Origin of the sequence: Embleya sp. NPDC008237, assembly GCF_042956465.1 — a bacterium.
Lineage (GTDB): Bacteria > Actinomycetota > Actinomycetes > Streptomycetales > Streptomycetaceae > Embleya.
Genome location: NZ_JBIBGL010000005.1, coordinates 265,389 through 380,731 on the forward strand (window position 1 = coordinate 265,389; position 115,343 = coordinate 380,731).

Annotated in this window: 85 protein-coding genes, 1 pseudogene and 1 riboswitch (2 of these 87 cut by a window edge); of the genes and pseudogenes, 40 read left to right on the forward strand and 46 right to left on the reverse strand. The window is 71.3% G+C overall.

Features of this window, described 5'->3' with window-relative positions; all coding sequences use genetic code 11:
- Together ACFZBU_RS14990 and ACFZBU_RS14995 are read right to left on the reverse strand one after the other, a co-directional pair.
- Window positions 1-827, reverse strand: partial view of a DUF979 domain-containing protein gene (locus tag ACFZBU_RS14990; protein WP_391583971.1) — the 5' portion only. The gene continues 142 nt to the left of window position 1, outside the view; the window shows 827 of its 969 coding nt (coding positions 1-827); it begins with the start codon at window positions 825-827; the stop codon falls past the left edge of the window.
- On the reverse strand, window positions 824-1,588 hold the full coding sequence (locus ACFZBU_RS14995; protein WP_391583972.1) for a DUF969 domain-containing protein: 765 nt from the start codon (window positions 1,586-1,588) through the stop codon (window positions 824-826). Before ACFZBU_RS14995 ends, ACFZBU_RS14990 begins: the two co-directional genes overlap by 4 nt.
- 155 nt (window positions 1,589-1,743) lie before the next feature.
- Here ACFZBU_RS14995 and ACFZBU_RS15000 point away from each other — a divergent pair, with 155 nt between their 5' ends.
- From ACFZBU_RS15000 to ACFZBU_RS15035, 8 genes are all read left to right on the forward strand, one after another.
- Window positions 1,744-2,466: a GntR family transcriptional regulator gene (locus tag ACFZBU_RS15000; protein ID WP_391583973.1), complete on the forward strand. Its 723-nt coding sequence runs from the start codon at window positions 1,744-1,746 to the stop codon at window positions 2,464-2,466.
- Window positions 2,463-3,227, forward strand: coding sequence for a LamB/YcsF family protein (locus tag ACFZBU_RS15005; RefSeq protein WP_391583974.1), 765 nt, complete (start codon window positions 2,463-2,465; stop codon window positions 3,225-3,227). Before ACFZBU_RS15000 ends, ACFZBU_RS15005 begins: the two co-directional genes overlap by 4 nt.
- The gene (locus ACFZBU_RS15010; RefSeq protein WP_391583975.1) at window positions 3,224-3,841 is read left to right on the forward strand and encodes an allophanate hydrolase subunit 1; all 618 of its coding nucleotides are present in this window, start codon (window positions 3,224-3,226) and stop codon (window positions 3,839-3,841) included. Before ACFZBU_RS15005 ends, ACFZBU_RS15010 begins: the two co-directional genes overlap by 4 nt.
- 73 nt (window positions 3,842-3,914) lie before the next feature.
- On the forward strand, window positions 3,915-4,784 hold the full coding sequence (locus tag ACFZBU_RS15015) for a biotin-dependent carboxyltransferase family protein (RefSeq protein ID WP_391583976.1): 870 nt from the start codon (window positions 3,915-3,917) through the stop codon (window positions 4,782-4,784).
- A 262-nt stretch (window positions 4,785-5,046) separates the two neighbouring features.
- Complete coding sequence (lanKC, locus tag ACFZBU_RS15020; protein WP_391583977.1) at window positions 5,047-7,644, forward strand: class III lanthionine synthetase LanKC; 2,598 nt, start codon at window positions 5,047-5,049, stop codon at window positions 7,642-7,644.
- A gap of 102 nt (window positions 7,645-7,746) precedes the next feature.
- A complete protein-coding gene (locus ACFZBU_RS15025; RefSeq protein ID WP_391583978.1) occupies window positions 7,747-7,878 on the forward strand; it encodes a SapB/AmfS family lanthipeptide in 132 nt (43 codons plus the stop codon).
- A 153-nt stretch (window positions 7,879-8,031) separates the two neighbouring features.
- Complete coding sequence (locus tag ACFZBU_RS15030; RefSeq protein WP_391583979.1) at window positions 8,032-9,831, forward strand: ABC transporter ATP-binding protein; 1,800 nt, start codon at window positions 8,032-8,034, stop codon at window positions 9,829-9,831.
- On the forward strand, window positions 9,828-11,552 hold the full coding sequence (locus ACFZBU_RS15035; RefSeq protein WP_391583980.1) for an ATP-binding cassette domain-containing protein: 1,725 nt from the start codon (window positions 9,828-9,830) through the stop codon (window positions 11,550-11,552). The genes ACFZBU_RS15030 and ACFZBU_RS15035 overlap by 4 nt, the downstream gene beginning before the upstream one ends.
- A 108-nt stretch (window positions 11,553-11,660) precedes the next feature.
- Here ACFZBU_RS15035 and ACFZBU_RS15040 read toward each other — a convergent pair whose 3' ends face one another.
- Window positions 11,661-12,248: a LuxR C-terminal-related transcriptional regulator gene (locus ACFZBU_RS15040; protein ID WP_391583981.1), complete on the reverse strand. Its 588-nt coding sequence runs from the start codon at window positions 12,246-12,248 to the stop codon at window positions 11,661-11,663.
- A gap of 245 nt (window positions 12,249-12,493) precedes the next feature.
- The gene (locus ACFZBU_RS15045) at window positions 12,494-13,474 is read right to left on the reverse strand and encodes a LysR family transcriptional regulator (RefSeq protein ID WP_391583982.1); all 981 of its coding nucleotides are present in this window, start codon (window positions 13,472-13,474) and stop codon (window positions 12,494-12,496) included.
- 148 nt (window positions 13,475-13,622) lie between these two features.
- On the opposite strand from ACFZBU_RS15045, the gene dnaE reads away from it, so the two are divergent.
- Window positions 13,623-17,237: a DNA polymerase III subunit alpha gene (gene dnaE / locus ACFZBU_RS15050; RefSeq protein WP_391583983.1), complete on the forward strand. Its 3,615-nt coding sequence runs from the start codon at window positions 13,623-13,625 to the stop codon at window positions 17,235-17,237.
- A gap of 75 nt (window positions 17,238-17,312) precedes the next feature.
- Here the strand turns inward: dnaE and ACFZBU_RS15055 are convergent, their stop codons facing one another.
- Window positions 17,313-18,467, reverse strand: a complete 1,155-nt coding sequence (locus tag ACFZBU_RS15055) for an ROK family protein (protein WP_391583984.1) — start codon at window positions 18,465-18,467, stop codon at window positions 17,313-17,315.
- 148 nt (window positions 18,468-18,615) lie between these two features.
- Between ACFZBU_RS15055 and ACFZBU_RS15060 the strand changes: the two genes are divergently transcribed.
- From ACFZBU_RS15060 to ACFZBU_RS15095, 8 genes are all read left to right on the forward strand, one after another.
- On the forward strand, window positions 18,616-19,383 hold the full coding sequence (locus ACFZBU_RS15060) for an amino acid ABC transporter ATP-binding protein (RefSeq protein ID WP_391583985.1): 768 nt from the start codon (window positions 18,616-18,618) through the stop codon (window positions 19,381-19,383).
- Window positions 19,384-19,560: 177 nt separating this feature from the next.
- Window positions 19,561-20,526, forward strand: coding sequence for a glutamate ABC transporter substrate-binding protein (locus ACFZBU_RS15065; RefSeq protein ID WP_391583986.1), 966 nt, complete (start codon window positions 19,561-19,563; stop codon window positions 20,524-20,526).
- Window positions 20,527-20,786: 260 nt separating this feature from the next.
- On the forward strand, window positions 20,787-21,431 hold the full coding sequence (locus tag ACFZBU_RS15070) for an amino acid ABC transporter permease (RefSeq protein ID WP_391583987.1): 645 nt from the start codon (window positions 20,787-20,789) through the stop codon (window positions 21,429-21,431).
- Window positions 21,428-22,291: an amino acid ABC transporter permease gene (locus ACFZBU_RS15075; protein ID WP_391583988.1), complete on the forward strand. Its 864-nt coding sequence runs from the start codon at window positions 21,428-21,430 to the stop codon at window positions 22,289-22,291. The genes ACFZBU_RS15070 and ACFZBU_RS15075 overlap by 4 nt, the downstream gene beginning before the upstream one ends.
- On the forward strand, window positions 22,288-23,391 hold the full coding sequence (locus tag ACFZBU_RS15080; RefSeq protein WP_391583989.1) for an asparaginase: 1,104 nt from the start codon (window positions 22,288-22,290) through the stop codon (window positions 23,389-23,391). Before ACFZBU_RS15075 ends, ACFZBU_RS15080 begins: the two co-directional genes overlap by 4 nt.
- A 134-nt stretch (window positions 23,392-23,525) precedes the next feature.
- A complete protein-coding gene (locus ACFZBU_RS15085) occupies window positions 23,526-24,299 on the forward strand; it encodes a copper homeostasis protein CutC (RefSeq protein ID WP_391583990.1) in 774 nt (257 codons plus the stop codon).
- 112 nt (window positions 24,300-24,411) lie between these two features.
- Window positions 24,412-24,891 (forward strand): VOC family protein, encoded by a 480-nt coding sequence (locus ACFZBU_RS15090; RefSeq protein WP_391583991.1) that lies wholly within the window; start codon window positions 24,412-24,414, stop codon window positions 24,889-24,891.
- A gap of 527 nt (window positions 24,892-25,418) precedes the next feature.
- The gene (locus tag ACFZBU_RS15095) at window positions 25,419-26,282 is read left to right on the forward strand and encodes a helix-turn-helix domain-containing protein (protein ID WP_391583992.1); all 864 of its coding nucleotides are present in this window, start codon (window positions 25,419-25,421) and stop codon (window positions 26,280-26,282) included.
- Between the two features lie 330 nt (window positions 26,283-26,612).
- Here ACFZBU_RS15095 and ACFZBU_RS15100 read toward each other — a convergent pair whose 3' ends face one another.
- From ACFZBU_RS15100 to ACFZBU_RS15110, 3 genes are all read right to left on the reverse strand, one after another.
- Window positions 26,613-29,165 (reverse strand): hypothetical protein, encoded by a 2,553-nt coding sequence (locus ACFZBU_RS15100; protein ID WP_391583993.1) that lies wholly within the window; start codon window positions 29,163-29,165, stop codon window positions 26,613-26,615.
- A 60-nt stretch (window positions 29,166-29,225) separates the two neighbouring features.
- Window positions 29,226-29,513: a hypothetical protein gene (locus ACFZBU_RS15105; RefSeq protein ID WP_391583994.1), complete on the reverse strand. Its 288-nt coding sequence runs from the start codon at window positions 29,511-29,513 to the stop codon at window positions 29,226-29,228.
- 83 nt (window positions 29,514-29,596) lie between these two features.
- A complete protein-coding gene (locus ACFZBU_RS15110; RefSeq protein ID WP_391583995.1) occupies window positions 29,597-36,157 on the reverse strand; it encodes an RHS repeat-associated core domain-containing protein in 6,561 nt (2,186 codons plus the stop codon).
- Window positions 36,158-36,830: 673 nt separating this feature from the next.
- Between ACFZBU_RS15110 and ACFZBU_RS15115 the strand changes: the two genes are divergently transcribed.
- Window positions 36,831-41,858, forward strand: a complete 5,028-nt coding sequence (locus tag ACFZBU_RS15115; protein ID WP_391583996.1) for an FG-GAP-like repeat-containing protein — start codon at window positions 36,831-36,833, stop codon at window positions 41,856-41,858.
- Between the two features lie 45 nt (window positions 41,859-41,903).
- On the opposite strand, the gene ACFZBU_RS15120 is transcribed toward ACFZBU_RS15115, so the two are convergent.
- The 3 genes from ACFZBU_RS15120 to ACFZBU_RS15130 all read right to left on the reverse strand — a co-directional run bounded on the left by ACFZBU_RS15120 (window position 41,904) and on the right by ACFZBU_RS15130 (window position 45,144).
- Complete coding sequence (locus ACFZBU_RS15120; RefSeq protein WP_391583997.1) at window positions 41,904-42,101, reverse strand: hypothetical protein; 198 nt, start codon at window positions 42,099-42,101, stop codon at window positions 41,904-41,906.
- Window positions 42,102-42,223: 122 nt separating this feature from the next.
- On the reverse strand, window positions 42,224-42,577 hold the full coding sequence (locus tag ACFZBU_RS15125; RefSeq protein ID WP_391583998.1) for a VOC family protein: 354 nt from the start codon (window positions 42,575-42,577) through the stop codon (window positions 42,224-42,226).
- 242 nt (window positions 42,578-42,819) lie between these two features.
- On the reverse strand, window positions 42,820-45,144 hold the full coding sequence (locus ACFZBU_RS15130; RefSeq protein ID WP_391583999.1) for a glycosyl hydrolase family 18 protein: 2,325 nt from the start codon (window positions 45,142-45,144) through the stop codon (window positions 42,820-42,822).
- An 821-nt stretch (window positions 45,145-45,965) separates the two neighbouring features.
- Between ACFZBU_RS15130 and ACFZBU_RS15135 the strand changes: the two genes are divergently transcribed.
- A complete protein-coding gene (locus tag ACFZBU_RS15135) occupies window positions 45,966-48,569 on the forward strand; it encodes a collagenase (RefSeq protein ID WP_391584000.1) in 2,604 nt (867 codons plus the stop codon).
- Window positions 48,570-48,879: 310 nt separating this feature from the next.
- Here ACFZBU_RS15135 and ACFZBU_RS15140 read toward each other — a convergent pair whose 3' ends face one another.
- The 5 genes from ACFZBU_RS15140 to ACFZBU_RS15160 form a co-directional block, all read right to left on the reverse strand.
- Window positions 48,880-50,367, reverse strand: coding sequence for a rhamnulokinase family protein (locus tag ACFZBU_RS15140; RefSeq protein WP_391584001.1), 1,488 nt, complete (start codon window positions 50,365-50,367; stop codon window positions 48,880-48,882).
- Between the two features lie 376 nt (window positions 50,368-50,743).
- The gene (locus ACFZBU_RS15145; RefSeq protein WP_391584002.1) at window positions 50,744-51,217 is read right to left on the reverse strand and encodes a S26 family signal peptidase; all 474 of its coding nucleotides are present in this window, start codon (window positions 51,215-51,217) and stop codon (window positions 50,744-50,746) included.
- The gene (locus tag ACFZBU_RS15150) at window positions 51,214-53,010 is read right to left on the reverse strand and encodes an ABC transporter ATP-binding protein (RefSeq protein WP_391584003.1); all 1,797 of its coding nucleotides are present in this window, start codon (window positions 53,008-53,010) and stop codon (window positions 51,214-51,216) included. The genes ACFZBU_RS15145 and ACFZBU_RS15150 overlap by 4 nt, the downstream gene beginning before the upstream one ends.
- Window positions 53,011-53,093: 83 nt before the next feature.
- Window positions 53,094-53,267, reverse strand: coding sequence for a hypothetical protein (locus ACFZBU_RS15155; protein ID WP_391584004.1), 174 nt, complete (start codon window positions 53,265-53,267; stop codon window positions 53,094-53,096).
- A gap of 38 nt (window positions 53,268-53,305) precedes the next feature.
- A complete protein-coding gene (locus ACFZBU_RS15160) occupies window positions 53,306-53,476 on the reverse strand; it encodes a hypothetical protein (RefSeq protein WP_391584005.1) in 171 nt (56 codons plus the stop codon).
- A gap of 257 nt (window positions 53,477-53,733) precedes the next feature.
- Between ACFZBU_RS15160 and ACFZBU_RS15165 the strand changes: the two genes are divergently transcribed.
- Window positions 53,734-54,282, forward strand: a complete 549-nt coding sequence (locus tag ACFZBU_RS15165; RefSeq protein ID WP_391584006.1) for a TlpA family protein disulfide reductase — start codon at window positions 53,734-53,736, stop codon at window positions 54,280-54,282.
- 431 nt (window positions 54,283-54,713) lie between these two features.
- Here the strand turns inward: ACFZBU_RS15165 and ACFZBU_RS15170 are convergent, their stop codons facing one another.
- Entirely contained in the window at window positions 54,714-55,988 is a 1,275-nt protein-coding gene (locus ACFZBU_RS15170) for an ATP-binding protein (protein WP_391584007.1), read from the reverse strand.
- A 275-nt stretch (window positions 55,989-56,263) separates the two neighbouring features.
- On the opposite strand from ACFZBU_RS15170, the gene ACFZBU_RS15175 reads away from it, so the two are divergent.
- Window positions 56,264-57,136: an aldo/keto reductase gene (locus ACFZBU_RS15175; RefSeq protein ID WP_391584008.1), complete on the forward strand. Its 873-nt coding sequence runs from the start codon at window positions 56,264-56,266 to the stop codon at window positions 57,134-57,136.
- 136 nt (window positions 57,137-57,272) lie between these two features.
- Here the strand turns inward: ACFZBU_RS15175 and ACFZBU_RS15180 are convergent, their stop codons facing one another.
- The 3 genes from ACFZBU_RS15180 to ACFZBU_RS15190 form a co-directional block, all read right to left on the reverse strand.
- The gene (locus ACFZBU_RS15180) at window positions 57,273-57,524 is read right to left on the reverse strand and encodes a hypothetical protein (RefSeq protein ID WP_391584009.1); all 252 of its coding nucleotides are present in this window, start codon (window positions 57,522-57,524) and stop codon (window positions 57,273-57,275) included.
- 126 nt (window positions 57,525-57,650) lie between these two features.
- Entirely contained in the window at window positions 57,651-58,781 is a 1,131-nt protein-coding gene (locus tag ACFZBU_RS15185; protein ID WP_391584010.1) for a fumarylacetoacetate hydrolase family protein, read from the reverse strand.
- A gap of 578 nt (window positions 58,782-59,359) precedes the next feature.
- Window positions 59,360-60,133: an IclR family transcriptional regulator gene (locus ACFZBU_RS15190; RefSeq protein ID WP_391584011.1), complete on the reverse strand. Its 774-nt coding sequence runs from the start codon at window positions 60,131-60,133 to the stop codon at window positions 59,360-59,362.
- A 156-nt stretch (window positions 60,134-60,289) separates the two neighbouring features.
- Here ACFZBU_RS15190 and ACFZBU_RS15195 point away from each other — a divergent pair, with 156 nt between their 5' ends.
- The 3 genes from ACFZBU_RS15195 (at window position 60,290) to ACFZBU_RS15205 (ending at window position 64,848) form a co-directional block, all read left to right on the forward strand.
- Window positions 60,290-61,675 carry an FAD-binding oxidoreductase gene (locus ACFZBU_RS15195; RefSeq protein WP_391584012.1) on the forward strand — a complete coding sequence of 462 codons (1,386 nt, stop codon included), beginning with the start codon at window positions 60,290-60,292 and terminating at the stop codon, window positions 61,673-61,675.
- A complete protein-coding gene (locus ACFZBU_RS15200) occupies window positions 61,672-62,859 on the forward strand; it encodes a (Fe-S)-binding protein (RefSeq protein WP_391584013.1) in 1,188 nt (395 codons plus the stop codon). The genes ACFZBU_RS15195 and ACFZBU_RS15200 overlap by 4 nt, the downstream gene beginning before the upstream one ends.
- Before the next feature lie 445 nt (window positions 62,860-63,304).
- Window positions 63,305-63,538, forward strand: a riboswitch (cyclic di-AMP (ydaO/yuaA leader).
- Window positions 63,539-63,570: 32 nt separating this feature from the next.
- Complete coding sequence (locus tag ACFZBU_RS15205; RefSeq protein WP_391584347.1) at window positions 63,571-64,848, forward strand: transglycosylase family protein; 1,278 nt, start codon at window positions 63,571-63,573, stop codon at window positions 64,846-64,848.
- A gap of 202 nt (window positions 64,849-65,050) precedes the next feature.
- Here ACFZBU_RS15205 and ACFZBU_RS15210 read toward each other — a convergent pair whose 3' ends face one another.
- Together ACFZBU_RS15210 and ACFZBU_RS15215 are read right to left on the reverse strand one after the other, a co-directional pair.
- The gene (locus tag ACFZBU_RS15210) at window positions 65,051-66,115 is read right to left on the reverse strand and encodes a glycerophosphodiester phosphodiesterase family protein (protein WP_391584014.1); all 1,065 of its coding nucleotides are present in this window, start codon (window positions 66,113-66,115) and stop codon (window positions 65,051-65,053) included.
- Between the two features lie 205 nt (window positions 66,116-66,320).
- Entirely contained in the window at window positions 66,321-66,803 is a 483-nt protein-coding gene (locus ACFZBU_RS15215) for a MarR family winged helix-turn-helix transcriptional regulator (RefSeq protein ID WP_391584015.1), read from the reverse strand.
- Between the two features lie 102 nt (window positions 66,804-66,905).
- Between ACFZBU_RS15215 and ACFZBU_RS15220 the strand changes: the two genes are divergently transcribed.
- A complete protein-coding gene (locus ACFZBU_RS15220; protein ID WP_391584016.1) occupies window positions 66,906-69,167 on the forward strand; it encodes an MMPL family transporter in 2,262 nt (753 codons plus the stop codon).
- Between the two features lie 119 nt (window positions 69,168-69,286).
- On the opposite strand, the gene ACFZBU_RS15225 is transcribed toward ACFZBU_RS15220, so the two are convergent.
- Window positions 69,287-70,753, reverse strand: a complete 1,467-nt coding sequence (locus ACFZBU_RS15225) for a hypothetical protein (protein ID WP_391584017.1) — start codon at window positions 70,751-70,753, stop codon at window positions 69,287-69,289.
- 210 nt (window positions 70,754-70,963) lie between these two features.
- Between ACFZBU_RS15225 and ACFZBU_RS15230 the strand changes: the two genes are divergently transcribed.
- The gene (locus ACFZBU_RS15230; protein ID WP_391584018.1) at window positions 70,964-71,920 is read left to right on the forward strand and encodes a hypothetical protein; all 957 of its coding nucleotides are present in this window, start codon (window positions 70,964-70,966) and stop codon (window positions 71,918-71,920) included.
- A 22-nt stretch (window positions 71,921-71,942) separates the two neighbouring features.
- On the opposite strand, the gene ACFZBU_RS15235 is transcribed toward ACFZBU_RS15230, so the two are convergent.
- Window positions 71,943-72,254, reverse strand: a complete 312-nt coding sequence (locus ACFZBU_RS15235; protein WP_391584019.1) for a hypothetical protein — start codon at window positions 72,252-72,254, stop codon at window positions 71,943-71,945.
- A 238-nt stretch (window positions 72,255-72,492) separates the two neighbouring features.
- Here ACFZBU_RS15235 and ACFZBU_RS15240 point away from each other — a divergent pair, with 238 nt between their 5' ends.
- Together ACFZBU_RS15240 and ACFZBU_RS15245 are read left to right on the forward strand one after the other, a co-directional pair.
- Window positions 72,493-73,323, forward strand: coding sequence for a polysaccharide deacetylase family protein (locus ACFZBU_RS15240; protein ID WP_391584020.1), 831 nt, complete (start codon window positions 72,493-72,495; stop codon window positions 73,321-73,323).
- Entirely contained in the window at window positions 73,323-74,549 is a 1,227-nt protein-coding gene (locus ACFZBU_RS15245) for a hypothetical protein (RefSeq protein WP_391584021.1), read from the forward strand. The genes ACFZBU_RS15240 and ACFZBU_RS15245 overlap by 1 nt, the downstream gene beginning before the upstream one ends.
- Before the next feature lie 67 nt (window positions 74,550-74,616).
- On the opposite strand, the gene ACFZBU_RS15250 is transcribed toward ACFZBU_RS15245, so the two are convergent.
- Window positions 74,617-75,999, reverse strand: a complete 1,383-nt coding sequence (locus ACFZBU_RS15250; RefSeq protein WP_391584348.1) for an MFS transporter — start codon at window positions 75,997-75,999, stop codon at window positions 74,617-74,619.
- A 361-nt stretch (window positions 76,000-76,360) separates the two neighbouring features.
- Between ACFZBU_RS15250 and ACFZBU_RS15255 the strand changes: the two genes are divergently transcribed.
- Window positions 76,361-76,951, forward strand: a complete 591-nt coding sequence (locus ACFZBU_RS15255) for a TetR/AcrR family transcriptional regulator (protein WP_391584022.1) — start codon at window positions 76,361-76,363, stop codon at window positions 76,949-76,951.
- 138 nt (window positions 76,952-77,089) lie between these two features.
- On the opposite strand, the gene ACFZBU_RS15260 is transcribed toward ACFZBU_RS15255, so the two are convergent.
- The 3 genes from ACFZBU_RS15260 to ACFZBU_RS15270 all read right to left on the reverse strand — a co-directional run bounded on the left by ACFZBU_RS15260 (window position 77,090) and on the right by ACFZBU_RS15270 (window position 80,392).
- Window positions 77,090-77,584 (reverse strand): DUF1203 domain-containing protein, encoded by a 495-nt coding sequence (locus tag ACFZBU_RS15260; RefSeq protein WP_391584023.1) that lies wholly within the window; start codon window positions 77,582-77,584, stop codon window positions 77,090-77,092.
- 86 nt (window positions 77,585-77,670) lie between these two features.
- Window positions 77,671-78,939, reverse strand: a complete 1,269-nt coding sequence (locus ACFZBU_RS15265) for a hypothetical protein (protein WP_391584024.1) — start codon at window positions 78,937-78,939, stop codon at window positions 77,671-77,673.
- Window positions 78,940-79,525: 586 nt separating this feature from the next.
- Complete coding sequence (locus tag ACFZBU_RS15270) at window positions 79,526-80,392, reverse strand: hypothetical protein (RefSeq protein WP_391584025.1); 867 nt, start codon at window positions 80,390-80,392, stop codon at window positions 79,526-79,528.
- A 119-nt stretch (window positions 80,393-80,511) separates the two neighbouring features.
- Here ACFZBU_RS15270 and ACFZBU_RS15275 point away from each other — a divergent pair, with 119 nt between their 5' ends.
- The 4 genes from ACFZBU_RS15275 (at window position 80,512) to ACFZBU_RS15290 (ending at window position 85,998) form a co-directional block, all read left to right on the forward strand.
- Window positions 80,512-81,957: a PLP-dependent aminotransferase family protein gene (locus tag ACFZBU_RS15275; RefSeq protein WP_391584026.1), complete on the forward strand. Its 1,446-nt coding sequence runs from the start codon at window positions 80,512-80,514 to the stop codon at window positions 81,955-81,957.
- 453 nt (window positions 81,958-82,410) lie between these two features.
- Window positions 82,411-83,400 carry an aldo/keto reductase gene (locus tag ACFZBU_RS15280; protein ID WP_391584349.1) on the forward strand — a complete coding sequence of 330 codons (990 nt, stop codon included), beginning with the start codon at window positions 82,411-82,413 and terminating at the stop codon, window positions 83,398-83,400.
- A gap of 198 nt (window positions 83,401-83,598) precedes the next feature.
- A complete protein-coding gene (locus ACFZBU_RS15285; protein ID WP_391584027.1) occupies window positions 83,599-84,291 on the forward strand; it encodes a TetR/AcrR family transcriptional regulator in 693 nt (230 codons plus the stop codon).
- Window positions 84,292-84,468: 177 nt separating this feature from the next.
- Entirely contained in the window at window positions 84,469-85,998 is a 1,530-nt protein-coding gene (locus tag ACFZBU_RS15290) for an MFS transporter (RefSeq protein WP_391584028.1), read from the forward strand.
- A gap of 143 nt (window positions 85,999-86,141) precedes the next feature.
- Here ACFZBU_RS15290 and ACFZBU_RS15295 read toward each other — a convergent pair whose 3' ends face one another.
- The gene (locus tag ACFZBU_RS15295) at window positions 86,142-86,936 is read right to left on the reverse strand and encodes an SDR family NAD(P)-dependent oxidoreductase (protein WP_391584029.1); all 795 of its coding nucleotides are present in this window, start codon (window positions 86,934-86,936) and stop codon (window positions 86,142-86,144) included.
- A 99-nt stretch (window positions 86,937-87,035) separates the two neighbouring features.
- Window positions 87,036-88,148 carry an LLM class flavin-dependent oxidoreductase gene (locus ACFZBU_RS15300; protein ID WP_391584030.1) on the reverse strand — a complete coding sequence of 371 codons (1,113 nt, stop codon included), beginning with the start codon at window positions 88,146-88,148 and terminating at the stop codon, window positions 87,036-87,038.
- A 315-nt stretch (window positions 88,149-88,463) separates the two neighbouring features.
- Between ACFZBU_RS15300 and ACFZBU_RS15305 the strand changes: the two genes are divergently transcribed.
- A complete protein-coding gene (locus ACFZBU_RS15305) occupies window positions 88,464-89,360 on the forward strand; it encodes a Gfo/Idh/MocA family protein (RefSeq protein ID WP_391584031.1) in 897 nt (298 codons plus the stop codon).
- Between the two features lie 31 nt (window positions 89,361-89,391).
- On the opposite strand, the gene ACFZBU_RS15310 is transcribed toward ACFZBU_RS15305, so the two are convergent.
- Together ACFZBU_RS15310 and ACFZBU_RS15315 are read right to left on the reverse strand one after the other, a co-directional pair.
- The gene (locus tag ACFZBU_RS15310; RefSeq protein ID WP_391584032.1) at window positions 89,392-90,237 is read right to left on the reverse strand and encodes an SAM-dependent methyltransferase; all 846 of its coding nucleotides are present in this window, start codon (window positions 90,235-90,237) and stop codon (window positions 89,392-89,394) included.
- 191 nt (window positions 90,238-90,428) lie between these two features.
- Window positions 90,429-90,701 (reverse strand): type B 50S ribosomal protein L31, encoded by a 273-nt coding sequence (locus tag ACFZBU_RS15315; RefSeq protein WP_391584033.1) that lies wholly within the window; start codon window positions 90,699-90,701, stop codon window positions 90,429-90,431.
- 256 nt (window positions 90,702-90,957) lie between these two features.
- On the opposite strand from ACFZBU_RS15315, the gene ACFZBU_RS15320 reads away from it, so the two are divergent.
- Complete coding sequence (locus tag ACFZBU_RS15320; protein ID WP_391584034.1) at window positions 90,958-91,755, forward strand: maleylpyruvate isomerase family mycothiol-dependent enzyme; 798 nt, start codon at window positions 90,958-90,960, stop codon at window positions 91,753-91,755.
- 228 nt (window positions 91,756-91,983) lie between these two features.
- On the opposite strand, the gene ACFZBU_RS15325 is transcribed toward ACFZBU_RS15320, so the two are convergent.
- The 3 genes from ACFZBU_RS15325 to ACFZBU_RS15335 all read right to left on the reverse strand — a co-directional run bounded on the left by ACFZBU_RS15325 (window position 91,984) and on the right by ACFZBU_RS15335 (window position 95,521).
- On the reverse strand, window positions 91,984-92,622 hold the full coding sequence (locus ACFZBU_RS15325) for an SGNH/GDSL hydrolase family protein (protein ID WP_391584035.1): 639 nt from the start codon (window positions 92,620-92,622) through the stop codon (window positions 91,984-91,986).
- 125 nt (window positions 92,623-92,747) lie between these two features.
- Window positions 92,748-94,823, reverse strand: coding sequence for a HelD family protein (locus ACFZBU_RS15330; RefSeq protein ID WP_391584036.1), 2,076 nt, complete (start codon window positions 94,821-94,823; stop codon window positions 92,748-92,750).
- Between the two features lie 32 nt (window positions 94,824-94,855).
- Window positions 94,856-95,521, reverse strand: coding sequence for a TetR family transcriptional regulator (locus tag ACFZBU_RS15335; RefSeq protein WP_391584037.1), 666 nt, complete (start codon window positions 95,519-95,521; stop codon window positions 94,856-94,858).
- A 256-nt stretch (window positions 95,522-95,777) separates the two neighbouring features.
- Here ACFZBU_RS15335 and ACFZBU_RS15340 point away from each other — a divergent pair, with 256 nt between their 5' ends.
- Window positions 95,778-96,521 (forward strand): carbon-nitrogen hydrolase family protein, encoded by a 744-nt coding sequence (locus tag ACFZBU_RS15340; protein ID WP_391584038.1) that lies wholly within the window; start codon window positions 95,778-95,780, stop codon window positions 96,519-96,521.
- Window positions 96,522-97,126: 605 nt separating this feature from the next.
- Here ACFZBU_RS15340 and ACFZBU_RS15345 read toward each other — a convergent pair.
- The 3 genes and pseudogenes from ACFZBU_RS15345 to ACFZBU_RS15355 all read right to left on the reverse strand — a co-directional run bounded on the left by ACFZBU_RS15345 (window position 97,127) and on the right by ACFZBU_RS15355 (window position 99,356).
- Window positions 97,127-97,561: a hypothetical protein gene (locus ACFZBU_RS15345; RefSeq protein WP_391584039.1), complete on the reverse strand. Its 435-nt coding sequence runs from the start codon at window positions 97,559-97,561 to the stop codon at window positions 97,127-97,129.
- 278 nt (window positions 97,562-97,839) lie between these two features.
- Window positions 97,840-98,640, reverse strand: a pseudogene (locus tag ACFZBU_RS15350) (leucine zipper domain-containing protein); the annotation flags it as partial.
- 104 nt (window positions 98,641-98,744) lie between these two features.
- A complete protein-coding gene (locus tag ACFZBU_RS15355) occupies window positions 98,745-99,356 on the reverse strand; it encodes a hypothetical protein (protein ID WP_391584040.1) in 612 nt (203 codons plus the stop codon).
- Window positions 99,357-99,703: 347 nt separating this feature from the next.
- Here ACFZBU_RS15355 and ACFZBU_RS15360 point away from each other — a divergent pair, with 347 nt between their 5' ends.
- From ACFZBU_RS15360 to ACFZBU_RS15370, 3 genes are all read left to right on the forward strand, one after another.
- Complete coding sequence (locus tag ACFZBU_RS15360) at window positions 99,704-100,306, forward strand: HDIG domain-containing metalloprotein (RefSeq protein ID WP_391584041.1); 603 nt, start codon at window positions 99,704-99,706, stop codon at window positions 100,304-100,306.
- A 108-nt stretch (window positions 100,307-100,414) separates the two neighbouring features.
- Window positions 100,415-102,562, forward strand: a complete 2,148-nt coding sequence (locus ACFZBU_RS15365) for an MMPL family transporter (protein WP_391584042.1) — start codon at window positions 100,415-100,417, stop codon at window positions 102,560-102,562.
- 65 nt (window positions 102,563-102,627) lie between these two features.
- Window positions 102,628-103,095 carry a pyridoxamine 5'-phosphate oxidase family protein gene (locus ACFZBU_RS15370; RefSeq protein ID WP_391584043.1) on the forward strand — a complete coding sequence of 156 codons (468 nt, stop codon included), beginning with the start codon at window positions 102,628-102,630 and terminating at the stop codon, window positions 103,093-103,095.
- A 209-nt stretch (window positions 103,096-103,304) separates the two neighbouring features.
- On the opposite strand, the gene ACFZBU_RS15375 is transcribed toward ACFZBU_RS15370, so the two are convergent.
- The 8 genes from ACFZBU_RS15375 to ACFZBU_RS15410 all read right to left on the reverse strand — a co-directional run bounded on the left by ACFZBU_RS15375 (window position 103,305) and on the right by ACFZBU_RS15410 (window position 114,467).
- The gene (locus tag ACFZBU_RS15375) at window positions 103,305-105,398 is read right to left on the reverse strand and encodes a fibronectin type III domain-containing protein (protein ID WP_391584044.1); all 2,094 of its coding nucleotides are present in this window, start codon (window positions 105,396-105,398) and stop codon (window positions 103,305-103,307) included.
- Between the two features lie 110 nt (window positions 105,399-105,508).
- The gene (locus tag ACFZBU_RS15380; protein ID WP_391584045.1) at window positions 105,509-107,467 is read right to left on the reverse strand and encodes a fibronectin type III domain-containing protein; all 1,959 of its coding nucleotides are present in this window, start codon (window positions 107,465-107,467) and stop codon (window positions 105,509-105,511) included.
- A gap of 264 nt (window positions 107,468-107,731) precedes the next feature.
- Entirely contained in the window at window positions 107,732-108,553 is an 822-nt protein-coding gene (locus ACFZBU_RS15385; RefSeq protein WP_391584046.1) for an ABC transporter ATP-binding protein, read from the reverse strand.
- Window positions 108,550-109,578: an ABC transporter ATP-binding protein gene (locus ACFZBU_RS15390; protein WP_391584047.1), complete on the reverse strand. Its 1,029-nt coding sequence runs from the start codon at window positions 109,576-109,578 to the stop codon at window positions 108,550-108,552. Before ACFZBU_RS15390 ends, ACFZBU_RS15385 begins: the two co-directional genes overlap by 4 nt.
- Complete coding sequence (locus ACFZBU_RS15395) at window positions 109,578-110,453, reverse strand: ABC transporter permease (protein WP_391584048.1); 876 nt, start codon at window positions 110,451-110,453, stop codon at window positions 109,578-109,580. Before ACFZBU_RS15395 ends, ACFZBU_RS15390 begins: the two co-directional genes overlap by 1 nt.
- Complete coding sequence (locus tag ACFZBU_RS15400) at window positions 110,450-111,400, reverse strand: ABC transporter permease (RefSeq protein ID WP_391584049.1); 951 nt, start codon at window positions 111,398-111,400, stop codon at window positions 110,450-110,452. The genes ACFZBU_RS15395 and ACFZBU_RS15400 overlap by 4 nt, the downstream gene beginning before the upstream one ends.
- A gap of 138 nt (window positions 111,401-111,538) precedes the next feature.
- Complete coding sequence (locus ACFZBU_RS15405; RefSeq protein ID WP_391584050.1) at window positions 111,539-113,185, reverse strand: ABC transporter substrate-binding protein; 1,647 nt, start codon at window positions 113,183-113,185, stop codon at window positions 111,539-111,541.
- 91 nt (window positions 113,186-113,276) lie between these two features.
- Entirely contained in the window at window positions 113,277-114,467 is a 1,191-nt protein-coding gene (locus ACFZBU_RS15410; RefSeq protein WP_391584350.1) for a C45 family autoproteolytic acyltransferase/hydolase, read from the reverse strand.
- Window positions 114,468-114,690: 223 nt separating this feature from the next.
- Here ACFZBU_RS15410 and ACFZBU_RS15415 point away from each other — a divergent pair, with 223 nt between their 5' ends.
- Window positions 114,691-115,343, forward strand: the 5' portion of a protein-coding gene (locus tag ACFZBU_RS15415; protein WP_391584051.1) for a MurR/RpiR family transcriptional regulator. It continues 247 nt past the right edge of the window; 653 of the gene's 900 nt are visible here — the first part of the coding sequence; it begins with the start codon at window positions 114,691-114,693; its stop codon lies off the right edge, out of view.

A 115,343-nucleotide genomic window follows, 5' to 3' on the forward strand; every position in this document is an offset into this window, starting at 1 on the left:
GTGCACAGCGTGCCGCAGAAGCCCGCCAGCATGCCCAGGGCGAGCACCACCGCCGGGTCGCCGCCGCCCTCGACCACCAGCACCGGCCAGCCGATCGCCGCGGTCATCACCGGGAACGCGGCGAAGGCGTTGCCCATGATCGTGGTGAACAGGAACATGCCCAGGCAGTACACGATCACCGCGACGTAGATCTTGCCGTCCGGCAGCACCTTCGAGGTGAGCACGCCGACCTGCTTGCCGACCCCCGAGACCTGGAAGATCGACCCGAGCGTGGCCAGCAGTTGCGGCAGCAGCAGTGCCCAGCCCATCGCCTCCAGCATCGAGCGACCCTCGTGGATCGGCACGCTGATGCGCTTCTCGCGGACCACGATCATGCCGACCACGAGTGCGACGATCGCGCCGATACCCAGGCCCAGGAGGGTTTCGCTGCCCTTTTGCAGGACCGGTTCGGAGCCGATGTGCCACTTCTTCACGATCACCGCGCACACCATCGCCACCACCGGGATGGTCAGTGCCGGAATGAACAGGCGGCTGCCGAGGCGGGCGGCGATGGCCACCCGCTGCTCGCTGTCGGTGCTGTGCACGGCGCCCTTGCCGGTGAAGCCGAAACCCGCCAGACACACCATCACCAGCACGGCCACACCCAGCGGTTCGGCCGGGGAGGTCTTCTCCACGACTCGGGTGCTGTAGATGAAGCCCGCACCGAGCAGGCCCCAGAACGCGGCGCTGCCGAAGCGCCTGGCATTGCTGCGGTCCACGAGCATCTGCCCGGCCATCACCAGGAAGATGGCGCCGACCAGCCAGAAGAACCACTCGACCTCGATCACTTGAGCTTCCTCTCGGCAACGGCACCATCGGCGGCGGGACGTGCGGCCGCGGATGCGGCGACGGTTTCGGCGACCGGCCCGGCGGCGGGGACGGCCGCGAACTCGCGGGCCAACGTGCGGTCCAGCCGCAGCAGTCGCCAGCCGTGGATGAGGAACGCGAAGACGGCGGTGGGAATCGCCCACAGCGCCACGTGCAACGGCTCGATGTGCTGGTGGTACGTGGTGTTCACGAAGCCGGTGATCAGCAGGATCGAGCCGACCGCCAGAAAGCAGTCCTCGCCGAAGAACAGGCCGACGTTGTCGGCGCCCGCGGCATGCGAACGAATCTTCTCCCGGACCTTGTCCGGGAGCGGCCCGTGGCTGCGCTCGGCGGCACCCTCGGCCATCGGAACCACCAACGGGCGTACCGTCTGGGCCGGTCCGCCCAGGGTGACCAGGCCGACGGCGGCGGTGAGCTGACGCAGACCCAGGTACAACACCAGGAAGCGCCCGGTGGTGAGCCTGCCGAACCGCGCGATCAGGGTACGGGCCTGCTCCCGGAGGCCGTTGCGTTCCAGGAGGCCGATCACCGGCAGGGTGATCGCGAAGATCGTCACGCCCCGGCTGGACGCGAAGCCGTTGCCGAACGCGGCGAGCACTTCGCGCGGTGACAGGTCTCCGAGCAGGCCGGTGGCCACGCCGGAAACGCCGACCACCAACAGGGGGTTGCGTCGAGTGGCGAACCCTACGATCACCAGTAGGACGCCGAGGAGCACAATCATTGCGCAGCCTTCCACGCTCGGGTCCTCGAACAGGGGGACGAGGAGGTGCCGAGGAGGCTAAGCTATTGTTGAACAATCCCACAAGACCTTGTGAATGGTGCGGGAACTTGATCTACTCCTCCCGCACTGCCCGTCGCACTCTGGGGGAACCCCACATGGGCCAAGACGTCGACCTCGCCCGGCCTTCCGCCGACGACACGCTCGGACGCCTTGCCGCCGATCGCGACCTGCTCGGACGCGCGGGCACCGCACAACGCGTCGCCGAGGTGTTGCGCGATCGCATCGCCGAGGGCGCGCTGCCACCGGGCACCCGACTGTCCGAACAGGCCCTGGGCGCCGCCCTCGGTGTCTCCCGCAACACGCTGCGTGAGGCGTTCCGCACGCTGGTCGACGGCCGCCTGGTCGTGCACGAGATGAATCGCGGCGTCTTCGTCCGCATGCTCGACCCCGACGACGTGTCCGACATCTACGCGGTCCGTCGGGCCCTGGAGGGCACCGGGCTGCGGGCCGCCGCCACGGCCGCCCCCGAGCGCGTCGCCGCACTGCACGCGGCGGTCGCCGGCGGCGAGGCGGCGGCCGACGCCGGCGACTGGCCCGAGGTCGGCACCGCCGACCTGCGCTTCCACCGGGCCCTGGTCGCCCTCGCGGGCAGCCCGCGTCTGGACGAGTACATGACCCGGCTGATCGCCGAGCTGCGGCTGGCCTTCCTGGCCATGCCATCGGCCCGGGCCCTGCACGAACCGTTCCTGCGCCGCAATCGCCGGATCGCCGACCTGCTCGCGGCCGGCGACACCGCCGGCGCCGCGGAAGTCCTGGAGCGGTACCTGGACGACGCGTGCGAGATGATCTGCACGGCGATGCGCATGGACGGCGCATGAGCGCCACCGTGATCGACCTCAACGCCGACCTGGGCGAGGGCTTCGGCCGCTGGACGCTGACCGACGACGAGGCACTGCTGTCCGTGGTGACCAGCGCCAACGTCGCGTGCGGATTCCACGCCGGGGATCCGATCACGATGCGTCGGGTCTGCGACCTGGCCGCCGAGCACGACGTGCGGATCGGCGCCCAGGTCTCCTATCGCGACCTGGCCGGCTTCGGCCGCCGCGCGATGGACGTGCCGGCCGCCGAGCTGGCCGCCGAAGTGGCCTATCAGATCGGCGCGTTGGAGGTCTTCGCACGCGCCGCCGGGGCCCGGGTGGCCTATCTCAAGCCGCACGGCGCGCTGTACAACCGCACGGTGTGGGACGAGGACCAGGCCGGCGCGGTGGTCGCCGGCGTGCTCCTGGCCGGCGCTGCGCTACCGGTCCTGGGGCTGCCCGGCTCACGCCTGCTCGAAGCCGCCGAGTCCGCCGGACTGCCTTGCGTACGCGAGGCGTTCGCGGACCGCGCATACACCGCGCAGGGCACCCTGGTGCCGCGCGGGGAACCCGGAGCCGTCGTCCACGACGGGGACCGGGTCGTGTCCCGCTCGCTGACGATGGCGCGTGAGGGCGCCGTCGTCGCCATCACGGGAGAGCGGGTCGCCGTCTCGGCCCGGTCGCTGTGCCTGCACGGCGACACCCCGGGTGCGGCCGAGCTGGCGCTGCGGGTCCGCCGCGCGCTGCTGGCCGCCGACGTGTCCCTGGAGCCGTTCGCGTGAGGGCCCTGCCGGTGGGCCGACACGCGCTGCTCCTGGAGGTGGACACGGCCGACCGGGCCGAGGCGCTGCACGCCGAACTGCTGCGCCGACGCGCCGCGGGAACCCTGCCGACGGTCCGCGAGATCGTCCCGGCCGCACGCACCGTGCTGCTGGACGGGCTCGCGGATCCGGCCGCCCTGGCCGCCGACGTCCCGGGGTGGCACATCCCGCCGCTGTCCGCCGAGGCGGGCGAGCTGATCGAGATCGCGGTCCGCTACGACGGGCCGGACCTGACCGAGGTGGCCGACCTGTGGCGGGTGCCCGTCGGGCGCGTGCCCGAGATCATCGGCGGGATCACCTTCCGGGTCGCCTTCTGTGGCTTCGCCCCCGGATTCGGCTACCTCACCGGCCTGCCCCGGCGCTACCACCTGGCCCGCCGGGCCACCCCGCGCACCGCCGTCCCGGTCGGCTCGCTGGGACTGGCCGGCGAGTACGCGGGCGTGTACCCGCGCTCCTCGCCCGGCGGTTGGCAACTGATCGGCAGCACCGACGCGGTGTTGTGGGACGCCACCCGCGAACCCGCCGCCCTGTTCGCACCCGGGGTGCGGGTGCACTTCGTGCCGGAGGACCGATGAAGGCGCGCGCCGTCGAGGTGGTCCGGGCCGGCGCCCCGACCACCGTGCGGACACACTCCGTACCGGAGGAGCAATGACCACGCGCGCCATCCAGGTGGTCCGGGCCGGCGCCCTGACCACCGTGCAGGACCTGGGCCGCGCCGGGTTCGCGCACCTGGGTGTGCCCCGCTCCGGCGCGCTGGACCAGCCCGCACACCGGCTCGCCAATCGCCTGGTGGGCAATCCGCCCGACGCGGCGACCCTGGAGACCACCTTGACCGGCACCGCCGTGCGGGTGTGCGCGACCACCGTGGCCGCGGTGGTCGGCGCGCCCTGCACGGTCCGGGTCCAGGGCCGCCCGGTGGCGTGGGGCGCGGCGATCCGGATCCCGGCCGGTGCCGTGCTCGACGTCGGCCCGGCCACCGCCGGTCTGCGTGGCTACCTGGCCTTCGCCGGCGGCGTGGCGGTCGAGCCGGTGCTGGGCAGCCGGTCCACCGACCTGCTCTCCGGACTGGGGCCCGCGCCGCTGGCCGACGGCGACGTGCTCGGGTTGGGCGAGCCGACCGGCCCCACGCCGCCGGATGCGGATGTCTCCCGTCGACCGGGGCCGCCCACCGAGCTCGTGCTGCCGCTGGTGCTCGGCCCGCGCCGGGACTGGTTCGCACCCGACGCCCCCGCCGCGCTCGGCGCCGCCCGCTACACGGTGGCCTCGGCAAGCAACCGGATCGGGCTGCGCACCGACGGACCCGCGCTGAGCTGGGCGCGCACGGACGAACTGCCGAGCGAGGGCATGGTGTTGGGCGCGGTACAGGTGCCCCCGGACGGCCGGCCCGTGCTCTTCCTGGCCGACCACCCGGTCACCGGCGGCTACCCGGTGATCGGCGTGGTCCCCGAGGAACACCTCGCCCTGGCCGCCCAGGCGGTCCCCGGCACGCCGGTCCGCTTCACCGTCACGGCGCACTGACCACCGGTCGACCCGCACCACGCCGCGTCCCATCCACCGGCAACTCGACTGCCCGACACAGGAGTTGCCGGGTGCGCCCGCGCGCTCGCCGGAGCGGGCCGCACCCCGGCGCCGACCTGCGACGGGACCGCCGCGCGCGTGAGTTCCTCACGGACGAATCCGTGCATTCCTCACGGCCGTTTCGTGATGAATACGACTGCCGCCCGCTCCGCTTCGCCGGCAGTGTTCCCAACGGCACCCGGCCAACGGGAATGGGAGTGCGATGAACAAGGGGTACGCGGTCTACTGCGACGCCGATCGAACCTTCTACGACGCGCCGCACCGACTCCGCACGGACGAGAGCGGTCCGGCGGCGTCCTACGAGACCACGCGCCGCGAACTCCCGGACGGCTGGCGGCGCCACAACTCCGGCGACTGGCTCGCGTTCCGACCGATCGAGTGCCCGCTGCCCGCCCAGGGCTGGAAGATCCACGTCTCCGCCTGTCTGGGCAACGCCGACAAGGTGCTCGCCGCGGTCTGGGACTACTGCGTCCCGCGCCGCATCGCGTTCAAGTGCGTGCCGAGCCCGTACCTGTTGCACACTCGCAACGCCAAGTACGCCGAGCGGGCCGGGAGCGGAAAGTTCGTCACCGTCTACCCCGCCGACGACGGGCAGTGTCAAAGCATCGCGACCGACCTGGCCGCGCTGTTGGCCGGCGAGCCCGGCCCGTACATCCTCAGCGACCTGCGCTGGGGCGAGGGACCGGTCTACCTGCGGTACGGCAGCTTCACCGAACGCAACTGCCACGACGAGCGCGGCGAACTGTGTCCCGCGATCGAGGACGACACCGGCACCCTGGTCCCCGACCGTCGCGAACCCACCTTCCGGCTGCCGCCGTGGCTCGAACTGCCCGCCTTCCTGGGCCCGCACCTGGCCGCGCGTTCCGCGACCACCGTCGGCGAACTCCCGTACAAGATCGAGCGTGCGCTGCACTTCTCCAACGGCGGTGGCGTGTACATCGGGCGGGACCTGCGCACCGACGAACAGGTCGTGCTCAAGGAGGCCCGCCCGCACGCCGGACTCGCCGCCGACGGCGCGGACGCGGTCACCCGGCTGGAGCGCGAGCGCGACGCGCTGCGCCGGCTGAGCGGACTCGCCTGTACACCCGAGGTGCACGACTGGTTCGAGCTGGGCGAACACCGTTTCCTGGTGCTGGAGTTCATCCAGGGCAGTCCGCTGAACACGTTCTTCGCGCACCGGCATCCGTTGATCGAGACGGACCCTTCGCCCGAGCGCCTGGCCGAGTACACCCAGTGGGCGATGCGCGTGTACACACTCGTGGAGAACGCGGTCGCGCAGATCCATGCCCGCGGCGTGGTGTTCAACGACCTGCACCTGTTCAACATCATGATGTCCGAGGACGAGAGCGCGGTGACGCTGCTCGACTTCGAGGCCGCCGCCGTCGACGACGAGAGCGGTCGGCAGGTGGTCGCCAATCCCGGCTTCGTCGCTCCGCGCGACCGGCGCGGCGCCGACGTGGACCGCTACGCCCTCGCCTGTCTGCGCATCGCCCTGTTCCTGCCACTGACCAGCCTGTTCACCGTTGACCGGGGCAAGGCCCGGCACCTGGCCGACATCGCCGCCGAGCAGTTCCCGATCCCGGCCGACTGGCTGGATGCGGCGGTCGAGGAGATCCTGCGCGGACACCACCCGGAGCAGACCCGGGACGCGGCGTCGCCGGCGGCGCACGGCCCACGGCCCACGGACGCATACCTGCCGGTCGCCCTCGACGACTGGCCGAACAGCCGCGACTCGATGGCCCGGGCGATCCACGCGTCGGCGACCCCGGACCGCGAGGATCGTTGTTTCCCGGGCGACATCACCCAGTTCGCCGTGCCCGGCGGCGGCGCCTGCTTCGGCTACGGTGCGGCCGGTGTGTTGTACGCCCTGGCCGAGACCGGTGCCGAGCCGCTGCCGGCGGCCGAGAAGTGGCTGCTGCGCAGCACCGAGAACCTGCCCTCCGGGAACCCGATCGGCTTCTACGACGGGCTGTCCGGCGTCGCCTGGACACTGGACCGACTCGGCCATCGGGAACGGGCCCTGGATCTGGTCGACACGATCCTGGCGCAGGACCGGCGCACCCTGGGATCCGATCTGCACAGCGGACTCGCCGGCCTCGGCCTGGCCCTGGAGGCACTGGCCTCCTCCACCGGCGAAACCGGCCTGCACACCCACGCGATCACGTGCGCCGAGCGACTCGCCGACCGTGCCCGCACCGGCCCCGCACCGGCCCGCGCCGGTCTCCTGCACGGCGCCACCGGCAGCGCGCTGTTGTACCTGCGGCTGTACGAACGGCTGCGCGACCCGGGCCTGTTGGACGCCGCCGCCGATGCGCTGCGCGCCGACCTGGCCCGCTGCGTGGTCGCGGTCGGCGGCACCCTCCAGGTCGACGAGGGCCGGCGCACGATGCCGTACCTGGGCGCGGGCAGCGTGGGCATCGGAATGGTCCTCGACGACTATCTCGCGCACCGCCCCGACGCCGACTTCGAGCAGGCCCGGATCGAGATCGTCCGTGCCGCGCAGGCCAGGTTCTACGCCCAGCCCGGCCTGTTCCGCGGCGCCGCGGGCATGGTGTTGCACCTGAGTCGCACCAGCACCGGAGGTCCCGGCACCGAACCCGACGACATCCGTCGGCAGATCGAGTCGCTGTCCTGGGGCGCCGTCCCCTACCGCGGGCATGTGGCGTTCGCCGGTGAGCAGATGATGCGCCTGTCGATGGACCTGAGCACCGGCACCGCCGGTTGCCTGCTCGCGTTGGGCAGCGCCCTGCACGACCGACCCGTGCAACTGCCCTTCCTCCCGCCGCCTTCGCGGCCCTAGAGCCGATTCCTTCACGGGGATCGAAGCAGGACCGGCCCGCCGTTCCGGGGGCCGGCGCACCATCCGAACGAACGAGCTCCACTACCGAGAGGAACGATCATCATGGCACTTCTCGACCTGCAGGCGCTGGAGACCGAAGAGGCCCCCGAGTTCGGCGGCGGCGGTGGCGGTGGCAGCCGCGCCAGCCTCCTCCTGTGCGGCAACAGCAGCCTGAGCCTGGTCACCTGCAACTGACCGACTCACTCCCGGGGTTGAACATCCCGAGATGACGAGCTGAACGCGGTCCCGGGCGGCGGCATTCCGCCCGGGACCGCTGCTCTCGAAAGTACGCCCCCCGCCAGGCTCCCAGGACCGCACCCCGCACCCGGAGGCGAGGAATCGCAGCGCATGGCCGCAACGCGCCGGACAGCCGAACGCGCCGAACCGGCGCCCACCGACGGCACCGGCCGACTCCTGGCCGGCGCCCTCCGGCACAGCGCGGGCCGCACCGCGGCCGTGTTCGGTTGCAGTCTCGGCGCCGCGGCCGTCGCGATCGCGCTGCCCGCCGTCCTCGGCCACGCGCTCGACCTGCTCCTCGACGACGCCGCCGGAGCACGCCGGGCGGTCGCCCTGTGCGCCGTCCTGATCCTGGCCGAGGTCGTCTTCGACGCCGCCGAGGCGCTCCTGGGCGGGATCACCACCGCTCGCACCGCCGCCTGGCTGCGCCGGCTGGGCGTCGACCACGTGTTGTCGCTCGCCCCGCACCGCGCCGCCGAACGCTGCACCCCCGGCGACCTGGTCACCCGGCTCACCGGCAACGTCGCCGAGGCGAGCACCGCCCCCACCACGGCCGCGAACGGCGTGGCCACGCTGTTCGTTCCGCTCGGCGGCCTGATCGCTCTCGCGATCATCGACATCCGGCTGTTCGCCGTCTTTCTGGCGGGCGTACCCCTGCTGGCCTGGTTGTTGCGCGCCTTCGTCCGCGACTCCTCCGACAGCGTGGCCCGTTACCAGCGCGTCCAGGCGGATATCGCCGGCCGGCTCGTCGAGGCGCTGGGCGGCGCGCGCACGATCGCCGCCGCCGGCAGCACGGCGCGCGAACTCGACCGAATCCTCGCGCCGTTGCCCGAGCTGGGCAACCAGGGCAGGCGGATGTGGCACGTCTACGGACGAGCCGTGGCCGGCGCCGGAATCCTGGTGCCGCTGCTGACCACCGCCGTACTGGCCGTCGGTGGGGTGCGACTGACCCACGGCGACCTGACCGTCGGCGAACTGCTCGCCGCCTCGCGCTACGCCGTACTGGCCGCCGGTCTGGGCGCCGCCGTCGGGCAACTCAACGGCCTCGTGCGCAGCCGCGCCGCGGCCCGCCGCACCGCCGAATTGCTGGCCGTGCCCCCGATGCGGTCGGGCGGCGACCCGCTTCCGGCGAACGGCCCGGGCCGGCTCGAACTGCGCGGGGTCACCGTCGTCCGCGACGGCACGCCGGTGCTGCGCGACGTGCACCTGATCGTGCCGGGCGGCACCACCGCGGCCGTGGTCGGGCACTCCGGCGCGGGCAAGTCCACGCTCGCCGCGGTCGCCGGGCGGCTGACCGACGTGGATGCGGGTGCGGTGTTGCTGGACGGCGTACCGCTGGCCGGGATCGACCCGGCGCAGCTGCGTCGGGAGGTCGGGTACGCCTTCGAGCGGCCGGCCCTGTTCGGCGACACGATCGCCGAGGCGATCGCCTTCGGGCCCTACACCTGCTCCCCCGGCCGGATCGAGGTCGCCGCCGAGGCGGCCGGCGCCGACAGTTTCATCCGGCTGCTGCCCAAGGGCTACGCGGCGCCGCTCGCTACCGCGCCGCTGTCCGGTGGCGAGCTGCAACGACTCGGTCTGGCACGGGCGTTCGCCCATGCCGGCCGGCTGCTCGTGCTGGACGACGCCACCTCGAGCCTGGACAGCGTCACCGAACTGCGGGTCGGGCGGGCGCTGGTCCGTGACGTCCGCGCGGGCACCCGGCTGCTGATCGCCCACCGGGCCTCCTCGGCGGCGCGGGCCGACCTGGTCGTGTGGCTGGAGGGCGGCCGGGTGCGCGCGCTCGGCCCGCACGAGACGCTGTGGGAGAACCCGGACTATCGGGCGGTGTTCGCGGATCCGGGCGATCTGTCGGGCCCTGGTGGATCGGCCGCCGCGGCGGCGTCCGACCCGGTCGGGGAGGACCGGTGAGCGACGGTCGATCCCGGGTGCCCGCGCTGGCCCGGCGTTTCCTGGCCCGGCGCCGGACGGCCCTGCTCCGGCTCGCGGGCTGGTCGCTGCTGGAGTCGGCGCAGACGTTCCTCGGCGGCTACGGCGTGGCGATGGCCCTCGATCACGGCTTCCTGGCCGGGCACGCCGGAATCGGTCTGGCCTGGCTGGCCGTTGCGGCGGTGGCGATCGTGCTCGGCGGGGCGGCCACGGGCGGGATCTTTCGCGGCCTGGCCGATCTGGTCGAACCGCTGCGCGACGGGCTGGTCCGGCGGGTGGCGACCGGCGCGTTGGTCGAGGCGATCGAGGCGCCGGCGCGCGCGGCGGACAGCGCGGTGGTCTCCCGACTGACCAACCAGTGCGAGATCGCCCGGGACAGCTTCGCCGGACTGGTCCTGGTGGCCCGCTCCTTCGTCTTCACCGCGCTCGGCGCCCTGTTCGGATTGGCCGCGCTGGCGCCGGAGTTGCTGGTCGTGGTGGTGCCGCCGCTGGTGCTGGGACTGGCGCTCTTCCTGGCCACGCTGGCACCGATGGCCGCCCGGCAGCGCGCCTTCCTGGACGCCGACGAGGCGCTGTCCACCCGACTCGGGACGGTGGCGACGGGGCTGCGCGACGTGCTCGCGGGCGGTGCGCGCGATTCGGTCGCGGCACACACGCACGCGCTGATCGACGCCGAGGCCCGCGCGGCGCGGTCGTTGGCCCGGTGGGCCGGCGCACGGGCGATCGCACTCGCGGTGGCCGGGCAGTTGCCGGTCCTGCTGCTGTTGCTGACCGCTCCCTGGCTGCTCGACCGGGGCCTGACCGCGGGTGCGCTGCTGGGTGCGCTGACGTACCTCACCCAGGCCCTGCTGCCGGCGCTGCACACGTTGATGCACGCGCTGGGCGCGGCCGGCACCCGACTGCTCGTGGTGCTGGATCGGCTCACCTCGGGACCGGCGGCCGGCCCGGCGGCGGCGCGGCACGTGGCGGGCACGACCGGCGGGCCGCCGCGGGTGCGGATGCACCGCGTGACGTTCGCGTACGGCCCGAACGCGGCGCCGGTCTTACGCGATCTGGACCTGATCGTCGAACCCGGTGAGCACCTCGTGGTGGTCGGCCCCAGTGGGATCGGCAAGTCCACACTGGCCGCCGTCGTCGCGGGTCTGCTCGCGCCGGACCGGGGCGAGGTGCACGTGGACGGACGGCCGGTCCGCCCGGTCGGCGGCGATCCGTCCCGACTGCGGGTGCTCATCCCGCAGCAGGCGTACGTGTTCACCGGCAGCGTGCGGGAGAACCTGCTCTACCTGTGCCCGGACGGCGCGACCACCCCGGCGCTGACCGCATCGGCGGACGCCGTCGGCCTGTTGCCGCTGATCGATCGACTCGGCGGACTCGATGCGCCGGTGGACCCGGCCTCGTTGTCCCAGGGCGAGCGCCAGTTGATCGCCTTGGCGCGGGCCCATCTGTCACCGGCGCCGCTGGTGTTGTTGGACGAGGCCACCTGTCACCTGGACCCGGTCGCCGAACGGCGGGCCGAACTGGCCTTCGCGGAGCGGCCCGGGACGCTGATCGTGGTCGCCCATCGGATCAGTTCGGCCCGACGGGCGGACCGGGTGCTCGTCCTGGACGGCGTGCACGCGATGTGCGGGACGCATCGGGAACTCCTGGATCGCTCGTCGCTGTACCGGGATCTGGTCGGGGACTGGCACGCCGAGCGGATCTGAGCCGGGCACCGATGCGATGGGAGCGGGCGTCGGCGGGGCGGTGCGGGTCGTGGGGGCGAATGGGGTCGGGATCCGGGCTGGGGTGCGCCCGGATCCGACCGGGCCGGTCTATACCCAGCCGGCGTCCTGCGAGATCCGGATCGCGTCGATCCGGTTGCGGGCACCCGTCTTGCGGGTGATCGCGGACATGTAGTTCCGGACGGTGCCGATGCTGAGCCGCAGGTTACGGGCTATCTCCGGAGCGGATGCCCCCTCGGCGGCCAGGGTCAGCACCCGCATCTCGCGGGGGGTCAGCGGGGCGCTCGCGGCGCGCAGCAGGTCCAGCGCGAGCGACCCGTCCACGTAGCGCCGACCCGCGGCCACCAGCCGGATCGCCCGCGGCAGTTGCGGAGGCTGGGCGTCCTTGTCCACGAAGCCCATGGCCTTGGCCTCGGCCGCCCGGCACAGGCTGCCCGGCCGGGAGATGGTGGCCAGGACGAGCAGGGCACAGTCCGGATCGACCGGCCGACGCGGCAACTGCACGGACCCGGGACAGTCCACGTCCACCACGCAGACGTGCGGACGCTGGCACCGGGCCCGATTCGGTGCGCCATCCCAACTGTCGGCCTCCACTTCGATGTCCTCCTCACGATCGAGCAGCGCGGTGAGCGCCGATCGCATCAATTCCGTGTCGTGCACCAAGAGAACGCGGATCATTGTTCGCTCCCAATCGACGCCGACGTCCCGAAGTTGCCCGTCGAGCACCTCGATAGCTACCCCGCCCCACGACTTACACCACAACCCGTAACCGAATGATGCGTTTGTGCGACGTTTGGATCCGTCGCTCACACTTCCTGTCGAACCACGACCGCTAGGGGCCGCTCTCGATCGCACCGGGCCGACGGCGCGACCGGCGCGGCCCCGGGCGGCACGGAAGGAAGGACGCGGAACGCGCTCGCCCGCTACCTGCGGCGCCCGTCACCGCCGGGCCGACGCGGGCGATCGGAGCGTCGGGTTCGGGCCCAGGACGGCGCCCAGGTCTCGCCCTCCCGGTCCTCGGGTGCCGACGCGGCGAGGTGGTCGCGGAGCGCGGTGAGGGCGGGGTGCGGATTGTCCGTGCGCCAGACCAGCGAGTGCGGGTAGATCGGGGTCGGATCGCACAGGGGGATGAGCCGCAGGTCGTGGCCGACCGGCCAGACGAGCGGCGTTCGGTCGGTGAGGAAGGTCGCCAGCGTCGACGAGTCGGCGATCGTGTCGAGGAGCGCCTCGATGCCGAAGTCGGGACCGATCGTGTCGATGGTGAGCCCGAACGCGGCGGCGAGTGCGTCGTAGTAGGCGGTCCACTCGGTGCCGCGGATGTTGCCCGGCATCCAGATCCGGTGTCCGACCAGTCGGTCGAGCGCGACCGCACGGGCGGTGGCGAATTCGTGGGCGGGGCCGACGAACAGCCGAAGCGGCTCGTCGAGGACCGGGGTCGCCTCGACGCCGTCCGGCAACTGCCGACCGGGCATCGTGACGGCACGCAGGGTCGCGTCGATGGCGCCGGACCGTACCGCGTCCACGGCGGCGTCCGCGCCGAAGAGGGTCACCACGTCGAGCCCGATCTCCGGGTGCGCGCGATGGAATTCGCGGACCATGCCGGCCGGGGCGAGCCGTCGACCCACGACGTCGACCCGCAGCGCGCGCCGCCCCGGACGCACGGACGCGGCGGCCTGCTCCTCGGCGTGCAGAAGAGCCCGGGCATGCGGCAGGAACACCTGCCCGTCGATGGTCAGCCGGGCCCCGCGCGCGGTTCGCACGAACAGTTGCACACCGAGGTCCTTCTCCAACGCGGCGATGCGCTTGGAGACCGCCTGCTGGGTGATCGACAGTTGCGCCGCGGCCGACTGGAACTGCCCCGCGTCCACGGCGGCGACGAAGGTGCGCACGGCGGCGATATCCACGCCGTCATCCTAGAAGCACAACCAGAGGTTGTGGACAGTGGGCGAGATAGTTGTTTGATCCCGTTACGGCATGCTCGATTTGATGTCTTCGGTCAACGCCCGGTTTCACCAATGGCGGTCTCCCGCCGGCCTCGGAGATGACTCACGCGTGCCGAATTCCTTCGTCCACCTGCACAACCACACCGAATACTCGATGCTCGACGGCGCCCAGAAGCTCGGGCCGATGTTCGGCGAGGTCGCCCGGCTGGGGATGCCCGCGATCGCCATGAGCGACCACGGCAACATGTTCGGCGCGCACGAGTTCGCCCGGGTCGCGAAGGGCTTCGACGGCGTCAAGCCGATCATCGGTATCGAGGCGTATGTGGCGCCGTCGTCCCGGTTCTCCCGGAAGCAGGAGTTCTGGGGACCCGGTGGCCGGCGCGCCGTCGGCAACGACGGCGAGGGCTCGAAGGACGTCTCCGGAGGCGGGCGCTTCACGCACATGACCATGTGGGCACGCGACGTCAGGGGTCTGCGAAACCTGTTCCGGCTGAGCACCCAGGCCGGGTACGAGGGCCAATTCCCGGCGGGCAAGCCGCGTATGGACCGCGAGTCGATCGCGCAGCGGCCGGACGGCATCATCGCCACGACCGGCTGCCCCTCCGGCGAGGTGCAGACCCGCCTGCGGCTGAACCAGTACGACGAGGCGAAGGCCGCCGCCGCGGCATACCGCGAGATCTTCGGCCCGGAGAACTACTTCCTGGAACTGATGGACCACGGTCTGGTCATCGAACGCGAAGTCCGCGACGGACTGCTGCGCCTGGCCCGGGAGTTGCGCCTGCCGCTCCTGGCCACCAACGACGCGCACTACGTCACCGAGGACCAGGCCGACGCACACGACAGCCTGCTGTGCATCGGCGTCGGCAAGGACAAGAACGACCCCAGGCGGTTCCGCTTCGACGGCTCCGGCTACTACCTCAAGTCGGCCGCCGAAATGCGCACCCTGTTCGTCGAGTTGCCCGAGGCCTGCGACAACACCCTGCTGATCGCCGAACGTGTCGAGTCCTACGACGACGTCTTCGACTACGTCGACGAGATGCCGCACTTCCCGGACGTACCCGCCGGCGAGAGCCAGGAGTCCTGGCTGCGCAGGGAGGTCCTCAGGGGGTTGGCGATGCGCTACGGAGATCCGATCCCCGCGCACGTCCTGGATCGCTTCGAGACCGAGATGGCGGTCATCGGCCCGATGGGCTTCAGCTCGTACTTCCTCGTCGTCGCCGACATCTGCCGGCACGCCCGGGACAACCGGATCCCGCTCGGTCCCGGCCGCGGCTCGGCCACCGGCTCCATCGTGGCCTACGCCACGCGCATCACCGAACTGTGCCCACTGGAACACGGCCTGCTGTTCGAGCGGTTCCTCAATCCCGAGCGGATCAACCCGCCGGACGTCGACCTCGACTTCGACGACCGCCAACGCGACCGCATGGTCCGCTACGTCACCGAGAAGTACGGCGACGAGTACACCGCCATGGTGAACACGTTCGGCCGGATCAAGGCGAAGAACGCGATCAAGGACTCCGCCCGCATCCTGGGCTATCCGTACTCCCACGGCGAGCGCATCACCAAGGCACTCCCGCCGGACCACAACGGCAGGCCCGCCCCGCTGGCCGCGGTCTTCGACGCCGCCCACGAGCGGTATGCCGAGGCCGGCGAACTGCGCCGCATGTACGACGAGGAGCCGGACGTCAGGCGGGTACTGGACACCGCGCGCGGAGTCGAGGGCCTGATCCGCGGCACCGGCGTGCACGCCGCGGCGGTGATCCTGTCCAAGACCAGACTCACCGACCGCATCCCGCTGCACATGCGCGCCTCGGACGGCGTGCGGATCACCGGGTTCGACTACCCCTCGTGCGAGGCGATGGGCCTGATCAAGATGGACTTCCTGGGCCTGCGGAACCTGGGCGTGATCGACCAGGCCATCGAGAACATCCGCGAGAACCGGGGCATCGAGCTGGCCACCGTCGATCCGCTGGACGCCGATTCCTCGGCCACGGTGATCCCCCTGGACGACGCCCGGACGTACCGACTGCTGGCCGAGGGCAACACGTTCGGTGTCTTCCAACTCGACGGCGGCGGCATGCGCGTATTGCTGCGGCAGATGGAACCCACCCGATTCGAGGACATCGCCGCGGTCAACGCCCTGTACCGGCCCGGCCCCATGGCGGCGAACGCACACACCAACTACGCGCACCGCAAGACCGGTCGCCAGGAGATCACCCCGATCCATCCCGAACTGCGCGACGCCCTGGAGCCGATCCTCGGGAACACCTTCCATCTGCTCGTCTACCAGGAGCAGATCATGGCCATCGCCCGGGAACTGGCCGGCTACACCCTGGGCGGCGCAGACCTGTTGCGCCGGGCGATGGGCAAGAAGAAGCCGGAGGTGCTCGCCGCGGAATGGGACCGGTTCCACGACGGCATGCGCGGCAACGGCTTCGGTGAGGAAGCGATCAAGGCGCTGTGGGACGTCATGCTCCCGTTCTCCGGCTACGCGTTCAACAAGTCCCATACCGCCGGTTACGGCCTCGTCTCGTACTGGACCGCCTACCTCAAGGCCAACCACCCGGCCGAGTACATGGCCGCACTGCTCACCTCCGTCGGCGACGACAAGGACAAGGCCGCGATCTACCTCGCCGACGCCCGCAAGAACGGGGTGCGCGTACTGCCCCCCGATGTCAACGAGTCCGTCGCGGAGTTCACCGCCGTCGGTGACGATGTGCGGTTCGGGCTGCGGTCCGTGCGCAACGTCGGCGACACCGTCATCGACGCCGTCGTCGAAGCCCGGCGCCGGAAGGGGAAGTTCACCTCCTTCGCCGACTTCCTGACCAAGGCGGACCTGCCCGCCTTGAACAAGCGGGCCGTGGACTCCCTGATCAAGGCCGGTACGTTCGACTCGCTGGGGCATTCGCGCAAGGGCCTGGCCGCCGCCCACGAGGACGCCATCGACGCGTTCATCCCGGTGAAGAAGGCGGCGAGCTTCGGCCAGGACGATCTCTTCGCCGACGCGGGCGCGGCGGACGGCGACGGGCCCGCCTTCGGGCTGGACTTCCCGATCGACGACGCCGAGTGGCCCCGACGGCAACTCCTGGCCACCGAACGCGAGATGCTCGGCCTGTACGTCTCCGCTCACCCGCTGGACGGGGCCGAGCACATCCTCGCCGCCGCGCGGGACTGCTCCCTCGCGGCGCTGCTCGGCTCGGGCTCCGGCCCCGAACGCGGCTCCGGCTCCGGCGACGTCCGGCTGGCGGGGTTGATCACCGGCGTGCAACTCAAGACGACCAAGCAGGGCAACGTATGGGCCATCGTCAACCTCGAAGACCGGGACGCCGGCATCGAGGTCCTGTTCTTCCCCGCCGTCTACGGCCTCGTCCGGCACGCACTGGTCGAGGACCACGTCGTCCGCGTCACCGGCCGGATCGAGGACCGGGACGGAACCCCGAACATCTTCGGCCGGGAAGCGGCCGTGCTGGACGTGTCCTCCGCGGAACACGGCGGAAGACCCCCCGTCCGCCTCGCCCTCCCCGCCCACCGCGTCACCGAACAGTCGGTGGCCGAACTCAAGCGCATCCTCACCGCCCACCCCGGCGACACCCCGGTCCACCTCACCGTCCGCGCCACCCACAAGACGACCGTCTACGCCCTGGCCGCCAAGGTGAACCCGACCACCCTGGCCTCCGACATCAAGGGCACCTTCGGCCCCGACACCTGGTCCGGCGGCAGCTGAACACGCCGCGGCCGCGTGGGACGGCCGGCGTCCCCGTCGGGTAACCGATCGGCCGTCCGGCGTGAGGTGGGTCCGTCAGCGGGCGGACAGGGTGTCGTCGACCCATTCGCTGGCCAGGACCTCGTCCAGGACCAGGGCGCCCGCGCCCAGCATGCATGCGTCGCGGCCGGTGACGGCGGTGGCGATCTCCAGGTCGCGGGTGGCCAGCGGCAGGCAGCGTTCGTAGATCGCGCCGCGTACGGCGGCGACGAAGGGTTCGGCCGCGGAGAGGCCGCCGCCGAGGACGAGCACGTCCGGGTTGAAGAAGTTCACCAGCGGGGTAAGCACCTGACCGGCCAGCCGGCCGGCGTTGCGGACCAGCGTGGTCACCTCGGGTACGCCGTCGTTGACCAGTTCGACCAGTTGGCGTGACGAGGAGACCTCGATGCCCTGCGCACGCAGCGTGCGGCGCAGGGCCGCGCCGCTCGCGTGCGCCTCCAGGCAGTCGGAGTGTCCGCACGAGCAGGTGACCGGTTCGGGGACGTGCACCGGGACGTGGCTGATGTCGCCGGCCGCGCCGCGCCCGCGATGCAGCTTCCCGGACGCGATGATGCCGCAGCCGATCCCGGTGCCGGCCTTGACCGCCATCAGGTTGTCCCGATCCGGCCAGCCGTAGCGGTGTTCGCCCACCGCCATCAGATTGGCGTCGTTCTCCACCACCACGCGTACGCCGAGGAGTTCGCTCATCCGGCGGCCGATCGGGTACTCGTTCCAGCCGGGCATCCGGGAGGGCGCGATCACCTTGGCGGCGGTCGGATCGACCGGGCCGGGCATGCCGATGCCGACGCCGAGCAACGGCAACTTTTCGACGGTTGCCTGACGGAGCGTCATCCGGATGTGTTCCAGCAGGCGTTCGCTCACCTGCTCGGGTCCTTCGGTGATGTCGCCGGGGAGTTCGTGCTCCAGGAGGACCCGGCCGGCCAGGTCCAGCACCGCCATCCGCAGGTGGTGGGTGCCCACGTCGACGGCCACCACCACACCCGCGTTCTCGTGCAGGCGCAACTGCCGGGGACGTCGGCCGCCTCGGGAGGCACCCTCGCCGTCCTCGCGCAGCAACCCGGCGTCGATGAGTTCCTCCACGCGCAGGGAGACGCTCGACGGGGCCATGCCGCTCAGTCGGGCGAGTTCCGCCCGGGATCGACCGTGCCCCTTGGCCACCAGTCGCACCAGGTCACCCGCGGTTCCAGCCAACGTCCCACTCCCGTTCGAGGCACACCTGCTGCGGTACGGCTGTGACAGGAATAGCACACCAGGTAATAACCAGCAAGGCATTGACTTCCTTCGAATTTCGCTTCTACTGTCACACGAAACTTCGATTCCGAACAAAGATGGAGCGTTGATGAAGTCCGCGTCGCCTTCTTCCGCCGTACTGACGCCCATGGTCGAGGCGCGCGCCATCAACAAGTCGTTCGGGGCGGTCCGCGTGCTGACCGACGTGGACCTGACCGTCGCCGCAGGCGAGGTGGTCGTGCTGATCGGCCCCTCCGGCGCGGGCAAATCGACGCTGTGCCGCTGTCTGAACCGGCTGGAGAACGTCGATTCCGGCGTGGTCCTGCTGGACGGGGAGGAACTGCCTGCCGAGGGTCGGGCGTTGGCCCGGCTGCGCACCGAAGTGGGCATGGTCTTCCAACAGTTCAACCTGTTCGCGCACAAGACCGTGTTGCAGAACGTCACGCTCGGACCGACCCGGGTCAAGGGTCTGTCCGCAAGCGAGGCGGACCGACAGGCCCGGGCGCTGCTGGACCGGGTGGGCATCGCCGACAAGGCGGACCACTACCCCGCGCAACTGTCCGGTGGCCAGCAGCAGCGGGCGGCCATCGCCCGGGCACTGGCCATGCAGCCCAAGGTGATGCTCTTCGACGAACCGACCAGCGCGCTGGACCCGGAGATGGTCAACGAGGTCCTGGACGTGATGGTCGACCTGGCCCGCGAGGGCATGACCATGGTCGTGGTCACGCACGAGATGGGCTTCGCCCGCCGCGCCGCGGACCGGGTGGTCTTCATGGCCGACGGACAGATCGTCGAAGTCGGCACACCCGACACCTTCTTCACGGCACCGACCACCGACCGCGCCCGGGACTTCCTGTCCAAGGTGCTCAGCCACTGACCCACCCGGGCCCACCGGGTCCCACCGGGCCCTTCGGCCCCGGGTCACCGGGTCTCACCGGACCGGCGAAGACCCGCGACCCACCGCAGCACCGAACCGCCGAGCGTCGGGGCCACCGCTCCGCTCCCGGCCCCGTACGCCCTCGTCCCCAACCCCCACCTGCGAAGGAAGGCCCCGATGTCCGGCTTCCCCCTGCGTCGCCCGCGCACCGCCGCACCCGCGCGTCGCCTGCGCTCCGCCGTTCCGGCGGTCCTCGCGGCGTTGTCCCTGACCGCGCTGGCCGCCTGCTCCGGCGGCTCGTCCTCGGACGTGCCCGGCGGCGCCAAGCCCGCCGGCGAGGACGTCGCCAAGAAGGCCGACGTCGCCCCGGACAGCGCGATCCTGCCCAACTCCACGATGGCCAAGATCAAGGCGCGCGGCTACCTCATCGTCGGCGGCTCCCAGGACGCCCCGCTGTGGTCGCAGCTCAACCCGATATCCGGCAAGGTCGACGGGTTCGACGCCGAGATGGGCCGGCTGCTCGCCAAGTACATCATCGGCAAGCCCGAGGTGAAGATCGTCAGCTCGGCCACCGAGACCCGCGAGGCGCTGCTCCAGAACGGCACCGTCGACGTGGTCTTCCAGACCTACACGATCACCCCCAAGCGGGCCGAACAGGTCGCGTTCGCGGGCCCGTACTACTCGTCGGGCCAGGCCATCCTGGTCAAGAAGGGCGCCGCAGGCATCAAGACGCCGGCCGACCTGAACGGCAAGACCGTGATCGCCGGCGCCAACACGCCCGCCATCGCCGCGATCAAGCAGGTCGCGCCGGACGCGAAGGTGGTCACCTTCGGCAGCGACCCGGAGTGTGTCACCGCACTGCGCCAGGGCCGCGGCGACGCGTACGTCCAGGACCAGGCGCTCCTGGTCGCGGACGTGAAGCAGAACCCCGACACCACCGTGGTCGGCGAGCCGTTCACGGCCGACCCGTACGGCATCGGGCTCGGGCACGACGACGCCGCGTTCAAGACGTTCGTCAACGACTGGCTGCGCAAGATCGGCCAGGACGGCTCGTGGCAGGCGATCTGGAAGCAGACCCTGGGCACGGTCGTCGAGGGCAACCCGCCGACGCCGCCCGCGATCGGCGGCGTGCCCGGCTCCTGATCCCCGGGTCGGGAGGGTGACACGCCGCGCCCTCCCGACCCGGCTTCCCGACGCCCGGCCCGAGCGGCCCGTTCGCAATCTTCCGCCGAGCACCGCGAAGCGGGATCGAGGACGGACCCGAGTCGACGCCCCTCCCGGCGCGGCCTCGGGCCGGGGGTCCGGCCCACCACGGCGCCCGGCCACGAGCACCTCCCCGGCCGCCTCTCCCCGAAGCGGCCCCCGCGCGCCCCTACCCGCCCTCTCCCGAAAGGCCATCGCCGATGGATGTCGTGCTGCGACATCTCTCCGCCTTCACCGACGGCATCACCACCACGCTCGAACTCACCGCGCTGTCCTTCGCCGGCGCGCTGCTGATCGGCGTCGTGGTGGCCGCCCTGCGGGTGTCCCCCGTCGCCGCCCTGCGCGGAATGGGCACCGTGTACGTGGAGACCTTCCAGAACACCCCGCTGCTGGTCCTGCTCGTACTGTTCGTCTTCGGCCTGCCCGAAGTCGGAGTGATCTTCCCGCTGTTCACCACCGCGGTGATCGTGATCGCACTGTACGAGGCGGCCTACATCGCCGAGGCGGTGCGTTCCGGGATCAACACGGTGTCCATCGGCCAGGCCGAGGCGGCCCGGGCACTGGGACTGACCTTCGGTCAGTCGCTGCGCCTGGTGATCCTGCCGCAGGCACTGCGCGGCGTGGTCCAGCCGATCGGCAACATCTTCATCGCGCTGACCATGAACACCTCGTTGGCCGCGGCCGTGGGCGTGGTCGAACTGACCTCCGCCGCGAACCGGGTCAACCTGCTGGAGGCCCAGCCCATCCCGGTGTTCGTCGGCGCGGGCCTGGGCTACATGGTCATCTGCGCCGCCGCGGGCCTGCTCACCGGCGTGATCGAGCGGAAGGTGGCGATCGTGCGATGAGCGCGTCCCGAGTGTTGTTCGACGAGCCCGGCCCGATCGCGCGCCGCCGGATGCGGATCGCCGGCATCGTGGCCACCGTCGCGGCGGCCGCGCTGTTGGCCCTGGCCGTACGGCGATTCGCCGACCACGGCCAGCTCGACGCGGACAAGTGGCGGCCCTACACCACGTGGCCGATGTGGCGATACCTGCTGGAGGGGCTCTGGGCCACGATTCGCGCCGCGGTCGTCGCCACCGTGCTGTCCATGGCCGGCGGCATCGTACTGGCGCTGGGCCGGCTGTCCCGGCGTCGTGTGCTGCGGTGGTCGGCCACCGGCTACATCGAGGTGATGCGCACGGTCCCGGTGCTGCTGCTCGTCTACCTGGTCCTGTTCGGACTGCCGCACTACGGCGTGGATCTGCCGCTGTTCTGGAAGCTGGTGCTGCCGCTCTCGGTGTCCGCCTCCGCCGTCTTCGCGGAGATCTTCCGGGCCGGCATCCTGTCCCTGGACCGCGGCCAGCGCGAAGCGGGCCTGGCCGTCGGCCTGACCGACACGCAGACCATGCGGCTGATCGTGCTGCCGCAGGCGGTACGCCGGCTGTTGCCGTCACTGGTCAGCCAATCGGTCGGCCTGCTCAAGGACACCTCGCTCGGCTTCATCGTCAGCTACTCCGAACTGCTGTACAGCGGACGGGTGTTGGCCAGCTACAACCGACTGCTGATCCAGACCTACATCATCATCGCGCTCGTCTACATCGTGCTCAACGCATCGCTGTCCAAGCTGGCCCGCACCCTGGAGGCCCGCCAGGGCTTCCAATCCGCAGGCCGGCGCAGCATGCGGACCCTGCTGCGGGCCCGCGCCGGCGCGGACGCCCGCCTGTGACCGCGCCCCGCCGAACGGCCGACACCGACGTGCAACCGCCGACGGCCGGAGCACCCCGCCCGGCCGCGCCGTCCGTGATCACCGACACCGGCGAACGCCCCGACCCGGAGGACCCCATGCGCCAGGAGGACATCGTGCGCCCCGAACCCAGCACCCGCTACGCCGAGTTGGCCGAGGTGGTGCGCTCCGGATTCGTGGAGAGCCGGCACTTCGGCAGTCTGGTCGCGCTGGCCCCGGACGGGCGGCCCGCGATCGAGCTCGGCGATCCGAACGAGCCGGTGATACCGCGCTCCTCGGCCAAGCCGTTCCAGGCGTTGGCCTGTCTGCGCGCCGGCGCGCCCCTGTCCGGGGCGCACGTGGCGATCGCGGCGGGCAGTCATACCGGGCAGGACTTCCACGTCCGGGCGGTGGGCGAGATCCTTGCCGCCGCCGGGCTGACCGCCGACGCGCTGCGGTGTCCGCCCAGCCGCCCGGAGGACGAGGCGGCCTACAAGGCGATGATCGCGCGCGGCGAGGCGGAATCGCGGGAGCGGATGAACTGTTCCGGCAAACACGCCGCGATGTTGGCCGCGTGCGTCGCCGCCGGGTGGCCGACCGACGGCTACCTCGATCCGGCACATCCGTTGCAGGTATCGGTCCGCGAGGGCATCGAGGAGTCGGCGGGCGAGTCGACGGCACACACCGCCGTGGACGGCTGCGGCGCGCCGGTGTTCGCGATGACCCTGATCGGACTGGCCCGCGGAGTGCGCGCGTTGGCCACCGCGACGAACGGTCCCGGGCGCACGGTGGCCGACGCGATGCGCGAGTACCCGCGGTACGTCGGCGGGGACGGGCAGGCCAACACCGAGGTGATGCGGCTGCTGCCCGGCGTCGTGGTCAAGGGCGGCGCCGAAGGCGTGTTCGTGGCTGCGACGACGGCCGGGCACGCGGTCGCGGTCAAGGTGATCGACGGCAGCCCGCGGGCGACCACCGCGCTCGCGCTGGCCGCGTTGCGCGTGCTCGGCGTGGACACGGCCGCGGCGCACGAGTGGGCGTCCGTACCGGTGCTGGGCGGCGGTCTGCCGGTCGGCGAGGTCCGAGTGAGCCCGAGCCTGACCTGAGTGCCCCCGGAGCCGGACCCACGTCCGGGCCCGCACGCTCCTGCGCAGCCGGATCCAGGTCCGGACTCCGCACCCCCGGCCGAGCCGAACGCTCGTCCCGGCCCACATCCTCGGTCCACCAGGAGAAACACGACATGATCGTCACCGCCGGCCCCACCCCCGCCCTGACCTACGAGATCTGCATCGACGACGTCCCCGGCGCACTCGCCGCCGAACGGGTGGGCGCGCACCGGGTCGAGTTGTGCGCGGACCTGTTCGAGGGGGGCATCACGCCCAGCCTCGGCCTGATCGAGACCACCCTGGCCGCCGTCGACACGATCCGGGTCCATGTCATCGTCCGCCCGCGCGGTGGCGACTTCGTCTACGACGAGTACGAGGTCGCCGCGATGCGCCGGGACGTCGAGGCGATCCGGGCGGCCGGCGCACACGGCGTGGTGATCGGAGCACTGACCGCGGACGGCGACCTGGACCGGCCGGTGATCGAGCAGCTGATGGCCGCGGCCGGCGACCGCTCGGTCACCTTCCACCGCGCCTTCGACATGACCCGCGACCCGCACGCCGCGCTGGAGGAGCTGATCGAACTCGGCGTCGACCGGGTGCTCACCTCCGGCCAGGACAGCAGCGTGCTGGAGGGCGCACCGCTGATCGCGCGCCTGGTCGAGCAGGCCGCGGGCCGGATCGTGATCATGCCGGGTGGCGGCATCACCGCCCGCAACATCGACCGGATCCTGGCCGCCACCGGCGTGCACGAGGTGCACTTCGCGGCGGGTGCGGTCCTGGAGAGCACCGCGACCCACCGCAACCCGCATCCCTTCATGGGCGGCGCGCTGCGCCAGCCGGAGTACGCCCGCAGGGTGACCTCGGCGGACGGCATCCGCGACGTGGTCGAGGCCGCTCGCAGGCGCTGACCGGCAGGCGCGCGCGCCTCGCGGGAACTCGTTCGCCGGCGGGCGATGAGTTTGCCGCGCCGAACAGGTCGGTACTCGTGTACACCACCCACACCGAGTACCGGAGGCAACGATGACGGGCAAGGCACTCACCACCTGTCTGTGGTTCGACGGCCGGGCCGAAGAGGCCGCGAACCACTACCTGTCCATCTTCGAGGACGCCCGGCTGGGCCGGGTCGACCGCTACACCGAGGCCGGGCCCGGTCCGGTGGGCTCCGTGGTCACCGTCGAATTCGAGATCAACGGGCAGAAGTTCGTCGGCCTCAACGGCGGCCCGGAGTTCACCTTCAACGAGGCGGTCTCGTTCCAGATCCCGTGCGCGGACCAGGACGAGGTGGACTACTACTGGGCCAAGCTGTCCGAGGGCGGGCAGGAGGGGCCCTGCGGGTGGCTCAAGGACAAGTACGGCGTGTCCTGGCAGGTCGTGCCGACCGAGCTGATCGACATGGTCGGCGACCCGGACCCGAAGAAGGCTGCCCGGGCGACCGCGGCGATGTTGAAGATGGGCAAGCTCGACATCGCGACGCTGCGCAAGGCGTACGCGGGGGAGTGACGTCGCCGCGGATGGGTGTCGCAGCGGATGCGTATCGCCGCGTATGCGCCGACCGGGTCGTGCCCCCGTCCCCGGGGCATGAACCGGTCGGCTGCGCGCGGGTGGAGAACGGCGCAGCGGAGGCAAGGGTTCCGGCAAGGTGCGGGAAAGTGCCTGCCGGGGGCTGTCGGGGACGGGGTGCGCATCGCTAGCATGCCGGCGTCCCGCTACTCCGTGACGTCGCCCGGCCACGAACGGTCGAACGCCGGTACCGCACCCGGTATCGGGAACGTCTCGGGCGGGGGCGACACGGTCCGATCGTCCCGGAGGCGTTGGTCATGCATCGCTCGCGCGTCCCCGTGCCCGTCCCCCCGCCCGTCCCGGACCTCCCCGTACCCGTCCCCGTACCGCCCGGCCCGGCGGGATCCGGGTCGGCGAGGCCCGTCGCCACGCGGCCCGGCCCCGCGGGGCGCATCGCCGGACGACCCGGCCCGGCTCGGCCGAGCGGCAGCGCGAGCGAACCGGTCCCGTCCGAGCCGGAGTTCGGCGTGGATCCCGCCGCGCCCCGGATCGTCCAGGTCCTACCGCATGCGTTGTTGCGCCCCGGTGTGCGCTTCTATCGCGGTTTGCGCGTCGCCTTCGACCGCCCGCGCAGGCGGCTCGAACTGCCGGTCGGCTTCGCCACCCTGGTACTCGGCTTCGACCAGCGGATCCGGGTCGGTCCGATGGCCGCGGACGGCACGGCGAGCCCGACCACGGCATTCACCTCGTTGTTCGCCGGCATGCGGACCCGGGCCGTGATCGGTGAGCATCGCGGGTTCGTGCACGGCATCGAGGTGGTGATGCACCCGTGGGCGGCCTACGCGATGTTCGGGGTGTCGATGCACGAATTGGCCGAACACCTGGTCGATCCGACCGAGTTCGCCGGCGCGCGCATCCGTCGACTGACCGAACGGCTGGTGGAACTCCCGGATTGGCCCACCCGGTTCGCGGTGCTGGACGCCACGTTGCTGCGTTGGCAGGCGGCCGGTCCGGGGCCGGCACCGCGGGTACTGCGCGCCTGGGATCTGCTCTCCGCCTCGGCGGGCCGGCTGCCGATCGGCGGCTTGGCGGCGGAACTGGGATGGAGCGAGCGTCAGTTGGAGCGCCGCTTCCGGGAACAACTGGGCCTGACGCCCAAGGCCGTCGCCCGGGTGTTGCGACTCCAGGACGCTCTGCGCCTGGTGGACGCGGGGCTGCCGTTGGCCGACGTCGCCACCCGAACCGGGTTCTACGATCAGTCGCATCTCAACCGCGAGGTCCGGGCCGCCACCGGGCTGACTCCCGGCGACTTCGTCGCGCACGCGCCGCACGCGTCGGCCCGACCCACCCGGCTCGAAGGCATGGTGACCACCGTGCTGTTGCCGCCGTAAGCATGCGTGGGGCCCGGCGCGAGTCGCCGCAAGCCTGGGCCGTGTCCGGTGGATCCTGGTGGATGAGGCGGATTTGCCGGACACGGCCTGGGTGCCGCCCGCCGAGGTCGAGACGCGGGCGTACGTCGGAACGCGGGACGGGCCTCCCCCATCGGGCCCGCCCCGCGTACGCCCGTTGCCCGACCGGGGCACCGGTCGGGCCGCCGACCTCGGGGGGGGGTGAGGCGCCGTGCGGGGCGAGAACCAGGCTGCCGCAGCGCGGGCGGGCGGGTATTGGAGAAAACCGACGCCTTCGTGCGGATAAACCGATGCGTTCGTTCGGCCCGGGCCTCAGACCCCCTTGCCGATGGCGGCATGCCACCGGCTCGCGGCGCACTCGACCGCGAGTCGGTCCGCCCAGACGTCGGCCGGGTCTTCCGGCATCAGCAGTTCGGCGATCGCCAGGCGTTGCTCGGGGCTGACCCGACGGGACAACTCGCGAGCGGCGTCGGCGATTTCCCGCGGATCAAGCCCGGACATCTCGGCGAGGCGCGAGTCGATACCTCGCCCCTGTCGGACCAGGTAGGCATCGCGCGGCTCGAAGCCCGCCGTCAGAACGGCCGCGTCCGCCTGCGACATCGCGCCGGCGTCGGCGAGCGCGGCGACCGACCGGCCGGGCCAGGGCGCCGCGCCCCGATCGTGATGCAGGCGCAGCAGCGCCGCGATCCGTTCCCTGCCGCCCCAGCCGGCGCAGACCCGATCGGCGACGGTCCGCCCGAACGGGGACGGATCGAACCGGCCGTCGTACGCGTACTCCAGCACCGGGGCGACCCGGCCTCGGGTCGACGGCGAGCGCTGGAGCGCGATCAGGCAACCGCGCGCGGTGCGGCACACGGTGCCCTGCTCGGGTGGGTGGCCCGTGTCGACCTCGACCTCCAGCACGCGCCAACGATCGCCGGGGTCGCCCAGTTCCGCGACGCCCCACATGCGCAGGTGGTCTCGGGCCAGTTCGTCCTGCTGCTCTCCGCCGCCCGACCTCGGGAACAGCGCGAGCCGCAACGCCTTGGCACCCAGCCGGCCGAGCCCCTGCTCCCAGCCCTGGGCATCGACCAGTTCGACCGTCTGCGGCGGTGACACGACGGTCGGGTCGACACAGGCGGCGGCAACCGCTGCGATGCGCTCGAACATGTCCTGCATCCCGGTGTAGTACCGGGCCCGCAGATCACCCGCGTCGGCGCGCGGGTGGGGGCGGGGGTCGGTCCGCAGCACCACGCCGACCTCGGCGTCGTCGGCGCCGGGAGAGTCGATACCGGCGCTGGGATCCGTGCCGCCGAGCGGATCGACGGCGGCCCGGGTGTCCTTGGTGTCCTTGGCGGCCTTGGCCCCCTTGGTGCCCTTGACGCCCTCGGCGGACGGCGGGTCCAGGTGGCGGGCCGTCAGTTCGGCGCATTCGACCGCGGTCCAGACCGTACCGGCGATGCCGTCGAGCAGCCGGTCGGCGCGAATCCTCGGGAGCAGCGGATCGATCACCTGCCGCAGCGCCCGAAAGGTCTCGTCCACCTCGCGCGACGGACTGCACACGCCGATCCGGCGGCCGATCTCGGTGATCCGGGCCCGCAGTTCGGCGTCGACCGCGCCGAGGACCCGGTCGGTCAGGGCCCGATCGGCGGCGCGCAGGACCCGCGAGCCGGACCTGTCACGCGGGGTCAGATGCGGCCACAGGTGTACCGGTACGACCAGTTCGCTGCCGGCGGCCCAGCGATGTCGGTATCGACCGACGCTGTGTGAGCCGGACGCGCGCCGGGGTCGAGCAGGCCCCTGGTACCACCGGGAGGTGCACACGCCGGCGGCGTTGGCCACCTCCCACCACCCGGTGCCGACGCGGCGCAGCTCGTGGGAGTGCTTTCCACCGACCGGAACGAGGGCCCTCCGGTCTTCGGGGCGGAGCGCCTCCGGGTCGATCCGGTCGGCGGCGAGTCGACCATCCGCGAAGCGCAGTCGATGCGTGGGCGGCAGCGCGGAGCCGGCCAACTCGGGCAGACGGGCGAACAGGGGGCCGGCGATCCGCCTACGGGCGTCGAAGACCGCCGATCGGGCGCCGGCGACCACGACGAAGCCCTCGTCCGTGCCGACCCCGTCCGACAGATCGACCGGGTACACGTCCTCGCTGTGGGCGAGCTCGTCGAAGCGTTCGAGCGCCCGGTGTCCCCGTTCGTCCACGAGTCCGGTCCGCCAGGTTTCCGCGAGCAGAGCCGGGAGGTCGGCGGTCAGCAGTTCGAGGACCCACGGGCGGGTCTGCGGTCGGCGCTCGACCAGGCGGGCGGGACCGACCAAATCCAGGTGATAGACGGCCTCGTGCAGAGCGGGCAGGCTGCCGGCCCGAACCGCCGTCACCCACTCGTGCAGGCTCTCCACCAGCAGGTCGAGCGGCCCGGCCGCGTCCAGGAGCGCGGCGTCGGCGCCCCCGTGGGTGCGCAACTCGACCGGGCGGCCCAGCGCGAGCAGGTCGGCCCGCCGATCCAGAAACGCGTCGCGCAGCAGCGGCCGAAATCCGGGGTGGGCGCACACGGCGGCGAGGTCGCCCCGACCCTTGCCGGATTCGAGCCATGCCGCCAGGCGCAACGCGACGCCGGTGGGCGGGTCGGCCACGGGTACACCGACGGCGATGGCGGCATCGAGCAGGTCCAGGTCCACGGTCCACATCGCGGCGTCCCGCCGATCGAGGGTGACCGCCTCGAACACGTCGACAACCCGCCCGGCCTCCCGCAACTCCACCCCCAACCCACGCAGCGCCCCCCGATCCCGCTCGGCAACCCCCCGCCCCACCAACTCCCCCAACAACGCCCCCAGTCGCCCGGCGACCGAAGGCCGACCCATCGCCTCGGCGTCGTCGCTCTCCCTCATGGCCATCCGATCGCTCGCGAGCATGATTCGCCGAGCCGATCATCCATCACCGTTCGGCGTCTACCCCGACGGGTGTTGGATCTTGGTCAGGATGAGCACGTTCGAGATTCCGATCAAGAGCAGGACCAGACCCGGATTCACCCAGCGACCATGAACGCGGTAGATGAGAAATGAGATGAAGGAGAAGAGCGTTCCTGCTCTCTGCAGCTCCAGCTGATCCGAAAGTCCACGCGGATCCACCGTATTCGGGTCGAACTTGTAAACCACGTCACACACGAAAAGCGCGCCGATGTATATCAGCAACGCGATCGCGAAGAAGGTCCGCGCCATGAATTTTCCTATACTCACGACTGCCGCCTCCTTCTCGATAAGATTTCATGCGCCAGGCCCGCACCCTCGGAAACCGAGAGCACGGGCCGACGAACACGAAACTATTGATCCATCGCGTTCTGGATCTTCGGCATGTTCTGCCAAATCGACTTTGCATACTGCTGCGCGCCAGGTGTCTTCCAGTACTTGGCGCCGCCATTGTACATGGAGATCAGATTCATCTTGTCCTGCGTGTTCATTTCGTCCGGTGACATACCAGTCGAATCATGATTGAGCTGCGCCAGATACATCCCCGCGATTCGAATGGCTCCGCGCGGATCCTGAAGGGTTCCCTTGAGCAAACGTATCTGATCACCATCGAGAGATCCGGTATAGCCGAGCACATCGGCAGCCACCACGAGCTGGGTCGACAGCGGACCGAATGACGTTTCCTGGGCCGGCTTGGTCAGCGGACCCGACCCGGGAAACGGATTTATGGACCTCTCTGCGTACGCAGCCGAATCGACCATATCCGACGGTCCGCCCACTTCCATGAAGGCAACCCCCGCCAGGACCTCCTCCGGAATTCCCAGGTCGTATGCCACGGTCGCTATTTCGTCATTGTAGTAGCGAATCCATTGCAGACGGAACCCTTCCAGCTTCTTTTTGCCCATCTCCGAAAGCCAATTCGTGGTCCATTCTCCGAACGAAGAGTCGCCGAAGAACCCCATGATGCGGCTGCGCGCCGCCGGCAGGAGGCCACCCTTCCAGCCGATGAAGTCCGCGAAATTCCAAGTGAGCAGCGGCTTGTCGATGAGCGAGGCGCGATAGAGCACCTCTTTGTGTTTCGGGCTGGTCCCCTCACCCGACCGGGTCTGGCCCGGCCACCTCTTGCCCACTCGGACACGGCACTCGTCGTAATCGCTGCACGTTCCCTTGCGCCACTCGCCGACGGCGTCGAAGTCCTGACCGTTCCGGTCGTCGTGACCGTCGTTGGTGCAGGGCTTGGTTACGTCGTTGTCCACCCATGCCACACAGATGAGACCCGTGGGGTCGCTGAAGGTGACGGGGTTGTTGTTCGCGTAGGAATAGCTCTGCATTTGTTGCGGATCGGACAGGTCCATGATCGGGTCGACGCTGATGAATCGACCGAGAGTCGGGTCGTACTCGCGCGCCCCGACGTGGGTCAGGCCCGTCGAGTCCATCGGCTTTCCGAGGAAGCCCTTGTCGTCCGGCCATTGACCGTTGGCCTGCGTCGGCTGGGGGCCGCGCCCGTCGCCGAAGGGCTTGCTCTGCCGACGGGTGACGGCGAGGGTCACCGAGTCGAGCGTGGTGGTGCCGGTGCCGTGGTGGTCGGCCGCCATATAGACGGGAGCACTCGTCCCGGTCCGCACCACGGTGGCCCCGCCCGCGGTCGGGTAACAGCGGATACCGATGACGGGGCCGCTGCCGTCGGTCTTCGTGGTGAGTTCGTCGGCGCCGAGGTAGAGCGTGGTCTTGCCCGCCTCTCGACGAATGATGCGGTTGCCGTCGGCATCGTTGACATAGTCGCTGTCGCCGGCCGCCGACGTCACCTTGGCGAGTTTGTTCTCCTCGTTCCACGTAAGCGTCTGGCTCTGGCCGGCGTTACCCGAACGCGTCACGGTGTTGCCCGACGCGTCGTACGTCAGGGTCGAGGTGGTCGGCTGACCGGCGCCGGTCCTGACCGTGACACTGTCGACGGTGTGCGTCCGGGTCACCCCCGCTCGCTCGCGGAAGCCGTACTGGGTGATCGTGTTCTTGGCAGGGTCGTCGGTGGGGTCGTGGTCGGTCAGCTTGATGCGATTGCCGACAACGTCGTACTCGAAGGACTGCCAGTAGGCGTCCGGTCCGCCGACGATGTCCTTGACCGGGGCCTGGCTCACGCATCCGCCGATCCCGGGAACGCTGGGGGCGCTTGCGGTTGTTGTGCCTGCGGTGTCGGTCCAGGCCTCCTTCAGTCGGCGTGCGCCGTCATAGGCGAAGCACTGGGTGTCGGTCGAAGCACCGTCCCGCACGGTCTTGATCGAGGTGATGTCACCGGAGGGCTTGTAGGTGTAGGACTTGGCGTCCACGCTCGCGGTGGTCGCCGTCTGCTTGTCCCAGTTGGTCGACAACAACCGGCCCGTGGCCTGATCGAAGGTGCTGGTGAACGCGGCTTGCCGGGGCTCGGCCCCCAGGACGGCACGCACGTTGCGGCCGAAGACGTCGTAGTTCGACCAGTTCAGATACGAGTCGCCCGTGGTACTGCCGACCGTGGCCAGTTGGCCCGTCGGCTTGTAGGCATAGGTCACCGCCTCGTCCGGCAACCCGCCGACGGCCGGCAGGTAGGTGTAGGTCGGCTTGCCGGTGACCGGCTCGTAGTCCGTCTGCGTCTCGTAGATACCGGCGAGCTTGCCCTCGACCGCGGGAATGGTTATCCGCGTACCGATGGGGCGATAGGAGTCCGTGGCGAATCCGGTGACCTCACTGACATACCGGGCACCGTTCTGCCCGCCGACGTAGCGAGTGGATCCGTCCGAACGCCCCTTGGCGAAGCGGTCGTACGACCAGGATGCGAGGAGATTCTCCGGAGATGCGTCGGCACCCTTGAAGAGGCCCGTCCTACGGCCCAGGTCGTCGTACGTGAAGGTGAGCCGCCTGCCCCGGGCGTCGGTGGTGCCGACGACTCGTCCGACCTTGTCGTAGCTGGAGGTGGCCTTGCCCTTGTCAGGGTCGTCCGTCTCGATCACCCGGCCGAGGAAGTCGTACGTGTACGTCCACGTGTTGCCACCCGCGTCGGTCACCTTGCGGAGTCGGTCGCGACCGTCGTACTGGTAGGCGATCGCGGAGAAATCGTCGCCCGACGGCGTCTCGCCACGATAGCGGCGCAGTTGCTCGACCTTGCCGCGAGCGTTCGTGAATGACCTCGTCGCGGTGCCCCCCGCACTGGGCGTCACCGCGATCTGGTCGGCACCCGGGTACTCGTTTCGCGATTCCCATTGTTTGACGCCCAGCGAGGTGAACGTCTCGGCGATCACGCGTCCCATGCCGTCGTAGACCACGGCGGCCTGTGCGGGGACCTCGTTGTCATTGGCGATGAACACCGAAGCGGAGGGAGCCGATGTGTTGTCGAAATATGCCTGATTGGTCTTCAGCGTGCGGCCGAGGCTGTCGTAGAACGTATCCGTGACCAGTCGACCGGTGGCGCCGTTGGACGTGTCGAGTTGGGTCTGGCGCTCCTGTAGGAAGGCGCCCCTGAGGGTCCGCGTCGTCGTGTACTGCCCATCGGTCCGCAGTGTCTTGGTGGTGACCACCGAAGGGGAGGTCTTGTTGACCTCGTAGGAGAACCGGGAGTTCGCGGTCTGACCACCCGCCTTCGACCTGCCGGGCTGCCACACCGCCAACACGCGCCCCAGGGCGTCGTATTCCTGCTCCGCGACCAGCCCGTTCACGTCCACGGACTTGACCGGGAGGTTACGCGAACCGGCGAACTCCTGCACGACCTGCCAACCCTTGGGATTGGTGACCGTCGTTCGCGTCGGGGGCGAACCGTCGGCCGGTTCGTAGGTCGTCGTGGTGACCTTGTCCTCCGCGTCGGTCTCCCTGGTCACCCGGCCGTACGCGTCGAGCTCGGTCTTGGCCATTCCGGTCCACTCGGGCGTGCCGTCGGCCCGGAAGGCAATCGCCGCCTCCGCGGACGTGGCATCACCCAGAGCGCCGATCTGACCCAACGGCAACTTGTCGTAGAACGTGCGTGTCAGGGCGTAGATCGTGTCCTTCGTCGGAGTCGCGGCGCATTCGCCGACGAAGGAGGTGACCTCGGTCGGCTTGCCGATGATCCAGGCCGTGGTGTTGTGCGCGTACACCGTCTGTCCGCAGTAGGTCGGCAGACCCTGTGCGAAGTTCGCAACGGCCGTCTCGAGGCCATAGGTCGTGTCGTACGTGGAAGACTTGCCGCTGCTTCGCCACGTGCCGTCCGCGAGCAGGGCGCGGGCGAGAGTCCGCTCCGTACGCGTCATCCGGGCGCTGAGATCCGGGAGATCCCGCGCCCGCTTGTGAGTCGCGACGATCGGCGAGAGCCACGGCTTGGTGGAATCGGTCGCCACGACCTTGTTGCCGACGCCCGCGCCATCGTAGGTGCGCGTCTCGTAGGTGAAGCCCTGAAGAGCGTTGTCGTCCGTGATGACCGCGCCGGCGGAGTCGGTCACGGTCACCGACCGCTTGGTGGCGTCCGCCTTGAAATCGCCGTCCATTCCTCGCAGATACAGCGCCGAGGATTGCGTGATCGTGTCCGGTGCGACCCCCGAACGAGTGACGACCTCGGCATATCCGCGGAAGTCGTTCCACGTCCGGCGGTTCTTGGACGTCGGCCTGGCGGCTTCCTTGTCCTCGGTCAGTTCGGCGTCGTCGCGATGCCACGCCGCGCCGCCCAGATACTCGTATCTGGTCGACTTGTCCGGCGCGCCGGTGGTCGGGTCCTGTTCGGTGACCTCAGCGACGGTGTACTTGTGGAACCAGTGCAGCACCGTTTCGGAGTCGCTGTAGCTCCACCAGACCGGGTAGCACGCCTTGCTGTTGGTATCCGGAGCGGGCAGGTTGGTCGGAGTGCATTCGGCCGGGTTGTAGCGGAACGTGGTCGGTCCGCCGGTCTCGTTGGTGACCGTGGTGATCCGGCGCCGATTCATCGGGGGCGCCATGTCACCCCCCGCGTCGACCCGGTTCGCCATGAACGTGCCGGTGAAGTCCTGCGACGGCAGGGTGATCTTCTTGGAACCGTCGAATCCGGTGCGCGTCACCGATTTCAGCCACAGGGTCGCGGTGGAGCCGTCCCCCGGGTCGGGGTAGTCCTGGTCGAGCGCGAACTCGTCCAGGGTTTCAAAGGCCCCCGCGCGCAGGATCTGCGTGGTGATCTTCGTCAGTCGACGAGTCGACCAGAACGTGGGAGCGAACTGCTGGCACGTATCGGTGCCTCCGCACACCTTGTCGACCGGGACATCGGGCCACTTGCTCGCGTTGTCCTTCGTCATCCTGCTCGGGTCGCAATCGAACCCGTCCTTCTTCAGGCAGCGTTCGGCGGTCTCGAAGAGTACCTGCGCGGTCGGCTGCGCGGTGCCGTTCCGCTTGGAGCCGTACGTGATCTTCGCAAGCACGCCACCGCGGGTGTAGGGGGTGAGCGTGCCGGACCCTACGGCGTAGGCTCCGCGCATGTAATTGTTGGTCTCCGCGTTGTAGACGTACGTCGTCAGCCCGCCGCGTGCGTCGATGACGTAGTCGAGGTTCCACCGCCAAGCCTGCTGACACCAGGAAGCGTCGAATCCGGCCGGCTTGTTGCAGGGTTCACCGGCGTTGTTCCCGTAAATGGGCAGCGTCCACGCGGAGTTGCTCGCCGCGTCGCTGTTGTCGCCGCCGGGCTTGTGCCCGATACCGAAGAAGTACTGGGCACCGTCGGGGCCGGTCAGCTTCCAGTGTTCGCCGTCGTTGTCACCGTTGCCCGCGCCGGTGAGCAGTTCGAGCCGGGAACCGTCGCCATCGGCGGAGCGCCAGATTCCGGTTGCGTCGTCGCGCACCAGAGCCGAGCTGCGGCCGTTCAAGGACATCGTCAAGGTGTTCTGACCGGACCAGCACTTCTCTCCGGTCTTGACCTGTCCGTCGCGCTCGCAGTCCTGGAAGGATCGCTCGACGAACCCCGGCGAATAGTCCCAGCCCTCACCGATCCACGACGCTTGGTTGTTGGTCGAGGTTCCCTTCCCGTCGATGGCCGCCGAACTGTAGGACAGGTTGATCTGCGGCGTGGAACTGCCGATGGCACCGGGCACGGTGATCGGATAACTCCAGCCCATCGAACCGGAGTTGCCACCCGCCGTCCACGTGCCGGTCAAGCTCAGCGAGGTGGCCTTGAAGTCGCCCGAAGGGCCGGCGTCGGCCGCTGCCGCGGCGAGGACCATCCGACCGGTACGCGCCTGTCCCGAAGCGGGCAACTCCACCGACGCGCTCACATTACGGTTCGTGGGGTTGTTGCGGGACGTGGTGATCGGGGTCTTGGTGCGGCAGGACGGTTGGTCCGGGGTGGTGAGGGCGCACTCGGGGAGGGCGAACAGGCGCAGCCGGGTGGACCAGTCGGCGCCGAAGGCGTCGCGGAAGCCGGCGTAGTCGACCGAGACGGTGACTCGACCGGCGTCGGTGCGGCCGTCCGTACGGGCGACGCTCAGGAGCACGCCGTCGACGCCCACCTTCTCCGCGGCGGCGCGGTCGGCGACGGTGACCCGTACCTTGCCGGGTGCGACAGCCGTCGCGTTCGGGGCCGCCGGGGCGGCGTGGTCGACGAACGGCGACGGTGCGGAAGACGGGGTGGTCACCCGGATCGGGCTGTCGGCCACCCTGCCGTCCGAGGGGGCCGCGTACAGGGCGGAGAATGCCGACGAGCGCGGCGCGGTGGACTCCGGGGCGGGCACGGCCTCGGCGTCGAGTGCCTTGGGCCACGTGACCTTCGCCGGCTTCCACGACCCGTGCCCGTCACCTGCCGGCGCCCGCACGTTCGGCTTCGGCGCCGTGACGCCCTTCACCGGTTTCGTTGTGGGCAGCGGTCCCGGCGACCACTTCGGTGCCCGGTCCTCCGACACGATCCACGACTGTGCCTGCGCCGGACCCGCCGCGGCGAGGAGGGCGAATACGGTTCCGGCCACCACGATTCCTCGGGCTCGCCGTCGTCCCGGTCCGCGCCTCGGTCGCGAGATACCGCCGGCCTCCCAGGGCCACATGCCTATGCCACGCACTCTGTCGACCGCCGTTCCCGCCCGCCACCGGCAGACGCAAGATCAGATGGGAAGCGCAACGTAGGGCCTGGAATCCCTTACGGACAACGGCAGTTCCCCGGGCTGCTGTGATACCTGTCACTACAACTTCGCAGGCTCTTCAGATGTCCTCGGTTGATCGAAAGGGTGCAGCTGCTATCAAAAGCGGATGGTTAGTTGGCTTGCTTTCAGCCAAAGACCATTAGTCGACTCGGCCATATACATACCGTGAAGTAGGTCACAGGAAAGTCATGTTGCCGCCCCTCGACACCGGCCCATAGGTTCCGCGCATCTGTATGCGGCTCACCCGCCCCATTCCCGCCAGGCTCAGGAGACTTGCCCATGGGGCAGGCGCGCCCGCACCCCCGAAACCGTCCTCGCCGGTCGCCGACGGTTCGCGGATTGTCTGTGCCGGCGCTCGTGCCCGCGCCCCCATCCGCACCCACATCCGGGCACGCGCACGCCAAATGCCCACCGCCATACCGGAGTCGGCCGAACCGAGAATCCCCCGGAACTCCGGCCCTTCACGCGCCGGTGTTGTCAACCCCGAGCAGGAGCAAGCCTTATGGGGCATCCACCCCCGCGTAGCCAACGAATACGTCCCAGCCTGTCGGCCGCCGTGTGCGGGCTGGTCGGGCTCACCCTCACCTGCGGTGTCCTGGCGCCCGTCGCCCAGGCCGCACCCGCCACGCCCGGCGCGGCCGCCGTCAAGCCCGTCGCCGCATCGGCAGACCCACAGGATCCGACCCCCGCCGCCAAGGCCGAGGCGGAGCAGAGCGCCTCCGCCAAGGCCCGGGCCACGAAGCAGCCGGTGCCGGTGCCGGCGCTGACCACCGAGACCGACACGGTCACCGCGTTGCCGGACGGCACGATGTCGCTCAAGCGGACCATCGTGCCCACCCGGACGAAGAAGACCGGCACGTGGGTCGACCTCGACGCGACCCTGCGGCCCTCCGCCGACGGCAGGGTCCGCCCGGTCAGCACCACCGACGACCTCGTCCTGGGCGGCGGCGGCAACGACGTCCTCGCCTCGATCACCAGCAACGGTCGTACCCTCGCGCTGACTTGGCCCGGAACCCTGCCCAAGCCGGTCCTCGAAGGCTCCTCCGCGCTGTACCCGAGCGTGCTCCCGGACGTCGACCTCAAGGTCACCGCCGCCAAGCAGGGCGGCTTCGCCCACACCCTGATCGTCAAGACCCCCCAGGCCGCGAAGAACCCCAAGCTGGCCACCCTCAGGCTCGGCACCAGCACCACCGGGGTCACACTCGCCGAGAACAGCGACGGCTCGCTGGTGGCCAAGACCGCCGACGGCGCACCGGTGTTCGTCGCACCCACTCCGCAGATGTGGGACTCGCGCACCACCCCCACCGACCCGGCCGCCGCGCGGTCGGCCATTGCGCAAAGTGCGTCGGCGGGCAACGTGCCCCAGGGCGAACCGACTTCGGACGCGCACCGCCCCGGCGCACACGCCCGCACCGCCGACCTCGACACCACGGTCGACGCCAAGTCCCTGACCCTCGCCGCCGATGCCTCGCTGCTCGCCGCGCCGGACACGGTCTTCCCCGTCTACATCGACCCCACCTGGGGCCGCTGGGCGGAGACCTGGGGCTGGGCCCAGTCGGCCTACCCCACCACGCCCGGTCGCGACAACACCAAATACCAGCCCGGCGTGGGCTACCAGCAGTGGCCGCCGGACAAGAAGGGCCTGGAACGCTCCTTCTTCCGCGTGCCCATCGGACTGGCCGGCACCGACATCATCGGCGCCACCTTCAGCGTCAAGCAGGTCGACTCGGCCATGCACTCGTGCACCGATTCCCCACAACCGGTCTACCTCAACCAGGTCACCGGCACCCTGGACAACTACACCAACTGGAACAACCAACCCGCCGGCAACCGCACCGCCTGGGCGAGCGGTTCCTTCCCCGGCTCCAGCGCCGACGACCACTGCGCCCCGCGCATGCTCGACTTCACCGTCACCGACCAGATCGCCGCACGTCTGGGCACCCCCTCGGTGATCCTGGCGGTGCAGGGCAACGAGAGCCAGGTCAGCGGCAACAACGGCTTCAAGCGGGTCTCCCGCGAGCCCGCCGACACCGTGCTCTCGGTCAACTACAACACTGCGCCGAACCCGCCGACCAACCTGCGTACCGACCCCGCGCCGATCAACGGTGCCGCGTCCGGGAATTGCGGCTACATCGGGCTGCTCAACCAGGATGTCGGGCGACTTCGCATGTTCGCCGACCGCAACGACCCCGACGGCGACGACGGCGACCTGTGGTTCGCACTCGACGAGATGACGGACACCGGCAAGACGGAGATCTGGAACAGCGGTTGGACCTCATGGGGGCCCAACGGCGCCACCGGATCGGCCGACGTGCCCGCCGCCCTGCTCAAGGCGGGCAAGCGGTACCAGACCAGCGTCAAGGGTGGCGACGGACGGCGTCCCTCCGGTTGGACCGACGGCTGCGTGTTCACCGTGGACGGCACCGTCCCGACGGTGGGCGAGGTGACCAGCATCGACTTCCCGAAAAACGGCGGCAACAAGACCACCGACAACACCGGCACGTTCTACGTCGATGCCGCCGACGTCGACTCCGGCGTCGGCCGCGTCGAGTTCGCCCTCAACTCGACCCTGCCGGTCGGCGAAGCCCCCACCGCGACCTGGGACGAGAAGGTCGGCAAGTGGCGGATCACGGACCTGTACGTGTCGCGGTGGGGCACCAACACTCTCACGGTGCGCGCGGTGGACCAGGCCGGCAACCGCTCCCAGTCCTTCGTCTACGAGTTCTACGCGCCCGGCAATCCGAACGCGCGGACCGAACTGGGCGACATCAACGGTGACACCCGGATCGACATGCTCGCCGTGAACGACGCAGGCGATCTGCGGATGTACGACGCCGCCACCGACCCGACCACCGGCGGGCGCACCACCTCCCTCGCCGCCCAGGGACCGAAGCGGACCGCCACCAACGCCCCCACCTGGACCGGGGCTTTGGTCGCCCACCGGGGCGGCGCGGGTGTCACCAAGGACGACCTGTTCGTCCACGACGGCAGCAGCCTGTACGTCTACCGCAACAGCGACGGCTACACCGCGCTGCCCAAGCCCGGATCGGCCAACAACGGCGGCCAGTTCTACGTCGCCGAAAACCGCGTGCTGGCCACCCGGCCGCCACGCTGCCTCATCGCCGCCACCAACCTCGCCTGCCCCGCCGGCACCCTCGCCGCCAACTGGACCAAGGTCAAGCAGATCGTCGCCCCCGGCGACGTCGACGGCGACGGCAGACTCGACCTGATCACCGTCGAAGGCGACACCAACCAACTCTTCCTCTTCACCGGCAACGGCACCCCCGGCCAGTTCAACCCCTACGCCAAACTCCTCAGCACCGCCAACTGGGCCGACCGCGACATCATCGCCCCCGGCGACGTCACCGCGGACGCCCGCCCGGACCTGTGGGTCCGCGACCGCACCACCGGCAAGCTGTACCAGTACCCCTCGCACAAGATCTCCCCCACGCTCACCGACGTCGCCGCACTGGGCGACGACAGTCGGCGGGTGCAACTCGCCGCCGACATGACCACCGCCGTCTATCCCGGCCTGCACGCGGACGGCGACCTGGACGGCGACAAGATCGCCGACCTGTGGGCCGAGGGCCCCGGTGGCAGCCTCTACCTCATCCGAGGCAACCCGGCAGGCAGCGCCACGGCCTTCGGTACGGCCCAGTTGCTGGCCAACAGCCAGACACCGTGGACGACCTGCAAGCCGTTCGCCACCGCGTTCGACGCGTCGAAGACCTTCGACATCTGCGGTCCGATCCTGGCCAAGTACGAGGCCCTGGGCGGGCCCGGCGGCCCGATGCGGCTGCCCACCACACCGGTGCGGGAGGACGGCCAGGGCGGCAGGTTCGTCGACTTCCAGGGGACTTCGAACGATGCGACCTTCGGCTGCATCAACTGGTCGCCCTACACCGGCGCCTGGTTCCAGCACGGCGGCACCCGGCAGAAGTGGCTCGACAGCGGCGGCCTCACCGGGCCGCTGGGCTACCCGGTCTCGGACGAGATCACCGTCCGCGACGGTGCGGACCAGGTCGTGGGCTGGATCAGTCGCTACGGCGGTACCCCCGCGGGCGGGGCAGGTGCTGTGACCTGGGACGGCCGTACCGGCGCGCACGTCATCACCGGTCCGATCTACGACCGTTGGCAGTCGATGGGCGGCCCGCTCAGCAGGCTCGGGTTCCCCGAGATGGACGTGAGCCCGACCACGCTCAAGCCCGGCAAGTACGTGAACTTCCGTATCCCCACGGCCACCGCGAGTACGGGCTCGATCTACTGGTCGGCCGCGACCGGCGCCTGGCCGGTCTACGGGGCCAACCTCACCGTGTGGGCCGCGCAGCGATGGGAGGGCGGCTGGCTCGGCTTCCCCACCAGTGACGAGTACCCCGTCACCGGCGGCGTCCGAGGTGACTACGAGGGCGGCTACATCCGCTGGAACGAGTTCGCCGGCGGTTCCGCGGCACACCTCGCCAACGACAAGACGGCCGCTCAACGCAGCGAATTCGCCGGGGACTTCGACGGCGACCACCGCGCCGATGTACTCACCGTCTACGACTTCGGCTCGGAGACCACGGGCTTCTACGTCGCATCGGGCAACGCCGACGGCACCGTGGGCGCCCCCAGGAGGGCATGGACCAGCCACTACGGCTGGTTCGACAGCACCCGGGCCAAGTTCGCGATCGGCGACTTCGACGGCAACGGACGCGCCGACATCGGCGCGCTGTACGGCTACCCGAACGGCAGCACCCGGCTGTTCACGTTCCTGTCCCGCGCCGACGGCACCTTCGAGGAAGGCGTCCCCAGCGCATACACGCCTCCCGGCAACTGGGAGTGGGCCAAGGCCCAGTTCCTGGCCGGCGACTTCAACGGCGACGGACGCGCCGACACGGCGATGATCTACGACCACGGGAACGAGGCGGCCGCCGCCTACACCTGGATCAGCAAGGTCGACGGCAGTGGCACCTTCACCGACGCGTTCGCGAGTTGGCAGAGCGGCCCCGGGAATTGGGTGCAGCCACGCGGGAAGTACGTGGCCGGTGACTTCGACGGCGACGGTCGCGCCGACATCGGCGCGATGTACGGCTACGGCGACCTCAATGGCGGAGCCGTCGCACTGTTCACCCTCAAGTCCCGCCCGGACGGCGGATTCGACGACCCGGTGAAGTCGTGGAACGTGCCCGTGGGGAACTGGGAGTGGAACCGGGTCATCCTCTCCGCCGGCGACTACAACGGCGATCACCGCGCCGACATCGCCGCGACCTACGATTATGGAGGCGACACGACCGGCATCTTCACCTTCGCGGGCAACACCGACGGTAGCTTCACCACCGACGTGCGTGCCTGGAAGTCCGCCACCGGCACCTGGGACAGCAAGTGGGCCATGCCCACCTCCGGTGACTTCAACGGCGACGGACACGCCGACATCGGCGCCATGTACGACTGGAGCGACGGCAGCAGCACCTTCAACACGTTCCTCGGCAAGGCCGACGGCACGTTGGAGAATCCCTTCCAGGCATGGCGGGCCGCACCCGGCACCTGGTAACCACAGGGCAACACCGGCACACCCATGAGCGGCGGGCCCGGCACATCACGTGCCGGGCCCGTTCGCGTGTCCGCGCAGTGCGACGCCCGGCGGCCGCCGCCGGTCACTCGAAGTCGGTCGCGTCCCGGGTGCCGCCGCGTACGAGGACGGGTCGGCGGCCAGGTCGCGGATCAGGGTGAGGGTGTAGGACTCGATCGCGGTGACCAGGAGGCGATACAGGCGGCGCCGCGGGCGCATCCCCACGCAAGGCGGAATGGGCGCGCCCCGCCAAGGTTCACACCTCGGCGGCCAGTCGCCAACCCGCAACCGGCAACCGGCAACCGGCAACCGGCAACCGGCACATCATCGACTGCCGGAGGACGTGGTCAGGCCGGCTGCCACAGCTCGATCCGGTTGCCCTCGGGATCGGTGACCCAGCCGAATCGACCGACTCCCGCCATGTCCTGCGTCGCCGTGGTCACGTCCGCTCCCTTGGCGCGCAGTTGGGCGAGCATCGCATCCAGGTCGCGGACCCGGAAGTTGATCATGGTTTGCTGGGTACGGGACCCGAAGTAGTCGGTCTCCGACTCGAACGTTGCCACCACCGTCGGCCCGGCTTCCTGATGCCACAGGCCGTTCTCGTCGGTGTCGAGACCCAGGCAATCGCGATACCACGCGCCCAGCGCCACCGGGTCGGCGGCGCGCACGAAGTAACCACCGATTCCAAGCACGTGTTCCATGTCGCCATCCTGCCAGGACGGCGACCGAGCAGGCCGGCACCACGCCATCGTCCATGCCGGACGGCGGGCTCCTCCTCCCGTCGGTCGCGCATCGTCCCTGCGACCCCGCGGCCACCGGCGTCGCGGTGATGGGTTCGGGTTCGGCGACCACCTCCGAGTGCCCGGCCGAGGCCGGACATCCGCGCATGAGGAAGGCCGGGAGGCGGCCACTCACCGCGCTCCCGGCCTTCCGATCAGGTGGGCTACTTGAGCCCGTTGTCGACCGCGGTCATCAGCACTCCGGTGTCTCCGCTCATCTCCCAGAGCATTGCGCCCAGGAGGTTCTTGGTGCGGAGCCAGGCCGTCTTCTTACCGATGGACCACGCGTCGTCGAAGGTCCACCATTGGCCGTTGTTGCCGGTGTAGCCGTAGGTCGACACCGACTGCTCGTCGTGGTAGACGGTCAGGTTCGGTACCGACGCGATCAGGTTGGCGTAGCCCCTGGTGCCGGACTCCTCCGGGAACTGCCCCGGCGCGGCACCGTTGGCGGCCTGCCATTCACCGTGCGCCCCACCGTCCGTGACCTGTTGCCAGCCACGGCCGTAGAAGGCGAGCCCGAGCACCAGCTTGCGCGGGTCGACGCCCTGGTCCAGGTAGTACTGGACGGTGGATTCCACGCTGAACTTGGTCGGGTACGGGTCCCCCGCGTCGACGTACAGGTTGCCCTGGTCGCCGGTGCGGTTGGGTTCCCAGCTGTTGTCGCTGCCGGAACCGTGGAAGTCGTAGCCCTGGACGTTGGCGAAGTCCATGTAGTCGAACACGCTGGGCGTGCCGTCCCGCGTGCTGATGTCCCAACCCGCGTCGATCTTGCCGGGGTCGGCCGGGGTGAACGCGGTGAGCAGGTAGTGCTTGCCCGTGGTCGTGGTCAGCGCTTCCATCTGCTTGCGGAACTCGGCCATCAGCAGGGTCAGGTTGTTCTTGTCGGCGGTCGAGATGTGGTTGCCGGCGTGACCCTCGGAGCCGGGCCACTCCCAGTCGATGTCGAACCCGTCGAAGACACCCGCCGCGACACCGGTTCCGCCGCGTCCGTTGGTCACCGGCAGGTTGCCCTTGATGTACATGTCCACGCAGGACTTCACGAACTTCTGCCGCGATGCTTCGGTCTTGGCGGCGTCCGAGAAGTACTTGCTGTACGTCCAGCCTCCGATCGAGATCAGCGTCTTCAACTTCGGGTACTTGGCCTTGAGTTGCAGCAGCTGGTTGTAGCTTCCGGCCAGCGGCTGGTTCCAGGTGTCGGCGGTCCCGTTCACGGACTCGCCCGCGCCGACCGAACGTTCGTAATCGGCCCACGAATCGCCCGCGCCGTCACCCTGGTTGGGATCCTGCGGTCCCGGGGTGGTGGCTCGGGTGACCCCGTTGAGACAGGTCAGGTTGGTGGGATCGATGTTGGAGAAGGCGTAGTTGAGGTGGGTAAGCTTGGCCGCTGCGCCGGAGGTGTCCAGCGACTTCATCGTGTAGGCGCGTCCGTAGATACCCCACTGTACGAAGTAGCCCACCCGCACGTAGTCGTTGCCGGGGGTTCCCCCACCGGTGGTCTTGACCGTGAGCGGCGCACTGGCCGGCCCGGTCTGGTCGAGGGTGTCCCGGGCGACCACCGTGTACGTGTACGTGGTGTTCGCGGTCAGGCCGGTGTCCCCGTAGCCGGTGGTGGTCACCGTCGCGAGCTTGGTCGCGCCTCGGTAGACGTCGTAGTTCTTGATGCCGTGATCGTCGGTCGCCGCCGCCCAGTTGAGCGTCAGCGAGGTGTCGGTGACCGCGCTCGCCTGGGGAGTGCCCGGCGCGGTCGGCGGGTTGTCGGTGCCGCCGCCCGTCGGCTTGGTGCGCAGCGTGGCGGAGGGGCTTGCCGGGCCGGTCTGGCCGATGGTGTCCCGCGCGACGATCTTGTACGCGTACGCGGTGTCGGCGCTCAGGCCGGTGTCGGTGTACGCGGTTCCGGTGGCCGTGCCGACCACCGTGGCGCCTCGGTAGACGTCGTAGTTCTGGACGCCCTTGTCGTCGGTGGCCGCCGTCCAACTCAGCGAGATCGAGTCGACGGTGGTCGCGGTGGCGGTGGGTTGCCCCGGCGCCGTCGGCGGGTTGTCCGTCGGCGGTGCGCCGTCGCAGGGGCCGCCATTGACCTTACAGTTGCCGGGACTTCCGGGCCCGGAGCCGACGAAGCCGAACTTGGCACTGGCTCCGGGCGCGAGCGAGCCGTTGTACTCACGGTTCTTCGCGGTGATGTGCGAACCGGACTTGGTGATCAGCGTGTCCCAGTACGCGCCCACGGAGGTGCCGGTGGGGAAGTCCCACTCGACTGTCCAGGCCGTGATGGCGGTGGTTCCGGTGTTCTTGATCGTCCACTCCGCCTGGAAGCCGCCACCCCAGTCGGAGGTCTTGGCGAACGTTGCGGTCGCGCCCGCGGCAGCCTGCGCGGGCGCGGCCGACAGGCCGACCATCGCAGCGAGCGGGAGAAGCAGGGAGGCACAGATCGCGATGAATCTCTTGCCTGGTTTGGTGCGTTTGGTGCGCCTCACGGTACCGATGGCCATGGGTGCTCCTGGACTTGGGATCCGATGGAGAACCTGCGCCCCACAATGAGCCGGGATGCCCGGCTCACACAGTAGAGCGAGCGTAATGAAGGTCTGGACCAATAATCAAGGTCTAGACCAGTAGGGATCATCGGAGACCGGGATCGATCGAAATCCGCTCGCCCGGGCGGCATCGTGACGAGCGCGCGGGGCGGCGGGAGCGGAGCGGCGGGAAGGCGAAATCGATCCGGTCCGATTCGATCGCGGGCAAGCGGGCAAGCGGGCGAGCCGGCGCGGGCACGCGGGCGGACGCGCGCAGGGCGGGCGCGAACGTACGCGAGCGGGCACGCAAGCGAGCGCGCGGACACGCGAGCACGCGAACACGCATGCGGGCGCCCGGGCGCGAGCACGCCGGCGGACACGCAGGCACGCGGGCAGGCGCGGACGCGAGCACGCACCCGGACGCGGACACGGACGCGCGCGCGGATGCGCGCGCGAACAGACGCGCAAGCGCAAGGCGAACAGCCCTACCCCCACCCCCGCTTCCCCACCGACGGCTGCCGTTTCGTTGGCCACACTCGATGTTCGACAGGCCTTCACGCAAAATGTGATTTGTGACATGGTACATGTCACGCGGTGGTCCGGACGCTCCCCTTCCGGTCCCCCGCCGCACCAACTGCCTTGCCACCGTTGCGTTTTCGGCGAGGCAGGGACCAGGACCACGCTCGCGCCGATCCCGAAGTCCCCGGAGCGGGACCGGCGACGAACCGCTCATGCCGTGGCACCACCCCTCATCCGGAGGCACGCATCGGCGTGACCTCTGTTCCGCAAGGAGACGGTCTTTGCGAACCAACCTGGCACGACAGGGACTTCGCCGCGTCGCGGTGGTCACCATCTCCCTCGCCATGGGCTTCGGATTGTTCACCCAGCCCGGATCGGCCGCCCCCTCCGATCCGATCGCGGCGACATCGACGGCCCCGGCAACCTCCACGTCGACCTCCACCCCCTCCTCCGTCCCCGGACCGTCGGCCGGCACCGCCCCCAGCGCCCCGGCCGACCAACTCCCGCACACCCAGGGCAAACCGCTACCGGTACCCGACCGACCCCCGCTGTCCGCGTCCGCGTCGGCCACCGCCCGGCGCGACTACGACGACCCATCGGCCGCGGTACTTCCGGCCCGCCCGTCCATGGCCGCCGAGCAACGCGTCGCCGCGGCGGCGACCTGCACAGTCGCCGACTTCGCAAGTCGCACCGGCGCTGCGCTCGTTCAGCAGATCAAGGCGTCGACCACGGACTGCGTCAACACGCTGTTCTCGGTCACCGGGCCCGACGCCTACTCGATCTTCCGTGAGGCGCAGATGACCACGGTCGCCTACGCCCTGCGCGACCTGGCCGGCACCTACCCGGGCAACGGCAGCACCGGCGCCCCGCAGGTCGTGCTCTTCCTGCGGGCCGGCTACTACGTGCACTGGTACAACCAGTCCACCGTGGGCACTTACGGCCCCACGCTGCAAACCGCCATCCGGTCGGGGCTGGACGCCTTCTACGCCAACCCGCACTCCTCCGACGTCACCGACGCCAACGGCGAGACGCTGGCCGAGGCGGTCACCCTGATCGACAGCGCCGAGCAGAACGCCCGCTACCTGTACGTGGTCAAGCGCCTGTTGGCCGGCTACAACAGCTCGTACGACGCGTCCTGGTGGATGAAGGCCGCGGTCAACAACAGCTTCACCGTGCTGTTCCGCGGCCACCAGGTCCCCGAGTTCGTCACCACCGTGCAGGCCGACCCGAGCATCGTCGACGCGGTCGACGCGTTCGCGACCGCGCACCGCGACCTGCTCGGCACCGACCGCGGGTACCTGACCACCAACGCGGGCCGCGAACTGGTCCGGTTCGTCCAGTACCCGACCCTCCAGGCCAAGGTGCGCCCGAAGGTGCGCACGCACCTGCAGGCCACCTCGATCACCGGACCGACCGCGTCGTTGTGGGTCGCACTGGCCGAGGGCACGGACTTCTACGACAAGGCACAGTGTGCCTATTACGACACCTGCAACCTGCAGGCTCGGCTGACCGCGGCCGTGCTGACCGTCGACTACACGTGCAGTGCCGGCATCCGGATCCGCGCTCAGGAGATGACTGCGGCCAACCTCACCGCCGCGTGCACCAGCCTGCGCAACCAGGACGCCTACTTCCACGGCGTGGTCGCGGACAACGGTCCCGTCGCCAACGACCGCAACTCCACCATCGAGGTCGTGGTCTTCGATTCCAGCGACGACTACCAGACCTACGCCGGCGCGATCTTCGGCATCGACACCAACAACGGCGGCATGTACCTGGAGGGCGACCCGAGTGCGGCCGGCAACCAGCCGCGCTTCATCGCCTACGAGGCCGAGTGGACGCGCCCCGCGTTCGAGATCTGGAACCTCAACCACGAGTACACGCACTACCTCGACGGCCGCTTCGACATGGCCGGCGACTTCGACGCCGGCGTCACCACCCCGACCATCTGGTGGATCGAGGGCTTCGCCGAGTACGTCTCCTACTCCTACCGCAATCTGCCCTACGACGCGGCGATCACCGAAGCGGGCAAGCACACCTACGCGTTGAGCACGGTCTTCGACACCACCTACTCCCACGACACGACCCGCATCTACCGCTGGGGCTACCTCGGGGTGCGCTACATGCTGCAAAAGCACCCCGCGGACATCACCCGGCTGCTGGGCTACTACCGGGCCGGCGACTGGACCGGCGCCCGCTCGTTCCTGACGAGCACCATCGGCACCCGCTACGACAGCGACTGGTACACGTGGCTGGCGGCCTGCGCGGCGGGCGACTGCGGCGGCGGTACTCCCGCCAACCGACCGCCGGTGGCCGAGTTCACCAGCGCCGTCAACGGCACCTCGGTCGCCTTCACCGACACCTCCACCGACCCCGACGGCACGATCGCCTCGCGGGCCTGGGACTTCGGCGACGGCACCACCTCGACCGCGGCCAACCCGACCAGGAACTATGCCGCCGGCACCTACACCGTGCGGCTGACCGTGACCGACAACCGGGGCGCCACCGCGAACGTCACGCACACCGTCACGGTCACCGGCGGCGGTGGCGGCCCCGAGTGCACCGACCCCGACACCCGCGTGCTGGGCAAGAACTGCCGGCGCAGCGGCCTGTCGGCGGCGGCCGGCGGGAACGACAAGCTGTACTTCTACATCTACATCCCGGCGGGTACCGCCCGTCTGAACATCACCACCGCCGGCGGTACCGGCAACGCCGACCTCTACTACAACAGTGACGTGTGGGCCACGAACACCGCCTACACCAGCAAGTCCACCGCGACCGGAAATGCCGAGACGTTGACCATCACGGCACCTCCCGAGGGCTACCACTACATCACCCTCCACGCGAAGCAGACCTTCGCCGGCACGTCGGTCACCACCGCCTACTGACCGAACGCGCACCACCCGGTCGACGACACGCACCACGAGTCGACAACGCGCACCACGAGTCGCGCGGCCCACTTCGGGCGGCGACGGGATCCCACCGGGTCTCGTCGCCGCCCGTCGTCGTCGACTCGCGTGGCCCGTCACCGACCCGCGTCGCCCGCCGTGGACCGCGCAGCCCGGCGCCGACTCGAGCACGACGGCTCGGGTCGGAACACCACCTGCCGATGGGTGTGCGACTGCGGCTCCCTCCCTCACGTGAGAGCAATTCGGCGACCGTGCCGTCGAGTTCGATACGTGCGCCGGCGCGCCGAGGTCAACCGACCGCCGCCGGGCGGGCCGGCAACCGATCCGCCGCCCGCGCCCAGACGCCCGGGTCGCCCCGCGGCTCGTACCGGCGCAGCGGCTGGGTCTCCCGCAACAACCGGCGCAGGTCGGCCAGTGAACCGGTCACGCTCCCCGCGGCCCGGGCCTGCACGAGCAGGTTGCCCAGCGCCGCCGCCTCGGTCGGCCCGGCCACCACCGGCAATCCGCACGCGTCGGCGGTGACCTGGCACAGCAGCGAGTTCAACGCCCCGCCGCCGACCACGTGCACGACGTCGACCGCGTGCCCCGCCAGGCGTTGCGCATCCAGCACCGCGCCCCGGTAGGCGAGCGCCAGGCTGTCCACGATGCAGCGCACCAGCTCGCCGGGCGTCCCGGGCACCGGCTCGCCCGCCTCCCGACAGGCCCCCGCGATCCGGTCCGGCATGTCGCCGGGCGCCAGGAAGGCCGGGTCGCCCGCGTCCACCAGCGAGCGCAGCGCCGGCACCCGCGCCGCGTCGTCGAGCAGCCGCTCCAGCGAGTGCGGCCTGCCCGTTCGGTCCCAGTGCCGCATGCACTCCTGAAGCAGCCACAACCCCATCACGTTGCGCAGATAGCGCACGGTGCCGTCGACACCCAACTCATTGGTGAAGTTGGCCCGTCGGCTCTCCTCGGTGAGCACCGGCGCGTCGAGTTCGACACCGACCAGCGACCATGTGCCGCTGGAGATGTACGCGAAACGACTGCCGTGTGCGGGCACCCCGACCACCGCCGACGCGGTGTCGTGCGACCCGACGGCGGTGACCCGTACGGGTCCGCGCAGCCCGGTCTCGGCGAGCACCTGCGCGGTGAGCGCGCCCGCCGCCTCGCCGGGCAGGCGAAGTGGCGCGAACAACTGCGGATCCAGGCCGAGCGCGGTCGTGATCCTGCTCGACCAGCACCCGGTGACAGGATCCAGAAGCTGGGTGGTGGAGGCGTTGGTCACCTCGGTGCCGGCAACTCCGGTCAACCAGTACGAGATCAGGTCCGGGATCAGCAACGCCTGCCGGGCGGCCGCGAATTGCGGGGTGTCGGATGCCGCGACGAGCTGATGGACCGTGTTGAAACTCGCGTGCTGGATGCCGGTGATCGTGTACAGCTCCGTCGCGGCCACGCGGGCGTACACCCGGTCGGGTACCGCTTCGGTGCGCGTATCGCGGTAGTGCACCGGATTGCCGAGCAGCGCACCGTCGGCGTCCAGCAGCCCGAAGTCGACCGCCCACGAGTCGATTCCCACGCTCACCGGCGGGCCGGCCGAGCGTCCGGCGGCCCGCAGCCCGTCGAGGACGCCCGCGTACAGGGCGAGCACGTCCCAGTGCAACGTCCCGCCGACTCGCACGGGCCGATTGACGAACCGATGGGCCTCACTCACGGTCAGCGAATCCGGTCCGACCCGCCCGGCCAGCACCCGGCCACTGGACGCCCCCAGATCGACAGCCACAAAACTCCGCGCCGTACGCATGCCCGACTCCCTCCCAAGCCACCCACCCCGCCCCACCGACTCCTCCGGCCCGGCATCCCCCAGGCAACCCGACCGAGATCCGGCGCACCTCGACCCGACCGGCGTTCACGGCCACCCACCGCCGGAGACCGAGCCATGCCGGCAGGCCCAGCCCAACCCAACCCGACCCAGCCCAGCCCGACCCGACCTGAACCGAACCGACCTGAACCGAAGCGAGCCGACCTGAACCGAACCGGAAATGAAACGTTTCAATTCACGTCGGCGAACGTACGTCCCCATGACGGAACACGTCAAGCGCCGGCCCCTCCCCCGCGACACCGCAGGCCCCGGCGCCCCCGCCGGAACACCTCACGAGCCGGCCCCCCACCCCGACCCGTCAGACGCCGGCCTCCCACACCGCGCGCCGACTCTGCTCCCCCCGCCCGCCGAGCACCACGCCGAGCACGGTCGAGGTCGGTACGTAGCCGAAGTGCCGCGAATCCTGGGTGTGCACCGCGTCCCCGCGCACCACCAGCGACCCGGGCGGCACCGCCGTTCCGTGCACCGCGTGCACCGCCGGGCGCACCTCGCTCGGCACCGGATCCCCGGACACCGCCGCGACCCGCTTGACCAGCCACCGCAGGTCGTCCTCCGCGCCGTACCGGACCGGATTGCGGAAGACGATCGCGTCGCCGCGCCGCACGGCGGTGGTCCGGCGCACGACCAGCCGCTCGCCGTCCACGAACGTCGGCGCCATGCTCATCCCGGTCACCCGCACCAGCGCCAGCCGCGAGCGCACCGCCCACCCGGCCAGCGCCGCACTCGTCGCGACCGTTCCGACGACCAGGGCCACGCGCCCGTACGCCCTCACTGTGCCTCCTCCACGATCCTGGTCGAGTCCTCGCACCGGTCCCGGTACCCGGCCGCCTGGAGCCCGAAGAGCCGGGCGTAGTGCCCGTCGGCCAAGGCCATCAGCTGGTCGTGGCGGCCAAGTTCGGTGATCCGGCCGTCGGCCAGCACGGCGATCGTGTCCGCGTCGCGCAGCGCGCCCAGCCGGTGCGACACGAGCAGGCCGGTCCGGCCCGCCCGGTGCCGGTGCAGCGCGCGGTGCACCTCGTGCTCGGCCTCCGGGTCCAGGCCCGAGCTGGGCTCGTCCAGGATCAGCAGATCCGCGTCGCCGCGCATCAACGACCGGGCCAGTGCCACCCGTTGCCACTGGCCGCCGGACAGCGTGACACCGGCCGAGTCGTCGTCCTCGTCCAGGTGCACCCGGCTCAACTGGGTCCGGTAGCCGTCCGGCAGCGCGGACAGGTCCGCGTCGATGCCCGCCAGCACCGCGCTCGACCGGATCCGGGCCGCATCCTCGCGGTGGGCCAGGTCGCCGATGCCGATGTTCTCCGCCGCGGAGAGGTCGTAGGTCATGTAGTCCTGGAAGGTCACCCCGATCCGGCGGCGCAGCGCGGCCACGTCCATCGTGCGGATGTCCACGCCGTCCCAGCGGATCGCACCCCGATCCGGGTCGTAGAACCGGCAGAGCAGCTTGATCAGCGTGCTCTTGCCGGTGCCGTTGCGTCCGACCAGGCCCACGGCGGCGCCGGCGGGCACCACCAGGCTCACCCCGCGCAGCACCCACGGGCCCTGTGCGTCGTAGCGGAACCACACGTCGTCGAATTCGAGTCGTCCGCGCAGCGCCGGCACCTGTCCGGTCCCGGTCTCCAGGTCGTCGGGCGTGTCCATCAGATCCAGGAAGTGACCGAACAGGCGGATCGCCTCGGCGGCCACGCCGGCCTGGGTGACCACGCCGGTGAAGGCCTGCTGGACGCCCGCCGCGGCGGCGGTGAACAACATCACGTCGCCGACGGTGAATCGGCCCTGCGCCGCGCCGGCCACCACCACGACCATGCCCAGCCCGGCCACCACCGCGTTCAGCGCGGCGAATCCGGCCTGGATCAGCATGCCCCTTCGGGCCACCGCGAGTTCGGCGTCGGTGGCCTCGCGCAGCGCCCGCACCAGGCGGCCGTGCAGGAAGTCGCCCAGCCCGAACAGCCGGATCTCCTTGGCCGCGCGCGGGTCGGTCAGCAACGACCGGTAGAACAGCCGACGGCGCTGCTTCCCGGAGGTCAGCTCCAGCACCGCCACCTGTCGACGGGCCATCGACAACCGGGCCGACAACGCGGCGACGCCGACCAGGAACAGCAGTCCCACCATCGGCGGCCACACGGCGAGCAGCACACCGGTGAACCCGCTCAGCGCGGCGCCGGAACGCACCACCTCCTGGCTGAACATGGTGATGTTGTGCGGCGCGTCCTCGGATGCCTGTTGGGCCAGCCGCAGCCGGTCGTGGAAGGCCGGGTCCTCGAAGCGGCGCAGTCCGCGGAACTCGTTGACCTTGGCGAACAGGTCCCGCTCGACGGTGACGACGAGCCGTCGACGCACCACCTCGTCCAGATAACTCGCCAGTTGCATCAGCACGGCGAGCACCGCACCGAGCGTCGCGAGCGCGAGGCCGAGGGCCACCGCCCGCCCCGAGTCGGCGTGTTCGCCGCGGCCCAGCTCGTCGAAGAGCAGTTTGGTCAGCCACGCGGCCAGAGCCGGGAGCACGCCGATCAGCACAGTGGCCACCAGCAACAGCACCGCGCCCACGGGCGCGGCCCTGAACTGCAACGCAAGGGCCACCTTGACCGCGCGCGGGCGCAACCGGGACCCCGGAGAGGTACCGCCCTCCGGGGTCCCGTCCGATTCCGGGATCAACAGGGGTTGCCCGGTCGGAGGGTGCAGACGCCGTTGCGGCTGTAGCGGTACTCGCGGCCGTCGCGGCAGTGGCACAGTCGGCCGACGTACTCGACGCACGCGCCGGCGCGCTTCTCCGTCAGGACCCGGCCGAGCAGCCGGTCGCCGATCGTGCCGATCGCTCGCTTCATCTCAGCCTCCGGAGTCGCGGTAGCGGCGAGGACGCCGGTCAACACCGGGTGGCGGTCTTCACGCACGGGCCGTTGCAGCTGTACACGTAGCGGTAGTGGTTGCGACACACGCAGAACTGGCCGTGTTCCGGGACGCACGCCCCGGCTCGCTTCTCGCGAAGGACGAGTCCCAACAGCTTGTCGCCCATGGTGCCGATCACACGGTTCATCGTGGACCTTCCATTGAAGGGTCGAATCGACGGAAGCGGGGTGTGCTTCTGCCGGAGGCGACGCTAAACCCTTCGTCAGCCGAGTCGCAAGAGATAGCGAGTACCTCGAATCAATGAATACCGTGTTTGTTTCGAGCCGTCGCCGAGTGAGCACTGTTGCCATTGGCGAGCGCGGGGATACATTTCGACGGCCGTGTTCGCCGGTCGCGCGCACATCGAGGTCGGCCGACATCCTTCGCCCTTTTGGGAGCATCCCCATGCCGTTCCTGATCGCCGCCGTCGTGCTGGTCACGGTGTTGTGCCTGTTGAATCTGCTGCTCACCTTCGGCGTCATTCGCAAACTTCGCGCCCAGGGTGAACAGGGCGAACACGGGCATGGCGCGCAGGGCGTGGACATCTCGGACCTGGTGCTGCCGGTGGGCTCGCCGGCGCCCGCCTTCACCGTGGTCACCACCACGGGCGAGACGGTGTCCCGGGACGATCTGGGGGCCGCGCTGTTCGGCTTCTTCTCGCCGGACTGTCGGGCCTGCAAGGAGCGACTGCCGGAGTTCGTGGCGGCGGCGCGCAAGGCGGACGGCCTGCGGGTGCTCGCGGTAGTGCACGGCGACGAGGCGGAGACCCGGGAGCAGGTCGCCGCGCTGGCCGCGGTCGCGCAGGTCGTGGTCGAACCGACCGACGGTCCACTCGGTCGCGGATTCGCGGTGACCGGATATCCGGTGTTCGGTCTGCTGGATGCGGACGGCACGATCACCGCGAGTGGTTTCGACCCGAAAGCCCTTTCCGCGCCGGTGCGCGCCGCCGCCTGACGCACCACCGCCGGATTCGACCGATTCGGCCGGGCGCGATCGGATTCCGACAAGATCCTTTTCCGGCCCGGCCCATTCCCGGCCGTGATCATTGTCGGCGGGTAATTCGATACCCCGATCGGGCGGATAGTCGAGGGCCGCGGATGCGTTGCCGCATGCAAATTCGCAAAGTATTACCGGAATCAAATATCCGCCGGCGTGAATCCTGTGCGGCGACCTTCGACAATCGGGTCCTCGTCGTCGAGTACACCAGGGCCGACTTCGACACCGCGTGTCGCGGCCGGGGCGTCAAGCTCTCCGTCGTGCTCCGCGACCGACAGGTCACCGCTCCGGGCAACGCGGAGCACGTGTACGCGAAGTGCCGACCGCACACGATGTCACCGCCCACCGCGCCGGCCGGATCCGACGGCCCCGGCCGGCACGGCGCCGGGTCACACCCGGGCGTGGGTGGTGATGTCCTGCTCGAACATCTCGACCATGCTCGCGGTCACCGTGGGTCGGGACTGGGCGAGGGCGTCCAGGTAGTCCTCGGTGTGTGCACCCGGCCCGTCGGCGGTCGCGGACTCGTCGAACAGGTCGCGCTCGAACGAGGCCTGGGCGGCGATCCGGGCGGCGTGGCCGATGTCGGCGGGCGTGAGCAACTCGCTGGCCGCCACCAGCGCGTCCAGGTCCACGTCCGGACGGGCCGATGCGTACCGGGTCCACATCGCCCGCCGCGCGTCCGCGTCCGGCGTGCCCACCGGGATGATGTAGTCGAACCGGCCCGGCCGCAGGAAGGCCGGGTCCAGCGAACGCACCGAGTTGGTCGCGCACACCAGCAGCCGATCGCCGTGTTCGCGGAACGCCGGGATCAGCTTGAGCAGTTCGTTGGTCACCGCGTGGCCGGCACTGGGCCGGGCGTGCCGGACCGGCGCGATCTCCTCGACCTCGTCGATGAACACCACGATCCGCTCCAGCCTGGCCAGCCGCCCGAACGCCTCGCGCAGCGCGGCGGCCAGGTTGCCGCCGTCGGCCAGCCGCGAGGGCAACAATTCCACGAACGGCCAGCCCAGGCGCGAGGCGATCGCCCGGGCGAAGGTGGTCTTGCCGGTGCCGGGCGGGCCGAACAGCGCGATTGCACTCGGCGGTTCCACGCCGTGCCGCAGCGCGCGCTCGGGATCCGCCAGCGGCAGCACCACACGCCGCTCGATCAGGTTCTTCTCCACCTCCATGCCGGCCACCTTCGACCACAGGTCACCCGGCAACATCCGCCCGCCGAGCCGGTCCAGGGTCTCCGCCGCGTGGTCGTCGACCGGCTCGACCTTCTCGAAGTAGGCCACCGCCGGCCGCCGCTCGTAGCCCGCGTTGCGCAGCCCCAGCTCGCGTGAGTCCTCCTCGGGCAGCACGTAGGCGATCCGGCGCACCCGATCCTCGACCAACCTGCGCTCCAGCGCCAGCAGCAGCGTGCTGGTCAGCCCCAGGCCGCGCGCGGCCGGCGAGATGGCGATCCGCATCACCCAGGCCCGCCCCTCGGACACCGTGGCCAGCGCCGCGCCGACCACCGCGCCGTCCCGTCGGGCGATCACCGCCGGCTGTCGCGAGGTCAGCGCGTTGATGCACTCGGACAGCGAGAAGACCGACTCCTGGCCGAGCTCGGTCGTGGTGTCGATCAGGTGCACCACCGCCGCGAGGTCCTCCTCGCGGTAGTCCTGTATGAGCCAGACCATGAACAGCTCCATCCGGGGATCGAGTGCCTCGACGAATGGCAAACACTAGGGAGCACCGCCGCGCCGCGAACGCGTCGTTGTGTACAAGTGCGGGCCCGAACTTGGTCACCCTGTGAATGGACACCTCGCCAAGTACCTGCGACACGCGCGCCGGACGAAAGCCCGGCGACCGCGTTCGGGGCCCGGGGCACAATGGGCTCGACCGCTCGACCGCTCGACCGACCTCGTCCGCGCCGTCCGGCCCGCTCGGGCCGCCCGACCCCCACGGAGAACAGATGACCGTCTCGTCCGCGTCCGGCCCCGCCCACGCGTCCGGTGTCTTCCCGATCGGCGGCGACCTGCCGGTGCGCCGGCTCGGGTTCGGCGCCATGCAGCTCACCGGGACCGGCGTCTGGGGCGAGCCCAAGGACCGCCGAGAGGCGATCCGGGTGCTGCGCCGCGCCGTCGAACTCGGGGTGAACCTGATCGACACGGCCGACTCGTACGGCCCCTTCGTCAGCGAACAGATCATCCGCGAGGCCCTGCACCCGTATGCCGAGGACGTGGTGATCGCCACCAAGGGCGGCTTCGCCCGCACCGGACCCGGCGAGTGGCGCGCCCTCGGCCGGCCCGAATACCTGCGCCAGCAGACCGAACTGAGCCTGCGCCACCTCGGGCTGGACCGGATCGACCTCTACCAGCTGCACCGGATCGACCCGCAGGTCCCGCTCGCGGACCAGCTCGGCGAACTCGGCGCGTTGCAGCGCGAGGGCAAGATCCGGCACATCGGCCTGTCCGAGGTCACCGTCGAGCAGCTGCGCCAGGCCCGCGAGATCGTCGAGATCGTCTCCGTGCAGAACCTGTACAACCTGGCCAACCGCAAGGCCGAGAGCGTGCTCGACTACGCGGCGGCCGAGAACATCGCGTTCATCCCGTGGTTCCCCATGGCCACCGGGGAACTCGCCCGGCCGGGCGGACCATTGGACCGGCTCGCCAAGGAACACGGCGCCGCGCCCTCGCAGTTGGCGCTGGCCTGGCTGCTGCACCGCTCCCCGGTGCTGCTGCCGATCCCGGGCACCTCCAGCGTCGCGCACCTGGAGGAGAACACCGAGGCGGCCCGAATCGAACTGTCCGACGAGCAGTTCGAGGCCCTGTCGGCCGCGGTCTGACCCGATCGCGGCCGGGCCGGACCGTCCCGTCCACCGGGACAGTCCGGCCCGGCCACACCTCCCGGCCCGGCCACGTCGCCCGACCCGCCGCCGCACGCCGGCCCGACCGCGTCACCTCGGCCCGGCCGAATCCGGGTCAGTCCTCCCTCGGCGTGATCCGCACACTCCACCCGTCCTCGATCTCCGCCCCGTCGATGGTGATCGCCTCGACCGTGCGCGACGTCGGGTCGATGTCGGCCACCACGCCCTCGCCCGCATAGCGCGGATGTCCGGAGGCGCCGATCTCGCCGGTGGCCTCGACCACGGCCGAGCGCACCGCCGGCCCTCGGGCCTCGGCGGCCATGTCCTGGGCGTTGTACGGGAGGATCTCGATCTCGAAGCGTTCCATCCCGAGCCCATGCCCGCGGTCGGGCCGGCGCAAGCCACCCGGTCGGCCGTACGGCATGCCGTCGATCCCCCGGGCACCACGACGCAGGACTGAAGTCGCTCCTCGCCGGGCCGCCTCGAAACACCCTCAATCCGCCATTGTTTCCCGAGACGGACTTCGGATCGGGCTGCTGGGCCGGAGGATTCGCGGACGGGTCGCCGAGGCGCGGCGTCGTCCCCGACGCCAGGGGCGCAGGATCGGCTTCACCGGATGGCTGCCGCCGCGCATCAGGCCGGTGAAGATCTCCGCGCCCGACTCCAGCGGGTAACTCGCGGTCCAGCCCGGTTCCCAGCCGCTGACGAGTTCGGCGGCCTCGGCGAACTCGTCGGCGGTGTAGGCGAACGAGCCGAGCATCCGCTTCTCGGTACGCACCAGCACGGTCGCGTCGAAGCCGGCGCTCGCGTCGGCGAGGCCGAGCCAGATCGCCACGCCGCCCGGACGCGGCAGCCGTACCGACTGCTCGTGGGTGTCGCCGGCGCCGACCGCGTCGAAGACCACGTCGAATTCGCCGGACAGTTCGGCGCCGACCGTGGTGGCGCCCAACGTGGCCGCCATCTGCCGTCGTTCGGACGAGCGGTCGGCGACCGCGATGCTCGCGGCGTGCTCGGGGCGCGCGGCCGGCAGGCAGACCAGGCCGATCGCGCCGGCGCCGATCACCCCGACCCGGGCGCCGGGTGCGACGTCGGCCGGCCGCCAGGCGTGCACCGCGTTGGCCGCCGGTTCCACCACCGCCGCGGCCTCCCACGACATGTCCGCGGGCAGCGGATGCAGGGCGGAGCGCGGGACCGCGACCCGCTCGGCGAACGCGCCGGGCAGGTGTACGCCGGTGATCCGCCGCTCGCGACAGACCTGGCGCAGGCCGCCCCGGCCCAGGTCGCACGTGCCGCAGGACAGGATCGGGTTGACCAGCACGCCGATGCCCTCGATCTCGGTTTCCAGCACGTCGCCCGGCACCAGCCGGCGCGGCGGGTCCATGAACGCGCCGCGGCCCCACGGGGTGCCGGTGAGCACCGGGTCGCCGGGTTCGAGGGTGAAGGCGCGCGAGCAGTGGGACAACAACTCGGCGATGCCGAAGACCATTTCGGCGGTGGAGGAGTTCTGCACAGTCTCCCCGTTGACCCGGGTGCGCAACACCAGCGCCTGCGGGTCGGCCAGTTCGTCGGGAGTGGCCAGGACCGGCCCGAGCGGGCAGAAGGTGCCCAGGCTCTTGCCGCGCACCCACTGGCCGTCGCCGAATTGCAGGTCGCGGGCCGATCGCGACGATCTTGCCGGGGCGCAGCGGCGCCAGGTAACGGGTGGCTTCGATCTCGCGGGTCGCGTCGAGCGCCGCCTCGCGCAGCGCCTCGGGACCGGCCGCGACCAGTGCGGCGAGCGTGCCCTCGCCGGGCCCGTCGAGCCGATACAGCCCGCCGTCGCGCTCGACCACGGCCACCGGCCGCCCGTCGTGCTCCACTGTCGCCGGCCTCATTCCACTTCCTCGTTAGTGTGATTCCGTCTGGCGGAACGCAATTCCATGTGGTGTCGTGAGTAAAACAACGGGCCGTTGAAGATGTCAAGAGACCCCCGAACCGGCGAGTTGCCGGTTCGGGGGTCTCGGGTAATTCACTTACCGTGCAGGGTGGTTGCCGCACGGTGGGTACGGTTTCGGGTGTGCTGCCGGTGCGCGGGCGGCAAACCCGAGGCGCGGCCGGGTGGGTCGTTTCGACCGATCCGGCACGTGAGACACCTCGGCCGCGGGACGGTCCGGATCCTGTCCGGTGGATCATGTGGGGCCGCCGAGATCCGCCGGACAGGGCCTAACCGACCGCGCCGGCCCATTCCGCAACGCGTGAGCGCAGTGCCTCGGCCAGCTCCGCCATCCGCGCCGAGGTCATCCGCGACTTCAGCCCGGTCACGCTGATCGCGGCCACCGGCGCCGACCGGCCCAGGAACAGCGGCACCGCCACACACCGCAGCCCCACCTCGTTCTCCTCCAGGTCGGTCGCGTACCCGCGGGCCCGCACCTCCTCCAGCTCGGCGGCCAGTTTCGGCACCGACGTGACCGTGTGCCGAGTCGCCGCGCGCAGCGGCAGCCGCGGCGCCGCCCAGGCCCGCAGCGCCTCGTCCGTCGGATACGTCCAGGCCAGCAGGGCCTTGCCCACTCCCGTGCTGTGCGCGGGATTTCGGCCGCCGATCACGGACGAGAGCTTGATCGCCCCGGAGGCCTCGACCTTGTCCAGATAGACCACCTCGCCGGCGTCCAGGGTCGCCACGTGCACGGTCTCGTCGGTCACCCGGCGCAGCTCCGCGAGCAGCGGATGCACCATCGAGCGCAGGTCGATGTCGTCGTGGAAGCGGAACGCGGTCGCCAGCAGCCGACTGCCGATGAAGTACGGGCCGTTGACCTCGGGTTGGGCGGCGAAACCCCGGTACTTGAGCGCGCCGAGCAGCCGGTGCAGCGTGCTCTTGGGCAGGTCCAGATCACCCGCGAGTTCCTCCAGGGTGATGCCTCGGGGCATTTCCCCCATACGCATCAGGATCCGCAGGGCCCGATCCACGCTGATCACGGGCGAATCGCTGTTGCCGGTCAAGGTACCCCCTGGGCACGAGGCGATAATGGGACGTCGTTCCGTACAGCGGAATGATAGACCGTTTTGCGCAACGCTGATACCGTCCCGGCTCATCGGAGCCCACGGAGGAGAAACGATGCGCGGACTTACCCGCCCACCCGAGAGAGAGCACGTCGCATGCCCCTGTCCACGGACCTGATCGACCGCCTGGCCGCGATCGTCGGCGCCGAACACGTCCGGCACGCCGCCGGTGATCTCGTGCCCTACGCGCGCGACGCCACGCCCCTGTTCGACCGGCTCCCGGACGCCGTGGTCTTTCCCGCCGACACCGCCGAGGTGGCCGCGGTACTGCGGCTGGCCACCGAGCACCGCATCCCGGTCGTCCCCCGCGGCGCCGGTTCCAACCTGTGCGCGGCCACCGTCGCCCTGGACGGCGGCATCGTGTTGGTCACCACCCGGATGAACACGATCCGCGAGGTCAGCCCCGCCGAGCTGCTCGCCGTGGTGCAACCCGGCGTGACCACCGCCGCACTCGCGAGCGCCGTCGCCGAACACGGCCTGCTGTTCCCGCCCGACCCGGGCAGCCGGACGGTATCCACCGTCGGCGGCAACGTGGCCACGTGCGCGGGCGGACTGCGCGGACTCAAGTACGGCGTCACCCGCAACTACGTGCTGGGCCTGGAGGCGGTGCTGCCCACCGGCGAGGTGATCCGCACCGGCGGCCGGCTGTGGAAGGACGTGGCCGGCTACGACCTGACCCGGCTGCTCACCGGGTCGGAGGGCACCCTCGCGGTGATCACCGAGATCACCATGGCCCTGCTGCCCGCGCCCGCCGACACGGGCACCGGCATCGCCTACTTCCCCGACCTGGCCCACGCCGGCCGTGCGGTCGCCGACATCCTCTCCGCCGGCATCGTTCCCGCGACCCTGGAGTTCCTGGACCGGCGCTGCATCGGCGCGGTCGAGGACTTCGCCCACCTGGGCCTGCGTACGGACGCGGGCGCACTGTTGTTGTTCGGCGACGACGGCGCTCCGGACGCGGTGCGCCGCGACCTGGCCCGGATGGCCGACCTGTGCGACCGGGCCGGCGCAAGCGAGTGGACCCTGGCCGAGGACGTCGCCGGCGCCGAGGCGCTGCTCACCGCGCGCCGCTGTTCGCTGCCCGCGCTGTCCCGACTCGGCTCGCTCACCATCCTGGAGGACGCCACCGTCCCGCGCCCGCGGATCGCCGAGATGGTCGACCGGATCGACGCCATCGCGGACCGGCACGCGGTCACCATCGCCACCTTCGGCCACGCCGGCGACGGCAATCTGCACCCGACCTGCGTGGTGGCCGACCCGCAGGACACCGAGTCGATCGAGCGTGCCCACGCCGCCTTCGACGACATCTTCCGCACCGCGATCGAACTGGGCGGCACGATCACCGGAGAACACGGCGTCGGCGCCGCCAAGCTGCCCCACCTGCGGGCCCAGCTCGGCGACGAGCAACTGGATCTGCTGCGCCGGATCAAGTCCGCCTTCGATCCCGCCCGCATCCTCAATCCCGGAAAGCTCGGCTCATGACCGGTGTGTTCGATCCCGAGGAACTCTCCCGCTGCATCTCCTGCGGCTTCTGTCTGCCCGCGTGCCCGACCTACGCCGAGACCGGGGACGAGGCGTCCTCGCCGCGCGGCCGGATCAACCTGATGCGCGCCCTGGAGACCGGCCGTCTGGACGCCGACGACCCGACCCTGCTCGAACAGTCCTCGGCCTGCCTGGGCTGCCGGGCCTGCGAACCGGTCTGTCCCGCCGGCGTCCCGTACGGCTCGCTGCTCGAACAATGGCGCGAGCACCAGTGGCGCGGCCGGCGCAGGCCGCCGCTCGCCCGGCTGCTGACCGTCGTGGTGAGCATGCCACCGGTGGTGCGAGTCATGGGATGGGGGCGCTTCGTGCTGCCGGCCGGGAGGGCGAAACACGATCCGGCGAGGTCCGGACGAAGGGCCGAGCGGGCCGCGGCGGCACCGCCGGCGTCCTCCGTGTCCGGCACCTCCGCACCCGCGCCCGCCCCCGACACGGGTGCGGGTGCCTCGCTCATGCTCGGTTGTTTCGAACGGGCCATGTTCCCCAAGGTCGCCCGCGCCGCACGCACCCTGCTGCCCGGCCTCGCGGTACCCGACGACCAGGGTTGCTGCGGCGCGCTGCACGCGCACAACGGCGAGCTGAAGAAGGGACGCGTGCTCGCCCGCCGGCTGGGCGAGCGGCTGCCCGGCCGGATCGTCACCACCTCCGGCGGCTGCGCCGCGCACCTGGCCGACGTCATCGGCCGTGATCGGGTCGCCGAACTCTCCGAGGCGATCGACCCGGCCACGCTCACCGCGCATGCGCCGGCCGGGCACCGGATCAAGGTCACCCTCCAGGACTCGTGCCACCTGCGCAACGGCCTGAGCGTCTGGCGCGAGCCGCGGGCGTTGCTCGCGCGGGTGGCCGACTTCGTGGAGACCCCGGGCGCCGCCGAATGTTGCGGTGCGGCCGGCACGTACGCCCTGCTGCGGCCGGCCGCGTCCCGACGCATCCTCGACCGCAAGCTCGACGCGATCGAGGCGACCGGCGCCGACGTCGTGATCGCGGTCAACCCCGGCTGTCTGCGCCAACTGCGCACCGGCCTGCGTCGGCGCGGGTCGCGGGTGCGCGCGATGCACCTCGCCGAGTTCCTCACCGCATTCCACGCGCCGCCGACCCCCGCGACCGGCGACCCGATGGCGGGCTGAGGCCAGGGGAGCCGGGGCCCGATGCGGCGCACGCAACTTCATAGGGGGAGCCGCGTGCGCCGTACCCGGTCCGGGCTCCCGCCGCCGGCCCGATGCGGCAGGCACGAGAGACACCAGGCTCGACCTGAAGAAGCACCGGACATACAGGGGTAATTCGGACAATACTTTGATGGCGCATGACGCACGTCACATCGCGCATACCGTTCGTCAGGAACTCGCACGCACCGTGAACCGAGTTTCCCGGATTCTCACCCGCCGTGATTCCCCGGACGACGGTGAGTGAGCTTTTTGGGCACAATGCGTACGGAGTTCGGGACTTTAAGTCCCGTTATTCCACCCTTAAGACCCGATTCTTCGGTTTCGGCGAATCGTGATGTTTGGTTCCGCGCCGGGGGTGTGCGTAGCTTGGTGCTTCGCCACACCGGTCCGGTGCTCGGCGAAATGGTCTCCCGGTTCGCCGAATCCTGCCGCCGGAGCGAGGCCACGGTACGAAACCCGAAAGGCAGGAGCGGGGGAACCAAGTGGAATGCCGTCCCGGGCGTCTGTGACACAGGCGCCCATGCGGACGGCTTGGGGTGAAGCCGTGCCCGTCCCTCTCATTCGAGGGTCGAACACGGCCGGGCGAGACTCTCCAGCCCGAATCCGACAGCTCACTTCGTAGGCGTGGGAGAAGGAAAAATCTTCGTGCAGTCGTTCATCACCCCTGCCCGCATGCCCAAGAAGACGCGCCTCGCGCTGACCCTCGGCATGGCCGGCGCCATCGTCGCCGCCCCGCTGATCACCGGTATCGCAACCGCCAACGCCGCCTCGGTCTCCACCTGGGACAAGGTCGCCATGGGCGAGAGCTCGGGCAACTGGCACATCAACACCGGCAACGGTTTCTACGGTGGCCTGCAGTTCACCCAGAGCACCTGGAACGAGTTCGGCGGTCAGCAGTACGCCCCGCGCGCCGACCTGGCCACCAAGGACCAGCAGATCGCCATCGCCGAGAAGGTCCTGGCCGTGCAGGGCCCCGGCGCCTGGCCGAACACCTCCGGCCCGGCGGGTCTGACCAAGGGCGGCGCCAAGCCCGCCGTCTCGCCGACCACCAAGTCCTCCGGCTCGGCCAAGACCTCGATCAAGGTCGCCCCCAAGGTCGCCGAGAAGCCGGTCGAGTCCAAGCCGGCGACCGCCGCCGCCCCGAAGATCGAGGTCGTCCCGGCCGCCGCGAAGCCCGCGTCGACCACCACCTCGTACTCCGTGGTCAAGGGTGACACCCTGTCCAAGATCGCCGCCGACAAGGACATCGCAGGTGGTTGGCACAAGCTGTACGCCGACAACCGCTCCGTGATCGGTGGCAACCCGAACCTCATCAAGGTCGGCCAGAAGCTCTCGCTGTCCGGCAAGGCCAAGGCGTCCGCCGCCACCGCCACCGCCGCCGCCAAGGTCGAGGTCGCGCCGAAGGCCGCGCCCAAGACCGAGACCGTCGCCGAGACCAAGCCCTCGGCGTCGGTGAAGGTCGCGCCGAAGACCACGGTCAAGGAGAAGGCCCCGGTCGCCGCCAAGGCGTCCTCCGCCAAGGCCGGCAGCACCGCGGTCAACGCGTCCGGCTACGTCGCTCCGGTGAGCGGCTCGCTGGGCACCGCGTTCGGCGTCGGCGGCAAGATGTGGTCCAGCGGCAGCCACACCGGCCAGGACTTCGTGGCCTCCACCGGCACCCCGGTGAAGGCGATCACCTCGGGCACCGTGGTCAAGGCCGGCAACGGCGGCGCCTACGGCAACGAGATCGTGATCAAGCACGCGGACGGCAAGTACTCGCAGTACGCGCACCTGTCCAGCATCGGCGTGCGCGCCGGTGCCACGGTGAGCACCGGTCAGCAGATCGGCCTCTCCGGTGCGACCGGCAACGTGACCGGCCCGCACCTGCACTTCGAGATCCGCACCACCCCGAACTACGGCAGCGGCATCAACCCCGTCAGCTACCTGCGCGCGCACGGCGTCAACCTCTGATCCGAGCGTCACTCAGGCAGTAACCGCACGGCGACAGCCACTCTGCGGTAGCCGTACAAGGGCCGGGCCCGTCGACCACGCGTCGACGGGCCCGGCCCACGTGCGCGTCCGCACCCCTGCGGACGCCGAGACCCCGGCGGACCGCCAAGCCCCGCGGACGCCGAGATCCCCGCGCACGCCGAAGCCCCGCGGGCCGGGTCGATCAGCCGCGTGCCGGGTACCGCTTGGGCAGCGGCAGTCCGCGTGCGGCCAGCAACTCCCGTGCCCGATCGGGGTAGTCGGTGATCAGACCGTCCACGCCGGCGTCCATCAGCTCGGCCATGGTCGCCGGGTCGTCGATGGTCCACGGCACGACCTTGATGCCCCTCGCATGCGCCTGGGCGACCATCTCCCGGGTCACGTAAGGGCGGTAGTCCGGGTCGGTGACCTTGCCGTTCTGCGGGAAGCCGTGCACGGGCGAGAACGTGGTGGCGCCGAACGAGGCGATCGCGCGCAGCGGATCGCCGCCGAAGTCGTCGATGTCCAGGCCGCCCAGCCAGGGCGAGGCGCCGGGCTTGCCGACCTGGAGGAAGTCGTAGTTGGTCAACGCGACCAGCGGCAGCCGCGGTTCGACCTCTCGCATGCGCTTGAGCGCGCCCCAGTCGAAGCTTTGGATGGTGACCTGGCGCAACAGCCCGGCCCGGCGCACCTCGCGCGCCACGGTCTGCACGAACTGCTCGCGCGGCGCGGTCTCCTGCGGCGCGCCCGCCTCGACCTTGGTCTCCACGTTGAGCTTCACGCCGCGCGCGTGCCGGCGCTCGACCAGGTCGAACACCTCGGTGAGCAGCGGCATTCGGGCGCCCGGCGAGGTGGTCTGCGCGGGGAAGCCGGGGAACTGCCGCGACCCGCAGTCCAGGGTGCGGATCTGGGCCAGGCTGAGCGTGTTGACGTACTTGCCGACGTAGGGGAACTCCGGGTCGCCGGCCCGCACCGGTTCGGTGTCGGCACACTTGCGCCCGTCGACCCTGCGGTCGTGGGTGACCACGGCGCGGCCGTCCTCGGTGATCTGCACGTCCAGTTCGAGGGTGGACACGCCCAGGTCCAAGCCTTTGGCGAAGGACGCGAGCGTGCTCTCCACGGTCAGCCCGAGTCCGCCTCGGTGCGCCTGGAGGTCGAAGGACTTGCGGTGGTGACCGCCGTGGCGGTCCGCCGCGGCGGCCGCTCCCGGGGCGGCGACGATGGCGGCCCCGGCCAGGACCGCGGCCGTGACGGTCTTCCATCCGGACATGGACGTCTCCTTCTCGCTCCGGTCGACGACGATCGACCGTCGACGCCCACACCCTGGCCCGCGCAACGTGATGCGCGGGGAGTCGGGCCGTGGCGTTCCGGCGAAGAAGAGACGAAGCGGAGGCGAAGTCGCCCACCGGGGCGGCGCCGACCAACCGCCGATGCGATCCGCCCGAGAACCGAAGTCGAGGCGCCCGCAGGGCCGTTCAGCAGCCCATCGAGGACCCGTTGTCGGTCCAGCCGGGCCGGTGCGCGGCCAGCAGCCGGCCCGACGCGTCGTGCACGACCTGCAGTTCCTGCTCCGAGACGACGGCGAAGAACGCGTCCTCGGCATCACCGAGCAGCCGGGTGCTCTCCGCGACCAACTCCCGCCCCGAGTCGGTGACCTGGACGACGTGCCGGCGCCGATCGTGCGGGTTGCGCCGACGCTCGGCGAAGCCGCGCGCCTCCAAATCGTCGAGCAGGCCGACCAGGACGTTCGGGTCGATCCCGAGCAGCCGACTGACGTCCTGCTGGGACAACGATTCGTAGGCCAGCAGGGTCTCCAGCACGTGTACGTGCTTGGCCTTGACCCCCAGCGTGGCCAGCGTCTGATCGGCGAGCGCCAACAGGAGATCGGCCAGCTTGACCAGCCGGTATCCGGTCCGAGCTCCCATCGGCGGCCGCCCCGTGCTCGGTCGGTCCGTCATGGCCACATATTAGCGGTCCTCGATCATATGTCTTCTAGACGAAAGGCGATGCATATCGTATGTTCCACATACGATCCATCGACTCTACGGAAGGGTTCGGCGATGTTCGCTGCCCTGGCCCGCCTGACCACGGCCCGACCCCGACTGCTGCTGCTCACGGCCCTGCTCCTGCTGATCGGCGCCGGCCTGCTCGGTCGAGGCGTCGGCGACCACCTCCTCGGCGGCGGCGCCGTCGACCCGAACTCGGCCTCAGCCCGCGCGGCGACCGCACTCGACCACGACTTCCCCGGCAGCCGACCCAACCTGGTCCTCCTGGTCGGCGCCGACCGCCCCCTGGACGCACCCGAAGTCACCACCCAGGCACGGGAGTTGGCCGCCCGCCTCGCCGCCGAACCGGACGTCGAGGGAGTGCTCTCCCACTGGACCGACGGTGCCCCCACCCTGCGCACCGCCGACGGCCGGCACGGCCTGGTCCTGGCCCACATCCGCGGCGAGGAGACCGCCGCCTCGGACACGTTCGAACGCCTGGCCGCGCACTACCGCGGCACCCGGGGAGCCCTGACCGTCGAACTCGGCGGCAGTGTCGCGGTGCGCCACGACATGCAGAAGACCATCTCCGAGGACCTGGTCCGGGCCGAACTGATCGCCCTGCCGATCACCTTGCTGATCCTGATCCTGGTCTTCGGCAGCCTGGTCGCCGCCCTGCTGCCGCTCGGCGTCGGCATCCTGGCCATGGTCGGCACCAACGCCGTGCTGCGGCTGGTCTCCACGACCACCGACGTATCGGTGTTCGCGCAGAACCTGACCACCGTCCTGGGCCTGGGCCTGGCCGTCGACTACGGCCTGTTCGTGGTCCGCCGCTATCGCGAGGAACTCGCCGCCGGCGCCCCGCCGGCGCGCGCGGTCGCGGTGATGCTCGACACCGCCGGACGCACCGTGGTCTTCTCCGCACTCACGCTCGCCGTCTCCCTCGCCGCGATGTTGGTCTTCCCGCAGTACTTCCTGCGGTCGTTCGCCTACGCCGGCATCCCGGTGGTGCTGCTCGCCGCCTTCGGCGCGCTGGTGATCCTGCCCGCGGCACTGGTCCTGCTCGGCACCCGGGTGGACCGGGGCGACCTGCGCGCACCGCTGCGCCGACTGGGCCGCCGACTGCGGCCCGGCGCCGGCGCCGGCGGCGCGCCGACCGCGGTGCGCGACAGCCGCTGGTATCGCCTCTCGCAGGCGATCATGCACCGGGCGCCGATCGTCGCCGTCCTCACCACCGGCCTCCTGGTCGCCCTCGGACTGCCCTTCCTGGGCGTGCAGTTCGGCACCGGCGACGACCGCCAACTGCCGAGGTCGGCCGAGTCCCGGCAGGTCCAGCAGGTGATCCGGGACCAGGTCGACGGCCGGCCCACCGGGTCGATCGAGATCGTGGTCGGCACGACGCAGCAGGCCGAGGGCACCGCCGACTACAGCGCGCGGCTCTCCGCCCTGGACGGCGTGGCCCGCGTGGTCGGCCCGGCCGGCACCTTCGAACACGGCGTCCGTAGCGCACCCGCGGGCCCGGCCGAGGCCGGCCGCCGTGCCGCCGGCAGCGCGTACATCTCGGTGGTGCCCGCGGTCGAGGACCTCTCCGCCGCCGGCGAGGACCTGGTGCGCGAGGTCCGCGGGGTCGCCGCTCCGGGACCGGCCCTGGTCGGCGGACAGTCCGCCGAGGTGGTCGACGCCAAGCACGCGATCGGCAGCCGGCTGTGGCTCGCCGGCGGCCTGATCCTGCTCACCACGTTCGTGCTGGTCTTCCTGCTCACCGGCAGCGTGGTGCTGCCGATCCTGGCGATCGTGTTCGCCGCGCTGAGTCTGACCGCGATGTTCGGCGCCGTGGTGTGGGTGATCCAGGACGGCCACCTGTCCGGACTGCTCGACTTCACCCCGACCGGGTCGATCGAGACCGCGCTGCCGGTACTGATGTTCTGCATCGCCTTCGGCCTGTCGATGGACTACGGCGTGTTCCTGATCTCCCGGATCAAGGAGGAGCACGACCGCACCGGCGACCACCGGGGCGCGGTCGCCACCGGCCTGGCCCGCACCGGCGGCATCATCACCGCGGCGGCATGCGTCCTGGCGGTGGTGATGTTCGCGATCGGCACCTCGCGGGTGACCAACACGCTGATGCTCGGCATGGGTCTCGCACTGGCCGTCCTGGTCGACGCGTTCGTGGTGCGCAGCCTGCTGGCGCCGGCGGTGCTGGCCCTGACCGGCAAGGCGACGTGGTGGGCGCCCGCCCCACTGCGCCGACTGCACGACCGGTTCGGCCTGTCCGAGGGCGGCCCGGCCCAGCCGCCGGTCACACCCGAGCCGCGTATCCCGGTCTCCGCGCCATAGAGCGGCACCGCAACCGATCGGGCGCCGGGCGGGCCGATTTCGGCCCGCCCGGCGCCCGATCCCCGACCGCGGCTTGGGAACACCTCACCAAGCCCGGCCGGTGTCCGAGGCCGACCGGCTCACCGGCGGTACAGCACCGCCTCCGGCGCCGCCGCGCTCAGCGTGACCGACTTCGGGCGGACCGGCACCGCCCGCCCCGGCCGGTCGTCCCGACCCAGCAGAAACGCCCGGTTGACCCCGTTCACCGTGATCGTGGAACCCGGGTCGACCCCGGCCACCGTACGAATCGCGACCACCTCCACGATGTCGGACGCCCGCGTGCCGTGCGGGAGCCGCACCGTGGTCGCCGCCGGGTCGTCGCGCTGCAACGACCAGTCCACCCGCCCGCGGTCCGAGCGGTACAGCGTCGGGTCGCCCTTGATCCGCACCCCGATCGCGACACCGTTCCAGCCGGCCGCACCCGGCGGCGGCGCCGAGGTGGTCTTGCGGAGCACCGCGTACAGGTAGTCCTGCGGGTCGGCGATCAGCGTGGTGGTGTCGGCCGGCGGATCGGCGACGACCCGGCCCTCGCGCCGTACCTCGGCCGTCATCACCGGGTACACCCACGGGTGGCGGTCCACCATCTCCTCACGCGCGGTCCGCTGCGGATCGACCAGCCGCTCGACCGCCGCCGGCGCGAAGCGCATCGGGTTGTCCACGACGTCGCACAGGTTGTTGTTCAGCGTGCAGGTCTGGAGCAACGGGTGGGCGTCCTCGTAGCGCCCGGCGAACAGCTTCGTGCCGTGGTCGGGCGACTGGAAGTAGGCGGTGCCCGGCACCGCCTTGCCGCGCCCGTCCACCTCGACACGGTAGGCCCACTCTATGTCGGTGGTCCGGCCCCAGCGGGCCATCAGCGCCGGCGTCGAGGTGCCGCCGTCCTCGTTGGTCCACACGATCGTGTAGGTGAGAACCCGGTGTCCGGCGGTCGCCGCCGGGGCCTCCTGGTACCAGGCCAGCACCGGGGTGTCGGAGATCGCGTTCTGGAACGGGCCGGTCGCTCCGCCGGGCACGCCCGGGATGCTCCGCCCGTACAGGACCGGCGCGTTCGCGGCCGCGGCGTACTCGCGGTCGCCGGTGTCCACGATCTCGGTGCGCAGCCGCGAGACCCGCACCACCGAGCCCGCCGGCGAGGACCGGTCGGCCGCGTAGCGCAGGGTCAGCTCGTGCCGGCCCCTGCGCAGCGCGCCGAGGGCGAAACTGCGCTCGGTGGGCGTGGCCCCGAAGACCACCACGTCGCCGACGGGCCGTCCGTCCACGAGCAGTTGCAGCACCGCCGACTCCCGGCCCGGGGTGCCCCAGTCGAGGCCCGGCGCGGCGGCCGTGAGCGTCACCAGGGCCTCGCCGTCGCGCGCGGCGCGGAACGGAACCACCACCGGGCGGCCGTCGCGGTGCACCCCGAACGTGCCGTGCGCGCCCGCCGATCGGTCCGCCGCGGCGGCGTGCGCGACCGGGACCGGGCCGGCCAGCGCGGCCGAGGCGGCGAGTACGGCGGCGGCGATCACGGATCGGCGCAGACCATGGGTACCGGAGCGAGCGAACACGAGCATCCCCCGAAGAGCATCGACGAGCCTGACCCGCCCACCGTGGCCGGCCGGCGGCGTGCAAGCCAACCCCTGCGCGGGCGAATTCCACCAACCGTCATCGCCGGGCCCATGTCCCGACACGCGCCGGCCACGAAATCGGCGCCGCGGACCCGGGGCGCGCCCGGTGTCCGAATCGTTCAAGACCGGACGTGGTCGGCCGGCTAGCGTCGAGGCATGACGTGGATCACGACGGACATGATCGAGCAAGCCGAGCGGTTCCTGTGGACGTCCGGCCGGGTGCTGGAACAGCGCCGTTTCGCATACCTGTTCGGCGCGCGGGGTGCGGGCGGGTCCGAGGCGACCGGCGACGAGCGGGCCGGTGTGCTCGATGCGCTGCACGCGTACCGCACCCCGGACGGGGGTTATGCCTACGGCCTGGAGCCGGACGTGCGGGGGCCGATCGCCCAACCGGCCACGCTGCGTACCGCGATGCCGATCCTGGTGGAGACCGACGCGCTGCACGGGGCCGAGGCGGCTCGGCTGTGCGACTGGCTGGCGGGCGCGGCGACCGAGGCGGGCGGCGTGCCGCCGGCGTTCACGAGCCTGCGCGAATACCCGCACCCGCCGTGGATGGTGGTCCCGGATGCGCCCGTCGCGGGCTTGATCCCGACCGGCTGGATCGTCGGACCGCTGCTGCGCGCCGGGGTCGAGCATCCATGGTTGCCGCGGGCGACGCAGTTCTGCCGGACCGCCGTCGAGACACTGGGCACCACCCACCCGTACGAGGTGGAGGCGGCGGTGACCTTCCTCGACGGTCTGCCGGATCGGGCCTGGGCCCGGCGTCAGGCCGAGCGGTTGGGCGAACTGGTCCGGGAACAGCGGATCGTGCTGCTCGACCCGGCGCATCCCGAACAGGCCCGGCTGGCGCCCGGCTACGCGGCCGGCGAGTACCACCTGCCGCACGATTTCGCGCCGCGCCCGGACAGCCTGGCCCGGGAGTGGTTCACCGACGCCGAGCTGCGGGTGGGCCTGCGCGCCCTGGCCGACGCCCGGCAGGAGGACGGCGGTTGGCCGCTGCGCTGGGCCGAGTGGTCGCCCTCCGTGCGGGCCGAGGCCCGTCCGGGCCTCACCGTCGAGGCGCTGGTCACCCTGCGGGCGTACGCGGACGCGGTGCCGCCGACCGCCGGGTGAGTGCCGTCGGCCGCGCCTGCGGTCAGCGGATCGAGATCCGCGCACCGTCGATCACGAGCACCTGTCCGTCGCGCAGCGTGCGGTGCGGCACGCCTCGGGCGCGGTAGTCGGCCGCGACGGCGGCGAGCAGTTCGGTCTCGGGGTGGCCGGGTGAGTCGATGTGCGGGACGACGGCGTGGTCGAGCACGGCGGCGACTTCGGCCGGCGGTCGGTCGAAGAACGTGCGCAGGTCGAGCTCGGTCGGCCGCATTCCCAACGCGGCCGGGGCGGCGAGTTCGAGGTCGAACCCGGCCGCGCGGTCACCGGGCGAGCGATCGTCCGTCGCGTTGGCCATCACCGCGATCGCAGCCCCGGCGGGGCGGTCGAGAGCGGAGCGGTCGACCGCGGAGCCACCGGCGGCGGTCCGGTCGAGGACGGGCCGGTCGAGCTACGCGAGGAGGTGTTCCGGGTGGTCCCCGATCCGGAACGAGGAGAGGTACGGACGCATCGCCGAACCGTGATGCCGCGACACGTACCCTCCTCCGACGTACACATTGCGCGCCCGGACGATCACACCCCGTAAGGTCGCCAGGGTGACGCCTCTGGATCGCCGTAGCGTGCTTCGGCAGCTCGCCCGGGCCGCCGCGCTGGGCGCGGCCGGTGCGGCCGCGAGTGCGTGCGGCGGGGATTCCCCGCCCGCGTCCATGCCCGCACCCACGGCCAAGCCGGTCGACACCGGTTCGGCGCCGACCTTTCCGTCCGGCGCCCATACCGCCTCGGGCGCCGTCGGCAACGGACCCGAGCCGCTGCCGTTGCCCGCCGATCTGCCGTTCCAGGTCACCTCCGGTCCACCCGATCGACCCCGGGTGGCGCTGACCTTCCACGGTCAGGGCGATCCGCGGATCGCCGACTCGCTCCTGGGCCTGCTGGAGGCGGCCGGGGCTCGCGGCACGGTCCTCGCGGTGGGGACCTGGCTCGACGAACAGCCGCGGATGGCGCGCCGGGTGCTGGCCGGCGGCCACGAACTGGGCAATCACACCATGCATCACGGCGACATCTCCGCGATGTCCGCCGATCGCACCTACGCCGAGATCACCGACTGCGCCGATCGGCTCCAACGCCTCACCGGCTCGATCGGACGCTGGTTTCGGCCCTCGCAAGCCAAGGACTGCACGCCCACCGTCGTCGCCCAGGCCCGCCGCGCCGGATACGCGCACTGCCTGGGTTACGACCTGGACTCCCTCGATTTCACCGATCCCGGCGCCGCCGCCGTCGGCCACACCGTGCTGAACGGGGTTCGGCCGGGCTCGGTGGTCAGCCTGCACTTCGGACACCCGGGCACCGTAGCCGCGATGCCCGCAATCCTCGACGGCCTACGGACCCGCGGACTGCGGGCGGTCACGATGTCGGAGCTCGTCACCTGATGACCACTCACCCCTCCCCCACCCGTCGCCGTCCCGGCCCGGTCGCGCTGTTCCTGGCGGGCTGCTGCCTGGTGGCGTCCGCCGCGTGCGCGTCCTCCACGGACGGCACGGCGAACCCTTCCCCGGTCAAGTCCTCGATCGCGCCCGTGGAAGCCGCGCCGGTCCCGCCCGCGGTGCCCGCCGCGGAGACCGCGAACCTCCTGCCCGGCATGCCGCCGCCGCTGGACCCGCAGGACCTGTACGCCGCGGACCGCCCCGGCATGCTCTCGGACGTGGTCAAGGACTTCCCGTCCCGGGTGTACGTACCCAACACCGATTCGAACACGGTCAGCGTGATCGACCCGACCACCTACAAGGTGATCGAGACGATCAAGGTCGGCCACCAGCCGCAGCACGTGGTGCCGTCCTGGGACCTGAAGACCCTGTGGGTGAACAACGACCTCGGCGACACGCTGACCCCGCTCGACCCGGCCACCGGCAAGGCCGGCACACCGGTCCCGGTGGACGACCCGTACAACCTCTACTTCACGCCGGACGGCAAGTACGCGGTCGTGATGGCCTCGATGGACCGCCAGTTGGTCTTCCGCGACGCCCACACGATGGACGTGGTCAAGTCCGTGCCCAGCGAGTGCGCGGGCGTCAACCACGCGGACTTCTCCCCCGACGGCAAGTACTTCATCGTCTCCTGCGAGTTCTCCGGTGAACTGCTCAAGGTGGACACCGCCGAGATGAAGGTGCTGGCCAAGCAGAAGATCCCGCAGTCCGGCTCGATGCCGCAGGACGTCAAGATCTCCCCGGACGGCCGTACCTGGTACATCGCCGACATGATGTCCGACGGCGTCTGGGTGCTCGACGGCGACACGTTCGGCAAGCCGACCAAGCTGCGCACCGGCAAGGGCGCGCACGGCCTGTACCCGAGCCGCGACTCCAAGAGCCTGTACATCTCCAACCGCGGCGAGGGCTCGATTTCCGTGCTCGACTTCGCCACCGGCGCGCTGACCGCCAAGTGGCACCTGCCCGGCGGCGGCAGCCCGGACATGGGCGGCGTCTCCGCCGACGGCAAGGTGTTGTGGCTCAGCGGTCGCTACAACGCCGAGGTGTACGCGATCGACACCACCGACGGACACCTGCTCGCCCGCATCCCGGTCGGCGTCGGGCCGCACGGGCTGTGCGTGTATCCGCAGCCGGGCCGCTACTCACTCGGCCACACCGGCGTCTTCCGCTGACCGCAGCCCCTCGGGTCGGGTGGCGGGGGCACGTGCCTCGTCGAGGCAGGGTGCCCCCGCCGCCCGCTCAGGACGACGGCTGCGCGTCGCGCGCGGGGCGCGGGGCGATCAGCACCGCCGCGACCACCGCGGCGCCGAGCATGATGCCGGTGGCCACCAGCAGGGCCGTACCGAACCCGTGCACGGTGCCCGCGGTGACCGCGTCCCGGCCACCCTCGTGGGTGCGAAGCCAGGTCGCGGTGACGCTGGTGGCGACGGTGTTGAACAGCGCGGTGCCGAGCGCGCCGCCCACCTGTTGTCCGGCGTTGAACGTCGCCGCGGCGGTCCCGGCGTCGGCCGCACCCACCCCCGCCGTGGCCAGGCCGGTCGCGATGGTGAGCACGACGCCCAGGCCCAGGCCGATCAGGATCTGTGCGGGCACCAGGTACAGCACCAGCACGTGCGTGCTGTCCGCCGTCAACCGGGACAGCAGCAGCAACCCGGCGGCCATGGCGAGCAGTCCGGGAACCATCAGCATCCTGGGCGACACCCGGGCCGGCAGTCTGCCCGCGATCGCGATCGAGCCCACCAACGAGCCCGCGACCAGCACCATGATGGTCAGCCCGGCCCGCACCGGCGAATAGCCCAGCACGGTCTGCGCGTAGTAGCTCAGGAACAGGAAGCAGCCGAACAGCGCCGCCAGCATCAACGCGCTGGTGAGGTAGGCACCGCCGCGGACCCGGTCCAGGACCACCCGCATCGGCAACAGCGGATGGCTCACCCTGGTCTCCACCAGTACGAACACGCCGAGCAACAGCACCCCGCCCGGCAGCAGGGCGAGCACCAACGGGTCGTCCCAGCCGTGCGGTTCGGTGCGATTGAAGCCGTAGACCAGAGCCACGAGGCCGGCCACGCTCAGCAGCGCACCCGGCAGGTCCAGCCGACCGGGACCGGTGACCGAGGGGCGGTCGCGGTAGACGAACGGCAGGCCCAGCAGGGCGAGTCCGGTGATGGGCACGTTGACCCACAGGCACCACCGCCAGTCCAGGTACTCGGTGAGCAGCCCGCCCGCGAGCAGCCCGACCCCCGAACCGGCGGCGCCCATCGCGCCGAACACCCCGAACGCCTTCCCGCGATCACGCGGGTCGGTGAAGGTCAGGGTCAGCAGCGACATGGCGGCCGGCGCCATCGCCGCCGCGAACACCCCTTGCAGCGCGCGGGCACCGAACAGGGTGCCCGCGCCGTCCGCCGCGCCGCCCAGCGCGGAGGCGGCGGCGAACCCGATCAGGCCGATCCGAAACGTCCGCCGGTGCCCGAGCAGCCCACTGATCCGGCCGCCGAGCAGCAGTAACCCGCCGAACGCCAGCACATAGGCAATGACCGCCCATTGCCGATCGGCGTCCGACAGGTGCAGATCCTGTTGCATCGAGGGCAGCGCGACATTCACGATCGTGCCGTCCAGAACGATCATCAACTGGGCGAGGGTGATCACCGCCAACGCCCACCACCGCTGCTCGTGCCGACGCTCGACCGCCTCTTCGGCGAGGTCCCGCTCGCCCCGGTGTTCCTGTTCGCGTTCCTGCTCGTACTCGCGCTGATGCACGGCTCACCCACATCCCTCTGGAACAACGTACCGGTACCGGTACAACGTTCGACAGGCCGGGATACTAGGCTCGCCGTCACGGAAAGAGCAAGGAGGTCGGGCCATCAAGGGCAAGCAGGGCAACGCCAAGGGCCAAGCCGCGGGGGGCGCGCAAAGCGTCTGGCTGCGCGAATCCCGGGCCGCGCGCGAGGAACCCCCACTGACACGCGCTCGCATCGTCGGCGAGGCGGTGGCCCTCCTGGATGCCGAGGGCATCGACGGGCTGACCATGCGGCGGCTGGCCGAACGGCTGGGTTCGGGCGTCACCACCCTCTACTGGCACGTCGACACCAAGATCGACGTGGTCGACCTCGCGCTCGACGCGATCTTCGCCGAGACACCGGTACCGGCCGCCTCCCCGGACCCCGACGCGTGGCGGGCCGACATCGTCACCCTGCTCCTGGACTGGCGGGCGATCATGCTGCGCCACCCGTGGTCCGCCGCGCTGCTCCAGCGACCGACCCTGGGCCCGAACCTGCTCGCCCGGATGGAGTTCCTCCAGGCCACCCTGGTCCGGGCGGGCTTCACCGGCCACCGCCTCAACTCCGCCACCTGGGCGCTCTACAACCACCTCATGGGCGCAACCGTGGCCCGAGCCGGCTTCACCCTCTCGGCCGCGGACCGCGAGGCCGCCCAGCTACGCCTGAACGACCTGAGCGACCGCTACCCCACCCTCAGCGCCAACGACTACATGCTCCAAAACGACTGGGACGCCACCTTCACCACGGGTCTGCGCTACGTCCTCGACGGCATCGGCGCATCCCCGACCGACGACCGATGATCCGCGGCGTGACCGGGCGGGCGAATGCCGAACGGCCGGGTCCTGGAGCGGACCCGGCCGTTTCCGGAGATTCGCCCGAACTCGTTTGCGCCTTCGGGCTGTTCGGGGAGATGGCGACTCGGTGGACGGGGCCGGGGATCAGGCGTTGTCGGGGGCGGGACGGGTGATGGTGAACATGTAGCAGCCGTAGGTGATATTGCGGCTGTGGACCCGGGTGACCTCCGGGTCGGCGAGGATTTCGGCCAGGGCGCCTTCGGGGTCGTCGGTGTCGTGGACGCGGGACGTGGGGTGGATCCGGCCCCGGGCGTCGTAGGCGCGGAAGACCTGGGGGCGGTCGCGCCAGTGCGGCGGGTAGGCGTCGGTGGTCGGGCCGGGGCAGGCTTCGGCGTGCGCGAAGACCGCGCCGATCTCGCGGTACGGACTTGCCGGGAGCGGGGGTTCGTAGCCGAAGAGGATCAGGACCTCGCCCGGTTCGGCGTCGCGCAGGCAGCAGCGCAGGGGTTCGCCGCCGCCGGCCGTGTGGAACTCGATCGGGTGACCCGAGACGTCCGTGCCGGCGGCGCGGACCGTGGCGAGGAACTCGGCGGGGATCGCTCGGACGACGAAGGTACGCACGTTGGTGGTGGTGGTCATGGCACCAGCCTGGGCGGCGCCGGGACGGGGTGCCGGCGGCATTCGGACGCCGCGTTCGGTGCCGGGAGCGGTGGGCCGGGTCCGGATCAGCGGTCCGGCCGGCACCAATCGCGGCGGTAGGACGCCCAGTCCGTGTCGGTCGCGGCGAAGTCGACGTACAGCGCGACGCCGAAACCCGGCCGGTGCAGGTCGGTTCGGGTCAGGCCGAGGCGCACGCCGCGCACCGCCGCCGCGACCGTCTCGGCCGAACCGTGGTGGCCCCACGAGTTCGCGTAGTAGGCGGGCAGGCCCATCAGCACGTCCACCCGGGCCGGTGTCGCCTCCAGGGCGAGTGCGGTCTGCTGCGCGACGTAGCCGCCGTACAGCGATTCCAGCGGCATCGCGGTGTCGTAGGACATCACCGCGATCTGCTCGACCCGTCGCGCGACCTGGCCGAAGTAGCGCTGCGACCACCACTTGGGGTGGTCGCGCACTGCCTTGGAGATGTTGTGCAGGGACGGCAGCGGGTCGATCTGGGCGGCGGCGACCGAGAGCGGGACGCCGCGCGCCCGGGTCAGTTCGTGGGTGGCGGTGAGCAGGGTCAGGAAGTCCTCGTCGCCGGACCACACCGGCTCCAGGTCGAAGTGCACGCCCTCGAAGCCGGCGTCCAGGACCTGCGCGGCCGACGCGGTGATCGCCTCGCGTACCCGGGGGCGGTCCAGGTTCAGCCCGGGGCCGCCGTGCGAGACGATGTCGCCGAGCCAGGCCTGCACCCGTACGCCGGGCAGTTCGCGGTGCACCGCCTCGACCAGTTGCCGCGCCCCGGGGTGGGCCGTGGCCGGCAGCGTGCCGTCGTGCTCCAGCGGACCCGCGTGCACGTACAGGTCGTGGATGCCGGTCCCGCGCAACCGCTGCGCCAGCACCGCCAGTTCGGCCTGGCCCTTGCGCCCGTCCACCCACGCGTGGCCCAGCCAGATCGCGTCCCGGCCGCGACTGCGGGCCTGATCCGAGGGATCGCCCGCGTACTCCAACCGCAGCGCGAGCGCAGCCGCACCGATCGGCACCAGCGGCAGGCTCACCAGGAGCAGCAGGATCACGGTGACCCGTTTCCACCGACTCCACGACCGCCACCGGCGCCGCAGCCGCCCCCGGCGCCGCGTCGAGGGCACCTCGGGCGGCCCGTCGGGAGCCGCAGGCTCGCCGACCCCGCCGTCGCCGTCCCCGGGCGCGTCGCCGCTGCCGCCGAAGGCCCCGGGGCCGCCGCTCCCCCCGTCGGAATCCACCACGTCACGGGCGCCCACCCGGCGAGTCCCGACCCGGCCGGCCGCCGGCCCGAGGACGCCCACCTCGCGGCCACCGGCCTCGCCCGCGTTCACCCCACCTGCGTCACCTGCATCGACCTTCGAAGCCCCGGTTCCGCCGGTCGCGTCCCCGGCCCCATCTCGCGCGGTGCTCTCCTGGGCAGTCCGCCCGGGCTCGGCGATGGCGATACGAATCGTCCCCCTGTGTCGTGGCCGGCCGCCCCCTGTCCCGGCAGACCCCCCGGGTCGCGGCCGGCACATGCTCTCTCGCGACCGATGGACCGCCGCGCCCGACCACGAACGAACTCGGGTCGGCGGGCCGGGCAGCGGTCGGGGGTCGAGACCGACTCCCGCCCACTACGGACGCGCCCGGCTCCGGAACCGTTCCAGTCCGGCCGCACCACCCTCGGTCGACAACACGGTGACCGCGAACCGGGACGCCTCCCCCGCCGGGCCGGCGTCGCTCGACGGGTCGCTCCCGCGCGCGGGCGCCGCCGGGCACGCGCGCCACCGCGCTCGCCGGATGCCGGGTCGAGCGCGTCGAGCGCGTCGAGCCGGCCCGGGCGGTGGTCGCCGGTCGATGTTCGACGTGGTGATCGCGCCGGCTCGCTCGACGCCCATGGTCGGCACGGCCCCCAGTGGGCGAACGAGGTCCACCGGGTCAGGGGCGGGGCGCTCCGATCGGGTTGGGTACCGGGATCAGGCCGCTGTCCACCAGGTGTCGGCTCAGCGGTGCGGCCAGCCGAATGGCCTCCTCGACGCCGTCCTCGCCGAGCCGGGTGACCGGGTCGGCGGCGAGTCGGTCGGTGGCGTGCTCGACCTCCCGGCGCAGCGCCCCGCCGCTCTTGGTGAGTCGGGAGTCGCGGTCCAGCAGGCCCTTGGCGACCAGTCGGCGGCGGGCCTGTTCCCATTGCGCGTCGGTCCAACCTCGGGTGCTTTGGAGCAGCTCGCGCGGCACGTTGCCGGTGGCGGCGTGGGTCAGGCCCGCCTCCAGCCCGGTCAGGCCGGCATGCGCGACCGCGATCACGTGGCCGTCGCCGCGATGCTCGCGCAGGACCGTACTCGCCAGCCACAGTCGCCCGACCACGCCGTCCGGACGCGGCACGCCGGCCCACCCGGCGGCCAGGGCGCGCCCCTCGTATCCGCAGCCCTCGACGGCGCGTTCCAGCAGGTCGGCCAGGCGGGTCAGCCGGCGTTCGCCGACGGCCGGCAGCGTGCGGGTGAGCGCCGCCTCGACCGCGCCGAGCCGGGTGTCCAGCACCTTTTCCGGCGTGCTGTACGCCCACGCGTCGGGCAGCGCGCGGGCCACCCGACTCGGCGCGAAGGCGAAGCACAGCGCGTTCGCCTCGGGTGCGCGCACCGCGCCGAGCGGGGCGAGGCGGCCGGCGAAGTAGCCCATCCACCAACCGATCAGCCCGAGTGCACGGGCCGCCTCGATCGGCTCGGGCGCGAAGTACGCGACGGCGTGGACGGGTTCGATCGTCTCCCAGAACCGTCTGGCCAGGGTGGGAGCGGGAGCGGATGACACGGCGGACACCTTTCGGCAGGGAACGGGTGCGCGGGCGGAACCGGCAACCGATCGTCCGGGCCCGCCCGCCGACCAGGTTGCCCGTTGTCCCACCGCCGAGACAGTGCCAATCTGTGCGAATGGACCAGGATCTGGGCTGGTGGGTACGGATCGCCCTGGACGATTGGCAGACGCGTCCCGGGCCACGGCACCGACGGATCACCGAGGCGCTGGCCGAGGCGATCGAGCGCGGACTGGCCGACCCGGGCGCCCGGTTGCCCGCCGAACGTCCGCTGGCCGACGCCTTGCGGGTCGGTCGCGGCACCGTGGTGCGCGGCTACGAGAGCCTCGCCGAGGCCGGCCTGGTGGAGCGGCGGCAGGGCGCGGGCACGTTCGTCCGCCCGCGACCGGGGTGGACGCACCCGCCCACACCGGTCGCGGCCCCGGTCCGGCGGCGCCTGGTCGCCGACGCCGACGTGCTCGACCTGTCCCTGTCGGTGCCCGCCGGAACGGGACATCTGCCGCCCGTGGACGGCTCGTTCGCACTGTCCGGCAGCGATGATCACGGCCTGCACCCGAACGGCCTGCCCGAACTGCGCACGGCACTGGCCGAGCATCTCACCGCGTACGTGGGGCTGCCGACCACGCCCGACCAGGTGATCGTCACCGCGGGCGGCCGGCACGCGCTGTCCCTGGTGTTCGCGGCGCTCGTGTCGCCGGGACGGGCGGTACTCACCGGCTGCCCGGGCCCACCGGGCCTGGCGGCCGCCGTGACGGCAGCCGGGGGCCGGCCGATCGGGGTCGGCGTGGACCCGCTCGGCCTGGACGTGGCCGCCGTCGACCGGGCCGCCGCCCGCCTGCACGCGCCGGTGATCCTGGCCGCCACGGCCGCCCACGATCCGACCGGTGCGCCGCTGGGCCGGCTCCGCCGGGACAACCTGCTCGCGGTGCGGCGCGCGCGGAACGCGGTGCTCGTCGAGGACCTCGCCCAGACCGGGCTGGGCCTGGGCCCCGGCCGGGAGCAGACCCGCGATGGCACCCGGCCCGTGCCGCCGGCCGCCGCCGACGACGACGCGGTGATCGCGATCGGGTCGTTGTCCAGGATGTTCTGGGCGGGCCTGCGGGTGGGGTGGCTGCGGGCGCCCGGTTCGCTGCGCGGATACCTGGCGCAGGCCTCCGCGGTCGGCGCGCCGGCGGCGAGCGTGCCCGCGCAGGTGCTCGCCACCCGGCTGTTGCGGGCCGCCGACACGCACTGGCAGGTCGGCCTGCGCCGGGCCCTGACCGAGCGGCGCGACCTGCTGTTGGAACTGCTGGCCCGGCAGTTGCCGGCTTGGCGGGTGGAGTCGCCGCAGGCGGGCCTGTCGGTGTGGGCCGACCTGCCGGTCGGGGACAGCACCACGTTCGTGCACCTGGCCGCGCGCTACGGCGTACTGGTCGTCCCGGGGGCCGCCGCGTGTGTGGACGGCCGGCATCGCCGCGGCGTACGCCTGTCCTTCGCCGAGTCGCCGGCCACGCTCGAAACCGCCGTCGACCGCCTGACCGCCGCCTGGGAGGAACACACCCGCCGCCTGGCAGCAAGCCGCTGACGCACCCACCGGACCCCGCCCGACACCCGCCGGACCCCGGACGCCACATCGGGCGGCCAACCCGGCCCCCACCCGCCGGACCCCACACCGCACCGCCGACCCGCCCGTTTCCCGCACCCGACCCCGGACCGAGCCGCGAACCCGACCCACCCGCCCCGGGCCCGGACACCACACCGCATCGCCAACCCCGCCGGTATCCTCGCACCCCGGTCCGGACCGAGCCGTCAAGCCGACCCACACGCGCCGGATCCCCGCCACACCGCACGGCGCCAAACCGCAAAACCGGCCCGCACCGGCCCACGCCGGCCCCGGAGACCGCGTCGAGCGGCGACCGCAGCCGCCCCGCCCGACTCCGAGCATCCGGCGAGCCCCTCCCCTCCCCTGGGTTCCCGGCGGGTCGGACCGGGCAGCGACAAGGACATGACCTCTTCCTCCTCCGCCACCGCTCCCGAGATGCCGTACACCCAGCTGGGCCGCACCGGCCTGACCGTCGCCCGCCTGGTGCTCGGCACGATGAACTTCGGCCCCGCCACCGACGAACGCGACAGCGGCGAGATCATGGACGCCGCGCTCGATGCCGGGGTCAACTTCTTCGACACCGCCGACGTGTACGGGCGCTCCCAGCTGACCGGCGCCGGAGCCCGGGGCGCCACCGAGGAACTGGTCGGCCGCTGGCTGGGCCGAGGCGATCGCCGCGAACGGGTCGTGCTGGCCACGAAGGTCTACGGCAGTTGGGGCGACTGGCCCAATTCCGGCGGGCTCGGCGCCCGGCACATCCGTCGGGCCTGCGAGGACAGCCTGCGTCGCCTGGGTACCGACCACATCGACGTCTACCAGATGCACCACATCGACCGCCGGGTGCCGTGGGAGGAGATCTGGCAGGCGATGGACCTGCTGGTCGCGCAGGGCAAGGTGCTCTACGTCGGCTCGTCGAACTTCGCCGGCTGGCACATCGCCCGGGCTCAGGAGGCGGCCGCCCGCCGATCCTCGCTGGGCCTGGTCAGCGAGCAGTGCCTGTACAACCTGGCCCAGCGGGCCGCCGAGGCCGAGGTGCTGCCGGCCGCGCAGGCGTACGGCCTCGGGGTCATCCCGTGGTCCCCGCTGCACGGCGGCGTGCTGGGCGGCGTGCTGGAGAAGGAGCGCGCGGGCGGCCGGCACCGCTCGGCCGGCGACCGGGCCGCGAGCGAGGTGGCCGAGCGGCGCGAGCAGATCCAGGCGTACGAGGACCTGTGCGCCGAACTCGGCACGCCGCCCGGCGAGGTCGCCCTCGCCTGGCTGCTCACCCGTCCCGGAGTGACCGGGCCGATCGTGGGACCGCGCACACGAGACCAATTGGACTCGGCACTGCGCGCGCTGAGCGTCGAACTGAGCCCGGAAACACTCGCCGAACTCGACCGGATCTTCCCCGGCCCGGGACCGGCTCCGGAGTCTTTTGCCTGGTAGAAGGCCTGCCGGCAGACCACCGAGAGGCTCCTGGAGAGCGCCGGAACACCGCCCGGAGAGCCCCTCGGAGGTGATGTGACTCAGGTCACATGGTCGATCGAAATATCCGGGGACTTCCTGTCCGTTTAACCGAGCGAATCACAATCGGGGAATCGCTCCCCGGTTATCGATCGGGTGCCGACAGGAAGGAGCCGGATCATGGGCGGCATCGCCACCGTCACCGACGTTGCCGAGGACCGCGGTCCGCGACTTCGTGCGGATGCCCGGCGCAACCGCGAGCGGATCATCGCCGCGGCACGCGAGATGTTCGTCGAGCACGGCTCCGAGGTGGCGTTCGACGAGGTCGCCCGCCGCGCCGGCGTCGGCAACGCGACCCTGTACCGTCACTTCGCCGACCGCGGCGAGCTCGCCCACCGGGTGATCCTCTCCGTCCTGGAGCGGATCACCGAACAGGGCGAGCTGGCCCTGGCCGAGGAGTCGGAGGCCTTCGCGGCCCTGCGGCGCTTCGCCCACGGTGCGGTGAAGGAACGGATCGGGGCCCTGTGCCCGCTCGTGTCCGCGACCGTGGACAAGGAACACCCCGAGTTGATCACCGCCCGCACGCGGCTGGAGCACCTGGTCGAGACGCTGATGGAGCGCTCTCGCACCGAGGGCCGGCTGCGCACGGACATCGGCTCGGGTGATCTGCTGATGGCGATCACCCAGCTCACCCGACCATTGCCCGGGATGGGCAGCTGCATGGTGAACGACCGGTTCGTGCACCGTCACCTCGACGTGCTGCTCGACGGTCTGTGCACGCCCGAACCCACCGCGCTGTCCGGCTCCGCCGTGGCGATGCGAGACCTGGAACACCTGGCCGACGAGCCCGAGGGGCAGCCTCACGGGCGCTGACGCGCCCCACCGACTTCAGATCTCCCGCGGCACCGCGTGCGTGCGTGACCGCGTACCGACAGTCCGCGTAACGACCACGAACACTTCACCGTCGCCTCGCCACTTCCGCGCGGGCGAGGGCGCACCGTCCATCCCGCGACGCCCCCGTCGCGACGCACCCGCAAAGTGAGTACCCCCATGTCTGCAACAGCCCCGCCCAAGACCGCCCTGCCCGATCCCAGGCGCTGGAAAGCGCTCGTCTTCATCGCCATCGCCCAGCTGATGGTCGTCCTCGACGGCACCATCGTGAACATCGCGCTGCCGTCCGCCCAGACCGACCTGGGCATCTCGGACGGCAACCGGCAATGGGTGATCACCGCGTACGCCCTGGCCTTCGGCGGGTTGCTGCTCTTCGGCGGCCGAATCGCCGACCTGTGGGGTCGACGCCGGACGTTCATCGTCGGCCTGGTCGGCTTCGCCGCCGCCTCCGCACTCGGCGGCATAGCCGCAAGCACCGGCATGCTGCTCGGCGCCCGCGCCCTCCAGGGCATCTTCGGCGCCCTGCTCGCCCCCTCCGCGCTGTCCCTGCTCGCGGTGATGTTCACCGACGCCAAGGAACGCGCCAAGGCCTTCGGCATCTTCGGTGCGATCGCCGGTGGTGGTGGCGCGGTCGGCCTGATCCTGGGCGGCGTGCTCACCGAGTACATGAACTGGCGCTGGACCTTCTTCGTCAACATCCCGTTCGCCGCGGTCGCCGCGGCCGGTGCCGTCCTGGTCATCAGCGAGCCGGTCGGATCCCGCAACCGCTCGCCGCTGGACATCCCCGGCGTGCTGCTGTCCTCGATCGGCCTGGGCACGCTGGTCTACGCGTTCACCCGCGCCGAGAGCCACGGTTGGACCGCGGGCAGCACGCTGGGTCTGTTCCTGGCCGCCGTCGTCCTGCTCGCGTCGTTCGTTGTCGTGGAGAGCCGGGTCAAGGCCCCGCTGCTGCCGCTGCGAGTGATCGCCGAGCGCAACCGGGCCGGCATCTACCTCTCGCTGGGCCTGGCCATCATCGCGATGTTCGGCATGTTCCTGTTCCTCACCTACTACCTCCAGATCGTCAAGGACTTCTCGCCGGTGATGACCGGCCTGGCGTTCCTGCCGATGATCGCGGGCATGATCACGGGCTCGACCCAGATCGGCGCCCGGCTGATGACCCGGGTCCCGGCCCGGTTGCTGATGGGCCCGGGCTTCCTGACCGCCGGTGTCGGCATGCTGCTGCTCACCCAAATCGAGGTCGGCAGCTCCTACGTCGGGCTGATCCTGCCCGCGCAGATCCTGCTCGGCCTGGGCATGGGCACCGCGTTCATGCCGGCGATGAGCCTGGCCACCTACGGCGTCCAGCCGCGGGACGCGGGCGTCGCCTCGGCGATGGTCAACACCTCCCAGCAGGTCGGCGGCGCGATCGGGACCGCACTGCTGAACACCATCGCGGCCAGCGCGACCACCGCCTACGTGGGCTCGCACGCGGCCGGTTCGGGCGGGCTGGAGCAGCTGAAGATGCAGGCCGTGGTGCACGGCTACGCCACCGCGATCTGGTGGGCGGTCGGCATCCTGGCCCTGGCCTCGACGATCGCGTTCACGTTCATCACCGTCGGGCACGGCGACAGCACGGTGGTCGCCGCGAACGACAAGGACGCGGACACGGACGCGGACGAGGTGCCGATCCCGGTGCTCGTGCACTGATCGCCACGCACTGACCGCCGCGCAGGTCGGCGGTACTCCGAACGCAGGCCCCATCGCCACCGGCGGTGGGGCCTGCGCCGTACCCGCACTCGGGCACACCCCCTCGCCGGCGCGGAGCCGTCACCGGCGGGGGCGACGCCGGGTCAGGGCAGGATCGCGTCCACGTAGCCGCCGTCCACTCGCAATGCGCCGCCCGTCGTGGCGGAGGCGAAGGTCGAGCTGAGGTACACCACCATGTGGGCGATCTCCTCGGGTTCGATCAACCGCTGGATCAGCGATTGCGGTCGGTGCAGCCGCATGAACTCGCGCTGCGCCTGCGCCCACGGCAGCGAGGGGTCCACCAATTCGTAGACGAAGTCCTCGACCCCGCCGGTGTGGGTCGGCCCGGCGATCACCGAGTTGACCGTCACCCCACTGCCCGCCACCTCCTTGGCGAAGCCGCGCGAGACCGCGAGCAGCGCTGTCTTGGACATCCCGTACTGGATCATCTCGGCCGGGGTGACCACCGCCGAATCGCTCGCGATGTTCTGGATCCGCCCCCAGCCGCGCTCGCGCATCCCGGGCAGATAGGCGCGGATCATCCGCACCGCGGTGAGCACGTTCACCTCGAAGTACCGCCGCCACTCGGCGTCGTCGATCTCCAGCGCGGGCCGGGTCCCGAAGATCCCGAGATTGTTCACCAGGATGTCCACCTGCGGCACCGCCGCCCACACCCGCGCGGCGCCCTCGTCGGCGGCGATGTCGCCGGGAGCCGCGAGGAGTTGCGCCTCCGGCAGCTCGCCGCGCATGCGCTCGATCGCGGCGTCGACGGAGTCCGGGGTGCGCCCGTTCACCGCGACCCGGGCTCCGGCCCGGGCCAAGCCCATCGCGATCGCCGCCCCGATTCCCTGGGTCGACCCGGTGACCAGGGCGGACTTCCCGGCGAGATCGATCAGCACGCTGCGAACCCTTCGTCCGACCAACACTCTGCGGGCGTCCAGTAGATCATCCGGACGACCCGATTCCGGCCCGCGACGGGCCGATCCGCACGAGCGGTTTCATTCGTCCCGATCGCCTCGCGCCTCCTTCCCGGACCCGGCGTGCCGTGGACCGGGTGCCGTCGCCGACCGCCCCGGTCGGTCGAACGCCGGGATCACCTCGGCCCCGAACAGCCGGATCATCGAGGCCAGTTCGTCGAAGGAGCCGCGCGTGGACACCGGGCTCGCGCCCGCAGGAAGACCCGCGCCGAAGGCGGCGTGCACATGGTCGCTGCCGGTGAGGTCCCGGTAGCGGGTGATCTGGGCGATCACGTCCTCGGGGCCGCCCCACAGCAGGCGATCGTGCGCGATCTCCTCGGCGGGTACGTGCTCGCCCGCGTCCAGGCGGCGGAACAGGTCCCGCTCGCCGGCGTCCTCGGCCGACTCGCGCCAGTGCTCCAGCAGGCCGCCGACGTACCCGGGCAGCACGTCCTCGGCCACCGTGCGCCGGTCCTTGCCCAGCCACGCGTAGCGGCGCAGCACCCAGTCCGGACGTTTGGCGTGCGTCGCGCAGGCCGCCCGGTAGACCGCCAGGCAGGACCGGGCCCGGGCCAACGACTGCACCGGGCCGCACAACCACGCGTCGCCCAGCCGCGCGGCGCGCTCGACGGCGGCGTCGGCGACGCCCGCCACCCACAGCGGGATGTTCTCCTGGACCGGGCGCGGATGCACGGTCAGTTCGGGGAAGGTGTGGAAGCGGCCCCGATAGCCGACGTTCTCCCGGGTCCAGAGCAGTCGCAGGATCTCCAGCGCCTCCTCCATCCGCGCGCCCCGGGTACGGAAGTCGGATCCGTGCGCGGTGTACTCCAGCGGCCACCAGCCCAGCCCGACACCGAGGGTGACCCGGCCGCCGGAGATCTCGTCGATCGTGGCGACCTGTTCGGCGACCCGCACCGGATGGTGCACCGGGAGCTGGAAGATGCCGGTCCCCACCCGCAACGTCTCGGTGCGCGCGGCGACGGCGGCGAGCAGGGTGAGCGGATCGCTCATGTTGCCCGGCATGAAGTGGTGGTGGCCGACGGTGACGGTGTCGAATCCCGCCTCCTCGGCGATCCGGGCGAGCGCGAACGTCCGGTGGTACGGCTGCGCGTTGCCCGGATCCCGAAGCACGGGCAGCGACATGGAGAACCTCATGCGGCCGGAAGCTAGCAGCGTCCTCGCAAGCTCTCCAGGGCCGTGCTCCGCCCACGGACGGATCGCAAGCCGGGCCGTGCGGACCGAGTCGTGCGGACCGAGTCGTGCGAACCGGGCCGGGAAACCGGGTCGTGCGAGTCGGGCGCGGCGGCCCCCGGTCGCACGCGCGGTCGGCTCCCGGTCGGGCGCGGCCGGCCCCGGACGGGCCCGACGGACCCCCGCCCGGGCCGCGCGCATGCGTGGCGTGGCCGGGTGGGCTCGGCTCGCCGGTACGCTCGCTCGGCGGGGTCGGCGGTACGGGTGGCGGAGGCGAGAATGACGATGGACGAGCGGGTCGCGGTGGGTCTGGTCGGGGCCGGTCCATGGGCGAGTCAGGTGCATGCACCGGTCTTCGCGACCGGGCCGGAGACCCGGCTCACCGCGGTGTGGGCACGACGCCCGGAGGCGGCCCGGGAACTCGCGGAGTCCTACGGGGCCCGGGCGTGTGCGGAGTTCGACGAGTTGCTCGACCGGTGCGAGGCGGTGGTCTTCGCGATCGCCCCCGAGGCGCAACCCGCGCTGGCCGAGCGGGCGGCCCGGGCGGGCAAGACGGTGCTGCTGGAGAAACCGATCGCGGGTGACCTGGACACCGCCCGTCGGCTGGCCGACGTGATCGGCGCGGCCGGTGTCGGTTCGATGGTGGCGTTGAGCGCACGATATGCGCCGCGGGTACGGGACTTCCTGGCCCACCTGGCGAGTGCCGAGACGCCCTGGCGCGGCGGCCGACTGGCCTGCGTCACCGACGCGTTCCTCGACGGTCCGTTCGCGGCGTCGCCGTGGCGGCAGACCCGCGGGGCGATTCTCGACGTGGGGCCGCACGCGTTCGACCTGATGAGCGTCGCGCTGGGCGACATCGTGGACATGCGGGCCGATTCACCGGGTGCCGGCTGGACGGCGGTGCAACTGGTGCACGCCGGCGGCGCGGTGTCCCAACTGGTGCTGTGCTGCACCGCCGTGGCCGGCCACCGCTACGACGTGGAGATGTACGGGTCGGCCGGGGCCACCGAGCTGAACCTGTCCACCGCGATCGACGGGGCCGCGTTCGCGGTGCTGCGCGCGGAGTTCGCGAGCCTGGTGCGCGACGGGGGCGAGCACGTGTGCGACGTTCACCGCGGGCTGTACCTCCAGGAGGTCATCGCCCGCGCCGAACAACAACTCGCCGCGGCACGCTGAACCGCGCGCCGCGACGATCACATGTGCCGGCTCAGGCCGTCGGCTTCCGGGCGATGCCACCGGCCATCAGCTTCTGGCCGACGGTCAGCGGCTCCTCGACCGGCTCCTCCGGCCGCCACTGCGGCAGGAACACCACGCCCGGCTCGACCGGTTCGAGACCTTCGAAGTATGCCGAGATCTCCTCGATGGTACGGAAGCGCCCCGAACCCAGGTCGGTGAGCAGCGCCTTCTCCAGCGCGACCGCGTCCGGGCTGGACGCGCAGAAGTGGGTGAGGAAGAGGAAACTGCCGGGCGGCAGCGCCTTCTTGTAGGCCTCGACGATCTGTTCCGGGCCCTCGTCGTCGTTGAGGTGGTGCACGACGCCCACCAGCATCAGACCGATCGGCTGGTCGAAGTCGATCAACGCGCGCACGTCCGGGTGGGCCAGGATCTCGGCCGGCTCGCGCAGGTCGGCGGTGACCACCGTGGTCCGGTCGTTCTCCGCGAGCAGCGCCCGGCCGTGCGCGAGCACGATCGGGTCCTTGTCCACGTAGACCACGCGGGCCTCGGGCGAGTGGGCCTGGGCCACCTGGTGGGTGTTCTGCACGGTGGGCAGGCCGGAGCCCAGGTCGAGGAACTGCCGGATGCCCTGCTCGGCCATGTACCGAACACCGCGCCCGAGGATCGCCCGGTTGTACCGGCCGACATCGCCGATCTCCGGGACGATCGCCAGCGAGGCCTCGGCTATCGCGCGGTCCACCGGATAGTTGTCCTTGCCGCCGAGCACGGCATCGTAGACCCGGGCGATGCTGGGCATGGAGATGTCGATGCCGACCGGTCGCCAGTCGTCGTCCGGCTCGACCGGAGCGTTGCCCGCCGTTTGCGAGTCGTCTGCCATGAGGCTCCAACCGTGGGTTGAGTGATCATCGGTTCCCGTTGGTGGTAAGCCTATTGGTGCCCGACCCGGTTTTGTTGCCCGGGGCAAGGATCAACCGCAGTGTTTCCGTCCGCGCGGCGGCGCGCGAACTCCCGTGCCACGGGCGGACGTCCGTCCCGGACGCGGCCGTACTCGGGCGACGGCGGCCCGACTCAGCTCGAATCGGCCCGACCGTCACCGCCCCGATCGCCGTAGCGGCGCTCGAACTTGGCGATCTCGCCCTCGGGGTCCACCGGACGGGCATTGCCGGTGTAGAACGGATGGCTCTCCGAGGAGATCTCGACGTCGATCACCGGATAGGTGTTCCCGTCGTCCCATTCGATGGTCTGTTCGCTGACGGCGGTCGACTTGGTGAGGAAGGCGTATCCCGCGGACCGGTCCCGGAAGACGACCGGGCCGTACGCGGGGTGCTTGTCCTGCTTCATCGTTGCTCCCTTGTCGCTTTCCGGTGTGCCATCGGGCCCAACGCACGACGCACCCGGGTTCTTCCGTCAGCCTCGCGAACAATCCGACGCCCCGCGAGAGCGGTGAGCCGAAAGGTGTACCCGCCACCGCCGCCGACGCCGCGCGGGCCGGACCTTCGCCCACCGGGTGCGCGGATCGGGGCCGCGGACCGGGGCCGCGGGCACCGAATCGGCCGCTGTGCTCGCCCGGCCCCGGGCGGGGTCCAATAATCGAGGGATGGACCACATCAGCCATTTCCGCCGCGAGGTTCGTGCGTTCGAGACCGCCGCGCGGCGGACCCTGGACGCCGCCGAGGCGCCCGTCGTGCCGTCCTGCCCGGAGTGGACGATGTCCGACCTGGTCGTGCACCTCGGCGGCGTGCACCGTTTCGTGACCCGGGTCGTCGTGGCCGGACTCGCCGAGCCGCCGCCCGTCACCGACATCTCCATCTACGTGCTGCCCGAGGATCGCACCGGCTGGCCGGACCCGGGCGGCGCCACCCCCACCCCGGGCCCGTTGCCGGCCGGTCTGGTCGACTGGTTCGCCGCAGGGGCAAGCGAGTTGGCCGAAGCGTTCGAGCGCACCCCGCCGGCGAGACCGGTCTGGACCTGGTCCGCCGAGCAGAGCGTCGGCTTCTGGCTGCGTATGCAAACCGTCGAGGCCGCGGTGCACCGCTGGGATGCCGAGCACACGCTCGGCACGGCGATCCCGATCGATGCCGAACTCGCGGCGGACGCGATCACCCAGCACTTCGAGGTGATGGTCCCGGCCCGGCGCGACCGGCGGCAGGCACCACCCGGATCCGGCGAGCACCTGCGGTTCCGGCGGACCGACGGTCCCGGCGACTGGGCCGTGCGCTTCGTCGGCGACGAGGTCCGGGTCGGCCCGGCCGACGAACCAAGTGACGTCGAACTGGCCGGTACGGCATCGGACTTGGCCCTCTTCCTGTGGGGCCGCATCCCGGCCGACCGACTCACCGTCACCGGCGACCCCGACACCGTCGACCGCTACCTCGCCCTGGTCCCGGCCGTCTAGCCCGTGTCCGGCGGATCTTGGTGGGGCCGCGCCGCCTGCCACCGCGTCTCGCCGCACCCGAGAAACAGCCGAATGGAACCACTATGCGGCTGCTTCTCCGGCACGCCGAGCCACGGCACCGGACGACGCGACCTCATCCACCAAGATCCACCGGACACGGCCCAGGGTCTGTCTTCGATCCCGCGTCGGGCTCCGCGGCGTCACGAAGCGACGGAGTCGGGGCGGTCGTCAATCCGTCGGCGGGGCCGTGTCCGTGGAGGTGGCCGAGACTCTCGGGAAGGGGCGCGGGTAGTGCACGCCGAGATGGAAGCGGTCGGCGAGGACGTCCGCGAAGGCCGCCGCGATCCGGTACTCGCCGGCCTGGTTCGGGTGCAGGCCGTCCCCGGTGTGCTCGGCCGCGACGAATTCGGCATCGGTGGTGGCCACCACGATCGGCGACTCGTCGGTGTTCAGTTCGGCCGCGATGGCATCGATGCGGGCGTTGAAACTCGCCGCGCGGGCGGCGAACTCCGGGTCCGGGCCCGCCTGATGGGTGGGCAACACGTGGCCGAGCACGATCCGCAGGCGCGGGTTGCCCCGGCGGGCGTCGGTGATGAACGCGCGCAGGTCCGTCTCGAACCGGGTCGGATCCACCGTCGGTCGCAGGTCGTCGACCCCGAGCAGGATCAGCAGGTAGTCGGGCCGGTGCTCGGCCACCTCGGCCTCGATGTCGCCGAGCGGATCCTTGGACCCGACCAGGTCGAGTCGTACGTCGTGGGCGCGCAGGTGCCGCCACAGTCGGTAGCGCCAGGTGCGATCGCCGCTGCCGACGTGACCGATCGAGTCGCCGGCGATCATCACCGGAACCTCGTGTCTCGCGCCCGTCATCGTGCCTCCCGGGTCGATCCACCGGCCGTGTCCGGGCAGCGGTCCTGTCCACACGGTAGGTTCGCCGCGCGCCCGGCGCCGGCTCGGCTACCGCGAACGGGTGGTGCCGGGCCGGGCGCCGTCCGTCATTGCGACGCCTCGCGCAGCAGCGCCGGCAGCGGCCGGTGGTGCAGGATGTCCAACCGGGAGACCGCCCTGGTCAGCACCACGTACAGACGGCTCGCCCCGCGGGCCTCGGCGGCCACGATCGCGGCCGGCTCGACCACCACCACGTGGTCGTACTCCAGGCCCTTGGCCAGCGTCGCGGGCAGCACGGTCACCCGTACCGCGCCGGTGGGGTCCGGCGCGTCCGCCGTCGTGGTGGCGATGTCGGCGTCGGCCAGCGCGGCGCGCAGCGCCTGCGTACCCGCATCGTCGGCGATCACCCCGATCGAGCCCGGTCGGCCCAGCGCGGCGCGCACCGCGGCAACCGTCGCGGCGATCGGGTCGGCCACCTCGCGAATGGTCAGCTCACCGTCCGCGCGCAACGAGCGGGCCTCGGGTACGTCCACGTCCAGGCCGGCGAGCAGCCGGTTCGCCAGTGCGACGATCACCGCGGGCACCCGGAAGCCGACGGTCAGCGGCGCCACCTCGGCGTCGGGTCGGCCCAGGTGGGCGAGCAGCTCGGACCAGGTGCGCGCGGACCACGGTGTGGTGCCCTGGGCCAGGTCGCCGAGCACGGTCACCGAGCCGGAGCCGATCCGCCGACCCAGCGCGCGGCACTGCATCGGGGACAGGTCCTGGGCCTCGTCGACCACCATGTGGCCGTAGGTCGGCGGCCGTTCGATCAGGCCGCAGACCTCGTCGAGCAGGACCAGGTCGGCGGCCGTCCAGCGGGCGCTCCGCCACGAGCGCGGCGGCCGGATCCACCGGATCGCCCGCTGTTCGTCGGCGGTGAGAATGCCGTCGGCCGCGGCGGCGAGCGCGTCCGGGTCGGTGAGCAGTTCGGCGAGGACCTGCTCGGGCCGGGCCGTGGGCCAACAGTGCTCGACGAAGCCGCCGACGGCCTTCGAGCGGCCCATCCGGCGCAGCCAATCACCGGTCGGCGGGCCGGAGTTGCGCTCGGCCTGGCGTTGCAGCAGGGCCACCGCGCGGGCTCGGATCCGTTCTCGGCCGACCTGGTAGGGGGTGTCCTCGGCGTAGACCCCGTCGACGATCCGGGTCAGTTCGTCCAGGGCGATCCGGCGCCGGTAGGAGCCGTCGGGTACGGCGACGGGTTCCGTCGGGGCGGTGATCCGGGAGTAGAGCGCGCGGCGCAGCACGGTCGCCATCCGGGCATCGTGCTTGACCGCCTCGGCCGCGGGTTCGTCCCGGGCCCGGATCGGGTGCCGGCCGACCTCGTCGTCGATGGTGGCCTGCCGGATGCCGGTCTCGCCGAGGGCGGGCAGCACCTCGGAGATGTAATGCAGGAAGGTCCGGTTGGGGCCGACGATCAGCAGACCGGCGCGTTGGATGCGGTGCGGGTGGGTGTAGAGGAGGTAGGCCGCGCGGTGCAGGCCGACGGCGGTCTTGCCGGTGCCCGGGGCGCCCTGTACGCAGATCGAGGCGGTCGGGTCGCGGCGGACCAGGTCGTCCTGTTCGGGCTGGATGGTGGCGACGATGTCGCGCATCGGGCCGACCCGGGGCCGGCCGAGTTCGCCGGCCAGGATCGTCCCGGGGCCGCCGGCGTCGGCCGCGTCCGGCGCGGGGTGGGCGGCGAGGTGCTCGTCCTCCAGGCCGGTGAGGTCCTCGGCGGCGCCGGTGCTCCACGGTGCCCAGCCGAACCGGCGGCGGATCGCGACGCCCTGTGGGTCGCGGGTACTGGCGCGGTAGAAGGCGCGGGAGATCGGTGCGCGCCAGTCGACCACGAGCGGCGGCACGGCCGGATCGGTGCCGATCCGACGCCGACCGATGTGGTAGCAGCCGCCCCGGTGCTCGCCGGCCGCCGCCGTACCGGCAAAGTCCAGGCGGCCGAAGAACAGTGGTGTGTCCGGGAGTTCGTGCATCTCGCGGGCGCGACTGCGCAGCGTGTAGCCGAGCGCTTCGGCGTCCGCGCCGGAGGCGGAGACGTCGGCGCCGGTGCGCACGTGTTCGGCGGAGCCCGCGACCATCGCGGCCATCGCCTCGCGGCAGACCTCGTGGTAGGCGCGCTCCCGGCCGAGTTCGGCATCGAGTGGCGTCATACCGGAAGGATAATGCAACTCGGTTAAAAATGTTACCGAGTAACGTCCGAGTAGCGGATCAACCCCTCCGCCAGCCGATCGAAGGCCCGCTCCGCCGTCGCCCGTGCCACCGGATGCAGGGCCGCCGCCCGCTCGCCCGCCGCGATCCGCCGCCAGTTCTCCCGGGCCAGGATCCGTTGCACCGCGACGATCTGGCCGGCCGCCAACCGCGCCTGCATGCCGTCCGCGTCCTCGCACGCGTCCGTCTCGGAGACCGAGGCGCCCAGCGCGGCGGCCAGCGCCTCCTCCGAACGCTCGGTGTACGCGTACAGCCGGGCCACCAGACTCGGGGTCCCGTACAGCAACCGATGGAAGGCCAACACCTGCGGATGGTCGCAGAGCCCGGTCACCGGATCGTGCCGATCCAGTCCGGCCAGGAAGTGCACGCGCAGCGCCGTCAGCGCCGAGACGCCCTCCGGCCGCCCGGCCACCACCCGACCGGCCTCGTCCTGATGGTCGGCGAACCGGTGCAGCACCAGGTCCTCCTTGGTCGGGAAGTACCGGAACAGCGTCGGCTTGGAGACCTCCGCGGCGTCCGCGACCTCGGCGACCGACACCCGGTCGAAGCCCCTCGCCAGGAACAACTCGATCGCGACATCGGAGATCGTCGCCGCCATCCGCAACCGCTTGCGCTCGCGCAACCCCATCTCACCGCTCATGCGCGGCACCCTACGCCGACCGACGGCACCCACCGCCCGGCCGCGGCACTGGGAGTGAATCGTGTACGAGCGAATCGTCATTGCCCGGGAGACCCTCACCCGCCGCGCCCGCACCCGCTCCGCCCCCACGCGCTGCCGTCCACGCGCTGCCGTCCACGCGCCGATCTCCCTGCCGCGTGCGCTCACCTGGTCGTGGCAGCGGGGTTCCCGGACACCGAACTCACCGTCGCGGCATCGGCCTGGCATGCTCGGCGGTATGAAGATCGCTGCCGCGCAGCTCACGTGTGTTCCCGCGGACATCCCCGCCAACGTTCGCCGACTCGCCGCTCTCGCCGAGCAGGCGCGCGCCCAGGGCGCCGAACTCGTCGTGTTCCCCGAACTCGCGCTGACCGGGTACGAACTCGGATCCCTGGTCGAGGATCCCGGCCTGTGGGTGAGCGCGGACGATTCGCGGCTGGATCCGATCCGGGCGGTGGGGATCGCCACCGTCGTCAACTGCGCCGTGGCCACCGGTGGATCGCTGCCCGCCATCGGGACACTGGTCCACGACGCCGACGGTGAACTGGTGACCACTTACCGGAAGCAGTACCTCTACGAGGAGGAGCGAGGCGTCTTCGCGGCCGGCGATCGGGACGGGCGCTTCGAGCTGGGTGGCCTGCGTTTCGCGTTGGCCACGTGTTACGACAACCACTTCCCCGAACTGACCGCCCGCGCCGCCGACGGCTGCCAAGTGCACCTGGCGAGCTCGCTCTACGGCACGGGCAAGGGGATCGAGGAGCGGGCGACCGTATACCCGGGAATCGCCGAGGACACCGGCCTGTACGTCGTGATGGCCAACCACGTGGGCCCGTCGGGACCATGGACCGGTTGTGGCGGCGCAGCCCTGTGGGCCCCGGGCGGGGCCCTCCTCGCGGAGGCCGACGACCGCACGGTCACGGTGGTCGCCGCCGAGGTCGGCGGGCTTCGATCACCAGCCGACGCCGCCGGGATCTCCGGCTGACCTGGAAAGACGAGTGGCGCGCCGCGCCCGACCCGACCGAACTCTTCTTCCTGGACGCGTCGCCGGAACTGCTGAGGGGCCCTCGCCCACTCTGGGAGTGCGACGACCGCATCCAGGTGTGGTGGCTGCTGGGTCACTTCACGCTTGCGGGCTGGGGCCGGCTCGCTGCGGTGCTCGTCCACACCGCTCTGGCCTCGTCACTGAATTACGTGATGACGCACTCGGGCGCCACGGGTACAAAATGAGCCCCTCACCGCCCGCCCGCGCGGATCGACCGCACACGGAACCACCCTGCACCTCACCGGAGTTCGGGCGAGCGGGGCTCCGCCGGTTGGATGCGGCGCTGCGTAGTCCCCAGGCGTAAGGGCGCATCCGACAGTCGAAGCGCCAAATACGCAGCCGACACAGACGTCCGTCTTCCGGGCCCACCGCCGACCGGGAGCGGGAGCGGGAGGAACTCGCCGCGTGCGTCACGCCGTACCCCAAGCCGGCGCTGCTGCGTATGAACGGCCTGGTACGGCTTCGCAACCACGCGGGTCCCGCCGGCTGCGGCGGACCGAGGGTGTTCCGCCGCCGCGCCGTCGCGCCGTCGCTGTCGCCGTGCGTCAGGGGGTCGACCCGGACGGGGAGCGCGTGGGCGTGGTGCCGGCGCTTTGCGGCAGGGTGCCGGTGAACGTGGCGTCCGGCAGTGCCGAGGGGAGCGAGGTCATGGCGACGATGATGCGGAAACCGGGACGGAGGGCGTCGGGAACGTCGAAGAGTTGTTGGGCGAAGACCGACTGTCCCGGTGCCACCGTGCCGGTGAAGTCCTGTTGCGGCAGACTTCCGTGCGTGATGCGTTCGGCGCGCTCTCCACTGACGCGGCTCATCTCGCTGACGTGCACTCCGGAGACGTCGTAGGGGGTTTGCGACCGGTTGGTTACGGTGATCGTGACCAACGCCGGGAAGGAACCCGGCGCGGCGCTCGCGGCCGCGGGCGCGGGTTCCACGCGCGCCACCGAAACCACGACGCCGTTGGGCATCGCCACCCAGCCCCCCACGGGCGCGGTGTTCGCCGGCCCGGTGTCGCGACCGGATCCGGGCCCGCACAACCGCAACCATTCGTCCTGCGGCAGGCCGGGAGGATCACAACTCACCGACGGGGATGCCGACGCAGCACCCGAACCACTCTTCCCGTCGTCGTCGCCGCAACCGGCCAACGAAAGAAGAGCGGTGACCACGATGCAGACAGACACGACCCGACGCGACATGACAACCCCTTGAGACCAGAGCGGTACAGGGAGAGTCAGCCGTTGGACAATCCCTCAAACAGGAACGGCCTTTCGTTTGGGCCATTCGAGCGCGCTCGGCAAGGCTGCGTGTAGGCGGGGCCGGACACCGGCCTCGGTCCAGCCGAAGCCGGCGCCAGGCCGTCACTCCCGTGCAGCCGACGGTTTCGCTCGACGGTGACACCGTGGGCGGTGAAGAACGCCCGGGCGCGGTTCCGGAAGGCGACGGCGGTGTGTTGGCGCTCGTCGGGCAGGACCTCGCTGTAGGTCAGGCGGGAGTGGTCGTCGACCGCGGAGTGGATGTAGGAGTAGCCGATCACCGGCTTGCAGTTCCTCCGCTCGCTGGTGGTGGCGATCTTGTTGTCCATCGCCTGCCGGCGGTCCATGACCCTGTGGCCGCCGCCGTCGGGGATGTTGCCGAGCTTCTTGATGTCGACGTGGACCAACTCGCCCGGCCGGGCCCGTTCGTAGCGGTGGATCGGCTGCCCGGTCGGCCGGTCGAGCCAGGCCAGGCGATTGAGGCCGTGCCGGGTCAGGATGCGGTGGACCGTCGAGGCGGGCAGGCCCAGGACGGGCCCGATGCGGGCGGGGCCGAGCTTGCGGTCGGTTCGCAGGCGACACACCTCGGCCTCGACATCGGCCGGGGTGCGGTGCGGGGTGGTGTTCGGCCTGCTGGAGCGGTCCGCCAGTCCGCCTTCGCCCTCGGCTCGCCAACGGCGGACCCACTTGTGGGCGGTGGGCCTGGATACGCCCATCTCGGCCGCAACGTGCGCGACCGGCCGTCCGGCGAGGACGCGTTCGACCAGGAGTCGTCTGCCGTGCACGGTCAATCGGGCGTTACGGTGGGACACGAAGACCTTCGTGCGTGGTGTGGAGCCTGGACACCTCCACCACACCGGAGGTCTTCGCCATGATCAAGACCCGACTCTGTCGACAACGCTCGTGGTCAATACACCTAGGCCGCGTCCACGACGCCGATCTCGCGTGCCCGAAGGCCCGCCAGCACCACGTCCGCCACCGACCGCGATCCGCATCGGTCGATGTCCACCACGATCGTGCGCCGAGGATCGGCTTCGACCGCGATCGCGACATGGGCCTCCGCGATGCGCTCCAGCGCGCCACGGCGGGTCAGCCAGCCCCGGTCGTCGGCGGAGAGCACCTGTTGCGCGGACAGCCGGTCGCGCAGCGTACGGGCCGATGCGGTCAGGTGGACCGTGACCGTCGGCTCCTCCAGCACGGCCCGGTATTCGGCGACCTGGGCGCTGAGCCGGCTCCCGTCGGCCCGGTAGATCACCGCACCGTCGGCGGCGACGCCGGCCGCCCACGTGTGCACGATCACCGGCCCGGCCGAGCGCCGGCGCTTGACGAGCGCGTCGGCCCGCAGCAGCCCGGCCAGGCCGAGGCGGATCGATTCGGCACGCCCGGCGATCGGGGTACAGCCGAGCGCGGCGCCGAGGGTGTCGGCGAGCGCGGCGCCGCCCGCGCCGGGCGGCCCCTCGATCGCGATGAACGTGTGGTGATCGGTGCGCCCGGCGGGAGCGGGCCCTGCGAGCGTGGTCGGGGTCATCGCGGTGTCCTGGTTCGCTGGGATGGCCGTCGGTCGCGGACGGACCCAGCGTGCGAGCACGTCGCCGGCCGTCGCCCCTCCACGGTGCCTGATCCCGGGATGCCCCCGCAGGATCGACCGGGCGAACATCAGGCAACCACGAGGGTACCCGTCAGCGCCGCCCGACATCGAACTCGCGCTGCGTACAGGCACATTGACCCTCGCACACCGCGCATTCCCGGACCATCCCGGCTCCGCCGCGCCCGAAGCGTGTCCGCGCACCGGCGCCGACGGCCGGCGCCGGCCCCGCCACGCTGATCCGCCGCCCATACGGACAAACCCGACGGTCCCTCGGTTAGGCTCCCCGGATGTCACAGCTTCCGACGGTCGCCGAGATCACCGCACTGCACAGGGCATACGCACCGACCCGAGCGGTCTTCGAGAAGGTGCACACACATTGCGTGATCGTCGGGCGGATCGCCGAGCAGTTGGCGACCGGACCCGGCGGCGCCGGCGTCGACCTCGACCTGGTCCGGGCCGGGTGCCTGCTGCACGACATCGGGGTCTACCGGCTCTACGACGAGGAGGGCCGGCTGGACGGCGCCAACTACGTGCGGCACGGGCTGCTGGGCGTGGAGATCCTGCGCAAGGAGGGCCTGCCCGAGTCGCTGCACCGGTTCTGCTCGTGCCACACCGGCGTCGGGCTGACCCGGCACGACGTGCTGAGCCGGCAGTTGCCGATCCCGGTGGACGACTACGTCGCCGAGTCGGCCGAGGAGCGCCTGGTGATGTACGCGGACAAGTTCCACAGCAAGTCGAACCCGCCGCGGTTCCTGCGCCCCGACACGTTCGCCGCGAAGATCCGGCGCTTCGGGGACGACAAGGTGGTCGCCTTCCAGGCCCTTGCCGACGAGTTCGGCACGCCCGAACTCGAACCGCTCGCAGCCGAGTTCGGGCACCGCATCACCTGAGCGGCGGCACTCCCGAACCGGTCGGCCGGTCGGGTGTCACATTCGCCGCCCGGCTCGTGTCAGCACTGTGACCGAAGCAGCGCACCACGAGACCCCTGGCGAGCGACCATGACCACACAGACCTCCCCCTCCGCCCCGGCGGATCGACCGGCCGACGCACCCTCTCCCGCGCCGCCGCCCACGCTCTTCGGGCGCTACGCCGCGTTCGTCGCCGGTCGGCGCTCGAAGTGGGTGGTTCTGGTGTGCTGGCTGTTGCTGATCGGCGTCGGCGGGTCGTTGGCCGCCAAGCTCGGTTCGGTGCAGAACAACGAGCAGCAGACCTGGTTGCCGGCGGATTCCCAGGCCACCCGGGCGCTGGACATCGCCGACGAGCACTTCACGAACAAGGGCATCCTGACCGCGGTCGTGGTCTACACCCGCGATCGGGGACTCACCCCGGGCGACCTGGCCCGAATCGGCGAGGACCGCGGCCGCCTGCGCGAGCGACGGATGGCGGCGGCGGAGATTCCGGACGTCGTGGTGTCGCAGGACGGCAAGGCGGCCTACCTCACCGTGCCGTTGAAGGCCGACAAGAGCGACAACGCGGTGCTCGGCGACGCGGTCGAGGCCGTGCGCAAGCTCACCGGGGAGGGCACACCCGCCGGACTCGACGTGCGGATCGCCGGTCAGGCGGGCAACCTCGCCGACTTCATCGATGTGTACTCCGGCATGGACGCGGCGCTCCTGGGCACCACGTTGGCGATCGTGGCGCTGCTGTTGTTGATCACGTACCGCAGTCCGGTGTTGTGGCTGATCCCGCTGATCTCGGTGGCGTTGGCGAGTCAGGTCGCCTCCGGTGTGGTGTACCTGCTCGCCCGCTATGCGGGCCTGGTGGTCAACGGGCAGAGCTCGTACGTGCTGGTCGTGCTGGTCCTGGGGGTCGGCACCGACTATGCGCTGCTGCTGATCGCGCGCTATCGCGAGGAGTTGCACCGGCACCGGGACCGGCACGAGGCGATGGCGACGGCACTGACCCGCTGCCTGCCCGCGATCGCCGCGTCCGCCGCGACGGTGGGCATCGCCACGCTGTGTCTGGTCTTCGGCAGCATGAACTCCACCCGCGGTCTGGGGCCGGTGGTGGCCATCGGCGTGGTGATCGTGTTCTGCGCGATGACCTCGCTGCTGCCCGCGTTCCTGGTCGTCCTGGGTCGCTGGGTGTTCTGGCCGTTGATCCCGCGCCACACGGTCGGGTACGAGGGCGTGGGTGTGGAGCGCGAACACGGCGCATGGGCCCGGGTCTCGCGCGCGGTGGGCCTGCGGCCCCGGCCGATCTGGATCGGCAGTGTGCTGGTGCTCGCGGCGCTGGCGTGCGGCGCGCTCACGCTGGGCAGCGGCCAGACCGCGGGTGAGCAGTTCACCGAGCGGGTCGACTCGGTGATCGGGCAGGAACGACTCGCCGAGCACTTCGCGGCCGGCTCGTCGGCCCCCGCGGACGTGTACGTACGCAGCGAGGGTGCCGCCGCGACGGTGCGCATGTTGCCGGCCGTGCCGGGGGTGAGCTCGGCGATCGAGGTGGCGAGCGCCGGCGGATGGACGCACATCGCGGCGGTGTTGCGGGACAGTCCCGACACCGGGGCCGCCCGGGACACCGTCGAGCGGATCCGCGCGACGCTGCGCTCGGGGCCGGCGCAGACCCGCTCGGCACTGGTCGCCGGGCAGAGTGCGGTCGCGTTGGACACCTCGCAGGCGCAGGGCGAGGAGGAGAAGCTGCTGATCCCGCTGATCCTCGCGGTGGTCCTGCTGATGCTCGTGGTGCTGCTCCGCGCACTGGTCGCGCCGGTCGTGCTGCTGCTGTCGGTGGTGCTCTCGTTCGGTTCGGCGGTGGGTGCCGCGGCGCTGATCTATCACGCGCTGGGCCACCCGCGGATCGACCGTGGGCTGCTGCTGTTCGGCTTCCTGTTCCTGGTCGCCCTGGGCGTGGACTACACGATCTTCCTGATGACCCGGGCCAGGGAGGAGGTGCGGGTGCGTGGGCACCGCGAGGGCGTGCTCACCGGGTTGACCGTGACCGGCGGCGTGATCACCTCGGCGGGCCTGGTTCTGGCGGCCACGTTCGCCGCGCTCACCGTGATCCCGACGGTGAATTCGCTCCAGCAGGGCGTGTTGGTCGCGGTGGGCGTGCTCCTGGACACCTTCCTGGTCCGCAGCCTGCTCATCCCGGCGCTGGCGCTGGAGATCGGCCCCCGGTTCTGGCGACCGGGACGTGCGAAAGACTGAGCCGTCGCAGGCCGGCCTGCGCAACGTCGATCATCCGAGCGAGCCGATCCGGAGGCAGCGTCACCATGACCTCACCGCCATCCCCTCCCCGCACTGCCGAGCAGCGCAAGCAGGACACCCTCGATCGGCTCGAACACGACGTGGACGCGTGGGTGGCCACCGCCGACGCGAGGACCGGGACGCCGTACCTGGTGCCGCTGTCCTTCCTGTGGGACGGCGACACGCTGCTGATCGCGACCGCCTCGGCGAGCCCGACCGCCCGCAACCTGCTGGCGGGCGGCACGCTGCGGCTCGGGATCGGCCCGACCCGGGACGTGGTCATGATCGAGGCCACCGCCGAACCTCTCACGCCGGCCGAGATCCCCGGTGACACGGCCGACGGCTTCGCCGCGAAGACCGGCTTCGACCCGCGGAAACTCACCACCTCCTACCACTACTTCCGCATCCGCCCGAATCTGGTGCAGAGCTGGCGCGAGGCGAACGAACTCGCGGGTCGCGAGGTGTTCCGCGACGGCACCTGGCTGGTTCCCTAGGGCGCGCCCGGCAACGTTTGCCCCGTCGCGGTGTTCGGTGCGGTGCATCGGCGTGCCGCCGGAACGTTCTCGTACTCGAGTACTCGGACGTTTCGGCGGGGCGGCGAGGTGCCGTGCCGGGTTGACCGGCCCGCCGCCGGTCTCTCGTGGGTGCCGGCGGCGGGGGTCGTCGGGGGCTCGGCTGCCGGGGACGGCGGCAGCCGAGCGGCTCAGCTACCGAAGTAGTTGTCGAAGTTGCGGGAGAATTCGAGGTTGTTGAAGCGGTCCCAGTTGATCGACCAGGTCATCAGCCCGCGCAGGTTCGGTCGCACGCCGTGGGGTGTGTAGCCGCCGCAGTTGCTGCCCTTGGTCAGGCAGTCGAGGGCCTTGTTCACCTCGGTGGTGGACACCCAGCCGTTGCCCGCCTGCACCGAGGCCGGCATGCCGATCGCGACCTGGTCGGGTCGCAGCGCCGGGAACACGTTGTTCGTGTTGCCCGCGACCGGGAAGCCGGTGAGCAGCATGTCCGTCATCGCGATGTGGAAGTCGGCCCCGCCCATGCTGTGGTACTGGTTGTCCAGGCCCATGATCGAGCCGGAGTTGTAGTCCTGGACGTGCAGCAGGGTCAGGTCGTCGCGCAACGCGTAGATGACCGGGAGGTAGGAGCCGCACCGCGGGTCCTGTCCGCCCCACTGGCCGGAGCCGTAGTACTGGTAGCCCATCTGCACGAAGAACGTCTCCGGCGCCATGGTGAGCACGAACCGGCTGCCGTACTTGGCCTTGAGCGTCTTGACCGCCGAGATCAGGTTGACGATCACCGGCGTGGTCGGGTTCTTGAAGTCGGTGTCGCCGGTGTTCAGCGACAACGAGTGGCCCTCGAAGTCGATGTCCAGGCCGTCGAGTCCGTACTCGTCGATGATCCCGCCGACCGATTGCACGAACTTGTCCCGGGCGGCGGTCGTGGACAGTTGCACCTGGCCGTTCTGCCCGCCGATCGAGATCAGCACCTTCTTGCCCGCCGCCTGCTTGGCCCGGATGGCGGCCTTGAAGTCGGCGTCGCTCTCCACGCTCGGGCACTCGGCGACCGGGCAGCGCACGAACCGGATGTCCCCGGAGGTGACCGAGGTGGGCTCGCCGAAGGACAGGTTGATCACGTCCCAACTCGCGGGCACGTCGGCCATCCTGGTGTAGCCCGCGCCGTTGGCGAAGCTCGCGTGCAGGTAGCCGACCAGGGCGTGCGCGGGCAGTTGGCCGCCGCCTCCGCCGTCGGTGGCGGTGGTGGCGGTGACGGCCGCCGACTTGGCCGACTCGCCGGCCGAGTTGCTCGCGCTGACCTGGAAGCTGTACGCGGTGGCCGGGCTCAGTCCGGTCACCGTGGCGCTCGGGCCGGTCGCCGATTGCGCCAACGTGCCGTTGCGGTAGACGTTGTAGCCGGTCGCGCCGGGGACCGCGGTCCAGGTCAGCGGCACGGCCGTGGTGGTCGGGGTGCCGGCGGCGAGGCCGGTGGGGGTGGCCGGGATCTGGGTGCCGCCGCCGGTGGTGGTCGCGGTGACCGTCGCCGACCTGGCCGACTCGCCGGCCGAATTGCTCGCACTGACCTGGAAGTTGTAGGCGGTGTTCGCGGTCAACCCGGTGACGTTCGCGCTCGTCCCGGTAACCGACTGCACCTTCGTGCCGTTCTGGTACACGTTGTAGCCGGTCGCACCGGGCACGGCGGTCCACGACAGCGGCACACTCGACGAGGTCGGCGCACCGGCCGCCAGGCCGGTGGGCACCGCCGGGATCTGGGTGCCGCCGCCGGGACCGGTCAGCGACAGGTCGTCGGCGTAGTAGGCGCCCGTGCCGTACCAGCCGTGTGTGTACAGGGTCACCGACGTGGTGTTCGCGCCGGTGCGGAACGTGGTGGTCAGGCGGGTCCAGTCCGGTGCGGAGCCGGTCCACGTGGACGGGTCGGTGGTGCCGGTGCCGGTCGCGCCGAGGTAGACGTAACTGCCGCGCACCCAGCCGGAGATCACGTAGTCGGAGGAGGGCTGCACGGTCACGGTCTGCGCGCAGCGCGCGTTGTCGCTGCCGGCCGGGGTCGCCTTCAGGGCCGAAGTCCCGGCGTGTACGGGGGTACTGACGGTTGACCCGCTGCCGGCGCCGCAGGTCCAGCCGGTCAGGCCGGATTCGAAGCCGCCGTTCTGGACGAGTTCGGCGGCGTCCACCGCGTCGGCGGTGCCGCCCGCCGCGGTGAGCATGGCGGCGGTCAACAGGGCGGTGCTTGCCGCGGCGACGAGGGGGCGCAGCCGCTTGGGGGGACGAACGCTGGTGGATCCGGACATGGGATTCCTCGCGTGGTCGAGACGGAACGGAGCGGAGCGGGGCGCCCGGGCCGGTCGCGTGGTCCGGCCCGGGCGCTGTGCGCTATGCGCTATGCGCTATGCGCTATGCGCTACGGGAGCGTGTCGAGGTGCGGGCCGACCGTGTTGGAGAACTGGTTGCCGTTCAGAGCGTCCCAGTTGGTCGACCAGGTCATCGCGCCGCGCAGACCCGGGTAGGTCTTGCTCGGCTTGAACGTCCCGCAGCCGGTGCCCTTGGCGAGGCAGTCGAGCGCGTTGTTGACCACGCTCGGCGAGACGTAGCCGGATCCGGCGCCGCGCGGGGAGGCGGGGAGGCCGAGGCCGACCTGCGAGGGGGCCAGGCCGCCTTCGAGTTGGATGCAGGCGAGGCCGGTCATGAAGTCGACCGTGCCCTGGCTGTACACCTTGCCGTCACAGCCGAGCATCGCGCCGCTGTTGTAGTACTGGGTGTTGACGACGGTCAGGATGTCCTTGATCGCCAGCGCGGTCTTGAAGTACTCGGTGCCGGTGGACTGCATGTCCAGCGTCTGCGGAGCCATGGTGATCACCAGGCCGGGGCCGACCTTGCCGGACAACGAACGCAGCGCCTGGGACATGTAGGTGGAGTTGATGCCGTTTTCCAGGTCGATGTCCACGCCGTCGAAGCCGTAGTTCTGGATCAGCGTGTACAGCGTGTTCGCGAAGTTGGTCGCCGAGGAGGAGCTGTTGACCGAGACGGTGCCCTTCTCGCCGCCGACCGAGATGATCACCTTCTTGCCGGCCGCCTTCTTGGCCGCGATGTCGGCCTTGAACGCCGCCTCGGAGTAGTTCAGCGCCGGGTCCAGGGTGAACGAGACGCCGCCCGGGGTGCCGGTGGCATCGGCGAACGAGACGGCGATGATGTCGTATTCGGCGGGCACCTGGGCGATGGTCTGGATGGTGGCGCCGTTGTTGAAGTTCTGCCAGTAGCCGGTGAGCACGTGCTTGGGCAGTTGTCCGCCGCCCCCGCCGCCGGTGGTGGTCGCGCTCACCGCGGCCGACTTGGCCGACTCGCCGGCCGAGTTGGTGGCGCTGACCTGGAAGCTGTAGGCGGTGTTCGCGGTCAGACCGGTGGCGGTCGCGCTCGTCCCGGTGACCGACTGCACCTTCGTGCCGTTCTGGTACACGTTGTAACCGGTCGCGCCCGAAACCGGGTTCCACGACAGCGGCACGCTCGACGACGTCGGCGCACCGGCGGCCAGACCGGTCGGGGTGGCCGGGATCTGGGTGCCGCCGCCGGTCGTGGTGGCGGTGACCGTCGCCGACTTGGCAGACTCGCCCGCCGAGTTCGTCGCGGTGACCTGGAAGTCGTACGCCGTGTTCGCGGTCAGACCGGTGACGTTCGCGCTCGTCCCGCTGACCGACTGCACCTTCGTGCCGTTCTGGTACACGTTGTAACCGGTCGCACCGGGCACGGAACTCCACGACAGCGGCACGCTCGTGGCGGTCGGCGCCCCGGCGGCCAGACCGGTGGGGGTGGCCGGGATCTGGGTGCTGCCGCCGGGGCCGGCGAGGGTGATGTCGTCGGCGAAGTAGGCGGGTTGGCCGTACCAGCCATGCGTGTAGACGGTGACCGAGGTGGTCGAGGGGCCGGTACGGAACGTGGTGGTGAGTTGCTGATACGTTCCGGCACCCGGTGTCCAGGTGGACGGGTCGGTGGTGCCGGTGCCGGTGGCGCCCAGGTAGACGTAGCTGCCCTGGACCCAGGCGCTCAGTGTGTAGGCGGAGTTCGGCAGCACCGTGACGGTCTGTGTGCATCGGGCGTTGTCGGCACCCGCCGGGGTGGCCTTGAGCGCGCCGGTGCCGGCATGCGTCGGGGTGCTCACCGCGGCGCCGGAACCGGCGGAACAGGACCAGCCGGAAAGGCCGTCCTCGAAGCCCGGGTTGCTCATCAGGTTGTCCGCGGCCTGCGCGCTGCCCGCGACGGCGACGGTCAGACCGGCGCCGGCCAGGGTGAGCGCCGCGAGTGCGGCCAGGGTGGGGTGCCCGCGGCGAGGGGACTTCGCCTGCGGAACATGCGAAACGCGTGCCACTACTGCCTCCGTGCGTGGAGAAGCGATGTGGGTGGACGTGGTACCGCCGCATGCGCGACAGCCCGCCCTGCGCGCATATTGGTCTAGGCCAAAGTGGTCCAGACCAATAGAGCGTGTCAAGGTTTTCCACCCGATCCGACTCCGTTTACCTCGCCGTCCCCAACCGGTTACGCTCCGCAGCCCCCCGATTCCCGTGCCCACGCCCGGATTTGCCGCCCGTTCCGGCCCCGCCGAGCACACGGCCGGCGCGCCGCCCCGCACACCTCACCCGGCGAGTTCCCTGCGCAGAGCGCCCACCGAGGCCGGGTCCCAGCCCGGCCGCGGCGCGGACCCGACCAACAACCGGGTGTACGCGTGCCGCGGGTCGGTCAGGATGTCGGTGGTCGATCCCTGTTCGACCGCCACGCCCCGATAGAGCACCAGAAGGTCGTCGGTGACCTGTTGCACCACCGCGAGGTCGTGGCTGACGAACACCAGCGCGACGTTCGTCTCCTTGCGCAATTCGGTGAGCAGGGCCAGGATTTGCGCCTGGATCGACACATCCAGCGCGGAAACCGCCTCGTCCAGCACCAGGACCCGCGGGCGGGCCGCCAACGCCCGGGCGATGGACAACCGTTGCCGCTGCCCGCCGCTGAGCCGGTGCGGTCGGGCGTCGGCCTCGCGGGTGCCCAGGCCGACCTGGTCGAGCAGTTCACGCACCCGCTTGTCGCGGTCCGCCTCGCCGTGCAGGCGCAGCACGCCGGCCACGCACTGCGCGGCGGTGAGCCTGGGATCCAGCGACACGTACGGGTCCTGGAAGACCATCTGGATCTCCCGGGCCCGACGCAGCCGTTCCGCGGCACCCCGGGCGCGCGGCGCGCGCAGATGTCCGTCCACCGCGATGGTGCCCGCGTCCGGGCGGACCAGGCCCACCAGCATCCGCGCGATCGTGGTCTTGCCCGAGCCGGACTCGCCGACCAGGCCGAGCGAACCGCCCGGCGGCACGGTGAAGGAGATGTCACAGGCCGCGACCGTGCGCTCGCCGCGCCGGCCCGGCAGCGCGAACTCGCGGCACAGACCGTGTACTTCCAGAGCCGGGGTGATCATCTGCGCACCTTCTCCACGGGGTGGTCCAGATCGGTACGGCGGCACATCACGCTGCCACCGTCGTCGAGTTCGCGCGCGACCGGCCGCCAGGTCTCGCACGCGGTCTCCGCCACCGGGCAGCGCGCGACGAACGGGCAGCCGGGGAAGGCGTCGTCCAGCGACGGCGGTCGACCCGGGATCGGCCGGATCGGACGCGGGTCGCCCAACTCGGGCGTGCACGCCAACAGGCCGGCCGTGTACGGATGGCGCGGATCCTCGAACAGCCGCTCCGCGGTCCGCTCCTCCACGACCCGTCCGGCATACATCACGTACACCCGGTCGCAGTAGGCCGCGGCCAGGTGCAGGTCGTGCGTGATGAACAGCAGGCCCAGGCCGCGCCGGGTGCGATGCTCGCGCAGGATGGCCAGGATCTCGGCCTGGGTGGTCACGTCCAGGGCGCTGGTCGCCTCGTCCGCGAGCAGCAGTTCCGGGTCGCCCGCGAGCGCCGCCGCGATCACCACCCGCTGGAGCATCCCGCCGGACAACTCGTGCGGGAACTGCCGCAGCCGCTCGGCCGGGCGCACGATGCCCACCGCCTCCAGCAGCCGCAGCGCCTCGGCGTACGCCTGCGCCTTGGGCCGACCCAGGGTGTGGATCAGCCGCTCGGTCAGGAAGTCGCCGATCCGACGCACCGGGTTGAGCGAGGAGCGCGGATCCTGGTGCACCATCGCCACCCGGCGGGCCCGCAGTTCACGCAGGTCGCCGGCGTCCAGGGTGAGCACGTCGCGCCCGGCCACGCCCACCCGGCCGCGGATGTGCGCGTCGCGCGGCAACATCCGCAGCACGGCCTTGGCGGCGGTGGACTTGCCCGAGCCGGACTCGCCGACCAGGCCCACCACTTCGCCGCGATCCACGCGCAGGCGCACGGCGTCGAGCACCGGTCGCCGCGCCCCGACGCCGGGCAGCTCCACCGTCAAGTCCTCGATGTCCAGCAGCGCATCGAGGCCGGGTGCGGCCTTCACCGGGTCCTTCTCGTGGTGGGTCATCAACGTTCCCTCACCCCCAGGCGGTCGGAGATCCGCACGCCGACGACATTGAAGGCCACCACGACCAGGGCGATCGCGGTACCGGGCACCAGGGCCGGCCACAGCGCGCCCTGGACCAGCGCGGCCTGTCCCTCCTTGACCATCAGGCCCCATTCCGAACTGGGCGGCTGCGCGCCGAAGCCCAGATAGCTGAGGGTGGCCATGCCCATCAGCACCTGACCGAACATCAGCACCAGGTAGCCGATCAGCGACGGCGCCAGGTTGGGCACCAGGCGCCGGGCGCAGATCGCGAATCCGCCCATGCCCTGCACCCGATAGGCGTCGATGTAGGGCTTGGCCCGTTCCGCGAGCGCGATGCTGCGGGTGTACTTGGCCACCACCGGCGAGTAGGCCAGCGCGAGTGCGATCACCGCCGTGGTCAGGCCGTCGCCGAACACCGACACGATCAGGATCACGAACAACAATCCGGGAAAGGCGAACATCACGTCGGTCACGCGCGAGACGAAGGCGTCCACCCAACCGCCGTGCCAGGCGGCCAGCGTGCCCAGCGCGATCCCGATCACCGACGCGAGCGCGAGCAGCGCCAGCGGCGCCACCAGGCTCGGGCCGGCCCCGTGCAGCACCCGGGAGAGCAGGTCGCGCCCGGACTGGTCGGTGCCCAGCACGTGCGCGCCGCTCGGCAGCGCGAGCGAGGCGTCGAGGTCGATCGCGTCCGGCTCGTACGGCGCCACCAGCGGCGCCAGGATCGCCAGCGCCGCGGTCAGCAGCAGGAATCCGGCCGCGATCCGGAACGAGATCGGCCAGGTCCGCTTGGTTTCGGCCGGCTTGGGGGACGCCGCCGGCACCGGCGGCGCGGCGGCTTGGAGGAGGGTCATGCGGCGCTTCCTTCGAGGCGCACCCGCGGATCGATCAGCGGGTGCACGAGGTCGACGAGCGTGGTGACGAGCATGTACGCGAGCACCATGAGCAGCAGTACGGCCTGGGTCACCGGGAAGTCGTGCGTGTTGATCGCCTGGACCAGCAGCGAGCCCATCCCGCTGATCCCGAACGCGGTCTCCACGACCACGGTGCCCGCGAACAGGCTCGCGGTGATCAGGCCGCACATGGTCACCACCGGCGCGAGCGCGTTGCGCAACACGTGTCGGCGGATCACCTTGAACTCGGACAGTCCCGCCGCGCGGGCCACGGTGACATGGTCCTGGGCGAACTGCTCCAACATGCTCTGCCGGGTCACCCGGCTGACCACGGCCAGTTCGCCCAGCGCCAGCGAGAGCGCGGGCAGGGTCAGGTGGTAAAGGCGGTCGCCCAAGCCCTCGCCGGCGCCGGTGACCGGGAACCAGCCCCACTGCACGCCCAGGAAGGCGACCAGGGCCAGCGCCTTGACGAACTTGGGGATCGACGCGAGCAGCGTGGTGACCGCGACCACGACCGCGTCGACCCGCCCGCCGCGCACCGCGGACCACACGCCGAGGGCGACGCCGACCACGACGAACAGCACGGCCGAGTAGGAGACCAGGAACAGCGTGGTGGGCACGCGCGAGGACACCAGGTCGGCGACCTGGTCGTGGTACTGCATCGAGCGGCCGAGGTCGCCGTGCAGGACCCCGCCGATCCAGTCCCCGTACTGCACCCACAGCGGGTCGTCGAGGTGGTAGGCGGCCCGGACGGCGGCCAGCTTCTCCGGCGTCGCGTCCTCCTGGCCGCCGACCAGGAACGCGGCCGGGTCGCCGGGGGCGGCATAGATCGCGCCGAAGATCACGAAGGACGCGGCGAGCAGGGTGACGAGCAGCCCAAGGGTGATGCGCAGGGCGCGGGCGGGCATGGGGACACCTCCGAGGGCGAGGGCCGGTCCTCGATTCCGCGTCGAGGTGCTCGGCGCGGGATCGAGGAGAGGGCCTGGGGAACGGGCCGGTGCGCCGGCCGGGCATGGGTGCCGGTACGGCCGGCGCAACGCGAGAGATCAGCCCTTGGCGCCGAGGTCGGCCAGCCACGGGTAGGCGACGTTGGCCATCGACGCGGGCGCGCCGGTCAGCTTGGCGCTGGTGATCAGCACGTTGGGCACCTGGACCAGCGGCAACCACACCGCGTCCGCGGTGAACCGGCGCTCGGCCTCGACCAGCAGTTTCGCCCGGGCGGCGTCGTCGGTGGTGCGCAGCGCCTCGTTGACGACCTTGTCGTACTCGGGCGAACTGAAGCCGACCCAGTTGTTGTTCGAGCCGGTGAGCGCGTTGTCGTAGAAGCCGGCCGGGTCGGCCTTGGAGATGTACCAGTCGTCGGCGAACATGTCGACGCTCTTGCGCAGTGCCTGGTCGGTGTACAGCGAGGTGAAGTCGGCGCCGGACATGGTCTTGATCTCGGCCTTGAGGCCGATCCGGCGGGCCGCGTCCACCACCGCGTTGGCGATCAGGTTGCGGGTGGGCGTGCCGTCGTTGGCGACCACGATGGTCGGTGCGGCGGGGCCCAGTTCGGTGATCAGCTTCTTCGCCGCGTCCAGGTCGGCGGCGGTGGGCTGGGCCGGGGCGCCCTGGAGCGCGTCGTAGCCGGCCTGGAAGGTGGCCTTCTCGTAGCCCCACGCGCCCGGTCCCAGGGGGGTCTTCCACGGCGTGGCCAGTCCGGCGAAGGCCGCCTTGGCGATGCCCTGGCGGTCCAGCGCGAGCGAGAGCGCGCGCCGCACACGCGGGTCCTTCATGCCGCCGCGCTCGGTGGGGATCAGCGTCCAGGCGCGGGAGGAGGAGCCGTACGAGACGGTGAGTGCGCCGTTGCCGGCCAGCGGCGGGACCGCGCTCATCGTGGTCAGGTAGGTGCCGTCGGCGGCGCCGGTGGTCATGCTGTTCACCATGGCGTTCTCGTCCGCCCAGCCGAAGGTGGCCGAACGCACGAGCGGCTTGCGGGACTTGTCCCAGTAGGCGTCGTAGCGCTCCAGGGTGATCCGGCTGCCGGCCTTCCACTCCTTGAGCGTGTACGGGCCCGAGCACGCGTCGGTGCGGCCCGGGGTGCCGTAGTCCTTGCCCGCGGGCTCGGCCTGTTCGCGGTCGAGCACGACGCCCGCGTTGCCCGCGAGCGCCTTGGTGAACAGTGCGTCGGGCTCCTTCAGGCGCACGGTGACCTCGGCGTCGCCGGTGCGTTCGATGGAGCTCACCCGCTCGAATTCGTCCGATTCGTTCTTCCCGTCCGCGGCGTGCCGTTGCAGGCTCCACACCACGTCGTCCGCGGTCATCGGCGAGCCGTCGTGGAAGGTGACGCCGGCGCGCAGCTTGAGCACGAGCGTCGTGGGGTCGGTGTAGGTCGCCGAGTCGGCCAGGTGCGGGCGCATGCTCAGGTCCGGCTGGGTCTGGAACAGGCGTTCGCAGACGTTGGCGAGCAGCGCGTTGGAGTCGCTGTCCGAGCGCACGTCCAGGTCCAGCGACTTGGGTTCCTTGGCCAGCAGCCACTTGACGCTGTCCACCGCGCCGCCGGCCTTGGCGGTGGTGTCGGTCAGCGCGAGGTCGGCGGGCTTGCCGGGGGTGCCTGCGGCAGGGCTGCCGCCGGCGGTCTTGTTGGAGCACGCGGTGCTCAGGCCGAGCAGGGCCGCCAGGCCGAGCGCGGCGAGGGTGCGAGTGCGGGACATGCGACTCTCCGGGGGATGCGGGGGGACGGTGGGACGGTCGCCGGCGCGGGCGCGGGCGGGTGGTCGGGCGCCGCGGGAGCGGGCGGGTGGGTCAGGCGCCGCCGGGACCGTCGTGCAGGTTCCAGGGCAGGAGTTCGTACTCGTGATCGCACGGGGTGCCGGCGGTGACGCGGTATTCGCCCGTGGTCAGGTCGACGCAACTGGACAGGAGCGTCGCCCACTGCCGGACCGCCGGTCGGGCCGGGTCCGGGTGGGTGCACAACGATTCGGGGTGGCCGAGGTGGTCGGACATCGCGGCGTGGATCAGCTTGCGGGTCTCGGCCGGGTCGCCCGCGTCCCGGCAGCGCCGCAGGCCGGCCTCGGCGCGCGGGACCCGGAGCAGCGAATCCGGGGCGGTGGGGCGGTAGTTCGCGGCCAGCTGGGTGGGCATGAAGGCCTGGTAGTGGTTGCCGTGCACGAGCAGGCCGTCGGTGGGGTACATCCAGCCGTTCGCGCCGGGCGTGGTCTCGATGTCGATCGCGAAGCCCGCCCGGTGGGTGAGCAGTGCGTTGCTGGCGATGTGTGCGCGGGTGCGGAAGAGCACGTCCAGCGCCTCGGCCGGGTTGGCGCAGTCGAGCACGCGGCGCCGGATCAGCGTCTGCGGGATGCCGACGGCGTGGTCGAAGCGCCCGCCGAGGCCGTTGGCGTTGAGCGCGAGGCCGGCCGAGTTGGCGCCCTGCCGGCCGACCTGGCCCGCCTCGACCTGCATCACCACGGTGGGCTTGCCGGGCTGGACCACCCGCACGACCATGACCGTCTCGCGCACGCCGTAGCGCCAGTCCCAGTTCTGGCCGGCGTAGACGTGGCCGTCGCCGGAGGCCGGGTCGAGCAGGGCGAAGGAGGTGCAGCCGTCGGGGTTCTCCGGCGTCTGCGGCCCGGCCGACGCGTCCGGTGTCCCCGACGCTTCCGCTGCGTCCGGTGTGCCCGCCGCTCCCATCGCGGCGAAGGTGTCGTCGTAGATGATCTCGCCGCGGGCGTTGAGGGCGAGGATGTCGAGCAGGCCGAGGCCGGCGCCCTCGGCGATCCCGGTCATCTCCTCGACCAGGTCGGGGGCGAAGGCGCGGGACGGGGCGAGCCAGTGTTCGGCCCGGTCGGTGACCTGACGCCAGGTCAGGCCGCCGGCCGCGCCGAAGGCCTCGGCGTAGTAGTCGACCGCGGAATGGATGAGCGCGCTCGCCCCTTCGCCGTACTGGCGGCCCCGGGTCCGGGGCTCGCCGCCGATCTCGATGGTCGGAAGGGACACGCCACTCACGTCGTCTCCTGGGTGCTGGGGGTTGGGCGGGCGGGCGGGTGCTGCACGCTGTCCTGGGGCACGCCCCGGGTGCGGCGAGCCTCGTGACGACCGTTCGTCGTCCCGGGTCGGTTGGCTCGACCACAGGCTTCGTAACGTTCATTACGAGTTCGCGGTAACATGTATTGCTTGTTTCATGAGGAGAGTAATGGTTGATACCGGGGAGTCAAGAGGCGTGAGCGAACAACCGCAAAATCCGGCGCTGTCCCGACTCCGGGCGGCGATTCGCGATCAATGGGCCGACCTGTCCCCGGCCGAGCGGAACGTGGCCAGATATCTGACCAACTGCTCCCCCGAGCAGGTGCTCTTCGCCAGCGCCCAGGACCTGGGCGCGAGCATCGGTGTCAGCAACGCCACCGTGGTGCGTACGCTGCAGCGACTGGGCCTGGGCGGCCTGTCCGCGCTCAAGCGCGACATCGCCGCGGACTTCAGCGCGGACGTGGCCCCCGAGGTCCGGGTCCGGCAGCGGATCACCCAGGTCGGCCAAGACCTCGACGGCATCCGCGCCCGGGTCTACGACGAGGCGATCGAACGGCTGGAACACGGCCGGGCCAATCTCGACGCGACCGCCTTCCGACGGGCCACCCAACTGCTCGCCGACGCCGGCGAGGTGCTCGCGTACGGCGTCGGCGCCTCGGAACTGGCCGGCCGGCATCTCGCGCTCAAGCTCAACCGGATGGGCCGGCGGGCCCGCTTCGTCGGCACCACCGGCTTCGCCCTGGCCGACGAACTGCTCGCGCTGCGTCGCCGGGACGTGGTGGTGATGTTCGTCCCCGGGCGTTTCCTGCGCGACATGGAGGTGCTTCTGGACCGCGCCCGCGTGGTCGG

Excerpts from the sequence above, each read along its gene's own strand:
- ACFZBU_RS15230 (WP_391584018.1), top strand. The coding sequence starts at position 70,964 with ATGACGTGGATCACGACGGACATGATCGAGCAAGCCGAGCGGTTCCTG.
- ACFZBU_RS15290 (WP_391584028.1), top strand. The coding sequence starts at position 84,469 with ATGTCTGCAACAGCCCCGCCCAAGACCGCCCTGCCCGATCCCAGGCGC.
- ACFZBU_RS15040 (WP_391583981.1), bottom strand. The coding sequence starts at position 12,248 with ATGATCCGCGTTCTCTTGGTGCACGACACGGAATTGATGCGATCGGCG.
- ACFZBU_RS15285 (WP_391584027.1), top strand. The coding sequence starts at position 83,599 with ATGGGCGGCATCGCCACCGTCACCGACGTTGCCGAGGACCGCGGTCCG.
- ACFZBU_RS15330 (WP_391584036.1), bottom strand. The coding sequence starts at position 94,823 with ATGACGCCACTCGATGCCGAACTCGGCCGGGAGCGCGCCTACCACGAG.
- ACFZBU_RS14995 (WP_391583972.1), bottom strand. The coding sequence starts at position 1,588 with ATGATTGTGCTCCTCGGCGTCCTACTGGTGATCGTAGGGTTCGCCACT.
- ACFZBU_RS15200 (WP_391584013.1), top strand. The coding sequence starts at position 61,672 with ATGACCGGTGTGTTCGATCCCGAGGAACTCTCCCGCTGCATCTCCTGC.
- ACFZBU_RS15065 (WP_391583986.1), top strand. The coding sequence starts at position 19,561 with ATGTCCGGCTTCCCCCTGCGTCGCCCGCGCACCGCCGCACCCGCGCGT.
- lanKC (WP_391583977.1), top strand. The coding sequence starts at position 5,047 with ATGAACAAGGGGTACGCGGTCTACTGCGACGCCGATCGAACCTTCTAC.
- ACFZBU_RS15030 (WP_391583979.1), top strand. The coding sequence starts at position 8,032 with ATGGCCGCAACGCGCCGGACAGCCGAACGCGCCGAACCGGCGCCCACC.
- ACFZBU_RS15125 (WP_391583998.1), bottom strand. The coding sequence starts at position 42,577 with ATGGAACACGTGCTTGGAATCGGTGGTTACTTCGTGCGCGCCGCCGAC.
- ACFZBU_RS15315 (WP_391584033.1), bottom strand. The coding sequence starts at position 90,701 with ATGAAGCAGGACAAGCACCCCGCGTACGGCCCGGTCGTCTTCCGGGAC.
- ACFZBU_RS15195 (WP_391584012.1), top strand. The coding sequence starts at position 60,290 with ATGCCCCTGTCCACGGACCTGATCGACCGCCTGGCCGCGATCGTCGGC.
- ACFZBU_RS15250 (WP_391584348.1), bottom strand. The coding sequence starts at position 75,999 with ATGATCGTTCTGGACGGCACGATCGTGAATGTCGCGCTGCCCTCGATG.
- ACFZBU_RS15140 (WP_391584001.1), bottom strand. The coding sequence starts at position 50,367 with ATGCGTACGGCGCGGAGTTTTGTGGCTGTCGATCTGGGGGCGTCCAGT.
- ACFZBU_RS15000 (WP_391583973.1), top strand. The coding sequence starts at position 1,744 with ATGGGCCAAGACGTCGACCTCGCCCGGCCTTCCGCCGACGACACGCTC.
- ACFZBU_RS15005 (WP_391583974.1), top strand. The coding sequence starts at position 2,463 with ATGAGCGCCACCGTGATCGACCTCAACGCCGACCTGGGCGAGGGCTTC.
- ACFZBU_RS15370 (WP_391584043.1), top strand. The coding sequence starts at position 102,628 with ATGACCTCACCGCCATCCCCTCCCCGCACTGCCGAGCAGCGCAAGCAG.
- ACFZBU_RS15180 (WP_391584009.1), bottom strand. The coding sequence starts at position 57,524 with ATGGAACGCTTCGAGATCGAGATCCTCCCGTACAACGCCCAGGACATG.
- ACFZBU_RS15320 (WP_391584034.1), top strand. The coding sequence starts at position 90,958 with ATGGACCACATCAGCCATTTCCGCCGCGAGGTTCGTGCGTTCGAGACC.
- ACFZBU_RS15340 (WP_391584038.1), top strand. The coding sequence starts at position 95,778 with ATGAAGATCGCTGCCGCGCAGCTCACGTGTGTTCCCGCGGACATCCCC.
- ACFZBU_RS15225 (WP_391584017.1), bottom strand. The coding sequence starts at position 70,753 with ATGCTCGTGTTCGCTCGCTCCGGTACCCATGGTCTGCGCCGATCCGTG.
- ACFZBU_RS15115 (WP_391583996.1), top strand. The coding sequence starts at position 36,831 with ATGGGGCATCCACCCCCGCGTAGCCAACGAATACGTCCCAGCCTGTCG.
- ACFZBU_RS15405 (WP_391584050.1), bottom strand. The coding sequence starts at position 113,185 with ATGTCCCGCACTCGCACCCTCGCCGCGCTCGGCCTGGCGGCCCTGCTC.
- ACFZBU_RS15375 (WP_391584044.1), bottom strand. The coding sequence starts at position 105,398 with ATGTCCGGATCCACCAGCGTTCGTCCCCCCAAGCGGCTGCGCCCCCTC.
- ACFZBU_RS15235 (WP_391584019.1), bottom strand. The coding sequence starts at position 72,254 with ATGGCCAACGCGACGGACGATCGCTCGCCCGGTGACCGCGCGGCCGGG.
- ACFZBU_RS15025 (WP_391583978.1), top strand. The coding sequence starts at position 7,747 with ATGGCACTTCTCGACCTGCAGGCGCTGGAGACCGAAGAGGCCCCCGAG.
- ACFZBU_RS15395 (WP_391584048.1), bottom strand. The coding sequence starts at position 110,453 with ATGACCCTCCTCCAAGCCGCCGCGCCGCCGGTGCCGGCGGCGTCCCCC.
- ACFZBU_RS15060 (WP_391583985.1), top strand. The coding sequence starts at position 18,616 with ATGAAGTCCGCGTCGCCTTCTTCCGCCGTACTGACGCCCATGGTCGAG.
- ACFZBU_RS15390 (WP_391584047.1), bottom strand. The coding sequence starts at position 109,578 with ATGACCCACCACGAGAAGGACCCGGTGAAGGCCGCACCCGGCCTCGAT.
- ACFZBU_RS15160 (WP_391584005.1), bottom strand. The coding sequence starts at position 53,476 with ATGAACCGTGTGATCGGCACCATGGGCGACAAGCTGTTGGGACTCGTC.
- ACFZBU_RS15245 (WP_391584021.1), top strand. The coding sequence starts at position 73,323 with ATGACCACTCACCCCTCCCCCACCCGTCGCCGTCCCGGCCCGGTCGCG.
- ACFZBU_RS15385 (WP_391584046.1), bottom strand. The coding sequence starts at position 108,553 with ATGATCACCCCGGCTCTGGAAGTACACGGTCTGTGCCGCGAGTTCGCG.
- ACFZBU_RS15170 (WP_391584007.1), bottom strand. The coding sequence starts at position 55,988 with ATGGTCTGGCTCATACAGGACTACCGCGAGGAGGACCTCGCGGCGGTG.
- ACFZBU_RS15275 (WP_391584026.1), top strand. The coding sequence starts at position 80,512 with ATGGACCAGGATCTGGGCTGGTGGGTACGGATCGCCCTGGACGATTGG.
- ACFZBU_RS15205 (WP_391584347.1), top strand. The coding sequence starts at position 63,571 with ATGCCCAAGAAGACGCGCCTCGCGCTGACCCTCGGCATGGCCGGCGCC.
- ACFZBU_RS15210 (WP_391584014.1), bottom strand. The coding sequence starts at position 66,115 with ATGTCCGGATGGAAGACCGTCACGGCCGCGGTCCTGGCCGGGGCCGCC.
- ACFZBU_RS15300 (WP_391584030.1), bottom strand. The coding sequence starts at position 88,148 with ATGAGGTTCTCCATGTCGCTGCCCGTGCTTCGGGATCCGGGCAACGCG.
- ACFZBU_RS15085 (WP_391583990.1), top strand. The coding sequence starts at position 23,526 with ATGATCGTCACCGCCGGCCCCACCCCCGCCCTGACCTACGAGATCTGC.
- ACFZBU_RS15305 (WP_391584031.1), top strand. The coding sequence starts at position 88,464 with ATGACGATGGACGAGCGGGTCGCGGTGGGTCTGGTCGGGGCCGGTCCA.
- ACFZBU_RS15365 (WP_391584042.1), top strand. The coding sequence starts at position 100,415 with ATGACCACACAGACCTCCCCCTCCGCCCCGGCGGATCGACCGGCCGAC.
- ACFZBU_RS15260 (WP_391584023.1), bottom strand. The coding sequence starts at position 77,584 with ATGACCACCACCACCAACGTGCGTACCTTCGTCGTCCGAGCGATCCCC.
- ACFZBU_RS15015 (WP_391583976.1), top strand. The coding sequence starts at position 3,915 with ATGACCACGCGCGCCATCCAGGTGGTCCGGGCCGGCGCCCTGACCACC.
- ACFZBU_RS15165 (WP_391584006.1), top strand. The coding sequence starts at position 53,734 with ATGCCGTTCCTGATCGCCGCCGTCGTGCTGGTCACGGTGTTGTGCCTG.
- ACFZBU_RS15130 (WP_391583999.1), bottom strand. The coding sequence starts at position 45,144 with ATGGCCATCGGTACCGTGAGGCGCACCAAACGCACCAAACCAGGCAAG.
- ACFZBU_RS15220 (WP_391584016.1), top strand. The coding sequence starts at position 66,906 with ATGTTCGCTGCCCTGGCCCGCCTGACCACGGCCCGACCCCGACTGCTG.
- ACFZBU_RS15355 (WP_391584040.1), bottom strand. The coding sequence starts at position 99,356 with ATGACCCCGACCACGCTCGCAGGGCCCGCTCCCGCCGGGCGCACCGAT.
- ACFZBU_RS15075 (WP_391583988.1), top strand. The coding sequence starts at position 21,428 with ATGAGCGCGTCCCGAGTGTTGTTCGACGAGCCCGGCCCGATCGCGCGC.
- ACFZBU_RS15155 (WP_391584004.1), bottom strand. The coding sequence starts at position 53,267 with ATGAAGCGAGCGATCGGCACGATCGGCGACCGGCTGCTCGGCCGGGTC.
- ACFZBU_RS15400 (WP_391584049.1), bottom strand. The coding sequence starts at position 111,400 with ATGCCCGCCCGCGCCCTGCGCATCACCCTTGGGCTGCTCGTCACCCTG.
- ACFZBU_RS15335 (WP_391584037.1), bottom strand. The coding sequence starts at position 95,521 with ATGAGCGGTGAGATGGGGTTGCGCGAGCGCAAGCGGTTGCGGATGGCG.
- ACFZBU_RS15090 (WP_391583991.1), top strand. The coding sequence starts at position 24,412 with ATGACGGGCAAGGCACTCACCACCTGTCTGTGGTTCGACGGCCGGGCC.
- ACFZBU_RS15175 (WP_391584008.1), top strand. The coding sequence starts at position 56,264 with ATGACCGTCTCGTCCGCGTCCGGCCCCGCCCACGCGTCCGGTGTCTTC.
- ACFZBU_RS15360 (WP_391584041.1), top strand. The coding sequence starts at position 99,704 with ATGTCACAGCTTCCGACGGTCGCCGAGATCACCGCACTGCACAGGGCA.
- ACFZBU_RS15070 (WP_391583987.1), top strand. The coding sequence starts at position 20,787 with ATGGATGTCGTGCTGCGACATCTCTCCGCCTTCACCGACGGCATCACC.
- ACFZBU_RS15100 (WP_391583993.1), bottom strand. The coding sequence starts at position 29,165 with ATGAGGGAGAGCGACGACGCCGAGGCGATGGGTCGGCCTTCGGTCGCC.
- ACFZBU_RS15310 (WP_391584032.1), bottom strand. The coding sequence starts at position 90,237 with ATGGCAGACGACTCGCAAACGGCGGGCAACGCTCCGGTCGAGCCGGAC.
- ACFZBU_RS15280 (WP_391584349.1), top strand. The coding sequence starts at position 82,411 with ATGCCGTACACCCAGCTGGGCCGCACCGGCCTGACCGTCGCCCGCCTG.
- ACFZBU_RS15215 (WP_391584015.1), bottom strand. The coding sequence starts at position 66,803 with ATGACGGACCGACCGAGCACGGGGCGGCCGCCGATGGGAGCTCGGACC.
- ACFZBU_RS15325 (WP_391584035.1), bottom strand. The coding sequence starts at position 92,622 with ATGACGGGCGCGAGACACGAGGTTCCGGTGATGATCGCCGGCGACTCG.